Origin of the sequence: Streptomyces sp. NBC_00078 (assembly GCF_026343335.1) — a bacterium.
Classification (GTDB): domain Bacteria; phylum Actinomycetota; class Actinomycetes; order Streptomycetales; family Streptomycetaceae; genus Streptomyces.
In genome coordinates, this window is the sequence record NZ_JAPELX010000001.1 from 4,963,640 (window position 1) to 5,078,982 (window position 115,343).

Here is a 115,343-nt window from a genome sequence, read left to right on the forward strand (position 1 = left end):
GTCTCCTTGTCCTTCACCAACTCCAGCGCCCAGAACATGCCGACACCGCGCACCTCGCCGACGCTCGGGTGCCGCTCGGCCAGCCCGCGCAGGGCCGGCCCGACGACCGTGGCGCCGAGCTGCCCGGCGTTGTCGACGACGCCCTCCTGAGCCATGACGTTGATCGTCGCGACGGCGGCTGCACAGGCCAGTGGGTGCCCGGAGTACGTGAGACCACCGGGGTAGGGCCTCCTGGCGAAGGTCTCGGCGATCGCACCCGAGATCGCGACACCGCCCAGCGGCACATAACCGCTGTTCACGCCCTTGGCGAAGGTCATCAGGTCGGGCGTCACGCCGAACAGGTCGGCCGCGAACCACTCACCGGTCCGCCCGAACCCGGCCATCACCTCGTCGAGGACGAAGACGATTCCGTACTTGTCGCATATCTCACGTACGCCGGCGAGGTATCCGGGCGGCGGCACCATGATCCCGGCGGTCCCCGGGATGGTCTCCAGGATGATCGCGGCGACGGTGGCCGGCCCCTCGAAGGCGATCGTCGTCTCCAGGTGCTCCAGCGCCCGCGCGCACTCCTGCTCCTCGGTCTCGGCGTAGAAGCGGGAGCGGTAGAGGTACGGCGCCCAGAAGTGCACGACACCGGCCGCGGCGCCGTCGGAGGCCCAGCGGCGCGGGTCGCCGGTGAGGTTGATCGCCTGCTGGGTGCCGCCGTGGTACGAGCGGTACGCCGACAGCACCTTCGGGCGCCCGGTGTGCAGCCGCGCCATCCGCACGGCGTGCTCCACGGCGTCGGCCCCGCCGTTGGTGAAGAAGATCTTGTCCAGGTCGCCGGGAGTCCGCTCGGCGATCAGCCGGGCCGCCTCGGAGCGGGCCTCGATCGCGAAGGCGGGCGCGAACGTCGTCAGGTGTGCGGCCTGCTCCTGTATCGCGGCGACGACCTTCGGGTGCTGGTAGCCGATGTTGGTGTAGACGAGCCCGCTGGTGAAGTCCAGATACCGCTTGCCGTCGTAGTCCCAGAAGTACGACCCCTCCGCACCGGCGACGGCGAGCGGGTCGATGAGCTCCTGCGCGGACCAGGAGTGGAACACATGGGCACGGTCCATGGCCTTCACGGCGGCGCCGGCCTCGGGGTTTGGCTGAGGGGTCATGGCGCGAGCGTAGATGTCCGAGGTGCCCGCTCGGTATCGGCTTCCTGTCTGTGAAGTGGGGGTTTCCGCGACAGGTTGTCCACGGAGGGGCAGGTGGCCCGCTATTGACAGCAGGCTGTCGAATTGGCAGCCTGCTGTCATACTGCTTTTCGCCGGAGGAGGAATCATGAGCCGCAAGCCTGTGCACCTCGCCGTCTACGACACCCTCGCCGACTGGGAGACGGGGCACACGACGGCCTATCTCGCCCGCGCCGGGTACGAGATCCGCACCGTGGGGCCGACCCGGGAGCCGGTGCGCTCCATCGGAGGCCTCCGCGTCCAGCCCGACCTGGCCCTGGACGACGCACGGCCCGAGGACAGCTCCTTGCTGATCCTCCCGGGCGCCGACCTCTGGGACGCCGGCGACGAGCTCGCCCCCTTCGCCCGCAGGGCCCGCGCCTTCCTCGATGCGGGCGTCCCGGTCGCCGCCATCTGCGGAGCCACCGCCGGGCTCGCGCGAGAGGGACTGCTCGACGGCCGCGACCACACCAGCGCGATCTCCTTCTACCTCGCCGCGACCGGGTACCAGGGCGGCGAGCGGTACGTCGACGCCGACGCCGTCACCGACGGGAACCTGATCACCGCAGGGCCCACCGAGCCCGTCGCCTTCGCGCGGGAGGTCTTCCGGCTGCTCGGGGTGTACGAGGGCGAGGTGCTGGACGCCTGGTACCGGCTGTTCCACGACTCGGACGCGCAGGCCTACGCCGTCCTGGAGAAGGCCGGCCGGTGAGCCGCGAACGCCAGGACCTGCTCAGCCGCAGTGCCCTCGGGGTCTTCCGGCTCAACGGCCAGTTCCTCGCCGTCGCAGAGGAGTTGGCGAAGCCCGCCGGACTCACGGCCGCCTGGTGGCAGGTGCTCGGCGCGGTTCTGGGCGAGCCGCTGTCCGTCGCCGGGATCGCCCGCGCCATGGGCATCACGCGGCAGAGCGTCCAGCGGATCGCCGACCTGCTCGTGCAGCGCGACCTCGCCGAGTACCGGCCCAACCCCGCCCACCGCCGCGCCAAGCTCCTCGCGCCGACGGCCCAGGGGCGCGCGGCGATCGCGTGTATCGGCCCGGGTCACGCGGCCTTCGCCGACCGGCTCGCGCAGGAGTTCGGGGAGGCCGAACTCGCCGAGGCCGTCCGCGTACTGGAACGGCTGTCCAAGGTGCTGGACCGGCTGGGGCCGCCCGTTACGGAACCGTAGACACCGCTCCGTCCATCTCCCCGTACGCCCGCACTATCGTTGGGATGTTGCACAGGGCGTATCGGGGGATTTCGGGGGACCTGCGATGGAGAAGCTCGGGGCTGGGGATCCGCAGCGTATCGGGGCGTACCGGCTGCTCGCGCGGCTCGGGGCCGGCGGGATGGGGCATGTGTATCTCGCCCGGTCGGACCGGGGTCGTACCGTCGCCGTGAAGCTGGTGCGGGAGGAGCTGGCCGCGCAGGAGGAGTTCCGGGCGCGGTTCAGGCAGGAGGTGCAGGCCGCGCGGCAGGTCGGCGGGCACTGGACGGCACCCGTCCTGGACGCCGACACCGAGGCCGCCGTGCCCTGGGTCGCCACCGGGTACGTCGCCGGGCCGAGCCTGCAGCAGGTCGTCGGGCGCGACCACGGGGCGCTGCCCGAGCGTTCGGTGCGCATCCTCGCGGCCGGGCTCGCGCACGCACTGCAGGACATCCACGCTGCCGGGATCATCCACCGCGACCTCAAGCCGTCCAACGTGCTGGTGACGATCGACGGTCCGCGGGTCATCGACTTCGGGATCGCGCGGGCGCTGGAGACCGTGACGGACGGCGGGCTGACCCGGACCGGCGCGCTCGTCGGGTCGCCCGGGTTCATGGCGCCCGAGCAGGTGCGCGGCGACCGGATCACGCCCGCCTGCGACGTCTTCTGCCTGGGCTCGGTGCTGGCGTACGCCGCCACCGGCCACCTTCCCTTCGGCGGCGCCAACAGCGGTGTGCACGCCCTGATGTTCCGTATCGCCCAGGAGGAGCCCGACCTGGAGGGGATGCCCGAGGGCATCGCCGACCTCGTACGGGACTGTCTGAAGAAGGATCCCGGCGCCCGGCCGGCGCTGGACGACGTGCTGGAGCGGACCGGGGCCGAGGACACCGTGCTCGGCGGGCGCTCGCGGGACCCGTGGCTGCCGAGCGCCCTGGTCGCCCAACTCGGGCGGCACGCCGTGCAGTTGCTGGACTCCGAGGACCCGGAGGAGGCGACCGGGCCCGGGGGTTCGCAGGGCGCCGCGGGGCCCTCGCTGAAGAAGGCGGCACCCGAGGCCTCGCCCGAGCACGCCCCCGCCGCCGACTCCGCACCGGAGCCGGGCGCCGCCGCGGTGCCGCCCCCGCCCGGACAGCCGGGCACCGGGGCGCCGCTGAACCACCTCCCGACGATGGTCGGGGGACAGGGCACCCAGACACCCCCGCCCGGCCATCCGGCCTACGGCTATCCGCAGCAGCATCCCCAGCAGCAGCCCGGCTACGGCTACCCGCAGCAGCCGCCGCCCGGTGCCTACGGCTACCCCCAGCAGCCCGGCGCCTACGGAGGCCTGGGCTCCACTCCTCCCTACGGCCCGCCCTACGCCGGCCCGGTCCCGCCCGCCCCGCAGGAACCGCCCAGGAGGAGCGGCCGCTCCACCGCGGCGCTGATCGCCGTCGCCCTGGTCGTCGCCCTGGGCGCCGGCGGCTCGGTGTACGCCCTCATGAGCGGCGGCGACAAGTCCGACGACAAGTCCGGCCCGGCCCCGACCACCGGCGCACCCCGCACGTCCGGCCCGACGACGTCCCGGCCGGACCCGACGAGCCCGCACCCCACCACCCCCGCGCCGTCCGACGGTGCGATCCCGGCCGGCTACCTGGGCACCTGGACGACGACCATCACCAACGCCGACGGTGAGAACACCCGTGAACTCACCATCCAGCAGGGCGAGGTGGGCGACACGGTGCTCTCCCTCGTCGCCGACGGACCCACGAGCAACGGCACCTACCACTGCGTCTTCCAGGCCGACCTGACCTCGGCGCCTGGCAGCGGCGGCATGATCCAGATCGGCCCGTCCACCGTGACGTCCGGCGACTCGGGCTACTGCAAGCCGGGCGACGCCACCGTGATCAGTCTGCTGCCTGACGGCAGTCTGAGCCGTGAGAACAGCAGCAACGGCGAGAAGCTGACGTACACCAAGGAGTAACCTCAAGTCCCCTTCTCCGCAAGGCCGTTGAGACCAGGGCCGGGAGTCGCTGTCGCCGCGGCAGCCGCGCTCACCTCGGCTCGGGTGGCCGCTGACGTGGCATGTTGGGCCGTGCGCCCGTGCCCGGCGGCAGCGGGAAACGGCCCTGCGCGCTGCCGATCTCCTGGCGCCCGGCGCCGGTCCCGGCGGACTGGATACTCATCGGCGCGGTCCCCGTGCGGAACTCCACCATCCAGTCGGCCGTCTCCGTGCGCACCAGCTCGGTCACGTCGTCCGAGAACCGCCGCAGCACCCCGAGGCACCGCTCCGCGGCCTCGCTCGCCGTCCCCTCCGCGGGCCCCAGCACCTCCCGCACACTCTCCGAGGCCCAGTCGAACTGCAGCACCTGCAGCCGCCGTTGCACGGCCTGCGCGGTCGCCACGTCCCTTATCCAGCCCGACGTCACGCCGAAGAACCGGTCCACGGCCACGCACGCCACCGCGAGCAGCAGCGCCAGGTACCCCCACGCGGCCAGCCCCGCGGCCAGCCCGGTCAGATCCAGCAGCGGCAGCGCGGCCCCGGTGACGGCCCCCGCCGCGGCCCCCGTGCGCAGCGCCCGCGCGCCCCGCCGCTTCCACGCCCGGTCCGCGAGATACCAGGCCGCCGTCTCAAGCGCCCCCTGCTCGACCCACCGGTACAGCTCGTGCAGGCGCTCGGCCGGCTCGCCCCAGTCCCCCAGGGGCAACGCGCGCCCGGTCAGATCGCCCGGCCGCAGTCCGGCCGCACCCTCTCCCCGCCCGTCCTGGGGCGGACCCTCGGGCTGCATCTCCGGCTGACCCACCGGCACTCCCTACTGATCACGAGACTGATCACGAACGCACACGTTGCGTGACACCCGACGCTGACGTGCCGGACCCTTCCTACCGCCCAATGGGTGGCGAAGCCCCGGGATCCGCCTCTTTTCCATCCGGAAGTGCGCCTTGATCAGGTATAGGACTCGGCAAAGGCTCACTCGAAAGAGTGCTGGGGCGATGGCTGCCGGGACCACGTAGGCTCGTGCCAGGCGGGAAAAACTCGCCCAGACAGCCGTACGAAACCAGGAGCTGATCGTGATTCCCGGTGGTGGCCAGCCCAACATGCAGCAGCTGCTCCAGCAGGCCCAGAAAATGCAGGAGGACCTGCAGCGTGCGCAGGAGGAACTGGCGCAGACCGAGGTCGAAGGGCAGGCGGGCGGCGGCCTGGTGAAGGCCACCGTCACCGGCTCCGGCGAGCTGCGCGCGCTGAAGATCGACCCGAAGGCGGTGGACCCCGAGGCCGGATCCATCGAAGAGACGGTCGAGACCCTCGCGGACCTCGTCGTCGCGGCGGTCCAGGCGGCCAACGAGAACGCCCAGACTCTCCAGCAGCAGAAGCTCGGCCCGCTCGCGCAGGGCCTGGGCGGCGGCAGCGGTATTCCCGGCCTGCCTTTCTAAGACGGGTGTCCGCCAACTACCGTACGCACTGAAGGAACCCCAGGAAGGGCGGCAGTCCGTTGTACGAAGGCGTGGTGCAGGACCTGATCGACGAACTGGGGCGGCTGCCCGGCGTCGGTCCCAAGAGCGCCCAGCGGATCGCCTTCCACATCCTGCAGGCCGAACCGACGGACGTACGGCGCCTCGCGCAGGCCCTCATGGAGGTCAAGGCGAAGGTCCGCTTCTGTGCGACCTGCGGCAACATCGCGCAGGAAGAGCTGTGCAACATCTGCCGCGACACCCGCCGCGACGTCTCCGTCATCTGTGTGGTGGAGGAGCCCAAGGACGTGGTCGCCATCGAGCGCACACGTGAGTTCCGTGGCCGCTACCACGTCCTGGGCGGAGCGATCAGCCCCATCGAGGGTGTGGGACCCGACGACCTGCGTATACGAGAACTTCTCGCACGGTTGGCCGACGGGACGGTCACGGAACTGATCCTGGCCACGGACCCGAACCTGGAGGGCGAGGCCACAGCCACCTACCTCGCCCGCATGATCAAGCCCATGGGCCTCAAGGTCACCCGCCTGGCCAGCGGCCTCCCGGTGGGTGGCGACCTGGAATACGCGGACGAGGTGACCCTCGGCCGCGCCTTCGAGGGGAGACGACTCCTAGATGTCTGACGCGACGCTGCATGCCACGACGCACGACCCGGACGACTTCGCGGTCCAGATCGCGGACCAGGTGGAGAGCTTCCTGGTGGCCGTCACCGAGGTGGCCAAGGGCGACGAGCCGGACTCGGCGGTCCCCTTCCTCCTCCTGGAGGTCTCCCAGCTGATGCTGGCCGGCGGTCGCCTCGGCGCGCACGAGGACATCGTCCCCGACGAGCGCTACGAACCCGACACGGGCCCGGACGCCGACGTGGACGACCTCCGCGAGAACCTGGCCCGGCTGCTGGAGCCGATCGACGTCTACTCCGAGGTCTTCGACCCGTACGAGCCCCGTACCGCCCCGGTCCCGGCCCGTATCTCCGACGACCTGACCGACGTCATCACCGACCTCCGCCACGGCATGGCCCACTACCGCGCGGGCCGCACCTCGGAGGCCCTGTGGTGGTGGCAGTTCTCCTACTTCTCCAACTGGGGCTCCACGGCGTCGGCCGCGCTGCGCGCGCTCCAGTCGATCGTCGCCCACGTGCGCCTGAACCAGCCCCTGGAGGAGCTGGACGGCCTGGACACCGACCAGGCCTCCATGGGCGACGAGACCCTGGAGTTCGAGGCCGGCAAGGTGATGCAGGAGGAGATCGGGGGGCCGCTGGGGGTGCGGCCGGTCACGTAGCCGTCCTGGGGAAGCGGCCGACCTGTCCGAGCAGGGCGAACAGCTCCGTCGGCGACCGCGTGACGCCGGTGCCCCCGCCTCGGCCACCCCGTCCCGGCGGGCTGCCGCACCGGCTTCATGGTGTGGCCCACTGCACCTTCGGTCGGGTAGGGCGCACCCTCGTTGCCGTTGTGGGGATGGGCGTCGTATCGGCCGGAGCGGGCGTCGGTCCTCTGCGTGGCCGAACGTGACCGGGCCGTCACTCCACGCGAGTTGGGTGTGTCCTGGAGCTGCGCTGTACGACACCTGCACAGGCCCTAACCAGTGAGAAGCGAGTCTGGAGTCACTTCCCCAGCAGGAACCGCGGACACCGCGGAGAACGCGAAGGGAGTCACCGCCCAGACCCGTACCGCACTGGAGACAGCGATGACCCGTCGTTCCATAAGCAAGCGCGCAGCCGTCGTCACCGCCACCGCCCTCGTGACCCTCGGCACCGTGGGCACCATCGCCGCCACCGCCGGGCCCGAGCACGCCGCCAAGCCCACCAAGACGCAGATCGCCGGCCTGTTCGACACCTGGAACAAGGCGCTCCAGACCGGCGACTCGGACAAGGTGGCGGACCTGTACGCGAGGGACGCGACCCTGCTGCCCACCGTCTCCAACGAGGTCCGGACCGACCGCGCCGGGATCGTCGACTACTTCGACCACTTCCTTGCCAACAAGCCGGTCGGCACGAAGATCGAGACGATCGTCAACGTGCTCGACAGCAACTCCGCGATCGACACCGGCGTCTACGAGTTCACGCTCACCGACCACGACACCGGCAGGAAGCGCGTCGTCGAGGCCCGCTACACGTACACGTACGAGAAGATCGACGGGAAGTGGAAGATCGTCAACCACCACTCCTCGGTGATGCCCGAGAAGAAGTGACCGTCAGCCGCCGGTCCGCTGTGCGGCCGCCCGCAGGCGGATCTCCACGCACAGCCCGCCCCCGGGAGCGTCCCGCAGAGCCACGGTTCCGCCGTCGTCCGTCACCAGCTGTTTGACGACGGCGAGGCCGAGGCCCGAACCGGAGCGCCCGGTCAGGCCCTGACCGCGCCAGAAGCGGTCGAAGGCGCGGGACTTCTCCGCGTGCGACATGCCGGGGCCCTCGTCCAGCACGGAGAGGACCACCTCGTCGCCCGCGGTCTCGCCCCGGACGGTGATCGTGCCTCCGTCCGGCGAGACCTCCAGCGCATTCGAGAGCACGTTGTCCAGCACCTGGTCCAGATGACCAGGGGTGGCCAGCACAGACGGCCGGCCGTCGGCACTCCCCCCGAGCGTGATGGTGACTCCGCGCTCGTCGGCGGCCGGTCTCCACACCGACATCCGCTCCCGCACGATGTCCCGCAGGGCGAGCGGCTCCGCGGCCGCGACCTTCGCCTCCGCGCGCGCCAGTACCAGCAGACCGTTCACGAGGCGGCTCATCCGGACGACCTCCGCGGTCGCCTGCTCCACGTCCTCCCGTACGAACTCGTCGTCCACCCCGTCCGCGATGTTGTCCAGCGACAGGCGCAACGCCGTGAGGGGGGTGCGGAGTTGATGGGAGGCGTCGGCGACGAAGATGCGCTGCGAGGCGATCAGGGTGTCCAGGCGTTCCGCGCCCTGGTTCAGGGTGCGGGCGAGGGTCTGGGTCTCCGGTGGGCCGGTCACCGGAGAGCGGGCGGTCAGGTCGCCGTCGCTGAACTTGCTCGCCATGGAGTTGAGTTCGCGCAGCGGCGCGGTGATCCGGCGGGCGGCGAACGCGCCGATCGCGGCGGCCGCGGCCAGCACGAACACGGCCAGGCCGGCCCGGAAGCCCCAGATCTGCCACAGCCTGTCGGTCATGCCGGAGGTCGAGTACACGATCCGTACGGCCGCCTGCCCCTGGGCGGGAACGGTGATCTCCAGGTGCTTGCCCCAGATGACGTCGGAGCCCCAGTCGGTCGTCGGGTCGTTCTTCTCCACCGCCCGGGACAGCGCCGCGTTCCCGGCGGGCTCCGGCAGGTCCGGGGCGCAGCTCGCGGTCGGGGTCACCTCGACGTCGCCGGGGGTCTGGACGCCGTAGGCCTTGGCCACCTTCTCCAGGGCGTCGCAGGAGATCCTGTCACCGTTGCCCAGCAGCAGCGCCATGGTCCTGGCCTCGCGCAGGACGGACAGTTCGGTGTCGTCCCGCAGCTGTTTGGTGAGCGTGAAGGCCACCGGCACGGTGAACAGGAGGATGGCCACGGCGACGAGCAGGATGTAACTGCGGATGAGCTGCCGGTTCATGAGGCCCCGACGTCTTCGGCGATCTCCAGCCGGAAGCCGACGCCCCTGACGGCCTCGATGGTGATCGCCCCGGCGAGCTTGCGCCGCAGCGCCGCCACATGCACGTCCAGCGTCTTCGTGGGCCCGAACCAGTTCGCGTCCCAGACCGCCTCCATGATCTGCTCGCGCGACATCAGCGCACCGGGCTCCTCGGTGAGGAAGGACAGCAGGTCGTACTCCTTGGGGGCGAGCGCCACCTCCTCGCCGTCCAGCCGGACGCGCGCGGCCTTGCGGTCGATGGTGAGGCGGGAGCCGTACCGGTCGGGGCCGCTCTCCCCGAGAGCAGCGGAAGAAGGGGTACGGGGCTGCGCGCGCCGCATCACCGCTCGTATCCGCGCGATGACCTCGCGCACCCCGAACGGCTTGGACACGTAGTCGTCCGCGCCGAGTTCCAGGCCCACCACCCGGTCCGTCTCGTCGCTGCGCGCGCTGATCACGATGATCGGTACGTCGCCGCGCTCGCGCAGTGTCCTGCAGACGTCGAGGCCGTCGGTGTCCGGCAGGCCGAGATCGAGGAGTACGACGTCGTACGGGCCCTCGTGGCTCAGTGCCGCCCCGCCCGTGGTGACCCACTCCACCTCGAAGCCGTAGCGGCTCAGGCCACGGCGAAGGGACTCGGCGACCGGCTCATCGTCTTCCACCAGTAGTACGCGCACGGGGCGAACCCTAATGCGTGAACTTCACAGGTGAACGAAGGCGATCCGAACACAGCCGGCCGCCGGGCTTTCAGGCTCCTGGCGCGGTCACCGCATCACCGTCACCACATCTCCGTCACCACATCACCGGCAACCTCTCCGGGATCCGCTTCATGAACCCCGTCCGCCACACCAGTTGCTCGATCGGCACGGCCGGCCGGAGCCGTGGCATCCGCTCCAGCAGCGTCCCCAGGGCGATCTCGGCGTGCTTGCGGCCGAGAGCGGTGGCGGGGCAGTAGTGGCGGCCGCCGCCGAAGGAGAGGTGGGCCGTGCCGTTGGCGCGGGCGAGGTCGACCGTGTGCGGATCGGGGAACGCGGACGGGTCGAAGTTGGCGCCCTCGACGAGGACGAGGACGAGCTGTCCCTTACGGACGTCCACCTCGCCGAGGCGTACGTCCTCGGTCGCGAGGCGCGGCAGCCCGTCGCCGATGGAGAGGTTGATGCGCAGCAGCTCGTCGACGGCCGCGGGGATCTTCCCGGGGTCCGCGACCAGCTCCTCCTGCAGCTGGGGATGCTGGATCAGCGACACCAGCGCCATGGTCAGGAAGCCGGACGTCGAGATGACGCCCGCGCCGAACATCGTCACCCCGACCGTCGCGAGCATCTCGTCGGTGAGGTGGGCGTAGTCGGGGTCCGTGCGCAGGGCGGCGAGTTCGGCCATCAGGCCTGTGGTCGCCGGGTCGTCGAGCCGCTCGGTCATGTAAGCGAGGTCGCGGTCCCAGTTGAGCCGCGCCCCCGTGACCGGACAGGCCGAGTTCATGAAGGCGATGTCCAGGCTGCGCATCAGCCGGGGTGCGTCCGCGCGCGGGATGCCGAGGATGCGGCAGTGCATGCCCGCCGAGTACGGGTCGGCGAAACCGCCCCGCAGATCCACCGGCGCACCCTCCCGGACCAGGCCGTCGACCAGCTCCCCGGCGTAGGAGCGAAGCCACTCTGCCAGCCCGGGACTCTTCGGACTGAGCGCCTTGAGGACGGCCTTGCGCAGTCCGGCGCCGGTGATGTTCCCCATGTTGTTGACGACCTCGGGCGGGATCGTCAGCGCGTACTGGCGGGGGACACCGGGAGCGGAGGTGTCCTTCAGGCTGAAGCGAGGATCCTCCAGGACCTGCTTGCACAGCTCGTACGACGACACCAGCCAGGCCTCGTCACCCGCGATGGTGCGCACCCGGCGTACCGGGGTCCTCTCGCGCAACTCCTCGACCTCTGCCGGGAGTTGGTCGCCGCGCCAGGAGAAGGGGAAGTCGATGGGTTCCCCGGTGGGCATGAGTTCCTCAGCGGGCATCGGTGGCTCCCTGGGCCGGCGTGACGATGGCGTGGCCCTGGTTGCGGGAGGCGCGCAGGCCCGCGCCGGGCGCGTAGAGCAGCTCGGCCATCGGCAGGAGCTGGTGGTAGCAGTTGAGGGAGGAGGGGACGCCCAGGATGGCGGGGGTGTCGAGGAAGAGGGGCGCCTCCGCGGTGACGTACTCCAGGCAGACCTCGCGCTGCCGGGCGGTCACCTGCCGGTCCTCGGCGGCCTTCGTGGACAGGAACGCGTCGACGAGCTGTTCGCAGGTCGAGCGGAACTCGTCGTCGGAGGCCAGTCGGGTGCGCAGGTCCTCGTGGATCTCGCGGTACGCCGTGTTGGCGCGGAACTCCGACATGGCGTGGGCCCTGAGGCGGGTGCCCCCGGGGTCGACGGCGCCCACGGCGCCGAGGACCTTCGCGCGCACGCCGCGCAGGTTCTTCACCGCCTTGCGGCGTGCCTCGTCGGCCGGATAGCCGGACGCCTCGTACATCTCGGCCACGTGCAGGTCGGTGTACACGAAGTCCACGCGCTCGAAGACGGCGAGGCCCCAGCGGGCCAGGTCGTGGACACGGTGTGCGGAGAAGTAGCTGTTGCCGGGGGAGACGCCGATGACGGCATGGTCGGCGGCGGTGAGGATGACCTCGCAATGGGGTGTGAAGGGCCGTACCTCGAAGAGGTCGGCCGGTATGACGTGCTGGATCACGGTCGCAGTCGTCAAGGAAGGAGAATCCCTCGCGCGTCGCTAGTCCCGATGGAGCCGTGTGCTCCTGGTGTGGCGACGACGACGCGAAGTTAGCGCCCGGCTACTGAGAGCGTCAACGGGTGACCTGGCCCACTTTGCGGAGTGTTCACGTGCCAGGCGGGCAGGGACCGTGCTGGAGCGCCGGATCTCACCATGTGGTTTCAGGAAGGTCGATTTCGGGCGCTCGATAGACTGAGCCGACCGCAGTGCATGTGTATCTGCGGTAAGAGACGGACGAGCGAGGAGCGCACGTGGGCCTTGTCGTGCAGAAGTACGGAGGCTCCTCCGTAGCCGATGCCGAGGGCATCAAGCGCGTCGCCAAGCGAATCGTGGAAGCGAAGAAGAACGGCCACCAGGTGGTCGTCGTCGTTTCCGCGATGGGCGACACGACGGACGAGCTGATCGATCTCGCCGAGCAGGTATCCCCGATGCCGGCCGGGCGTGAGTTCGACATGCTGCTGACCGCCGGAGAGCGTATCTCCATGGCACTGCTGGCCATGGCGATCAAAAACCTGGGCCACGAGGCCCAGAGCTTCACCGGCAGCCAGGCAGGCGTCATCACCGACTCGGTCCACAACAAAGCACGGATCATCGACGTCACGCCCGGCCGGATCCGTGACTCGGTGGACGAGGGCAACATCGCCATCGTCGCCGGCTTCCAGGGCGTCAGCCAGGACAAGAAGGACATCACGACCCTCGGTCGCGGTGGTTCCGACACGACCGCCGTCGCGCTGGCCGCCGCCCTCGACGCCGAGGTGTGCGAGATCTACACCGACGTCGACGGCGTGTTCACCGCCGACCCGCGCGTGGTGAAGAAGGCGCAGAAGATCGACTGGATCGCCTTCGAGGACATGCTGGAGCTCGCCGCGTCGGGCTCCAAGGTGCTGCTCCACCGCTGTGTGGAGTACGCCCGCCGCTACAACATCCCGATCCACGTCCGCTCGTCCTTCAGCGGACTGCAGGGCACGTGGGTCAGCAGTGAGCCGATCGAGCAAGGGGACAAGAAGGTGGAGCAGGCCATCATCTCGGGTGTCGCGCACGACACCTCCGAGGCCAAGGTCACGGTCGTCGGGGTCCCGGACAAGCCGGGCGAGGCGGCGTCGATCTTCCGCGCCATCGCCGACGCCGAGATCAACATCGACATGGTCGTACAGAACGTGTCCGCCGCCTCCACGGGGCTGACGGACATCTCCTTCACCCTCCCCAAGACCGAGGGCCGCAAGGCCATCGACGCGCTGGAGCGGGCGAAGACGGCCATCGGCTTCGACTCGCTGCGCTACGACGACCAGATCGGCAAGATCTCGCTCGTCGGCGCAGGCATGAAGACCAACCCGGGTGTCACGGCCTCCTTCTTCGAGGCGCTCAGCGACGCAGGGGTCAACATCGAGCTGATCTCGACCTCCGAGATCCGTATCTCGGTCGTCACCCGCGCCGACGACGTGCCGGAGGCTGTGCGCGCCGTCCACTCCGCCTTCGGCCTCGACTCCGACACCGCCGAAGCGGTCGTCTACGGGGGCACAGGCCGCTGATGGCCGGGACAGGGTCCGTCCGGCCGACGCTCGCGGTCGTGGGTGCGACCGGAGCCGTCGGCACGGTCATGCTCCAGATCCTGTCCCAGCACGCGGACATCTGGGGCGAGATCCGGCTGATCGCCTCGCCGCGCTCGGCCGGCCGCAAGCTGACCGTGCGCGGCGAACAGGTCGAGGTGGTGGCCCTGGCGGAGGAAGCGTTCGACGGGGTCGACGTCGCCATGTTCGACGTACCCGACGAGGTGTCCGAGCACTGGGCGCCGATCGCCGCGGCCAAGGGCGCGGTCGTGGTGGACAACTCGGGCGCCTTCCGGATGGATCCCGAGGTGCCACTCGTGGTGCCCGAGGTCAACCCGCACAAGACGCGCCTGCGGCCCCGCGGGATCATCGCCAACCCCAACTGCACGACGCTGTCCATGATCGTCGCGTTGGGCGCGCTGCACGCCGAGTTCGGGCTGCGCGAGCTGGTCGTCTCCTCGTACCAGGCCGTCAGCGGGGCGGGACGCGCCGGTGTCGACACGCTGCGTCAGCAACTGGCGCTCGTCGCCGGTACGGAACTGGGGACCAGCCCCGGCGATGTGCGGCGGGCCGTGGGCGACAACACCGGCCCGTTCCCGGAGCCGGTCGCGCTGAATGTCGTGCCGTGGGCCGGTTCGCTGCGCGAGGACGGCTGGTCCTCCGAGGAGATGAAGGTGCGGGACGAGACCCGCAAGATCCTCGGTCTGTCCACCCTGCCCGTGGCCGTGACCTGTGTACGGGTGCCGGTGGTCACCACGCACTCCCTCACCGTCCACGCCCGCTTCCAGGGCGAGGTCACCGTCGACGGGGCCCGCGAGATCCTCGCCACCGCCCCCGGTGTCGTCCTCTTCGACGACCCGGGCGCCGGAGAGTTCCCCACACCCGCCGACGTCGTGGGCACCGACCCGACCTGGGTGGGCCGGGTGCGGCGGGCGCTGGACGACCCGACGGCCCTCGAACTCTTTGTCTGCGGCGACAACCTGCGCAAGGGCGCGGCCCTGAACACCGCACAGATCGCGGAGCTGGTGGCGGCGGAATTCCGGTAGGCCGTGTGACGGAGTGTGACCATGGTTGCGCTCCCATGACATGCCGTGTTGTGCGCAACACATCCGCAAGCAAGGGGTTACCGCCGGAAAAGCCCTGGCTGCGGCCGGTTTGATTTGTAGGATCTGTGGGCTGGGTGTGGTTCGGGTATTGGTCCGTACCACTTGCCCCGGACCCCCTCGGCATCCGAAGATTTCCTCCCCGCCCTCCGCAACCGCGCGGAGGGCGGGGAGCGTCTTTGTGAACGCCCTCCGGGGCGTGGGGATGCGCTGCGAGGCGTGGGGACGCCTCGGACATTCAGGACACAGGGGAAGAGCGGGTACGCATGAGGGCGTTCGACGCACGGTCGGTTGTGCTGCCTGACATCAGACAGCCGACTGCGGCACATGACGCAAAAGTGACGCTCGGCACGTACAACCCTGACGGGGGTAAGCGTGTCCAACTGGCGTGGCAGAGGTTCTCGACTTCAGTGCGGCGACCCGCGGTACGGCCCTACGGCCGCCCCGGGCGTCCCTCCGACCCCGCACGTCCGGCTCGCCCGGCGGCGGCATGCCGGTGATCGCGCCCATGCCTGCAGCGCGGCCCGCCCGCATCCCGAATCAGCGCGACGGCGCCGAGTGCGCCGATGACTCCGCGGCGGCCGGCACCACTGTCGACCACCTCACCGAGACCTATCGGGCGCACTACCGCTCCCTGCTGGGACTCGCGGCCCTCCTGCTCGACGACACCGCCTCCTGCGAGGACGTCGTCCAGGAGGCCTTCATCCGCGTGCACTCGGCACGCAAGCGCGTCCGCGACCCGGAGAAGACGCTCGCGTACCTGCGTCAGACGGTCGTCAATCTTTCCCGCTCCGCCCTGCGCCGCCGCATCCTGGGCCTCAAGCTCCTGTCCAAGCCGATGCCCGACATGGCGAGCGCCGAGGAGGGCGCGTACGACCTGCTGGAGCGCGACTCCCTGATCAACGCGATGAAGGGCCTGCAGCGCCGCCAGCGTGAGGTCCTGGTCCTGCGGTACTTCGCGGACATGACCGAGGCGCAGGTCGCCGAGACGCTCGCGATATCGCTGGGCTCGGTGAAGGCGTACGGCTCCCGCGGCATCGCGGCCCTCCGTCTCGCGATGGAGGCATCGGCATGAACAAGGACGGCGCGGGACGTGACTCCCATGAGCGTCACGAGCCCTTCGCGTGGCATGAGCCGACGCGAGGGCACGAGCAAGACCACAGGACAACGCACGCTGGGAACGGAACTGTGAACCACGGCCCCGACGGCCAGAGCCCCGACGACGGGTTCGACTCGGACGAGCTGGCTCTGCGCAGGATGCTGCACCAGGCGGTGCAGGCGGTCGAGCCGCGCGACGGCACACTCGACCACCTGCGGCAGGCCGTACCCGCACGGCGCGCCCGCAAGCGGCAGGCCGTCGTCGGCATGGCGGCCGCCGCCCTGTTCATCGGCACCGCCGTCCCGGCCCTGCTGCACGTCTCGAACGCCATCGGCTCCGACGTCAACCCGTCCGTCGCCGGCCAGGCCTCACAGGCCCAGGGCGGCGCAGGGCAGGGAAAAGGCGCGGACGGCGATGAGAGCACCGCCGGGGGCAACCCCGGCAAGGCCGAGGACCCCGGCAAGGGCAGCCCGAAGGGCGACGGCAAGGGCAAGGGCACCGGTACCGGCCCGGGCAGCGGCGCGGGCACCGGCCCCGCTGCCACCAGCGCGGCGGGTGTCCCCGTGTGCACGGCCGAACAGCTCGGCTCGCCCACCCAGTCCGTGGGCGCCCCCGATTCCGCGAACACGGTGTACGGCACCTTCCGCGTCGTCAACGTCTCCACCACCGTGTGCGCCGTGGGCGGTCCCGGGTCGGTGAGCACGCTGGCGCAGGGCGCCGCGGACGCCACCAAGATCGTCAGGCAGCGTCATGTGTCCGGAGACGCCGCGGCAGGTCTGCCCGACCCCTCCACCGAGGTCACGGGACTGCAGCTGCAGCCGGGCGCGGCGTACGAGGTGAAGTTCGCCTGGGTGCCGTCGGCGACCTGCCCCACCACGGGCAGCAGTGACGGCGGCGGCGACGGGGGGCCCACTCCGAGCCCGACCCCGTCCGAGGAGACCGGCACCACGTCCGGCACCACCGGCACCGACAGCGGTGTGACCACCCAGATGCTGACGGCGGACGGCACGGCGGACGGCAGCGTGACCGTGTCCCACACGAGCGAGGCGGGGTCGCCCACGGTGTCGGCGACGGTGCTCAACGCGTGCGCGGGGACGGTGTACTACACCGGGGTACTGGCCGGGGCGTGACCTTGCCTGGCGTGGCCTTCCACCGGAGGGGCACTCCGGAGGCCCGGGGATGCGGAGCGGGGTCAGAGGTGCCCCGTGCTGATGCCGGCCGGCCTCAGACGGTGACCCGTTCCTCCTCCGTCACCAGCCCCATTTCCGCGTCCCGTGCGAACTCGGCCTCGCGGCGCAGCAACCGGAACCACATGAACACCACGAACCCGGCGAAGACGAACCACTCGCCGGTGTAGCCGAGGTTCTGGAAGGCCTTCAGGTCGAGGCCGGAGTCCGCGGGTGCCGTGGCCGGCACGGCCGTCATCCCGGCGTCCGCCTTGTCCAGCGTGATCCACGCGTCGTACACGTCGTACGGCACGAGGTTCACCAGGGACGCCGAGCTGATCGCCGCGGTCTGACCGGCCGGCAGCCCACCCTGGGCACTCACCCCGTTGTCCCCCGGCGTCTCGGACGCCTGCAGCGCACCGGTGACGGTGACCTCACCGGTGGGTGGGGCGGGCGCCTTGGCGGTGTCGGCGGAACCCGGCAGCCAGCCCCGCACCACGGGCAGCGCCCTGCCGCCGTCGGTGCGCAGCAGCGTCAGGACGAAGTAGCCGCGCCTGTCGTCGAGTTCACGGCCCGGGACGAGCAGCTGCTTGCCGTACCGTCCGGTCGCGGTGGCCTGCCTGCCGGACGTGGCCTTGTCCACGGGCAGCAGCTCCCCGAGCGGACGGGCCGTCTCGTGCCGGTCGGTGGTGACCTGCTCGGTCGCGTCACGGTGGTCCTGCACCCGGTCCTCGAACCGGCTCAGCTGCCACGACCCCATGAAGATGCAGAAGGGGATGGCGAGCAGCACGAAGACGTTGATCCCCCACCAGCGGCGCGTCAGCAGAAACCGGTACACGCCATCCAAGGTACGGGGCAGCCGCGCGGGGCCGGGCCGCGGGGTCAGAACCGCTCGGTGAGGTGGTCCCGGCCCTCCGGGGGCTCATAGGGCTCGGGCCAGAAGTCGGTGATGGACGTGATCCGCCCGTCCCCGGAGAAGAACGAGATCCCGAACAACTCCTCCAGTCCGACCGTGAAGTGGACCCGGGTGACCACCTGTCCGGGCTCGGCGACGATGCGCTCCACCCGCAGATGCCAGTCGCCCGGGTACTCCCGGTTGAACTGCACGTACCTCTGTCTGCCGGTGATCTTCTCGCGGGTCTGCGGCAGGGTGTAGACGACGTCCTCGGCCAGGGTGTCGGCGAACGCGGTCCAGTCCCGGGACTCGGCGGCCGCCCAGAACCTCTCGACTGTCTTGCGCAGATCGGTCATGCCGGGAAGTCTGCACGCCGCCACTGACAACCGGCCCCGGACCGGGACGGTAAGGGACCGGTAGAAGTTGTCCACAGGCTGAGGATCCCGTCGGCGCATTGTCACCGCGAGCAGGCACTATGGGGCCATGACTGAGAGCAACGGGTCCGCTGCGCCGGAGCTGAACGAGCAGATGCCGGACTGGGAGAAGCGCTTCCGGGCGCCACGGGTGTCGCTGCCTGACTGGGCGGAGGACGCGCCCCAGCGCTCCCTGTTCGTGTCGAACGCGACGGGGACGTACGAGCTGTACGCCTGGGACCGGGCGACGGGCGGCCAGCGCCAGGTGACGGACCGGCCCAACGGCACGACGGACGGCGTGCTCACCCCGGACGGCGCATGGATCTGGTGGTTCGACGACAAGGACGGCGACGAGTTCGGCGTCTGGCGCAGACAACCCTTCGACGGCGGCCCGGACGAGCCGGCGGTGGCCGGTCTGGAGGCCTCGTACCCGGCGGGCCTGGCTCTCGGCAGGGACGGCCGCACGGCGATCGTCGGCCGCTCCACGGACGAGGAGGGCACGACGATCCACCTCGCCCGCGCGGGCGAGGACCCGGTGGAGATCTACCGCCACCGCGAGTCGGCAGGCGTCGGCGACCTCTCGCACGACGGTTCGCTGATCGCGATCGAGCACACGGAGCACGGCGACGCGATGCACTCCGCCCTGCGCGTCCTGCGGGCCGACGGCACGGCGGTCGCCGAGCTGGACGACACCGAGGGAGGCAAGGAGGAACTGGGCCTGGAGGTCCTGGGCTTCGCCCCCGTCGACGGCGACACCCGCCTGCTCATCGGCCACCAGCGTCGCGGCCGCTGGGAGCCCCTGGTGTGGGACGTGGTCACGGGCGAGGAGACCGACCTGGCCCTCGACCTGCCCGGCGACGTGAGCGCCGAGTGGTACCCGGACGGCACGGGCCTGCTCATCGCGCACGGCTTCGAGGCCCGCAGCGAGTTGTTCCGGTACGACCTGGCGAGCCGCACCCTGGACAAGATCCCCACCCCGCCCGGCTCGGTCTCCGGCGCCACGCCCCGCCCCGACGGCAGCGTGGAGTACCTCTGGTCCTCGGCCGCCGAGCCGTCGGCGGTCCGCTCGACGACGGGCGAGGTCGTCCTCGACCCGCCCGGCTTGAAGTCCCCGGGTTCGGTGCCGGTGGAGGACGTGTGGGTGGACGGCCCCGGCGGCCGCATCCACGCCCTGGTCCACAAGCCCGCCGACGCGACGGGCCCGTTGCCGACGGTCTTCGACATCCACGGCGGCCCCACCTGGCACGACAGCGACGCGTTCGCGGCGGGCCCGGCGGCCTGGGTCGACCACGGGTACGCGGTGGTCCGCGTCAACTACCGCGGCTCCACGGGCTACGGCCGCGCCTGGACCGACGCCCTGAAGCACCGGGTGGGCCTGATCGAGCTGGAGGACATCGCGGCGGTCCGTGAATGGGCGGTGAGTTCCGGCCTGGCGGATCCCGACCGGCTCGTCCTGACCGGCGGTTCCTGGGGCGGCTACCTCACGCTCCTCGGCCTCGGCGTCCAGCCGGACGCGTGGACCCTGGGCATCGCGGCGGTCCCGGTCGCCGACTACGTCACGGCGTACCACGACGAGATGGAAGCCCTGAAGGCCATGGACCGCACGCTGCTCGGCGGCACCCCTGAGGAGGTCCCGGAGCGCTTCGAGGCCTCGTCCCCCCTCACCTACGTCGACCAGGTCAAGGTGCCGGTCTACATCTCGGCCGGAGTCAACGACCCCCGCTGCCCCATCCGCCAGATCGAGAACTACGTCGAACGCCTTCAGGCGCGCGACGCGGTCCACGAGGTGTACCGGTACGACGCGGGGCACGGTTCGCTGGTGGTGGACGAGCGGATCAAGCAGGTGCGGCTGGAACTGGACTTCGCGGAGCGGTACTTGGGAGGCGGAGGCGGAGGGGTAGCGGGATAGGGGGCGCAAGCGAGACAGGCGACGGAAGCAGGACTGGCGGTGGAAGGAGGACCGGGGGTGGTGCTGCGGTGCTTCTCGGCGCCGTGCGGGGTTCTCAACCTGTCCGGCGATTGCGGACAAGGCGGTTCGGACCGAAGCGCCCGGCCCGGAGGACCGAAGCGCCCGGCCCGGAGAAGGCAGCAACGCCCGCTCCGGCTCTGGGCAGCGCTCACCGGTTACGCCCCGGCACGCTCCGGCACCGGGCACGCCCCGGCATCGGGCACGCTTCGGGACTGGGCACCGCTTCGGCTCTGGGCAGCGCTCTGGGCAGCGCTCACCGGTTACGCCCCGGCACGCTCCGGCACCGGGCACGCCCCGGCATCGGGCACGCTTCGGCACCGGGCAGCGCCCCGGCACCGGGCACCGCTCACGCCCCGGTCCGCTCCCGGGGGCGTCTGCCCAGCAACTCGGCCAGCCCCCGCCGGGTAGCCGCCAGCACCACCCGGTCCGAGCTCCGCAGGACATACGAGTCGGGCAGGTCCCACACCAACCCGGACCCATGTGCCGGCCGCACATCCTCGTACGCCTCCTCGGCCGCCGGTTCCTCCCGGCGGCCGCCGGAGGCCCCCGTGTCGAGGGCGAGCACCCGCCACGCCCCCGCCCGAAACGCCTCCGCGACCGTCTTGCCCTCCAGCGGCGGATGCCCACCCACGTCCACGGCGGCGAACAGCAGCACCCGCCGCTCCACCGGAATCGCCCCCAGGATCTGCCGCCCCATCATCGCCCCGGCGAAGGCGGGTGCCGCCAGGTGGGACACGCTGCGGCTCCGGGTGGACGCCCGTGGATGGGCGGCCCGCAGCGTCCGGTAGACGGCGGTCGCGAAGTCGTCGTCGTACAGCCGCAGCACGACCCGTAGATCCGGCCGCACGGACCGCGCGTACAGAGCGGCCTCCAGGTTGGTGGTGTCCGCGCTGGTCACCGCGAGCAGCGCGTGTGCGCGGTGGATCTTGGCGGCCTCCAGGACGCCCTCCTGAGTGACGTCCCCGAGCACCACGGGCACCCGCAGCCGCCGCGCCGTGGCCAGTCCGCGCGCGTCGGGGTCGGACTCGACGCACACCACGGGGATGTTCAGTTCCCGCAGCCGGGTCAGCACCCGCGTACCGATCTTGCCGAGCCCGAGGAGGACCACATGACCGCCCAGCCCTCGCGGCGGCTTCCGCAGCGCGGACGCGGTCCGGAAGGTGCCGAGCGCCTCCAGCACCGCGGCGAGCAGCACCGGCAGCAGCAGCAGTCCGGTGAGTCCCGAGAGGAGCTGAAGGATCTGCCGCCCTACGGACGCCCCGATGGCGGGATCGTCGATGGCGAAGAGATCGAGCAGGGTCAGATAGAAGGCGCTCAGCGGATGTATCCCCGTCACCAGCCACAGCGCCACCGCGAGCGCGAGCACACACGCGATCATGCCGGCCAGCGACCAGCGCAGCCGGCGCGAGAACAGCGAGGCGAAGGCCACACCCCCGCGCGCGGACGGCAGTTCGGGCCCGGTGTACGACACCTGTTCCAGTACGACGGTCCCGCGGCCGGTCGCGGACCGGACCGCCGCCGCGTCGGGCAGCAGCTCCGGTCCCTGCTCCTCGCCGCTCTCGGCGCCTTCCGCGGACAGCAGCGCCAGCGTGGCCAGGCCCGGTTCGGCGACCTGCCCGGCCCGCGGCGTCCGTTCCACCGCCCGCAGCAGCAGCCCGTCGGTCTGGACGACCTTGCTGGTGCCGGCTACAGCGGTGGCGGCCAGCGCGGGCGCGGCCGTGTCGGCGTCGGACAGTACGGTGGTGGAGGCGTCGCCGCCGGCGGACTCGCCGTCTCCGGTCGCCAACGCGGCCGCCTGGTCGAGGAGTTCCTCGATGTGCTGGCCGAGCCGCCGGTTGTACAGCCGCAGGACCAGCCGCAGCCGGGGGTTGAGGCGGCGGGCGGTGAGGGCGGCGCGGATGTTGGTCTCGTCGTCGTCGTAGACGAGCGCCAGTGCGGTGGCCCGCTCCACCCCGGCCGCGCCGAGAGCCTCCTCGGTAGCCTCGGCGGCCTCCACGACCTGGGTGTTTCCCACGGGTTCGGAGGCGGCGCCGTTCGCCCGGTTGACGGTCGCGTTCACCACCCGGTCGAGCAGTGCCGCCGTCGTCGCCCGCGCGCGTCCGACCACCGGCGGCCTGACACCGCGGTCGGCGGGCGGTACGACGAGCGTGACCTGTTCGCCGTAAACACCCCGGAGTTCGGCGGCCAGCCGATGCGCCAGTCCGTCGTCGCCACACACCACCATGTGCGCGGACCTGTCACTGCCCGGCTGACTCTGATTCGGAACGCTCGCCACGAGGGAGAAGACTGCCTCACCGGGAGGAGAGGTTCCACAAACAACCGAAGGCAGTCACTGAACGACCGCCCCTTCTCCACCGTATTGAGGCGGAGGGAGTCAGCGCTCCGCCGCACCACCGGAGGTACCTCGCCCGTGGCCATCACCAAAGCAGCCCCTACGGGGGCGGACAGCCATGAGCCGTTGGGCCACGGACCAGAGCCCGGAAAGCCGAACACGGCGGATAGGCCCGGGCAGCCGAACACGGCGGGGAACACGGGGCAGCCGAACATAGCGGAAACGCCCGAGAAGGCGGGGAAGCCCGAGAAGTTTCAGAGGGCGGGGAAGCCGGGGAAGGCGGGGGAGCCCGGGGAGCAGGCGGCCGACGGGGGGCGCGAATCGAAGTCGCCGCTCGTCCTGACCATGGTGCTGCTCCTGCTGGTGCTGCTGCAGGGCCCGATCCGCGGCGCGCTGTCCGCACCCGTCATGCAGAGCTGGATGACGGTGTTCGTGGCCGTGCTCGTGCAGGCGCTGCCCTTCCTCGTCCTCGGGGTGCTGCTCTCGGCGGCGATCGCCGTGTTCGTCCCGGCGTCGTTCTTCGCTCGCGCCCTGCCGAAGCGGCCCGCGTTGGCGGTTCCGGTCGCCGGGCTGGCGGGTGCGGTGCTGCCGGGCTGCGAGTGCGCGTCGGTGCCGGTGGCCGGCGCGCTGGTGCGCCGGGGCGTCACCCCGGCCGCCGCGCTCGCCTTCCTCCTCTCCGCCCCGGCGATCAACCCGATCGTGCTGACGGCGACCGCGGTCGCCTTCCCGCGCAACCCGGAGATGGTCCTCGCCCGTTTCGTCGGCAGCCTGCTGGTGGCCTGTGTGATGGGCTGGCTGTGGCAACGCCTCGGGCGCTCCGACTGGCTGCGCCCGCCGGAGCGCCCGCACTACGAGGGCCGGAGCAAGGGCGCCGCCTTCTGGGGCTCGGTCCGGCACGACGTGATGCACGCGGGCGGCTTCCTGGTCATCGGCGCGATGGCCGCCGCGACGCTCAAGGCCGTCGCCCCGGCGAGCTGGCTGCGCACGGCGGCGGACAACCCGCTGGTGGCGATCCTGGCGCTGGCCGTCCTCGCCGTACTCCTGTCCATCTGTTCGGAGGCGGACGCGTTCGTGGCGGCGTCACTCACCCAGTTCTCGCTCACGGCCAAGCTGGCGTTCCTGGTCGTCGGCCCGATGATCGACCTGAAGCTGTTCGCGATGCAGGCGGGCACGTTCGGCCGCGGCTTCGCCCTGCGCTTCGCCCCCGCCACCTTCGCCCTCGCGATCGCGGGCGCCGTCCTGACCGGGGCGGTGCTCCTGTGAACCGCCAGGCACAGGCCGCGGTCCTGTTCCTCATCGGTGCGGCCCTGCTGCACGCGGGCTTCACCAACCTGTACCTGCGCTACGTCAAGGCGGGCCTGCAGCCGCTGTTGCTGCTGTCGGGCGGGGTGCTGATCGCGGCGGCGCTGGCGACGGCCTGGTACGAGTGGCGGGAGCGGAAGGGGACGGGAGGCGTCGATGCGGAGAACGGGCGTCCCCACGAAGCCCACGCCGACGGACACGCCCACAGTGAAGACGCCCACAGTGAAGACGCCCATGGGGAAGACGCTCGCGGCGAAGGTGCTCGCGGCGAAGGTGCTTACGCCGACGACGGGCGCGGGGACGACGGGCGCGCCGAGGACGGGCACGGTCACGTCCACCGTGAACCCCGCGTCTCCTGGCTCCTCGTCCTCCCCCTTCTCGCCCTCATCCTGGTCGCCCCGCCGGCCCTCGGCTCGTACAGCGCGATGCGCACCGGTACGGCGCTGCAGCAGCCGTACGGCTACAACCACCTGCCCGCCACCGGCCCGCTCCGCCTCAACGTGGTCGACTACGCGACCCGCGCGGTCTACGACCACGGCCGCTTCATCGACGGCCGTCAGATCAAGGTCACCGGCTTCGTCGCCCTGGACCACGCCGGCCACCCCTACCTGGTCCGCATGGCCCTCAACTGCTGTGCGGCGGACGCCCAGCCGGTGAAGATCGCCCTGACCGGCAAGATCCCCCCGGTGCTGCAACCGGACAAGTGGCTGGAGGTGACCGGGACGTACACCCCCAGGCGGACCAAGGACCCCGTCAACAACGGCCCGATCCCGTATCTCCAGGTCACGGCGGCGACACCGGTGGCGACGCCGAAGGATCCGTACGACGAGTCGTGGAACAACTGACGACCGGCCACCCGGCCTCGCGCGCCGCAGCGACAGCCAGCTCCTCGGCGTCGTCTGCGGCGGAGTTCAGGGACGGGTCCCTGCCCGGCGCCGATCCGCCGGCCGCCACCGCGGCGGCCTGAGAGGCGGTGAGCGCGGCTCGCAACGCCCGAAGCGCGGCCTCGCTGCCGTCGACCGAGTGAGCCACCTGTGCGGCAAGTGCGGCCGCGGCGGCGGCGTTACGCGCGCAGCGGGCGTCGGCCGCGGGGTCGGGTGCGGCGTCGGGTGCGCTCGCGGAGAGCGCGTCGAGGGAACGGGCGGACAGACGCAGGGCGCCCGCCGCCCGCCCGGTGGGAGTCTTCGGCACGAGTTCGGCGGCGGCCCGGTCCACTCCGGCGTATCCGCACGCGGCCACGGCTCGGTCGTACGCACTCCGCGCGCGAGCAGCATGGCTCATCTCCGGCTCCTTGCATGCAGGCAACCCTGGATATCTGACTGACCGTCAGTTATCGTCCCTCTGCCGCGCAGCTTCCGGAAGGGTCATGAAGGGGTGAACACAGTGGAGACGACGACACGTCCCCGAAGTCCGCAGCCGACCGGGACGCCACGCTGGGTCGCGCAGTTCTACCAGCCCTCCTCGACGTCCTGGCAGGTGTGCGCCGAGTCGCCCCACCGCGCCCCCGTGCAGTACGCGCTCGGCGAGATGGCCCAGACCGTGCGGGCGCGCGGCGGCGATCTCACGGTCAGCCTGTGGGGCCCGAAGGACGGTGCGTGGCAGCGCCACGAGGTGCCGGCGGCCACGGCCGCGACGGACACTGCGACGGATACGGCCGCGACGGATACGGCCGCGACGGATACGGCTGTGCCGGATACGGCTGTGCCGGGCACGGCCGCGACGGATGCGGCTGTGACGGGCGCCGCACCGCATGCGCCGTTCGTCGCTTCCGAGGGCCCGACGCCGAGCCCGCTCGCGGAACGCCTGCACAGTCGTCGGCAGCAGGTGCTCATGGCCGGCTTGAGCAAGGCCGGTCTCCACGACCTCACGCCGGACGACCATGCGGCCGTACAGACCCTCGCCGAGCAACTCGACGAGACCACCGTGCGCAGGATCGCCCAGTGGCTGGGTCGGTCCGCAGGTCAGCCGGCGGGTCAGGCCGCAGGTCAGTCCGCAGGCAACGCCCCGGTCAGTCCGTGACCGGATGACGCGGGTGGCGCCACTGGAGGTCCGCCAACGTCCTGGCTCTCGCTTCCACCACAGCCATCCGCGCATCCCGCTCGGCCGAGTCGGCATGCGCCGCCTGACCCGTCATCTGCCCGTCCCACTTCCGGTAGAACAGGCCCACCTCCTGCGAGAACCAGCCCCGGACGACGGCGTTCAGTGCGAGCAGCAGGCCGGTGTCCTCGGACGCCGGCAACGCCATCCACCCGCCGAGAGCCAGCAGCAGATCCCGCCGGACGAACAGCGTCGCCGGGTGGACCTGGGCGCGGAAGTCGTTCGCCTTCCAGTAGTCGAGTACGGTCCCGCGCTCGATCGGCCCGTCGGCGGGCTCGCCCTCAAAGCCGACCGTGGAGCCGTCCGGCATCAGGTCCAGCACCCGCGATGTCGCCCATCCGATCCCGAAGTCGCCTTCGAGCGCCGCCAGATCGCGGGCCAGTGCGCCCGGCGCGAGCTGGTCGTCGGCGTCCAGGATCTTCACGTACTCACCCTCGACGTGGGCGAGTGCGATCGTACGGGCGACGCCGGGGCCGCCCGGCCGGCCCTGCCGGAAGGTCACGCGCCCGTCGTCGGGGACGTAGGGACGGACGCCGTCGGTCGTGCCGTCCTCCTGGATCACCCAGTGCCACTCCCACCCCCGAGGAAGCTCCTGCTCGCAGAGGGACTTGTACGCCTCCGGCAGGAACCCGGCCGACGGGGCGTGCACAGCGGTGACGATGACGATGCGCCGGCTCACAGCGACGGTCAACACCTTTCCGGGTGAAGGGTGAAGGGTGAAGGGTGAAGGGTGAGAGGGGAGGCGTGAGGGGCGAGGTGCGGGCATGCGAAGGCCCGACCGCTGGCGACGGGGGATGCACCAGCGATCGGGCTGTGGCCCAGCCTAACAAGGCCGAAGCCGCCGTGGGAGCCGAGGGCCCGGCTGCGGCCCGTGGTTGTGGCTGAGATCATGTGGTCCTCCTCGGTCAACTCGCAGGTGGTGCACCGCAGTTGGTGATTCAGGCCATCCTCGAACACCGTGCGTTCTACCGGCCGCACGGAGGTTTGTACGAGAGCCGCGGCAGATATTCGTGCCACTTCTCCGGTGTCAGGACGCCCCGCGTGGTCGAGCAGATGTGCCGGATGGCGTCGTCGGGGTCCAGCTTCCACAGCCGGACGGTGTCGGAGCCGCTGGAGACTCCGATCATGTGGCTCGTGGGACTGAACGACAGGAAGTTGCCGGTCTTGGCGTTGGGGCTCATCGACTGCCCGATCGGGGCGGCCTCGGAGGGGTCGGCGACGTTCCACAGGCGGACCGTGTTGTCGTTGCCGCCGCTGGCCAGGGTGTGGCCGTCCCGGCTGAAGGTGAGCGACACGACCGCTTCGGTGTGACCGGTCAGGGGCCCGCCCAGCCCCGTCGCGTCGAGGGGGTCGGCGACGTTCCACAGCCGGACCGTGTCGTCGTCGCTGCCGCTGGCCAGGGTGTGGCCGTCCCGGCTGTAGGCGAGCGAGTTGACCGGTCCGCTGTGCCCCCTGAGAGGCCGGCCGAGCGGGGTGGTGTGGCGTGGATCGGTGATGTCCCAGAGCCGGATGGTGCCGTCCGCGCTGCCGCTGGCGAGCGTGTGCCCGTCCGGGCTGAAGCCGAGGGCGTTGATGTAGCCCTTGTGGCCGGCGAGCGGCGGGCCGTACGGAACGACGTGGGACGGGTCGCTGACGTTCCACAGCTGGAGCGCGCGGTCGGTGTACGCGGTCGCGAGCGTGCGCCCGTCCCGGCTGAACGCCAGCGCGTCCGGCCCCATGAACCGGGTCCGCAGGGTGACGGGCGGGCCGTAGCGGACCGGCTCGGCCGGGTTGGTGACGTTCCACAGGTACACCCGGTGGTTCGCCATCAGCACCGCGAGGGTGTGGCCGTCGGGGGAGAAGACCAGCGCACCGTCTCCCGCGCTCCCTGGCTTGGACGGCTTGCTCAGGGCCTTGGGCCGCTCGGGATCCTGTACGTCCCACAGCCGGATCCGCCCGTCGGCCGCCGCTGTGGCGAGCACCTTCCCGTCCGGGCGGAACGCCCCGCTGCGCCCGACCATGTCGGCCGTCGGCACCGACCACAGACGGACCTTGCTGTCGCCGCTGCCGGTGGCCAGCGTGCGGCCGTCGGGGCTGAAGCCGACCGCGTACATCTCGCCGCTGCTCCCCGCGAGCGGTTCGCCGACCTGCGAGGGATAGGCCGGATCGCTGACGTTCCACAGACTCGCCGTGCTGTCCGCGCTGCCCGCCGCGAGCATGCTGCCGCCGGGACTGAAGGCCACGGACCACACGGGGCCGGTGTGGCCGGTGAGCGGCGCGCCGAGCTGCCCCGCGCGCCGCGGATCGGTGAGGTCCCAGAGCCGGATGGTGTCGTCCGCGCTGCCACTGGCGAGGGTGTGCCCGTCCGGGCTGAAGGCCACCGAGTGCACCGTGTCCGTGTGGCCCTTCAGCACGGTGCCGATCGGCTTCGTACGGTGTGGATCGGCCGTGTTCCACAGCCGGATGGTTTCGTCGTCGCTGCCGGCCGCCAGCAGGCGCCCGTCGGGGCTGAAGGCCACCGAGCGCACCGCGGCGGTGTGACCGGTCAGCGCGCCGAGCGACGCGGGCCGGCTCTTGCTCATGTCCCACAGACGTACGGTGTGGTCCTCGCCGGCGGAGGCCAGGGTCCGTCCGTCCGGGCTGAAAGCGAGCAGGTAGATCGTGCCGGTGTGGCCGGTCAGGGGCGTACCGAGTGGCTTGGGGTGACCGGGATCCCGTACGTCCCACAGCCGGATGGTGCCGTCGTCGCCGGCGCTGGCGAGGGTGTGGCCGTCCGGGCTGAAGACGGCGGTGCTCACCCAGCTCGTGTGGCCGGTGAGCGGCTTGCCCAGCGGTTTCGGGTGCGAGCGGTCGCTGACGTCCCACAGGCGGACCGTCCGGTCGTAGCTGGCGGTGGCCAGGACCTTGCCGTCGGGACTGAACGAGGTGAGGTAGACGGCGCCGGTGTGACCGAGCAGCGGTGTGGCCAGCGGAGCGTTCACGATCGAGATCAGCCGGTTGTTGGTGGCCGCGTCACCCGGCCGCAGGTCATGGGCCACCAGGTCGAGTTGGGCGGAGAGCGAGGGGTCGGTGTACTGGACGCGGTCGGCCTCGGCGACCACCTGCTCGAACACCGCGTCGTTGCGCTGCTGCCACGCGAGCACCGCCGCGCCGACGGCCAGCATCGACAGCACCACCAGCGCGGACACCGCCCCGCGCCGCATCACGAGCGTCCGCCTCCGCAGCCGTACCGCAGCGGCCAGGAACTCCACCGCGCTGCGGGTCAGGAAGGTGTCGCCGGCGGACTTCGCCCAGCTGCGGGCCTGCGCCAGACGGGAACCCCGGTACAGCATCGACGAGTCACGGTCCGAGCCCTCCCAGGCCCGGCCGTCCTCCTCCAGCTGCTGGCGCAGCAGATGGTCGTTGCGGTCCTCGTCGATCCAGTCGCGCAGGCGCGGCCAGGCGTGCAGCAGCGCCTCGTGGGTGATCTCCACGGTCTCCGCGTCGAGCGTCACCAGCCGGGCGCGGACCAGCGCCTCCAGCGACTCCTCCGTCTTGCCGGGATCCGTCGACTCCTCCGACAGCTGACGCCGTGTGCCTCGCCGACGGGTCGCCGGAGTGTCCTCGCCCAGCCGGACCAGCCGCAGCAGCAGCAGCCTGGCGGCCGTGCGCGCGGGCTGGTCGAGACTCGACCAGGCCCGCTCGGCGGTCGCGGCCACCGCGCCCTGGATCCCGCCCGCGGCCCGGTAGCCGGCCAGCGTCAGCCGTCCCGCCTTCCGCCGCTGCCAGGTGGCCAGGAGCGCGTGGGAGAGCAACGGCAGCACACCGGCGTCGTGCTCCCCCACAGCACGAAAGGCGTGGGAGGTACCCCCACCGCGGGGCCCGTCGGTGCTGACCTCCCGGACGATCAGTTCCGCGAGGCCCGGTTCGAGCTCCAGCCCCACGGCCTTGGCCGGCCCGGTCACCGCATCGCGCAGCTCCGCCGTGCTCAACGGCCCGAGCACCATGTGCCGGTGCTGCAGCGCGTCGGCCAGCTCGGGGTACCTCAGGCACTGCTCGTAGAAGTCGGCGCGGATGCCGAGGACCACGAGCACGGGCGCCGGCTCGTCCGGTCCCGCGGGCGAGCACGCGGCATGCAGGATCTGCACGAACGTACGCCGGCTCGCCTCATCGGGACAGAGAGTGAAGGCCTCCTCGAACTGGTCCACGATGACGACGGGCCTCTCGGCGGAGGGCGTCTCGCGCCGGGCCCACGTGGCTACGGCACTCCGGACGGCACGCGCGAACCGCGGAGTCCCAGGCTCTGCCTCCCTCGCGGACTTTGCTCCCGCGTACTTCGCTCCCGAGCCCTCCACCGCCGTGTCCCCGGCCGCGGAGACGGCGGGTGCGGCGGGCATGACGGGTACGAGGGGTACGAGTTCGGGGATCCGCCGGGTCAGCTCCCCGACGGGATCGGCCCCGGGCACGAGCTGCACCACGCCCCGCGGCCGGCTGTCGTCGTCGCTGAGCGCGCCGTTGTGCAGGGCGGTCACCAGACCCGCGTTGAGCAGGGAGGACTTCCCCGCCCCCGAGGCGCCGACGAGCATGACCAGCCCGCCCGTCTTCTCCGCCACCCGGAGCTGGTCGACGAGGGCGTTGGTGCTCCGTTCCCGGCCGAAGAACCAGCGGGCGTCCTCCTGCCGGTAGGAGGCGAGCCCCCGGTACGGGCACACACCGGCGACAGCCGGCGCCTCGTCCGAGGATCGTTCCTCCACGTCCGCGGCCGCCGCCGGACGGTCACCTGCGGGGTCGGCCACGGCGCGCTCCCACAGGCGCTGCCACTGGCCCATGTCGTACAGGCCGGCGGACACCGGCGTCGGCCGCGAACGCCGGGCCTGGGGTATCAGCACGTGCAGCACCGCGGTGAGGGCGGCGAACTGGGCGGGCACGTTCTTGGCCCGCCGCCAGTCGCTGATCCGCTGGGCGGACACCCGTACGGGCCGCCCCCGCTCGTCCACCCGCTGAAGCTGTACGACCGCCTCGGCCACGCGCGCGAGGGGAGGGTTTCCCGCCTCCTTGTACAGCAGCGCGAGCCGCTCCGCGAAGGCAGTACGTGCCCCTGAGTCGGAACTCAAGGCCTCCACCCCTTACTTCCCCCGCGCTTGGACCTCCGGATGGACATCCGGACCGGAAAACTCACTTTATATGGCTGACCTGGGAGTTAAGCGTCCGGACCGGACCCGGAATCTCCTCATGCGGAGCCACGGCTGGCAGGATCACGACGCAGGGCGAACCGCCGCGCACCGACGGCGCGGGCCGTCAGCGCGGGACGTCAGCTCAGCGCACGTGGAAACAGCCCAGGACGCCGAACGTTCTCGGTCAGCTTCCGCAGGATCCACGAGACGGCTGCGCCGGTCTCACCGCCTGAGCCCGACAGTCCGCCCGCAGCGTTCGGCACCGGTCCCCACGAGGGGAGGGACCGGAGCCGAACCACGCGGGGCGGGGGCGAAAAGCGCGCGGCGGGAGCACGGGGCAGGAGGACGGCCCAGGACCTTGGGCGCCGGTGCCGCCCGTGAGCCGGTCGCCTTCGGGGACCTTCTCGTCCGGCTCGTCGCCTTCAGGGAAACCGTTTCGTGCGGCCCGGCGCACCTGCCCGGTGCCGGCGTGATCTTCACAGCACTTCCCTATACGAGTTCGGGGTCCGGGCGTGGCTGCCCGCCGGAGCCGCCCACGACGAGCGTCCTCCCGCCGGGCGTGCCCGGGTCGTTCGTGCCCGCCGTGCCTGCCCGGCGGTCGCGGTTTCGCCGGAGGTCGCCCAGCTCCGCTTGTTCGGCTGCGTTTGCCATTCGAAACGGTCTGTCCGAGACGCCGCGCACAACTCACTCCGCAGAGATGACAGGACACGGCCCGCATCTGTGACACGCGGTGCACGCCGGCAACGCAACCGGGGCGCCCCTACCTTCTTCCCCCTTCACCGTCGACTGATCGATGCGGCCGAACCGGCTGGGAAGGGAACGGCGTCAGGGGCATGGGGCATTGGGCATGGAGCGAGGGGCATGGGGCCGCGGTCCGCGTTCCTGGCGACCCTCGCCGACAGCAAGTAGGACGCTCGTGCCCGTAGCGGCGCCCGCGTGCCAGGCCGCACCCCGCACGAGCCGGGCGGCCACCCGGAGGATAGATTCCCCCATCCAGCCTCGGTCAGGCTTCCGGGCTCGTCGTGGTGCGTGCGCGAGGACGGCCCGGTGGCCGCCCACCCTCCCGTGTCCCCGTCACGGGAAGAAGCGCCGGCCGCACCCTGGCCGGCGCTTTCCGCCGCCCCGAACCGCAGACGTGTTCACAGATGAGGAAGCCGTGCAACTACCCACCCTTGGTAACACGTTCGGTCTCTGTGCCGCGATAACGGCCTCCACGCTCGTCCTCACGACGGCATCCCCCGCCTCCGCGTACACCCCGCGTTCCCACGCCGCTACCCGTACGGTGCCGACCGTGCCCAACACCGTCAGCGCCACCCCCGCACCCACCACGAGCGCGCACGAGGCGGGCCCTGGAGAAGCATGGACGAGTGCGGCGGCTGAGAATTTCTGGACCCCCCAGCGGATGGCGCAGGCCACCCCGGACAGCCCTCGTGGCGAGGCCCCGGCCGGCTGGAAACCCGAATCCACCGTGCACGGGGCGGCTGCGGCGAAGAACGGCAGCTACTTCGCAGGCGTCCCCACGATAGGAACGTTCTTCCACTACGTGACAGACCCGGCCACCGACAGGCTCACGGGACGTTTCTGCTCCGCGAGCGTCGTTGACAGCCCTCAGGGCAACGTCATCCTGACCGCCGCGCACTGCTCCGGCGGCTCCAGGGGCATGTTCGTGCCCCGCTACGACGGCGCCGCGAAGAACCCCACCCCCTATGGCCGGTTCGCGGTGCAGCGGTGGATCCGTGACGCACGCTGGTACCAGGCCGACGGCCACCCCACCCGCGATGCCTACTCCGACTTCGACTACGCCTTCGCCCGGGTCGCCGACAACAAGCGACGGCAGAGTGTGCAGAAGGCCGTCGGTGCAGCGCTCAAACTCGGCAGGGTGAACGGCCGGTACAAGCAGAACGTCACCGTCGTCGGCTACCCCGGCAGCCACAACCCGAAGAACAGGCCCTTCGTCTGCGCCGGTGTCGACACCCGCCAGTTGCCCGGCTACCACCAGATGCGTATGGACTGCGGCGGCTTCTACGGGGGCACCTCCGGAAGCCCCTGGATCACCGGCCTGAACGAGAGGACCGGCAGCGGAACCGTCATCGGCGATCTCGGCGGCTACTACGGCGGCGGCCTGGAGAACAACAGCGACCGCATCTCGTTCGCCGCCACGTACGACCAGCGGGCCGTCGAGATCTACGATGCCGCGAAGACGAACACCACCCCCCGCCAGTACCCGCGCGGCTACAGCATGTACCCCACCGGCGGAGGCCTGTGGCAGCACGCCATGAAGACCGCCTCCGGGGACTACACCGGCGACGGCAAGACCGACATGATCGCCATCTGGTCGGACGGCGAAGTCACCCTCTACACGGGAAATGGCCGCGGCGGCTTCTCCGGCGAACGCCGGATGGCGAAGTCCTCGACCTGGACCCACGCCAGGACCATCGCCGGCGGAGACTTCAACGGCAGCAACGCCTCCGACCTCATGGTGGTCTGGTCGGACGGCGAGGTCACCCTCTACACCGGAAACGGCAACGGCGGCTTCTCCGGGGAAACCCAGATGGCCAAGCCCGGAAGCACCTGGAAGGACGCCGTTCAGATCACCGCCGGCCGCTACAGCGCCGACCAGCGGACCGACGACCTCATGGTCCGCAGGGCCGACGGCGAAACCATCCTCTACACCGACGTCGACGGCCGCGGATTCCTCCACGAGAACAAGCTGAAGTCCCCTGACGACACCTGGCGCCACGCCACCGTCCTCGCCGCTGGGAACTTCACCGGAGGCGCCAACTGGGACGTCGTCGTTCGCTGGTCCGACGGCGAACTGACCCTCTACCGCGACTCCTCCGCCTCCGGCGTGGGAACGGAGGTCAAGCTGAAGTCCTCCAACAAGCTGTGGACCCACGCCACCGTCATGACCGCCGGCGCCTACACACCCGGGGACCCCAACGACCTGCTCGTGCGCTGGTCCGACGGCGAGACCACCCTCTACACCGACACCACGACCACCCTCGGCCGCGAACACATGCTCGTCCCGCCGAAGGCCCGCTGATCATCGTCCAGGAAGGCGAGGCAGCACCGATGTACCTGCGCGCAGCCGGCATCGTCCTCACCGCAACCGCCCTCGGTCTGGCAACCGCCCCCGGAGCCCACGCAGCCGACGACCCGGGCCTCGCCGTCGGCATCGCCCCCACGGACAGCGGCAGCACCCCCGACGGGCGCCTCCAGTCGGGCGCGCCCGTCGAGGTCACCTCAGGAGTTGACCTGACGTCTCTGGCCGTCGGCGACAACGGCAGCTTCACCGTGACCTCTGCGGCGTTCACGCACCCGGTCAAGGTGACCATGCAGAAGAACAGCTTCGGCCAGGGCGAAGGCGCGATCCGTTGCGGCATCAAGCCCGGCAGCTATCCCGTCGACATCGCCGGACACCACGAAGGATCCGGGCTCACCGCGAAGCAGACGCATACGACGGTCACCATCGCCGGGGGTGGCTCGTACTGCGATCAGGCGTCCGGATCGTCAGCGAACAGCGCCACCAATCTCGCGGCCGTCGTCGGCGGCGTCGCCGTCCTGGCCGTCGGAGGATTCACCGTCGCCCGGCGCCGGCGCGGCAGGAAGCAGCCCTGAACCCCTTCGTCGAAAGACGCGTCGCAACCTCCGGTTCGGCACACCCGGTGCGGAGGTCCGTTCATCCGGGGTAGCGCTCGGGGACCTTCTTCCGTATCAGCTTCTCGACAGGCGAAAGCGGAGGGCGGCTCACACTTTTGGCGCTGCCCGCCCCGTGAGAGCGCGAGGCTAGCTGCTCTTGGCTTTCGGGGACTCCGGAGATCTCCGAACGGGGCGCTGCCGGCGACGGGAGGTCCTCTGGCGCGGTGGCCGGGTCAGCGTGATCTGACGGACCAGTTGCTGGAAGCAGGCCAGGGAAGCGACGGCCGGCAAGGCGGCTGCGGCGACACTCGTGAAGGTCCGCTCGGCCTCGGCCATGCAGAGGATCATCGCGAGGGAAGAAAACAACAGAACGACGAACCAGGAGTGCACGGCACGTCGTTGGTGCAGGGCGGTCCGCAGGATGGACAGTGAGGCCACCATCCAGGGGCCGTAGATCAGAAGAGGCCAGGCGTAAGTCGTGGCGCCCCGCGCACCCGGCGCGACGTGCTGCAGAGGTGAGTAGGCCACCATCCCGCCGAAGACGCTCACCATCGACACGATGGCGGCCGCCAACGCGGCGATCACGAAGCTGAGAGTCTGCAGCCACGTGAAGCGCAGCTTGCGAGAACGTACCTTCCGATGCCCGGCAGAGAAGCGCCGGATGGGTGGCAACTCAGCAGTGAGCTGTACCAGGTTGTCCATCGCATCGTCGGCGTCGGCGCCAGAGGGCGGCGTGCTACGAGGAGGCCGGGCGGCAGCCCCCTGCTCTGCCGTCGCGACATCCTGCAAAAGGTGGGTGAGCTCCTCGACCGGGTCCCAGTTCTCTTGCGGGGATGCCATCGCACGCAGCGTATCGGCAGAACCCCTGTGCCAATCAGTCGGCTGTCCGTCGGCGTAGGTACCGGGATACCGACTTTGCGGGGCGAACCAGTGATCCGGATAATCGTGATTCACGAAATACACCCCCCGTCAGGTGCGGGATGCGTGGCAACCGGAACGCCCCTGACTGTTCCATCGCAGGCTGAGTTCCTCCTGGGCCGTATCCAGCAGGGTCAGGAGGTCGCTGAGCAGCGGCTCGGTGACCCGCAACTCGACCTTCGCGCCGTCTACGTGCAGGGTGCCCCTGGCATCGGGCGATGAGTACGCCGCGGCGGGCGTGAAGATGTATCGCCCTACCACCACAGCACGGGTCGCGGGGAGATTCTCTGCCGCCGCTCCGGAGTGGGGCGAGGGAAAGAGCCTTGCTTTCGTCATAGTCCGCTAACGCATTCCGCGCTTCTCCAGATGCGCGGCAAACGAGTGAGGCAATTTGGTGAAAATTTTAGAGAGGGTATTCGTCATTAGAGCCAACCGGGCTGCGTTCAATCAGTAAAACGCCGAGAGGTTTGTCCTTTGAGCTTTCTTCGGAAAGAAGGAACGGCAACCACCGCCGGCGGACGGTGTCCGGCGGCATCGTCACAGGACACAGGACACAGGACACAGGACACAGGACACAGGACACAGGACACAGGACACAGGACACGGGACACGGGACACAGGACACAGGACACAGGACACAGGACACAGGACACAGGACACAGGACACAGGACACAGGACACAGGACACAGGACACAGGACACAGGACACAGGACACAGGACACAGGACACAGGACACAGGACACAGGACACAGGACACAGGACACAGGACACAGGACACAGGACACAGGACACAGGACACAGGACACAGGACACAGGACACAGGACACGGGACACGGGACACGGGGCTTCGGGCGTTCTGCCGTCGTACGCCTCGCCGAGGAACGTCGGCGACGCCACCACTTCGGCCTCCCCGCGCGCCGCGAGGTCAAGCCAGGCGATCATCTTGCGATCACCGCGCACGGCCAGGGAGAGCGCCTCACAGTCCTGGACGGAAACGCCGATCACAGATCGTCGGTGTCGTCCGCCGCATCGAGGCTGATCCCCGGATCACCGGCAGTCGATTCATCGTCCAGGATCGCCTTTCCCATGGCTTCCGAGATGCCGCGGAGCAGCGCAGCCCTCCGAGCGGAGAAGAATCCGTCGAAGTCGTCGGTGACCATGAGTTCCGGGTGGGCCAGGTGGGAGCGAATGCGCTCGGCGACGCCTTCGTGAGGGGTCTCCGCGGCCTTGGCCAGCCGGCTGAGATAGTCGGAGGGAGCCGCACCTCCGATGATTCGGTTGGTGCGGGCGGTCAGAGGGGTCTTGTTGATGATCGAGTTGTAGACCGAGGGTTCGTACCCCGCCTTGTCGCACCAGGACTTGGGGAAGATGTGGTGGATGTCGACGGACTCGTCGAAGTACCTGGTGACTTCGACCTTTTCCCCGGTGCGCCAGTCCACGGCTCCTGCCTTGAGCAGCAGCGCGTAAATCCCCTTGTACGCGGCACTGTTGCGGGTGCGCAGGGTCAGCAGGCGTCCGGGAGCGAACTGCGCGGCGATGACGGTCCGCGGCTCGGACGCGTCCCGGCGGATCCAGTCGACCACGTCCGGCAGGTCCTGACTGAAGCGGGTCTCGGTCGAACCGCCGTAGAGTTCCCCGAACACGCCGCACCAGTACCAGCGGGCGAGCTTGTCCTGGGCCCCCGCGCTCTGCGCCGCGTCCCCGGCCAGGGCCAGGATCGCGGCGAGCGGTATCAGTTGGGTTCCGTAGGGCAGGAACTTCGTGTCAAAGAGGAACTGCTGGTGCAGGAACTTCGCCGCCGCCTTGAATCCAGCGATGACAGACGGCGCGAAGCGAACGTAGTCCTCCAGGGAGAGCGCGAGCATGTCCTTGCGCTTGCAGCCGATGCGCGGGAGCCGTTCCTCTTCCGTTCCCCGTTCGGCCTCGTGTCTGCGGCGCTCGGCCGTGGCCAGCAGAGTGACTGCCTGCAGGAAGTCGGTGTTGGAGACCTCGCGGAGGATGCGGTACTCCGGAGCCTGCCAGGCAGCCCGGCATTCCTGCTCCCAGTGATTGCGCAGATCGAACTCGTCCGCCGCGTAGGTGGCGGTCAGCAGCTCGAAGACGGTCAGGGTGACACCGCCCGTGTTGACTTTCTCGAAGACCTGGCAGACGGCCTGGCGCGGGGTCGCCTGACCCAACTCGATGACCGGCACGTGGTATCGGTCGAAGGGGCGGACAAACGCCTCGTTGAAGTCGCGCCACAGTTTGCGCTTGTCCTTGTCGCCGTCCCAGTGGTCGGTGAACTCGTAGCCCCAGTCGCCACCGTCGAACACCGCATGGAGCGGGAAGAGGTGTGCCTCGTACTCGCGCTCGGGAGTCGAGTAGTCCTCGATGACCTGGCCCCGAAAATTGAGTACCTTGCGGGACTCGGGCAGAAAACGGATGGAGTCCTCGCGGTCGCCGTACTCGTCGAGAGCCTGGACCATGTCGACGTAGAACCAGCCCGACACTTGCTGCTTGCGCGCGTCCTGGGTGACCACCGGGCCTGTCAGTTTCAAGGACTGGAACAGTGAGGTCAGCCGCTGTTGCCCGTCGAGCACGAGCGAGTCCGGCTCGGGATCACCGGCGGGAGCGGCCCCTTCGATCGGCCGGTACTTGAACCGGACGTCGCCGCCCGCCTTCAGCAACATGATGGTGCCGACGGGATAGCTCAGCGAAATCGACGCCAGGAGGCTCGCGATGTTCGGGTAGGGCCACACCCAGCCCCTCTGGAACTCCGGCAACTGTGCCTTGCCGACCGCAACCTGCTGCAGCAGATCCCGCAGTGGTCGCTTGTCGATGCTGAACGCTTCGTCGGCCACATCGGCTCCTTGGGACGGCCCTGCCACCAGAGGTGGGCGCGTGTGATGGTTGTTCGCGTCACGCAAAAGTTACTAGGTGTCACTGCGCCTGGTCCCGAACATGCAGAACAACCCGAGCCCCCAACAGAATCCGACCGGTCGGCGCTGTCTGGAGCGCGGGCGTGCTCTGCAGTCCGGGCACTCAGCTGGGGGCACTCTCCCGTCGAGGTCCTCGACGTATACGTGGCTGCGCGTGCTCATAGTCTCGGAGACGCGTTTCACATGATCTACCGTGGTCGTCAAGTAACGCTGTGGGTACGGAAGTTCATTCCGTGGCCGATGACCGAGACGGGGGCTGTGGTGCGGACCGAGTTTGTCGACCGCGTCGAGCACATGGATGAGCTGCGCTCGCTGCTGGCGGATGTGGCCGAAGGCCGCGGCGGCCGGGCGCTTGTGATCGACGGTCCCTCGGGCATGGGGAAGTCGGCGCTGCTGCGGGCGTTCGAGGCGGCGGCCACAGCCTCTCCAGCCAGTCTTCGATCGGTGGACAGACGTCGCGTCGTGTCGGTGCGGTGCCGCCCGTCGATCGGATCGCAACTTCACTACGGCGCCGTCATCGACGTGCTCCTGCAACTGGCCGAAGACCAGGAGGTCAGGCAACCTGGCGTCTTCCGCAGATTCCTGGGCTACACCCGGCAGGGCGTCGTTCGCTCCGCACCGGAGGTGCTGTCCGCCATGGTGCCGGGACTGGGCGCCCTGTTCACCCTGGGCAAGGAGGTCGCGGAGGCTTCGCTCGCCTCAGGATCGATGCCGTTCGACAGCCTGCTGCCTTTCCAGCAGGGAGCAGCGGCGCAGATCGCGGACGCCGTGCTGGATCTCGTTCGGCAGGGGCCGCCCACGGTCGTCCTCGTCGACGACATCCAGTACGGCGATCCGAGCAGCCTGCTGATCCTCGACCGGTTGCTGCGCAAGTTGCCCGGCGAACCGCTCGGCCTGGTGCTCAGCCACACGACGGACGGGGCCTACGCCGACGGCCCGGGAGCCATGGTCGAGGAGCTGCTGCACGACTGGGCGAAGGACGGCCTGTTGCGCCGGAGGCCGCTGGGCGGCCTGCCACGGGACGCGGTCGCCGAGCTGGTGCGCTCCCGGCACCCGGAGGCTCCCTCAGCCCTGTCGGAGCAGCTGAGCCGCTTGACCGCCGGCCATGCCGTGTTCGTCACGCTCTGCCTGGAGGAGTGGCGTCCGGACAAGGGCCCCGGCGTCGATCTGCCCGACAGCCTGAAGCGGATCGTTGAGGACCGTCTGCGGCTGCTCACCGAGCAGGAACGTGAGTTGCTCATGACCGGAGCGGCCCAGGGCGAGACGTTCCTGTCCCGTACGGTCGCCGAGGTCAAGGGGGAGCCGCACGACGACGTCATGGAGCGGCTGCGGCTCATCGCCGACCGACACCGGTTGATCCTGCCTGCACAGCTTCCGGGGTGGGCCCGTGGGGAGGCATCCGACTGCTACCGGTTCCAGCACACTGCCCTGTGGCGGGTGGCGTACGACCGCCAGACCCCTCAGCAGACGCGGTCCCGGCATGCCCGTATCGCGGCGGCGCTCACGACCGGTGCACTGGACGGGATGCCGTTGGAACGCCGGCTGGAGATCGCCCGCCATCTCCGCAACGGCGGATCAGAGTGCCTCCTCTCCTCGGCGGAGGCACATTACGGGCTGGCCCGGGACGCCGCGATGGAGGGGCTGTCCTTCGCCGAAGCGGAGCGGCACTGCGAAGAAGTGATCAAAACGGTCCGCGACCTGCCGGAGCGCGAGGAGAGCCGCGACCGGTGGCTCATCCAGGCCGTGGAACTGCTGCTGTCCCTGACCGAGGTGCGCTGGCGGGGCCAGCACCAGCCGGCCGGCGGCCCGGACATCGACGCCCTGGCTGCCGAGGCCGAAGCCGCGGCCAGGCGCTGTGACGCCCCGGAACTGGCGATCCGTACGACGCTCCTGCGCGGCAAGACCCTCTTGGCGACCCAGGGCTTGGTGCCGTCCCTGGACAAGCTCCGCTCGGCGGTGGAACTGGCCGAGCGGCACGGCGATCCCGTACCCCTCTTCGTGGCCCGGGTCGAATACGGACGGCAGGTGTCCAAGCGACGGCTGGTCGACGGTCTGGCCCAGCTGCGTGAGGCCGAGCGCCTGTATGCCTCCGACCCACGCCTCGGCGGCACTGGCGACCCGGTGCTCCAGCACGCGCGCAACCTGGGCGAGATGCAGCTCGGCATCACCCTCTACGACAGCGGGCACCTCAGCGAGGCGCTGACCCGGCTGGACCGCTGCGCTCAGCGCCTGCGTGACGAACCGCTCAAGGCCGAGCTGCCGATCGCGCTCAACTACCTGGCCCAGGTGCACACGGGCCTCGGCGCCTACGAGGACGCCGAGCAGGTCCTGCGGGAGGCTCTCGACTTCGAGGCCGGCCGCGGAGGCGACAGTGGCTGGCACGCCTACAACAAGGCGCTGCTCGCCCACCTCCTCGTCCAGCGGCCGGAAGAACGGGACCAGGCCCTGGACCTGATCGCCGACGCATGGGCGGAGACAGAGCGGACTTGGCTGGCCAACCTCGTCCCCATCGTCCGTAACCTCTACGCCGAGATCCTGCTGCTCGCCGCCGGCGGACCCGGTGAACTTCTGGAGCAGGCCGACCGGCTCGCGGTCGCCACCTGCGTCGAGACCCAGCGCAGCGGCATGATCCGCAGTAAGATCGCGGCCCACTCGCTGCGTAGTCGCATCCTGCTTCGGCAAGGCAACACGGTCGCAGCCCAGGACCAGGCCCGCCAGGCTGTTCGCATCCTGGATGAGGTCGGGGACATGCCGGCGCTCCGCACGGAGGAGGTGCTGTACCACTCCGCCGTGGTGCAGGCCGCCGGGGGCGTACCGGAGGAAGCGCACGCGCTCCTGGAGCGGGCTCGGCGCGAGGTCGCCCGCAAAGCGGACCTGGTCACCGACGGTCCGTCGCGTGCCCGCTTCCTCACACGAATCCCGCTCAACAAGTCGATCCGTGAGGGCGAAGGGGTCGGCCGATGACCGGGGCTGATGGCCGGCGAGGTGCCTTGACGGCGGCTGGCAGACTGGAGCCGTCATGCTGAGGATCACCAAGGAGTTCCACTTCTCGGCCAGCCATGTGCTCGACCGGCTGCCGAGCTGGCACCCCTGCGCCCGCATGCACGGTCACAACTACGTCGTTGTGCTGGAGCTGTCCGCCCGCCGTGAGGACCTCACCGAGGCTGGATTCGTCCGTGACTACCGTGAGCTCGATACCTTCAAGAAATGGATGGATGAGACCCTCGACCATCGCCACTTGAATGAGGCGATGGGGGGGGGGTGTCTCCGCGTCAGCAGAGAATCTGGCCGCATGGATCTTCGACCTCTGGATCGAGCGATACCCCGAGTTGACCGCCGTCAAGATCTCGGAGACCCCCAAGACATGGGCTGAATACCGGCCGTCGCGGTGAAGGCGATGTCCACTCCCTGCGGAGAAGATGCCGGAGCGCAGATGTTCGCTCCTGCGTCATACGCGTCTCGGTAGTGCGGTTTCACGGATGCCGGGCCTGCCAGCCTCGCGGCGGCCGTGACGGCCCTCCTGCCGACTGCGCCCGCGGCCTCCGCCGGTGCCGGCTTGTGGCTGACGGCAGCGGTCCCAGCGACGCTGGTCGCCCTGCAGATAGACACGCACACCGAAACAGGTGAGGCGCCTACCGAAACCGGTAGGCGCCTCACCTGTTGTTTTGGCTGTCGGGGTGGCGGGATTTGAACCCACGACCTCTTCGTCCCGAATTAGGCTCGGCCAAGATCGACACCTGCCTGTTTTCTGTTTGCGCAGTTCAGAGCGTTGGTATCGATTGGCGGGGCGCGGTCTCGGAGGGGCTCTGGGTGAAGATCTTCTCCCAGATTTCTCCCAGCTGGTCGAGCGGCGGGGCTGCGACCGCTTCTGCTCGTAGCGTTGCGCACGGGATGTGCATGGGCGCGATGTCACCCTCGGCAGTCTCTCAAAAGCTCGTCATCGAGCTCGGCTACCCGCGCTCGGGTCAGCAGAGCAGGTGGGGCGATCGCAAGCGGTGGATGTTGGAGGGTGTCCTGGGCGCGGTGCTCCGGGAGATCGAGACCCGGGCTGCGGAAGATGTACAGCGGAAGGAGGCTGAGGCGCGGGCCAAGACGGACCGGGAGGCCCGCTGGCGAGCAGCCATGGAGAAGGCAACAGAGCAGGCACTTCAGGCCCAACTGGCTGACACGCTCCGCGAACAGGCCAGCAGTCGGCAGGAGGCAATTGCACTGTGTGCATCCTGCGATGCCCGGGAACACCGGATCGCGGAGGAGACCGATGTCGAGGAGCCCCAAGTCGCCTCAGCCCGACGATGGTTGGCCTGGGCGCGCCGATACACGCAGTCCGTGGACCCGTTGCACCAACTCCCCACCATGCCGGCACCGAAGGAGCCGGAACCGGAGGATCTGGAGCCGTATTTGAAGGGCTGGAGCCCGTACGGGCCCGACGAGAAGCGATATGGGTGGGGCGGCACGCGTTGAGCCGTGCACGACGAAATCTCGACTGAGGCGGTATTCGGTCAATCCTTCACCCATTCGCGCCGGTTGAGTGGATTGTCGCGTTTGCGGTCTGGTGGTTCCGGGACTTCACAGTGAGGATGCCCGCCGTACTGGCGAACGGGGGGCGGGCATGGGGTTCGGTCGGGGGTTGCGTGTACGAGAGGGGCGTGGCGTCGAGGGAATGGTCGACGGGCCCGCAGCGCCGGTTCAAGCGGGACCTGCCGCCTCTGACGGCGGCGGCTCCGGTGAGGTGGACCCGACCTCGTCGGAGGTGACCCGGCTGCTGTGCCAGGCCGTCTACACCCGTCCCGACCGGGTCAAGGCCGTCAAAGCGTGGTGGAGCAAGATCCGAGGTAAGGACCGGAAACCGAACAAGCCCCGGCGCAGCACTCGCAGACGCATCTATCTGGAAGGCAGTGACGACTGCCCGTCCCTGGGCGAACCCATGGCCCAGTGGGTGAAGACTCACGTCCTCCACGGGCCGCCCCTGCCTGTCCCGTCGTACGGATTCGACCTCGTACCCGTCATCGCGCACAGTCTGCGCGCACGGCGACGTCGATGGCTGAGGCGAGCGCTCGTCCTGCTGTTCGCCGTCGCTGTTGCGTACGAAATCCCCCGAGCCTCCCTCGTGTGGGGCGGCGCCGTCTTGCTGGCTTGCCTCATGTGGTGGGCTGGGTTGCGAGCCGCCCGCAAGGGCAAGAAGTCGAGGCTGGTGCCCTCGCCCCGTTTGGCGTATCTCGTTCTGTGTGTCCCCTGGATACTCGCGGTAGTGCCCTACGAGCCGATACGCGGTGAGGCGGTCGCCCTGCGGACGGGGTTGCTCCTGCTGCCGTTCGTCCTGCTGGCCGGAGCCGTGCTCGTCTGTGTGGGAGATCGCCTCATGGCGCGGGCCGGGTTGTCCCGGATCGTGCGGGACGGCATCGAGTCCGACCGTCTGCCGTGGGCGTCGGCGTCGGCCACGCGCCGGATGGCTCTCATCAGCCACGAACAGACGCGGTCCGAACTGCCCTACGACCACCCGGAGACTTTCGTTGGAGCAGGACGTTATGTATGGGGCGTGGCCGACATCGGTATCCCGCTCAAGGCCAAGGACCCGGAGGTGTCGGTCAAGCACTTCGGTGAGAAGGAGCTGCTGCGGAGGATGGGCGACGCACTCGGGGAACTGGGCCGTGGCGCACGGGAGATCACTGATCCGTTGCCCGGGTTTTCCGTCGCGGAGGTCCTCGGGCTGCCGTCCGAGCTGTGGCTGCGAAGGACGCGGGCCGCGAAGCTGGAGTTGCCGGACCTGCGCGGCCGGGGCCGGCGGTCACCGTCTAGCGTGCCGGACCGGCTGTACCTGCGGGCGCAGTGCGTCAGTTGGGACGGCCAGGTCGTGGTCACTCTGTTCGCGCACGCGGCGCTGGAGGCAGGCGAACTACGACTGACCCTGCGCCCCCACGTGATCACGCCGCTCTACAACGAACTGCGGGTGACGGACGCACCCGTGGCCAAGCGTGGGACGAGACTGTATGGCTGGGTGGCGGTGCAGGCCCTGCTGGACGCCGTCCACGGGCCGCTCGCACTATGGCGGCTGGTGACCCGGCTCGCGCTCGGAGTGCAGCCGGAGGATGGCCCGGCCGAGGAAAGAGATCCGGTCAGCCTCCGTGATCGGTACTCCATCGAAGAAGTCACTGACATGCACCAGGCCGACGACGCGAAGCGGCACGTCGTCCTCATGCAGACCTGCATCTTCCGCACCGTCTCCGCGTACCTCGAAGAACTGGGCGTCGACACCGCCGCGTACGAGCGCCAGGTGGCCGCGGTCATCACCAACATTCAGGTCTACGGCGACAACAACGCGCCCATCCAGAACGTCGCCGGCAGCGGCATCAGCAATGTCGGCCAGAGCAACAAGGCTCAAGGAGGAGGAAGTTGATGGCTGTGGGACGTCGTCGCCCCGAACCGGAACAGGGGCACGGCTCGGGTATCAGCATCGGCGGCAACAACGTCGCCCCGCTCCAGAACGTGGTCGGGCAGAACATCTCGAACGTCTACCAGACCGCGTCGGTCGAGGGCGTCACCGTAGACGTGGAAACCGTGCGCGATCTCCTTGCCGCGTTCCGTACCGAGGTGGATCGGAACGGAGCGGCCTTGCCGAACGCGCAGTTGCTCCGCGCCATGGCGGACTCCATCGACACCTCACTGGCAGCGCCAGACGCGCAGGCGATGGGGGCACTGCGCGGGGCTGTGCAGGCGCTGCCGGCCTTGGTCGCGGGGACCGTGGTCCAACAGGGAGGTGATGCCCTCGCTCATGCCATTGCCGGGTGGCTTAGCTGAGGTGGCGGCTGCGTCACTTTCTGGCTGGTTCGCTCGATGATCACGGTGGTCGGTCTCGGCACCGTCTCACGCAGCATCTTGCGGTCCGTGCTTCGCTCGCGTGACCTGCCGAGCCCTTCAGGGCTCGTTGCTGCTTCGGCGGCCGATAAATGGGCAGCGCTCGGTTCACCGTTATTTCGATATCCCCAGGAGCTTCGCGATCGCCCCGATAGGGGGCTGCTCAGATCGGAACGAGCATGAGGGCACTTTTACGACGGCTGAAACCATGCGGTGTCGGCCAATCTCATGCCAGGTGCCTGAAGAGATGGCTGGAGTTGCCGCTTGAAAGCTTGATCGCTGGCAGGATTCGGTGCGTCAGAGCGGCGTACACGCGTGTACGAATCAAAGCGGCAGTGGGGTGGGGCGGCATGGCCAGAGGGCCGGAGGTCAGTGAGAGCGTTCGCCGGGAGCTCTGGCGACTGGCAAACGGCATGTGCCAGATGTGTCGGCGGGAGCTGGATCCTGGGACTGCCGGACGCACCCCAACGGCTCAGACGGCGCACAATGTGGCGCTGAGCGATCATGGGCCCCGAGCAGACCCCACCCTGCCGGTCGAGGGCCGAAACGCCGTATCGAACCTCTTGTTGCTGTGCGCGACGTGCCACGACATCGTCGACAAGAACAACGGGCAGGCGCACACCGTTGAGGAACTGTCAAGATTCAAGGCAGAGCATGAGACCTGGACCGCCGCACTGAGGAAAGCCGGACAGGCGTGGAGGATGAGCTACAGCAGCATCGACTACCTCAATGTGCCGAGGGTCGCGATGCTTCCTGGTGGGGATGTCGTGCAACAGGCGGCTCAGCGTGCCCGCCTCGACCCGACGCGGCCGTTCTCTGGGCAGGGCTTCGCCCCTGGGACGTTCGTCGGGACGGTGCGTCCAGTCTTCGAGTCGTGGAGGGAGCACGCCGTTCCTCTTGACGAAGTGCGTCTCGATGCGGTCCAGCAGGGGATGTACGTGGCGTTCAACGCGCCGATGCGTAGCCGCAATGTGTCCAACCGGCCGTTTCCACGGCCGCTTACTGGAGCATGGCAAGACGACCCCTACCTGTCCTTCCGGTTGGGTGAACGTCAGATAATGATCCGGTACGACCCGCAATGGCTCACCACTAGCACCGCTGGCACGGACTTGGTCAGCGCGGCAGCGGAGCAGGTCGCCTATGCAGGGATTGGCCTTGTCGTGGGTGAATCTGCTGATGCGATTCGGATCTCCGCACTGTTCTTCGGGAAGCCGCAAACCGCAGAAGGGGCGTTCATGAAGTACGTCGTTCAGGGCGAGGGCCAGATCGCAAGGACGGTTACCGTCGATGACTTTGAGACGGGATTGTCGTCGCGCGAGTCAGGATCCCGGCTGTCAGGTGCCCCTCGTGACCCAGGCAACGACGATGTCACCGTGGCACTGCACTTCAACGAACTTGAGGTCGACCCAGGGCAGATCCAGCGAGAGACATTCCAGCAACTGATGCGCGTGGTCCCGGAGTTCCGGCGCGATCTCACGGTTGCCGTGGGCACTTTCTTCACCCACTCAGGGCTGACCGGCCTGCCGAAGCCACTTGACATCGCAGCAGCCCATTTGGCGGGTGAGCCCAAGGTGTGGTCGACGCACTCCATCGATGGTCTGGGTACGCTGCTGGCGGATGTAGAAGTGGCCTTCGCCCTCGTGCGCGGCGTGCGTAGAGGCCAACTCGATGACCTGCACCAAGCGCTCCTAGCCGAGTCGGAGAGCTATCTCGGGGCGGTCGAGGTGAACCTTCGGCGCCCGACACACCAGCGTTTCTACGAGGCGAGCCCCCGCTATCGACTCATCGAGGCGGATCTCCGGCTGCTGTACAGCGCCAGGGAGTACTACGGGGAACTCGGCGACTGGGATCACAGACCTCACGAGCTGCTTGATGAGTGGGAAGCGGAGGACATCTTCAAGAGCGTGGCTTGGGAGGAGGACAAGGAACAAAGCGCTGCTGACGAGCGGCAGGCTGAGGAAGAGATGTCTGAGTGGATGGCCATGATCGATCGGGGCCAGGCAGCGGCGGATTGATAGACCCGGACCGCGTAGGCACACAGCAACTCTCCGCCCACACCTTGCCGTAGACAGATCCGAGGGATCGTGGCCACTGGTAGCCGGTGGGCACGGTGGCCTGCCGGACGGGCACGCAGAGTAGCCCGCGGGCTATGGCTCGCAGTGTGGCGGCCGGGGTCCGGCCAGACGGAGATCCGACAGGACTTGGTGAGCCAGTTCGAAGGGCTGGTTGCGGGGGCCGTGGGGGACGGAGGTGGCGGATTCGAAGCCGCGCTGTGCGGCGAGGGCTCTGGGGCCTACCAGTCCGGTGAGCCGGTAATGCCGCCAGAGGGCAATCGGCCGGCGGGCATCGACCACGATGAGGTCGGGCCGACGCCAGACGACCAGCGCCCAGGCTCCCCCGCCGGAGTCCGAGCTCGAGTCGGCCCAGGCCCCGACGAGGGGCGCATCCTCGGCGGCGCCGACTGCTTCGAGTGCCACCAGCGCGGGGTTGCTGAAGCGGCCGGTGACATGGAGAAGGAGTCGTCCGTGGCGGTGTACGTCGCGCCCTTTCTCGGCGAGGGACCATACGGCGTCAGCGAGGGGATCGTCCTGTACGACGTCCGACGCGACATCGAGCACGGCGGCCTGGTCGACGGCTGGGCCGAAGGCTGTGTCGAGCAGCGCCGTGTATTCCGCGACGTACGCGGAGTCCACTGCGGGAAGCAGGTGACCGACTGCCTGGGAGGCTTCGTTGAAGGCGAGTGTCTCAGGGGTGATCTCGTAGCGTGGGGCGTGGCTTCGGAGCACGGCGAGGGCGACTGCTGCGAGGCTGCCGACCTGCGGCTCGATCCGCTCGGGGAGATCGTTTCGGTTCAGTGCGCGAACGGCCCGGGAGAGCAGTGGCAGCCAGTCGGTGTGTGCCGGGGGCCAGGCGCCTGCCGCGACGGTCCACAAGGTCAGCCGGACGACGAGCATGCGCTCCGGAGGGCCCAGTTGGGGAGCGAGGGCGACGAGGCGCTCCACCCAGCGCCGGTATCTACGGCGGACTTCCTGGTCGGCCTGCCGGAGGTCGGGCAGGGTGATGGCGTTCGCTTCGGCACCGGCTGCCTCAGGGTCGTGCTCTGCTGCCACGGCCTCGGCGTCGTCATCGTCGAGGGCGGCTTCGATGTCGTCGGTGAACCGCTCGTCCCAGGAGACGGGCAGCAGGTCCTGAAAGGGCGTGCTGGTGTCGGTGGGCAGTGGGAGCCCCAGCGCGAAGCGAGTGAGCGGGTGTCCGACGCGTCCGGCGCATTCGTCCAGGTAGCTCTCCCAGCCGTCCTCGTCGCCGTCCAGCGGGGCCGTAGCGACCGCACCGCCAGTGCTGCTGCTCGCGGATACACCCGCTGGGGTGGGGGTCAGTCCCGTACGGAGGGTTTCCAGGTCGCCCAGGAATCGTTCGGCGAGCCGGGGATCCGCGAACAGGTCGGGTGGCCGTGTTGTGGGGGTCTGGGACTGGGCCGGAGTCATTCGGCGCAGGGCGCGGTCAGGGTCGACGACGAACACGATGTTGCCGAAGGTTGGTACGCCGTCGCTGTCGACTACGACCAGGCGCACACGGCTGCCCGCATCAGCCGGGGCCGTCACCGTCAGCGTGGCCTGTCCGGGCGGGATGTCGGCGATGCGCTCCCATGCCTCCGGCGGTGCTGCCGCCTGAGACAACTCCAGGTGAGCGGTGTCGGAGAGAGGCCGGGCCACGCTGATCTCCAGGCCGTCCGGTACGCGTAGGGCACCGAGCAGCAGCGGCCCACTGCTGGCGATGGGGCGGGGAAGGGGCGGGGCCGTGTGCAGCCGGGCGGCGGGCTCGTCGGTGCCATTCGGAAGGAGGGTGGCGGGAATGGGGGTGATGACGCCGAGTTCGCAGTTGCCGCCCTCGCTCTGGGAAAGCAGCAGGGCCGCGGCGGAGAGGTTCGGGCTGCCGGTCAGGGCCCACCGCTGCCCCTCGGAGACCCACTCGACGAGTTTCCCGTGGCGGTACCGCTGGTCGTTGTCGCTGATGACACGTCCGTCGTACTCCTTCACCAGGGCGGCGACCGACGGACCGTCGAGATCGCTGAGCCCGGGCTGGTATGCGAGGGTGAACCGGCTCGGACGGAAGCGTTCGAGCAGCCGCCGAAGTGCCATCGAGCGCCGGTCGTAGAAGGGTGCGAACACGGCCAGTTCGTCGACGGGCCCCTGCGGCAGCTGATCGATGATCGGCGAATGCAGACTGCTGACGACGCGGACCTGTGGCGCCTTGGGTGTCCTCGCGCGGTGGAGCCGGTCCAGCAGTGCTGCGACCCGACCCAGCGCCTGTGGCACTCCGGCGGAGAACCTCACCTTTTCCGGGAGGTCGCGCAGCCATGCCGACAGCTCCGGAACCGCGGTGGGACTCTGCTCGCCGTCCACCCGCAGAACTGTCCACAGTTCGGCGTTGGCCTGCCATCCGGCCAGCGTGGTGTTGCCGGAGCCGAGGGCGATGGTGGCGTGCTCCGGTCCGGCGAGGACCATCAGCTTGGGATGGAACGCGGCACCGTGGGCGTATGCCAGACCGGCGAGGTAGCTGCGGCCGGCCCGCCGGACGGAGCGGGGATCGTTCCGGGCCATGGAGACATCTCCCGCCACGGTGACGCGTGCGCCGGTGGCCTGGGTGACGCCGAGGGCGACCTCCTCGAAGAATCCGAGATCGGCGGTGAAGCTGAGGAAGAGTGCTTCTTCCAGGTTTCGCCCGCCCGTGCGCTCCTCGTCGAGGATGAGGGTCAGCGGAGAGGCGAACGCGGTTGGTGGCTCCACCACGACCGGCGCCGGTGCGGTCTCAGTCAACGAGAGCCCTCCCGCTACTGGTCACTGACCAGTGCTGGTCTTGGTAGTGCAGTACGCCGCAGGTGGCCAGGACGGTCCCGAGCTGGTCCAGCCGTAGCCCGACGTCACCGCGCCCCTCCTGGCTTGTCCGGTACAGCAGTCCGCCCCGTTCGTGTAGCCGGGTTGGTAACCACAGCGTGCCGTCAGCACGTCGGCGGGCCTTGGCCAGCGCGATCCGCTGCGACCGTGCCACCAGGTCGTAGGTGAGTCGGCGGGCGACATCGCGCAGTTTCATGGGCCGCGCTTCGTCAAGCCGCCGCTGAACCCATTCCGGGCTGAGCTCGACTCCGCGCTGGCCGAGGAACGCGTCCCGGACCCGACCGGTGAGTTCGTCCACCCGACGGGCATTGGTGGCGAGCACCCGCAGTTCGGCGAGGGGCAAGGGATCACCCGCCCACCTCAGGTCGTGCTCGGCGGGCAACGGCGCTCCGGTCGTGTTCTGCGTCGCGGGAAGGGAGGACAGGAAGGCGTCCACCGTCATGTCGGGAAGCTCCGCGGCGAAGCGGTCGGACACTTCCTCGATCGGCACCAGCCCGTCGACCTGCTCCACGAGCCAGGACCACAGGCGGCGCCACGCTCCGACGGAGTAGTTCCGCAGCACCACTCCGCGCCAGGCACCGGCCGCGTCGATGCCGCTGGTCACGGGATCGGTGGTCAGGAAGTCGCCGAAAGCGAGCACATGGCCGATGTCGCGGGTGAAATTTCGGACGGGATGTGTGGCGACCACACGAGCCAGAAGCTGAATCGTCTGGCGGCGCGTTGCCGAGCGGGAGCCTGCTTCGGCCGGTCCACCGGGCTCGCACATGAGGTTCGCCAGCCATTCCCCATCAGGATGCTCACTGCCCGCGCATACGCACAGCCGGTCCCCGAAGGAGGCGAGATCATCCACGTTCAGCGTGTCCTCGGCGGCCAGTTCGAGCAGCGCGCCCAGTCCCGCTCGTAGTGCCGCGGTCTCCAACCGCGGTCCGGGAACCGGCATGGGGCCCGCACCGAGGATGCCGAGCGCGACCTCGGATCCGGCGTACGGTGCCCAGAACCCCCATGAGTTGCCCACGTACCCGTCCTTGCCCGGGACCTCGGCTTCGGACATGGTGACCGTCCCGGAGTGCAGCCGCCGGGCAAGGGCATCGACCCCATGAGCACGCGGCAGCCAGTCCAGAGCCTGCGGATGATGCGCGAACGACACGGCGGCCAAGGCCACTTCCGCGCGGCGCAGCAGAGTCTGGGCGGCCGGGACCGTCAGGTTTTCCCCGTCGGCTTGCGCCGCGATCAGCCCGTGTAGTGCGTAGTAACGCCCGTGCGGCGTCTGCGTGGTCACCCCGGGGACCAGGTGATCGACCATGCGCGCCACATGCCGCTCCACCGAGAGCGGATAACGGCCCGCGGCGACGTCCAGTCCGGGGCGGCTCCAGCCGGGTCCGTCCACGAGCTCCGGTGTCTGCCCCTTCTCGCCGACGGCGGCCATGCGCTCAACCATCGGACCGAGAGCGGTTGAACACCGCTGGCCGGTAGGTGCGCCGTGCAGTGAACCCTTTTCGGCAAGACGGACCGCGGCTGTGCTCGACCATTTCCCGCTGCCACCCCCCTCAGTGCTGTTCAGTCGGGAAACTGATCCGTCATTCTGGCGCATCTCTCGGGGGAGTGGCACTTCGGATGTGAATCACCCAGCTGGTCGAGACAGCTCGATGGGGCGAATCTGCATCCAGGTACTGATAACCACCATTATCAAATGAAGCTGCACTCGCGTTGCCGGGGTCGGCGTATCGTCTTGTGGCGTCGGGCGGGAATCCGCTGCAAGCGGAGCCGTGACGTGAGACGAGGCCCAGCCTGGTTGCCGAAGCGGCTGATGCGACGATAGATGAGCGGGGGAGGGATGCGCACAGTGGTCACTGGTCTGCCGGACCCAGCACTTCGCTTCCCAGGGCCGCTGCCCCTCCTGGTGTCGATGTCTGACATCGCGACGTTCGCCCGGGTGAAGCGCCCTGTCGTGTCCACCTGGCGCCGACGCCACTCGGACTTCCCCGCCGCCATGTCCGAGAACTCGGGACGGCCGTTGTTCGACGGCGTGCAGGTGACCGACTGGCTGATCGCCTCCGGCCTTGGCAACGCCGCCCCGCAGGAGCTCCGATCCGAGCTGGCCCTTTTCGGCATCATCGCGCTGCGGGACCGTTTCACGCCGTGGCAGCTGGTCGAGACGCTGGGCAGCTTGCTGTGCCTGCGCCGGCTCGACGGCCGCCCACTGGCCGACAATGCGAACGTCTCCCCAACCTCCCCGCCCGACGCCGAAGCCGACGAGGTCCTCTGGTCCGCGCTGCTGCGCCGAGCCGAACGGATCGACGCGGAGGACGATTTCGTACTCCGCGAGCTTCGCTCGATCGACGCCACGGCGGCCCCGCTCGCCCGCCTCGCCGAAGACCTGGTCGAATCCGCCTACGACGAGCGCGGCGCGTACGAGTGGCTGCTCGCAGCCCGCTCCCGGCTCGGGCTGGACTCCCTCGCCGCCGACGCTGTCACCCCGGAGCTGCGGAGCCTGCTCACCCAGCTCACCGACCTCCGCGTCCGCCTTGAGCGAGGCGAGTCCCTCACCCTCGCCGACCCGCACGCCCGCGCCGGCGACCTGCTCGCCGCGCTCCTCGACGACACGGAGGACCGCGACCGCGTCACCGTCCTCGCCGCCGACCCCGACGACCGGCTCACCCGCATCACCCGCCGCCGCTTCCTGCTGGCGGGCGTAAGCGAACTCGACCTGGACGTGCAGACCGGCTCCGACCTGGAGGAACGCTTCGCGGACCCGGACATCGTCGTCACCCAGCTCCCGTATCGCCCGGGCGAGGACCGCTCGGTACTCGCCGCCCTGACGGAGCTCGAACGCGTCGCCTACCTCCTCCGCCCCGGCTGCACAGCCCTCGTCCTCGGACCGGCCGACGCGCTCGTCGACGAACTGAAGAGCACCGAGGCCGCCCAGCTCCGCTCGGCCCTCCTGCGCGAGAACATCGTCGAGTCGGTCATCGCGCTTCCCGGCGGGGTCCTGCCCTTCCGCCCCGGCTACCGTCCCGCGCTGTGGACGCTCACACGCGGTCCCGTCCGGGAGGCGGAGGGCATGGTCTTACTGGCCGACATCAGCTCGGAACAGCTCACGCCGGCTGTGCGCATGCGACTCGCCGAGGACGTCCTCCTCTGGCGGGCAGAAGGCTTCCGAGGACTCGACGGTCACGACCCGCGCTACGGCCGTGTGGTCCCCGTCGCCGACCTGGACCGGGCCTTCGGCGGTCCCCTGACCCCACCTGCGCCGCCCGCCTCCGCGATCTGGTCCGACAAGGTCACCGAACGCCCCGCCCTGATCGCCGAGGCTGAGGCCCGTCTGGAGCGCGCGACGGCGGACACTCGCGCGTACGAGGACGAGCGAGGCCCTTACCGAGGGGCCGTAATGCGCAGGGTCGGTCGCCTGCCCAGGCGTACCACCCTCGGCAAGCTGATCAACGCACGCAGGGTGACACGCCTCCCCGGTCACCGTATCGACGAGAAGCAGCTCACCCGAGACGGCCACCACACCGTCCTGGGTCCCGAGGAGATTACCGGCGAACGACCCGTGGGTGACCGCCGCATCGACCGTCTGCTGCTGGCGACGGCGTACGAACGGGTGGCGCTCACCGAGCCCGGTGACGTCGTCTACACCCTCGCCCCCCGCCTCGGCGTGTACGTCGACCACGACGGCTTCTCGGTCGTCGCGTTCCCGGCCCGCGTCCTTCGCGTCAACGCCGACGCCACCCGCCCGCTCACCCCCCGGGTCCTCGCGGCCCTGCTCGGCGCGGCCCGTGGCACCGCCCGCAGCCCCAGCGCAGTGCGCGCCGCCCGCCGTATTGAGGAGTACCAGCTCCCTGACTTGGACCCGGACGAGGTGCTGCGCTTCGACGCCCTGTTGGCCGAGACCGAACGCCGGGAACGCCTGCTGCGCGCCCAGGCTGACGCCCTTGCCGAGGCTCGCCACCTGACGATCGCGGGCTTGGCCGATGGCACCCTCACCCTCGGCGAAACCCGAACCAGCAACCGTACGTAACCCATCCACACCCACCCACTGACGAGTCGGAAGAAGGAACGATGCCTCCCCGCAAGCGAGCCGCGGCAGCCGCCGGACAGGGCGAACTGCTCAGTGTCTCCAGCACCAAGGAGATCCAGGACATCCTGTGGAAGGCCGCGGACAAGCTCCGCGGCTCCATGGACGCCGCCCAGTACAAGGAGTTCGTGCTCGGCTTGGTCTTCCTGAAGTACGTCTCCGATGCCTTCACCGAACGCCGCGAGGAGTTGGCCGCCGATCCCGAGCTGGCCCAGATCCCCGAGCACCGCCGGGCGGCCTTCCTTGAGGAGAAGGACGAGTACACGGAGAAGAACGTCTTCTGGGTGCCCCCGACCGCCCGCTGGGACCACATCTCCGAGAACGCGGCCAGCGCGGAGGGCGGTGTCGGCGCGCTCCTGGACACGGCCATGGACGAGGTGATGAAGGCCAACAAGACCCTCACCGGTGTCCTCCCGAAGATCTTCAACCGCGACAACGTCGACCAGAAGCGCCTGAAGGAACTCGTCGACCTCATCAGCGACGCGCGCTTCACGGGGCATGGCGACCGCCCGGCACAGGATGTGCTGGGCGAGACGTACGAGTACTTCCTTGGTCGCTTCGCGAGGGCAGAGGGCAAGCTCGCCGGCGAGTTCTACACCCCGGCAAGCGTGGTCCGCCTGATCGTCGAGGTGCTGGAGCCGTACGAGGGGCGGGTGTACGACCCGGCGTGCGGCTCGGGTGGCATGTTCGTGCAGAGCGGCAAGTTCGTCGCGAAGCGGCGCGGCAAGGACCATACGCACGACATCGCGGTGTACGGCCAGGAGGCCAACGAGCGCACCTGGCGCCTGGCCAAGATGAACCTTGCCATCCACGGCATGGACCCCAAGGGCGTCGGCGACCGCTGGGCGGACACGTTCGCGGACGACAAGTTGCCTGATTTGAAGGCCGACTTCGTGATGGCCAACCCGCCGTTCAACATGTCCGACTGGGCACGGAAGACGGACGACAGGCGGTGGCGGTACGGGGTTCCGCCACAGTCGAACGCGAACTACGCCTGGCTCCAGCACATCGTCTCCAAGCTGGGGGACAGGGGCAGCGCGGGCGTGGTCCTGTCCAACGGCTCGATGTCCTCAAAGCAGTCCGGCGAGGGCGAGATCCGCGCGGCGATGGTCGAGGCGGACTTGGTCTCCTGCATGATCGCGCTGCCGGGCAACTTGTTCCGTACGACGGCGATCCCGGCCTGCCTGTGGTTCCTGACAAAGGACAAGTCGCCGCAGGGCGCGAAGGCGCTGGAGGACCGGCGGAGCCGGGTGCTGTTCATCGACGCGCGTGCGATGGGCACGATGGTCGACCGCACGGAGCGGGTCCTCACGGAGGAGGACCTGGAGAAGATCTCCGACACGTATCACGCGTGGCGGGGCACGAAGTCGGCGAGGGACAAGGGCCTTACATACGAGGACGTGCCGGGGTACTGCTACAGCGCGACGCTGGAGGAGATCGAGAAGCACGACCATGTGCTGACGCCGGGGCGGTATGTGGGGGCGACGGAGGTCGAGGAGGACCCGGACGCGGAGCCGGTGGGGGAGCGGATCGCTCGGCTGACGAAGGAACTGTTCGAACAGCTGGACGAGTCGGCTCGGCTGGATGTGGTGGTGCGGGAGCAGCTGGGGAGGTTGAGTTGAACAACTGGGATACCAAGACGATCGGACAGCTCGGACGCGTCGTCACAGGGACGACACCGCGGACAGGTGACAACAACGCATGGGGAGACCAGGTTGACTTTGTCACCCCCACGGAGATGAGCTACTCAGACCGTGAGCCTTCTGGATGCAGACGACTCTCCGAAGATGGTCTAGCTACGATGCGACGAAGGCTCGTACCCGCTGGATCTGTACTGTTCGCCTGTATCGGCTTCTCAACCGGAAAAGTTGCATGTGTCTCGCGGCCTGCTGTCACGAATCAGCAAATTAATGCACTGATCCCCGATCTGTCTGTCGTTGATCCAGGCTTCGCTTACTATATGTTGCGATATCGGGCAGTGGATATTCGGAGAATTGCCAGCGGTTCAACAACGCCGATCGTGAATAAATCCACATTCGAAGCGTTCATTGTGTCTGTCCCCGGCATGTCGGAGCAGGCAGAAATCGCTGAGGTCCTTGGAGTGCTGGACGATAAGATCGCGGTCAACAAGAAAATTGCGGCCACAGCCCTTGAGCTTGCGGACACACAATTTGCCAGTGCTGCGAGAGGGGTGGACTTCGGTCCCGACACGTTCGGTTCGATGGCGACGGTTGCCGGTGGTGGAACGCCCAGTACGACGACAGAGGAATACTGGGGCGGAGGGATCGCTTGGACCACTCCAACGGACGTAACCGCATTGTCCGCGCCATATCTGTTTGAAACTGGCAGGACCGTAACAGGTGGGGGACTAGAAAGCTGTGCATCGCAACTCTATCCGGCGCAGTCCATCTTCATGACCTCCCGTGCAACCATTGGGGCTTTTGCTCTGCCTCAGATTCCCGCTGCGGTGAACCAGGGCTTCATCGTCGTCCTGCCGCCGAACGAGGAGCTGCGATGGTGGCTGCTTCATGAAATGCGCTCTCGCGTGGAAGAAATGATCAGTCTGGCTAACGGGTCGACCTTCCTCGAGCTGAGTCGTAAAAATTTCAAGGCCATGCCGATCCGCCGGGCGAGTGACCAGAGCATTTCCGATTTTGCGCGGGCTGTTTCGCCACTGCATCGCAGGGCTGCTCAATCCTCGGCCGAATCGCGCACCCTAGCCACTCTTCGCGACGCCCTCCTCCCTCAACTGATGTCCGGCAAGCTCCGAGTCCGAGACGCCGAGAAGATCGTGGAGGACGCCGTATGACCACCGAAAGCGGCAACGAGCCCACGCACACCCCCGCCCACCTCGACGCCAAAATGACCGAGTCCACCTGGGAACACCTCGCCCTGGACGAACTCGCCCAACTCGCCTGGGAAACCAAGCCCGGCAAAGACCTCGCCCCCGGCACCGGTCACCGCCGTGACTGGAACGACCTGATCCTCCACGACGAACTCCAGGCAGCTATCGAGAAGCTGAACCCGGAGCTGACCTCCACCGCCGTCCACGACGCGACGCGCATCGCCACCGACCCCGCCTCCCGCGAGGCGTACCCGGAGAACAAACAGGCCCACGAGTTCCTGACCACCGGCATTCGCCTCACCTACACCGACGAGTTCGGCGCCGAGCAGACCCCCACCGTCCGCCTCGTCGACTTCACGGACCCCGACGCGAACAGCTACCTCGCCGTCAACCAGGTCACCGTCCGGGAAACCGACGGCAGCCACCGCCGCTTCGACATCGTCCTGTACGTCAACGGCCTGCCCCTCGCCGTCGTCGAGCTAAAGAGCGCCTCCGACGAGAACGCGACCCTCAAGTCGGCGCACGCCCAACTCCAGACGTACGTCTCGGAGTTCCCGATCGCGTTCCGCTACAACGTCCTGTGCCTGGTCTCGGACGGCATAACCGCCAAGTACGGCACAGCGTTCACGCCGTACGAGCACTTCGCGCCCTGGAACGTCGACCACGAGGGCGAACGCGTCGACACCAACGAGCCCGGCTACGACGGCCTCGACGCGCTGAACCTGGCCCTCCACGGCCTGTTCACGCAGGAGCGGTTCCTCTCCCTCACCCGCAACTTCGTCAACTTCCCCCCGCCCAAGCCGGGCGAGCCCCTCTCCGGCAAGCGCATCGCGAAGCCGCACCAGTACTTCGCGGTGAACAAGGCGGTGGACGCCGTCGTCGAGGCATCGCGGACGAACGGCCAGGCCGGCGTCGTCTGGCACACGCAGGGCGCGGGAAAGTCGGAGGAGATGGTGGAGACGGCCGCGCTCGTCCTCCGCCACCCGGCGCTCAACAACCCCACCATCGTCGTCATCACCGACCGCAACGACCTCGACGACCAGCTCTATGACACCTTCCTCGACAGCGAGTCCCTGCTGGAGGCAAAAGCTCACCAGATCGACACGCGCGAGGAGTTGCGTACCGAGCTGACACGACGCAACGTCGGCGGGATTGTCTTCACCACGCTCCAGAAGTTCGGCCTGAGCAAGGAGGAGAAGGACGGCGGCAAGTCCCACCCCCTCCTCTCCGAGCGCCGCAACATCCTGGTGATCGTCGACGAGGCGCACCGCTCGCACTACGACAGCCTCGACGGCTACGCCCGTCACCTGCGCGACGCCCTGCCGTACGCCACCCTGCTCGCCTTCACCGGTACACCGATCTCGAAGGCCGAGGCCGACACCCGTGCCGTCTTCGGCGAGTACATCGACATCTACGACCTGAAGCGCGCCGTCGACGACGGGGCGACGGTCCGCGTGTTCCACGAGCCGCGTGTCATCAAGGTCGACCTGCCCAAGGGCGTCGATCCGAACAAGCTCGACGAGCAGGCCAACACCCTCACCGAGGGCATGGACGACGCCGAGCGCCGCCGCGCCATCCAGTACGCCACGACGATGAACACCGTCTACGGTGCCCAGGACCGTATAGCGAAGCTCGCCGATGACCTGATCGCCCACTGGGAGCAGCGCCGCGAGCTGGTCAAACCCGACATCGGCGCCCCCGGCAAGGCGATGGTCGTGTGCGCGACCCGCGAGATCTGCGTACGGGTCTTCGACGCGCTGGCCGAGCGGCGGCCCGGCTGGGTCAGTGACGAGGTCGACAAGGGGGTCATGAAGATCGTCTTCCACGGCGACCGCTCCGACCCCGAGAACATGCGCAAGCACTCGCTGCGCAAGTCCCAGCAGAAGGTCGTCCAGAAGCGCGCCAAGGACCCTGACGATGAACTGGAACTGCTCATCGTCCACTCGATGCTGCTCACCGGCTATGACGCCCCGCCCATCCACACCCTGTACATGGACCGCCCGATGCAGGGCGCCAACCTGATGCAGGCGCTCGCCCGCGTCAACCGCCGTTTTCGCGGCAAGCAGGACGGTCTGCTCGTCGGCTACGCGCCCCTCACCGACAACCTCACCAAGGCCCTGCGCGAGTACTCGGACCAGGACCGCAAGGACCAGACCCTCGGCGCGGACATCGAACGGGCCGTCACCGAGGTCAAGAACGAGATCGCCACCATCAAGGGGCTTCTGGCCGGGAGCCGTTGGAAGGAGTGGCTTGCCGACACCGGCCGCCCCGACTCCCGCAAGCGCGCGCTGCGGCTGACCGCCGACTTCCTGCGCGATCCGAAGAACCCGGGCAACAAGGTCGAGCCCCCCGCCAAGCCGCTCTCCGTCCGCTTCAAGGACAGCGCCGCCCGGCTGGACCGTTTCTACCGTGTCTGCGCGATGAGCAAAGAGATCGCCGAGCGCTGCGAGGACCTGGACGACTGGCGTCGTGACATCTCCTTCTTCAGCGAGGTCCGGGCCTGGATGATCAAGCTCGACGCCGCCCAGCGCGAGGCCAGCGGGGAGCCGCTCAGCGCCGAGGTCCAGCGTTACCTGCAGGCCCTAGCGGCCTCGGTCGTAGACGCCGACGACATCACCGACCTGTACGCGGAGGCCGGGATCGGCCGGCTGGACATCACCCGTCTCAACGAGGCGCAGCTGCGCAATCTGGAGAACTCGGAGACCCCGCACCTGGTCACCGAGGCCCTGCGCCGCATGATCCAGCAGAAGATGCGCGAGGTGACCAAGCACAACGTCGTCCGCAACGAGAGCTTCACCGAGCGTCTGAACGATCTGATGAGGCGTTACATGCTCCAGCAGCTCACCAGCGCCCAGGTGATCGCCGAACTCGCGGCTCTGGCACGAGAGGTGTCGGCGGAGGCCCGCCGTGGCGAGCGGTTCGACCCGCCGTTGACCCACGCGGAGCTGGCCTTCTACGACGCCGTCGCACACCGCGACATGGCCGAGGCGGTGGAGGGCGGCGACGACACGCTCGCCAAGATCGCTCGTGCCCTCGTCAAGGACATCCAGAAGAACCTCTCCGTCGACTGGCTCTCCCGCGAACCCGTCCGGGCGAAGCTCCGTACCCGCATCCGCCGTGTGCTGGCGATGTTCGACTACCCGCCGGAGGAGGAGCGCGAGGCGGTCGACCTGGTCCTTAAGCAGATGGAGATCGTGGCCGCCCTCTGGGCGCCCGCTGCGAAGTAGCAACGCATACGGGAGGGCGCCACCAGGGGCGCCCTCCCATCATGGCCAGGTGCGTTCGGCGTGGTCGTGCCGTACGGCGTAGGCCGCCGGGCCGCCCTTCTCGACGGCCCGGTGGATCACGTCACGGTGTGCGACGAGACGCTCGACCATCTCGACACTGCGAAGCTGCTGGTTGTCCGGGTAGAACAGCACCGCCTCGTGCTCCAGGACAGCTTCTTCAGGCCATGGATTTTTTGATAACCCTGGTTATCACTGAAATCGTGAATTGATTAACTTCTCCGCCTCTAACGTCTGTTCCGTAACACCGGGCTCGCGCAAAGCGAGAGGCTCACCCCTCTCGCTCACCGCACGAGCCCGGCCCCGGAACCGACCGCGGAGGGCGGAGAGCACCATGACGGAACACCCCGAACAGAGCGAGCCGAACGCATCTGACCATCAGGTCGATCATCGCCGAGGCGCCTCCTCGACGCTCTCCCGCCTGACCGTCCGCCTCGAAAGCTCGGCGCTTGCCGAGGAACCTCGGGCACTCCTGCGAGAGGCACTGGGCGCCACCGCGACGGAGTCCTCCGCTACCCCCGTCGATCCGCACTCGGACCAGCGGGTGTTCCTCGACTCCATCAGCGTCAACGGCTTTCGCGGCATCGGCCGCAAGGCACGTCTGCCGCTGACCGCGAAGCCTGGCGTCACCCTCGTCGTGGGGCGTAACGGCTCGGGGAAGTCCAGCTTCGCCGAGGGCATTGAGACGGCGCTCACGGGCCGGACCGCCCGCCTGGACAAGCAGCGGGGCGAGGTGTGGCGCCGGCACTGGCGCAACCTGCACGACGGGGCCGACCCGAAGGTCGAGGTCCGCCTCGCCATCGCGGGCGACCCCCGGCTGTCCACTCTGACGTGCACCTGGTCCGGCGACGACGTCACCGCCCCCGAGGTCGAGTTCAGGCGGCCGGGCCACGGCCGTCGGCCCTTCGCCGACATCGGGTGGGAGCGGGCCCTGAAGGACTACAACCCCTTTCTGTCGTACGCGGATCTCGACAAGGTTCTCAATGGCAGGCCCAGCGAGCAGTACGACTCGGTCGCCGCCATCCTCGGACTCCGCGAACTGACCGACGCGGACGAGCGGCTCCAGGGCATCGAGAAGGCGCTCGACTCCGCGCTGAAGCAAGCCGAGGCGGAACGGCCCGTACTTGCCGAGGCGTTGTCCGCGCTGGACGACCCGCGGGCGGTACGCGCGCTCGCGGTCGTCGGCAAGGCGGGCGACCCCGACTTCGTCGTGCTCGACGCCCTCGTGACCTCACTGCCCGACGCGGACGAGGGCCGTCTCCGTGAACTGCGGACGACCGCCGCGCTGACCGGACCTGACCTCGGCGCGGTCGGCGCGGCCGTAGACCGGCTGCGCGAGGCCGTCGCCGTACTCGACGACGTACGTGCCTCGGGCGCTGAGGACGCCCACCAGCGTGCGGAGCTGCTGGCCAAGGCCCTGGAGCACAGCCGTCGGCACGAGGACGAGGACACCTGCCCAGTGTGCGGGTCCGACCGGGCGCTCGACGAGGCGTGGGCCGAGCGGGCCGCCGAACAGGTGGCGACCCTGCGGCAGGAGGCCGCGACCGCGCGGGAGGCCCGTACCGGGCTGCGGGACGCGGTGGACGCCCTCCGCTACCTGGTCACCCCGGTCCCCGCGTGGCTGCCCGCCCCGCTCGTGGACCCGTGGGAGGAGTGGAAGGCGTGCCGGGCGATCGACGACGCCGAGCGGCTTGCAGCCCGCGCCGAGACCGCCGCGCTCGTCCTCGCCGACGCCTGCGCCGCGCTGCGCGACGAGGCGCTGCGGGAGCTGGAAAAGCTCGACGAGGAGTGGCGCTCCTGTGTCACCCGCCTGGCGGGCTGGCTCGACCGGGCCCGGCCTGCGTACGCCGGCAGGCCCCGGCTGTGCCAGGTCAGGGCGGCCCGTAAGTGGCTCAAGGAGGCGCGTGCCGAGCTGCGCGAGCAGCGGCTGCGGCCGTTCGAGGATCACTCGCAGCGGATCTGGGAGGAACTGCGTCAGCAGAGCAACGTGGACCTGCGTTCTGTGCGCCTGACCGGTAGCGAGAAGGCCACCGTGCGCAAGCTGGTGATGGATGTGTCCGTCGACGGCACCGAGGCGGCGGCCCTTGGCGTCATGAGCCAGGGCGAACTGCACTCCCTCGCGCTCTCGCTCTTCCTGCCGCGCGCCGCCGCGCCGGACAGCCCCTTCGGTTTTGTCGTCATCGACGACCCGGTGCAGTCCATGGATCCCGCCAAGGTCCACGGCCTCGCGAAGGTGCTGCATGGCCTTGGGGCGACTCGGCAGGTCGTGGTCTTCACCCACGACACGCGGCTCCAGCGAGCCTTCACCAACCAGGAATTCCCGGTGACCGTACTGGAGGTGGAGCGGGCGGGCCGGTCCGTGGTGACCGTGAGCCGGGTGACCGATCCGGTCGGTCAGGCACTGGCCGACGCACGCGCTCTCATCCGCACGCGAAACCTCCCGCCGGTCGCGATGACCCATGTGCTGCCCAGCCTCTGCCGCGCCGTCCTGGAACGGGCCTTCTCCGAGGCCGCGTGGCTGCGGTTGCACCGGGCGGGGATGGCTGAACACGAGGCGGAGAAGACCGTCGCGGGGGCCGTCACGCTGATGGACATCGCCGCCCTGGGGCTCTTCGGAGACCCGTCGAAGAGGGCCAGTGACGTCCAGCGCGAGCTGCGCAGGCGGTGCGGCCCCGGGGCGGTGGACCTCATCCGGAAGTGCCAGGAGGGTGCCCACCCGTCGGGCACCTCGATGCCGGACCCCCAGCGGTTCGTGGACGAAATCAAGGCCGTTGCCCTGACGGTACGCAAGCCCGAGGAGGGGCCGTGAACCAGACGATTCGCCAGCTGCTCGACACCGCCGAGCTGCTCCTCACGGACACCGGCGAGCCCGCCACGCCCGCTGCCACGACCGTACCCGCTGCGTCCGCTGCCGCCGCGGCGAGCCGGTGTCGAGGTGCCGCCTTCGCCCTCCGTGTGGCGCTGGAGAGCGCGGTCGCAGACCGCCTCATCGCCCACCGGGCGCCGCGCGCGATTCGGGAGGGCACCCAGCGGGCCGCGTTCCTCTGGCTCCGCGGTTGCGCCGAAGCCGGAACGGCCCGCCAGGCGAAGGCCGTGTGGAGCCAACTCTGCCTGGGATGCCACTACCACCAGTACGAGATCGGTCCGACGGAGGACCAAGTCCGCGCGTGGCATACCGAAGTCGCGGCGATCGTCGCCCTGTTGGCCCGCTGACCCGCATCGGCGCCAGGAGAGACGCCGCCGGGAGGAGACACGCGTGAGAACCACACCACGAGGACGGTTATCGCGACCGTCCGCAAAGACCAGAATGAGGAGCGGCACCATGACGGCCCGTACGTCCAAGCGAACCCTGTACCGGCTCAGGGGCGTGCCTCCCACTGCCGACTCGATGTTCGACGCCCTGGACGCGGACCAATTGGAAAGGGTCCACGCGGATTTCGACGTCCCCGAGAACCTCGGTGTACCGGCGATCCTGGTCACCGGCAGCTTCGAGCAGCCTGTGGCGAGCTGGTGCGACGAGATCTTCCGAACGACGGGTATCGAGGTGTCACGGTCCGTCAACCGCTCGGCTGGCCTGCTGATGCTGGCCGTCGACGGTGAGGTGTACGCGATCGGGTACGACCAGGGCTTCCGCCTGGTGCCCGACCGCCTGAAGGACCACCGCTTCGGGCTGAGCTTCGCGTCCCGCCGAGTGGACCCCGCGAAGATCCGCGACCTGGCGTCGCACACTCCCGGTGGAGGGCGCACCGACATCACCCTGATCCCGAGCGGGGCCTCGGTGTGGAGCCTGGGCATCGTCGAGCACGCGCAGATCGTGCGCCGCCTCGGCGGCCACCTGGACAACATCCCGCTCACCATCTCCCGGGACAACCCGGGGAAGATCTCCAGTGCCGAGGGCGGCGCCGGCCTGCGCATGCGGCTCGGTGTGGAGGGTGCCGACCTGATCGCCGACATCCGTGCGATCGCCCGCGTGTTGCGCGAGGAGAAGCCGAGCCCGGAACTGGAGTTCGTCGAACACGTCGTGACCGTCGACGATCCCAGCCTTGTCACCCGCTTGGAGGCCATCCTCGACAACCTCCTGGGGCAGGAGCCCGACGGGAGAATCAGCGTCGCCGTCCCCGCCGACCATTGGGACGACTACATGGCCGCCCGGGCGTTCAGGGCCAGGATCAACAGCGACGCGGCCGGCCGGTCGACCGACGACTTCGACCTTGAGTACGTCCTCTGCCGCGCGCGCATCCAGCATGCGGGCAGCCGCGTGGCCGCGCTCCGGGAAGGAACCGTCACTCTCTATCGGCATGGCCGCGCCAACCGGGCCGACGAAATCTGGACGTCCAGCGCGCTCCGGTGGATCGAGGCGGAAGTGTTTCTCGACTCTCGCCGGTTCTTCCTGATGGACGAGCACTGGTACGAGATCGACCAGGAGTATCTGAAGGCGATCCGCTCGCACGCCGAACGGCTGATCACCGACACCCCGTCCGTCAACCTGCCCTCGTGGATCCTCGGGGAGAAGGAGCGCACCTACAACGCGTGCGTGCCGGACCAGCGGCCCGGGTACGTCTGCTTTGACCGCGACAACGTGCAGACCGCGCTGCACCGCGGGAACGGCGTGGAGATCTGTGATCTGCTGAGCCCGGACGATGTCCTGGTCATGGTGAAGCGTGCCAAGGGTTCCGACGCGTTGAGCCATCTCTTCAGTCAGGCGCTCGTCGCCGTACAGACGCTGCGGAACTCCCCGGAGGGGAGGGAACGGTTCGCCGAGAAGGTGGCCGCGGCCCGGCAAGGGCGCGGTCTACCGGAAGACTTCCGGCCTTCGAAGGTCGTCTTCGCAATCCTGCTGAAGGACGGCACCGACCTCACCGCCGACACCCTGTTCCCGTTCTCGCAGGTCACTTTGGTGCAGACGGCCAGGACGCTCGAATCATGGGGTGTCCAGGTCGAGGTCGTCGGCATCGCCTCCACTCCGCCGACTGCCACCTCGACCGGGACTCGGCGGTTGGCGGCGTAGCCGCCGTCCACCGTAACGACGTACGCCGACGTTGCTGGCGAGCCGTTCCGGATCTGGGGGTGGCTGTGATAGCGGACAAGGACCGCAGCGATGCCAGCTGTTACGCCAGGGACTTTCGCACCGCGTCGACCAGTGACGTCGCACGCAGGTCGTTGGGGCCCCCGATGATGTTGTTCATCGCATAGCCGAAGGCGATGCCGTGGTTCGGATCAGCGAAGCCGAGCGAGCCGCCTCTGCCTGTGTGGCCGAAGGAGTTCGGGCCGACCATGGGGTTGGTCTCGGTAGGCAGCATGTACCCGGAGCTGAACCGGCTCGGGATCAGCATCACCTGGTCCTTCCCGCTGGCCTGTTCCTTGGTCGCCGAAGCAAGGGTCTCCGAGGTCAGCAGGCGCACGCCGTCCACCTCGCCGATCAGCGCGGCGTACATGCGCGCCAGCCCGTGTGCGGTGCTGATGCCGTTGGAGGCCGGGAGTTCCGCAGCCTGTACCTCGGGCGAGTCGAAGTCGATCTCGGCGGGGTCGGTGACCGTGTACGCCCTGTTGCTGAATGACTCCGGATCCCGCCACGCTGCAACCTGCTCGCGGAGTTCCTCGGGAACCGACTCGGCGGGCACGGTGGTGAGGTCGACGGCCGGTCGCTGGTACACCATGCGGCTGACCCGGTCGCGTTCACGCGCCGGCAGTCCGATGAAGAAGTCCAGTCCGAGGGGGGCGGTGATCTCGTCGGCGAAGTAGCGGCCCGGCGGCTGGCCGGAAACCCGGCGGATCACTTCGCCGACGAGCCAGCCCCAGGTCCGGCCGTGGTACCCGTGCGCGGTGCCCGGAGTCCACAGAGGGCGCTGAGCGGCCAGCGCGGCTGCCATTGGATGCCAGTCCAACGCCTCGTTCAGCGGGACCGGTTGGTCCAGCGCGATCAAGCCGGCCTGGTGGGACAGCAGCCAGCGCACCGGGATGTCCGCCTTGCCGTTCGCGGCGAACTCCGGCCAGTACTTCGCCACCGGCGCGTCCAGGTCCAGCGCACCACGCTCGGCCAGCATGTGCGCTGCGGTCGTGGTGGCCCCCTTGGTAGCCGAGTAGACGAGCTGCAGTGTGTCCCGCGTCCACGGTCGACCGGTCTCGGGGTCGGCGATGCCTCCCCACAGGTCCACCACCGGTCGGCCGTACTGGTACACGCACACCGCTGCGCCGATGTCCCCGTGCTGGGAGAAGTTCGCTGCGAACGCCTCACGCACCGGTTCGAACCCAGCCGCGACCTCACCGTGGATCGTCGTCATGCCGTCCATCCTGGCATTCGGACTATGTGCTCCGAGGGGGTGGGTTCGGCCTCGAAGTCCGAGAAGTGACGGTCACGCCGCGACGGGCACGGCCTGAAGGCGCTCACGGAACTCACGGACAGCGGGGACGGACTTGCGCGGTTCGAGGTGTGCGGAAAACTCCTTCAAGCGGTCCAGAGCCCGTACGGAACTGACGCTGCTCTCCAGGAGTTCGGTGCCGTAGTTCGCGGCGTCGAGCGCCCCGTCCAGGTCGCCGCCGGCGAGCCGGGCCTCGGCCAGGCGGCTGGAGCGTACGGCTTTGTCCCGAGGAGCCGCGCTTTTCACGGAAGTCTCCAGGGAGTCCGTCGCGCGCTCCACCTGCCCGGACCGCAGCAGGACCTTGCCCTCGGTCGACTTCAGCTGGGCCTCACCGAACCAGTTGAGCCAATCCGGGTTTTCCTCCGTCGTGTGGCGCTCCCAGTGGGACACAGCGCGGTTGAGCGCTGTTCCGGCGTTCTGGTGGTCGCCGTCGCGGGACAGTGCCTCGGCCTTGTGCAGGTAAAGGAACGACTGGGTGTAGGGCGACAGTGTTCGTGGGGCGTTGTTGATGGCGGTGGAGATGAGGGCGACGCGCTCGGCGGTCCGCCCGGCCTCGGAGACGTGAACGCCCATCTCCGCGAGGATGAACGCGCCGAACGCGTCGTCTCCAGCGGTACGGGCGCTGCGCAGGGCCCCTACGTAATACCGCTGGCCGACGGACCGCAGCCCCGCGTCGTAAGCCATCCAGCCGGTCAGGTGCGACACCCGGGCTGCCAGGGCGTAGAGGCGGATTCGGATGCTCTCCGTGTATCTGCCGGTGCTCAGGAGGCCGGTGACGAGGGCGAGATCGCCGCGTGCCTGCTCCAGGAGCGTGGCGCCGCCGAGTTGGTCGTCGAGGGTACGGAGCGTGCTGATGCGCTGCTCGATCGTCAAGACCATCGTGTCCGTGACCTGATCCCCGCCCAGAGCCGAGGCGAAGGCGGACGGCGCGTCCACCCAGCTCGCCGCGAGGCCCGTCAGGGCGGCGCCGGTGATGGTGAGAAAGCCCCGGCGATCCATGCGGCCACTCCCCACGAGTTCGGACAACGCCTCAACGGTACCGGCCTCGGTCCACGGGGCCGTGAGTCCCGTGACCTCCCAGACCGGGAGCCACCGGGGCCAGCCTGCCTTCCGCGCCTGCTCGTACGGGACGCGCAGCAGGTCGGCGAGTACCTGCTGGGCGTCCGCGTCCGGCTCCTGACCCTGCTCCCACTTCCATACGGTGGTGCGGTTGGTCGCGAGCGGGATTCCGAGCGATCTCCCGTGCGCCTGCATGAGCCGGGCGAACTCGGCCTTCCCCCATCCGTGCGTCTGGCGGAGGAAGCTCAGCGGGTGGACCGCCAACGGCTCACCAGGCATGTCATCACTCCCGTCATCCCCTCAAGGCGTAGTGGGGAGGTTACTTCGCGTGGCCGCGTACGGGGAGGGCGTCCCCATGAGGAACCCCCTAGAAACGTTCCGCCTTGCTCGCTCGGGCCGTTGACTGAGTATCAGCCGTCCACGGAATCCGGGCAGGGCGACCGCTCCCGGAACGGTTCCTCAGATCGGCGGCTCCGCCCTTGTTTCCCCCTCGGGGACGGAGCCGCTCTCCAACCCTTCGGAGGCGTCAGCCATGCCCATGCTCGTCCATCGGTTCGTCCTCGCGGGTGAGGAAAGGGAAGTTTCCCTCGCCCGGCGCACGGTCGTCGACAAGGTGCGTACGTGGGGCGTGCCGTTGGACGACGACACGGCTGACGCCATCCGTCTTGTCGCCTCCGAGCTCATCAGCAACGCCGTGGTCCATGGGGAGGGGTCCGTCACCGTCACGCTGTACCACCGGCCCGGCCGCCTCGTGATCGACGTCCTCGATGACAATCCCGCAGCTCCACAGATGAGTTGTGCCCAGGCCGACGACGAGAGCGGGCGCGGCCTGTCAATGGTCGAGTTCCTCGCTTCGCGGTGTGCCTGGGAACCCGCCGGCCGTGGGAAGCGCGTATGGGCGGAGGTCGCGCTTCCCACGGTGGCACCCGCCATCCGAGCCGCTGTTCTGCGCAGATTATTCGCACTACGGCCGAAGCTCGGGAGCGTAGCTGAGCCTGAGTCCCTCACCCTGACGGTCGCGTGATGGGACGGCACGCACTGCGTACGACTCCGCTTCCTGACCCTGATGTCGCCTTCCGTCCCACTCGCCGTGATGTCGACCCCATCACCAGGGAGCCCACTGAGTACGCGTTGTGGGATCGCCACGAATGGCAGGCGCGCGGCGAGTGCTGGCTGTGGTGCGGACGTGCCGATGTCGAGGTGACGTGGATCGGACCCGTCCGGTCGAGCGGCATACACGCGGCCCTCTACGCCTGCCGTGCGTGTCTGTACGAGCTGGACCAGCGCGTTCTGGAGACCAACATGCGCCAGGACGTAGGCGTGCTGCCGATGAATCGCGGACCTGCCCGGTCGCTGGTGTAGGACTGCGGCTCTTCGCGACCCCCAATGACCGCCGCTCCACGGCAACCCCCTTCTCTCACTGCTGTGGGGCGGCCACCGACCTCCCGCCGGAGCCCTGGCGGGAGAACCGAAGAGGAAGGAGTACGAGGTGGCAGAGCCCACGACACCGCCTCCGGCCCGAAGCGGCCTCCTGGTGGCGGTGCAAGAGCTGACCGCCGTCCACGACCGGTACGACAGCCTCCGGTCGGACAACCAGGGAAGTTCCGGCGACGCGCCGTGGCCGGGTGGCGACGGCAACCTGCACGACAGCGAGTAGGCACCAAGCGGTGGGGGCCGGCGCGCTCGGCCGTGTCGGCCCCCACCGCGTCCGCATCACGTGGTCGACCCCATGGAGGACGTAACGATGGAACATCGGTTGATCAGCGCCATCGAGACTGCGCTCGGATGGAACGGGGCGGAGGAGCTGGGCAAGGACTTCGTACGCGGGAGCATGGACGACCCCGCACTCGTCTCCCGCATCATGACCCCGAACCGTCTGCTCGACATCGCGATGCGCAGGAGCCTGAACCGCCCCCAGTTCCGGTGCTTCCAGAAGGGCGAGGAGGTCCATCCGGCCATCTACTACACCGACAGCGTCAGCCCTCGGGGCCAGAGCATCCCCATGGCCAACATGCGCAGCCTGGGCAGCCTCCTGGGACAAGGCGCGACGGTGATCATGGACCAGGCCAACGTCTTCGATCCGACGATGGAGGTCGCCTGCCGGGCCCTGCAGTGGTGGTCCCACGAGCGAGTCCAGGTCAACGCGTACCTGACGACGAACGACGCCTCCGGCTTCCCCTTGCACTGGGACGACCACGATGTCGTCATCGTCCAACTCGCCGGCGAGAAGGAGTGGGAGGTCCGCGCGACCTCCCGCGCAGTCCCCATGTATCGGGACGCCGACCCCAACAACACCCCGAGCGACGAGATCATCTGGTCCGGCACCATGCGGACCGGTGACGTCATGCACATCCCTCGGGGTCACTGGCACCAGGCGACACGGTCCGGCAGCGGTTCTGGCAAGAGCCTGCACGTCACCTTCGGCATCACCAAGCGCACGGGAGCAAGCTGGCTCGCATGGCTGGCCGACTGGTGCCGCGAGCACGAGATCTTCCGCCACGACCTCGACCGCTGGCACGGAACCGGCGGCGAGGCCCTGAGCGCGGCTGCCGCCCAGCTCGTCGGTGAACGCTCCCCGGCCGACTTCCTCGCCGCGTACGAGCAAGAGACGACGCTGCCTCGGCACGTGCCCTTCCTCGACATATTCGGGCCGCTCGCCGCCGTGGTGTGCACCACCCACTTCCCGCCCCGTATCGAGGAATGCGGGGAGACCGTCCACGTCGTGGCCTCCGGGAAGAAGCTCACCCTCACGGCCAAGGCCCTGCCCGTACTGCGTCTGCTGCTCAGCGGCCAGCCGGTCGCGCTGGAGCGCGCCGCAGCCGTCGTCGGAGCCGAAGTGACCGAGGTCGCCGAGATCCTGGTGGAGGAGGAACTGTGCGCGGTGCTGACCCCCGAGTTGTCCTTGGGCTACACCGGTCTCGTCACGAACGCCGTCTCCTGACGGGGGCGTTGGACCTCGGTGTCACCGCACTCGACACCAGCAGCAACTACCTCGACTTCCGTTCGCATGAGGTCCTGGTGCGGACAGCCGGTGACCTGCTGCCGAAGTTCACGGTCTCCACCAAGGTCGGCTATTTCCCGGGACCGGACGGGGCGGAGCATTCCCTGGACCCCGTATGTCTGCACGCGGCCGTGGAACAGGCCGCCCAGGACCTCGGGCGGGAGCCGGACCTGGTGTTCCTGCACAACCCGGAGCATTCGCTCCGTGAAGCCGCCCCTCACAACCAGGACGCGCTGATACAGGCGTGCGCCACTCTCGACGCGGCCGTAGCGAAGGGACTCTGCGCCGCCTGGGGCGTCGCGTCCTGGGACCCGTTACCGCTGCTGAGCCTCATCGACATGACCGTACCGAAGCCGGCGGTCCTCATGGTCCGCGCCGGTTTGCTGGTCGGAGCCAGAACGCTGGATGCCGCGGATGCCATCACCAAGGCGTGGGGTCTGGAGGGCGCCAAGGTGTGGGGGATGAGCCCTTTCGGGGGCAGTACCAGCACTCCTGTGTGGGACAGGATCGATCCACGCGTCTTCCTCCGGGACGGCAGCCAACTCTCCTGCGTGCAGGCGGCGTTCAGAGTCGCCTATCACCTCCCGCGGGTCGGCACCGTCGCCGTGGGCACCGATGAGCCCGCCCATCTCGGCGAACTCGTCGGAACCCTGGCGGGCGGGGTCAACGAGCGGACCGTCCAGGAATACCGGAGTCTCCTCCGAGACCGCTCGCGCGCTCAGCCCGCTTGAAGCTGCTCGATGACCCGCTCAGCCATGCGCCGGGCGGGTTCCAGCCGAGGGTCCTCCGGGTGCGCGTACGGCCCGAGGATCTTCGAACAGGCGAACAACGTCATCAACTTGCCGTCCCGGCTCTCGAAGTCCGACCGGCGCTCGCGCCTTACGCGATCGGCCAGAGCCGGGACCGCAAGGGAACTCGCCCAAAGGGAGGACGAATCCAGCCCCAGCGGCGCGTTACCCCAGTCCTCCCAGTCGAAGAGGCTGAACGTCGGAGCCGTCATGTTCGCCCAGTTCAGGTCCGCATGGGCCGGCACCCACCGCTCCACGGTCGTATCGAAGTCACCCGAGAAGACACCGCGGATGGACTCGGTGACGAGGGCCTGGGTGATGGCGACGGTGTCCGGTGTGGCGATCCGCCCGGTGTCCTGTGCCGCCAGAGCGTCCAACGAGGCGTTCAACGCCTCCCACCAGGCGTCCGTCATCTCCGGGGCCTCACTCAAGATGGCGCTTCCGACGGGAGCCCCCGGCAGGAGTCTGGTTTCGTCGGCCCGCCACATCACCGGCTCGTCTGCGTCCCGCCAGACCACACATCCGCGCCACTCAGGCTGGGCGATGCCCTCCAGACGCGCGGCACTTTCGGTGCCGTTCCATCCCTGATCGGGGATCTTTTCGAGCGAGCGCCGCTCGATCCGCACCCAGGTGTCGCGGACCGTCCTGGCTCCCACAGATCGGCGTTTGCGCACCACCGTGTCCGGGAGTAAGCGCACCTGCAGAGACCGCGCGACACGATCAAGAACCTCGTCAACTTGCTGCACCCGTAGATCAACAACCTGACCCATGGAGACGGAGAGCGCCATGGAGGTGACCGTAGCAGTGGTGCGGCGGGAGGTGACCGTCGCCGAGGCGCGGGCGGTAGCCGTCAGCCACATCCAGATCCGACTGTATGGAGGGCGATGTGAGCCTGTGCACCGGAGCTGCCGCCTACTCCAGGCATCTCCAGCCCGGTCGCGGTCACGCTTGCTGATCGGCTCCGGTTGCCGGGCCCGCTCAAGGCATTCTGCCCCCGCGCCTGTAGCCAACCCACAACCGGCCGCCGGCTTGCCCGAGTACCTCGTCCACCACACCGATGAGGGGCTCGACCTGGCCCTCCAGCAACTCACGGACCGCCTGGTGCAGGCGCGTGCTGAGCCCTGGTGCCGTGGTATCGAGACGGCGTGCCAGCCACTTCCCGCCTCCGTTCCAGGACCCGCCGATGGCCAGTGCCAACTCGCCCGTTCTCCGCGCCAGTTCAGTGGCGATGAACAGCCGCTCGCCCTGGTCGGTGCTTCCCGAAAGATCATCGAGGAGGTCGGTGATCGCGTAGCGACGGTCGTCGATTTCCTCGGCTGACACACTGGGTGGTCCCGCGGCGGTCAGCTTCCGGGCTTCGGCGGCGACACGCGCACCGACTCCGTCGGTGTCGAAGAGCAGCAGCCCGTCGGCGCACATCCAGAGCAGCGGTGACCGGCGCTTGCGTACTTCCCGCTCGACATACGCGTGCCAGGTCGTCTCGGTGTGCACGAACAGCTCCACCGGCCAGTCGCCGTGCCGGATGCTCGCCCGGTACGGGGCGGGGGCTCCATTGAGCAGCACCACGATGTCGAGGTCGGACATCGCCGTGCGGCGGCCCGTCACGACGCTGCCTCCCAGAAACGCCGCCCGGGCGTCAGGGTGGTGTTCCTCGACAACGGCGCATGCGGAGTCAATCGCGTCCATGCCTCAACTATCGGCACCTTGTGCGCACCGCGCACGGGGTTTTGCGCCCGCGCCACCGATGGCGCCCCAGTGTTCTGCTCCTGTCGCCTGCCCTGTCGCCAGGAGGCCACCACATCGGTTCGCCGAGGGCAGACAGGAAACATCCCGCGATGACTGTCATTCCGCGCCACGGCATGTCAACGTACAACGCTCCGCTGGAAGATCTGCCCTGAGCCCATGGAGGCGCCCCTGCACCCGCACCACCCCACCGACCCTTCCCTCCCCTCCCCGACGGACCCGGTGTACTGGGTCACCCCGCGCCACCTTGCCGGTGACGACGGTGCTCTCGCCAAGTGGATCGGCGACACCCTGGCCGGCCTCGGCTGGCGCATGTGGCCTACGGCCCGCCACACCCTGCTGTACGTGAGCCCGGACGGGTTGCGTGGCGCCGAGTGGATCCTCGCGGCCTACCCGTTCGAGCTGGGCGGACTGCCCGTCGCCTGGCAACTGAGTGCCCGCCCGCATGCCACGTCCGCGATGACGGAGTGGAACGCGTACTTCACCACCGGCGTCCCCTACGAGGTGCTCGCCGACCTCCTCCTGGCGATCGATGCTCGCGAGACGCCCGACGTCGGCCTGGACGGGCCGGAGAGGGTCGTCGACGCGCTCAGCGCCCAAGGCTGGCTGCGCGACGTGGACCGGCCTCGGACCACTGCCATGGATCCCGGGTTCTCCGCCAGCGTGTCCCTGGAGATGCTGCCGCCGCTCGTCCAGGACGCCGATCCTCGCCCTGACCTGCTGGGCTGGCAGGCGTGGGCGGAACCCGTCCCTGGCGCCGCGTACCTGTGGTGCGCCAGCTTCAGCGCCAGTTTTCCTCATGATCTGGTCGCGGCGTTCGCCACATCGCTCGCCTCACCGGTTCCGGTATCCCGCCGCACGGTGCCCGAAGGCGTCGAGGGCCGGGTCACCGTCGTCCGCCGCAGCTGACGACTCCTGCTCCCGAGGAGCCGCTGTGGTGCGGCTTACCGCTGCTTCTCCCTGCGAGCGGCAGCGGTCCGCGCACTGAGGCGCGTTCCTTCCAGCAGAATTCGAACGAGTAGACGAACGAGGCGAGGGCTCGACCATGACGGCCGATCACGAGTACGACGAAGAGGGCGAGCGTGAGAGCACCGAGCCCCTGGTTGCGGACGGCACACCCTGGGCCCGACCGGGAGAACCGGTCGGGCCCGTCGTATGACGTGCGTTCGGCGACACCAGTGGCGATGGCGCCCACGGACCTTCGCCGGGATCAGCGGCGTGGTGCGCGTGATGCCGAAGGCGTGGCGAGGCGCGGTGCCATGGCTTGGCCGGCCGTGAGACGGCTGCCCTGGGTGGGTTCCGGGGCCGTCGGCGCGTAGGCGGGTAGGTCGGCCATGTGACGCAGGCGCCAGACCAGGACGTCACTGATGGAATCGGCGGTGCCCAGTTCCCTGCGGGCGGCGGCCTTGGCGAGCAGAGTCTGCGGGTTGTGGCCTGCCTGTGTGGCGTCGGTGAGGGTGGTGGCCAGGGCGTCCCAGCCGGGCTCGGCCAGGATGGTCTCGGCGAGGTCGGGCAGGGCGGCGTGCACGGTGGCGGTGTGGTGGTGGCGCAGGGACGGGGCGATACGGCGGCCACGTTCGCGCAGCACCGTGAGGGGTTCGGCGGCTGCCTGCTGGTAGGCGGCCCGCAGGTGTTCGGCGGTCCGGCGGGCGGCCTCGGCCTGCTGGGCGTGATGACGCTGGGCGTGCCAGTGGGCGGCGGCGATGGCGAGGAAGATCAGCGTGTCCAGGACCATCGCGGTGCCGGCCCCGTCCTCGCCCCGGCCGAACGCGGGCCCGCCGTAGACAAGGTCGCGGGCCGCGCGGCGCAGGTCCTGCGCGTGGCGGAACTCGGCTCGGGTGTGGGAGCGGGAGGCCCGTTCGAACTCCCAGGCTGCCTGGCGCAGTTCGTTGCGGGTGTGGAGGGCGGAGGTCTTGGCGAGGGCGTCGAGGACTTCGCCGGTGGCGGCGATCTGGGCGGCAGCCGCTCCGTCGTCGCCGCTGTGGTCGAGGACGAGCAGTGCCGCCCAGGCCGCGTGAGTGGTGGTGCGCCGTGCCGCAGCGGGTGCTGAGGGCGTGGTGGGGCGTTCCGGCCGCTTGCTGTCGGCGGTCTCCGTTGGGGCGGAGTCGGTGGTGAAGCGTTTCTGGATGCGGGGCAGGGACAGGTCGGGGGCGAGGGTGGATCCGGCGTAGTAGACCGGTTTCTTGTCCTCGTTGCGGTCGTCGGGCAGGGCGACCTTGTAGCCCTTCAGGTCACCGGAGGGCATGACCTTGACGCGGACGAGAAGCCCGGCGTCCTTGAGGCGGCCGAGGAACTCGTCCGTGGAAGCGGCGCCGGCCACCGCGCGGCGGACGGTCTCACGCAGTTCCTCGCGGGAGGCACGCTCCTTGCCCAGACGTTCGGCCTTGTGCAGTTCGGCGCTGGTGGTGCGTTTGGCTGCGGTGCCGTCGCCGGGGGTGACGCGGTGGAGGCCGTAGTCGGCTTCGATGAGGCGGGCTTCGGCCTGGGCGCGTTTGCCGGAGCGGTGGTGGTCGGGGCGGCGGCCGTCTTCGCGTACGAGGGTGGCGATGATGTGGATGTGGTCGTCGGCGTGGCGGACGGCGGCCCAGCGGCAGCCGGCGCCGTCGTCGGGGTCGATGCCGGTGGCCGCGACGATGCGGCGGGCGATGTCGGCCCACTGTTCGTCGGTCAGGATCGGGTCGTCGGGGGCGGCGCGCACCGAGCAGTGCCACACGTGCTTCTCGGGTCGCTGGTCGGCGTCGAGCAGATGGAGGGGCTGGTCGAGGAGCTGCTTGAGGTCCTCCATCGTGGCCGAGGGGTCGCGGCCGGGGTCGGGCGCCATGTGGTCGAAGGAGGCGACCAGGTGCGGGTCGAGGTGCTCTTCGTGGGTGCCCTCGCCGTAGAGGTAGCGGAGCAGGCCGAGGGTACGGCTGCCCTGCTTGTGGATGCTGGGGATCAAGCCGCCTCACCTTCTTGCTCCTGGCGGTGGGTGACCCGGTCGGCGGCGTTCTTCGCGGCGTTGGCCGCGCGGTGGATGTCGGCGAGTACCTCCTTGAGGTGGGGCACATCGCCGCCGGAGTTGAGGGCCTTGGCCACCTGGTTGAGGTTGCTGCCGGCCCAGCCGAGCTGACGGCGCATGGCGAACAGCTCGGTGAGCACATCGCGTTCGGCGGCAATGGTGGCGGCGGTGCGGGACTGGTCACGGGCGGCAGCGAGCGCGGAGTGGGCGAGGAAGCCGGCCAGACTCATGCCGACGGCATCGGCGCCGGCCTGGATGATGGCGTGCTCTTGATCGCTGAGGCGGACACTCTGGGCGGGACGCTGTTTCTTGTCGCGCGGACGCGCCTTCCCCTTGATCTTGGTCCGGCGCTTGCGGCCGGCTTTCCCTGGCTGCGATCCGCCCTCGGTCGCAGCCTTCCCGTCCGGCGCCCCCTGGCGCCGGACGGGCCCCGCCACCCCCGGGGCGGGGTCGGGTTCGGGCGCTCCCCCTGCGGGGGAGTGTCCGAACCTCCAACTTGCTGTGCGGTTGTCTGGGGCGATGGGTGTCTCCTGCCAGTTGGTGTGTTCGTGGTGTCGGTCGTGCACGTGCGGCTCTCCGGGGGTGTGGTCGGTAGGGGGATGAGGCGCCGAGCGATGGCAGATGATGCCAGCGGCCGGGGCGATTCGACGGTCGTGGGAGTTGCGGTAGCCGCAGTCAGGGCGGGGCTGTCGTTGCGAGGAGAGCAAGGGGGACCGGTCCCCAAAGCGCTGCGGTGCACGGTCCCCAGACGCTTGGGGACCGGGACACGAGGCTCATCGGGAACGGTCCCCCTGACACGCCGTCACGGGGACCGTCCCCCTTTCACCGCATGGTCCTGTCCCCAAGGGGACCGAACGGGCTGCTGTGGGGACGGTCCCCGTTGCTGTGGCCGTTCTGGGGACCGGCATGAAAGGCCCTCTGAGCTGCGGTTTCAAAGGGGACCGGTCCCCGGAAATCGTCGGCACGGTCCCCGGGACGCGGTCCCCGAAGTGCTCATCGGGACCGTTGTATGACCGGTTCGGGACCGACGGTCGTAGCCCCACGCAGCTGCCGCGAGGAGTGACGCCGAGCTGTGTCACGCAACTCGGTGTCGGTCAATCCGGGCAGCGGCGAGGTCGACGCGCGACGGGTGGGGAGTCGCACGTACGACATTGCCCCGGGCAGCTCCGTCAGGGCTCGCCCTCCGCTGACGGCACGGGGAGCCCACAGGCGCGTGGCACCAGTCGCAGCGGACACCGAGCGTATCGGGGACACCCTCGGCTACGGCTGCCTCGCGCGCGGCGCGGGTCGGGCGGTAGCGGGCCAGCTCGGTGCGTACGGCCGGCGGGATGCACGACCCGATCTCGCGCAGCCGCTCCTCGACGTCGCGAGGCTGGCCACCGCTGGTGATCTGGTGGTGTGTCGAAGGGGCGGCAATGCCGGCGGCGACCGCGTTCCGGGACCGGAGCAGCTCGGCACGCCAGGCAGCCGGATCGTCGGGGTCGGCGGCCGGGGTGGGGTCGGTGTGCCGGTCGAGGCGGTCGCGTCGGTGGGCACGCCATCTGCGGGCGACGTCCACGGGCAGGATCGGGTACGGGGAGTCGAGGATGTGGGTCCGTATCGCCTGGCGGACGTCCCAGCCGTGGTCGGTAGCGAAGGGCACGTCAGCGAGCAGTTCCTGCCACTGGGCGATCTGGTCACGGGCGTCGCCAGTGCCGGTGCGGATGGTGCGGGGGTCGAGGTGTCCGATGTAGGCGAGGACGGCGGCGACTTCGCGTCGGTCCAAAGGCGGGTTACTCCGTTCCAGTCGGCTCGTCGAGGGCGGCGAGCAGGGCGGCCATGTGCGCCTCGGATCGCGTCATGCCGGTGGTCGGGGCGGGGGTACCGCCGGGCAGGGCGTAGAGGTTCGGGCGGGCAGGGGCGGGGGTGTGTTCCCGGGCGATCCACGCGCGCCAGTCGGCGGCCCACGCGTCGGCGGTGCGGGGCGCCCACGAGCTCCGGTAGGTGCGCCACTTCTCGTCGGCGGTGTGCAGGGCGTTTTCGCCGAGTCGGTCGAGGTGGCCGTGGTGCTGCAGCCAGGAACGGGCGTTGTCGTCGATCTGCCACTCGATGGCGGAGATGAGTGGGGCAGAGCTGCTGCTCTTACCGTTCACCTTCGGTTCTCTTCTGTTCTGGGGGTCGGAATCTGCACCCCCCTCGGGTCGGAATCCGTACCCCCTGAGGGCCGGATTCCGTTCCCCGGGGCCGGAATCCGGCCCCTCTTCAAAAGGGTTAGCAGGGTCGGATTCTGGCCCCCAGGGGGTCGAAATCTGATCCCCGGGGAGGGTCGGATTCTGATCCCCCTCCCTGGCCTGTTCGGCAAGGAACAGGGCGGCGATCGGGAGGCAGTAGTAGGTCTCTCCGCGTGGTCCCTTGCGGTCGGGGAACTGCCCCAGTTCACCGTCGGCGATCAGTTTCGCCAGGGCGTCGCGCACGGCGGTGCGGGAGGCGTTGGCGCGTTTCATGAGGGTGGGCACGGACGCGTACGCGACGCAGTGCCGGTCGCGGCACCGGTCGGCGATCAGGGCGAGGACCATGCGGGCGGTGCCCTTGCTGTGGCTGCGGTCCCACACCCATTCTCGGGCGTCGTAGCTCATCGGGCGGCGGCTCCTAGGTCAGGGCGTGGAGGTGCAGTGAGCCCTTGTCGGGCGATGCACGGGGGAGGGGTGGTGGCGTCGTACAGCCAAGACAGCCACATCCATGCCGCGCAAGTCCAGCATTCCGTCAGGAAATCAGACAGCCGACGGCGAACGGATGCTGCGCGGCATCACCAAAACCATAAACCCGAATCGGCCGTTGCCGAAATAGTGCACCGTTAGATGAAGCCAGAAGCATCACGTCGAGAACCCGTTGACTCCGCTGCGGGCGCAAGCTACAACACAACACCCCACGTCAGAGCATGCCTTCGAGCTGGCGCAGACACCGCCGACCGGGCACTCGGAACCCAGCCCAGAGGTAAGCCCCAGCCGTTCGCCGGGCGCAACATAGCCGACGATCGCCGGTTAACCAAACCGGCGAATGGAAGCTACAAATGGAGCCATGACAGCACGATCCCTGGAAATCGGACCGGCCGGAATACGGACCGCCCGCACTATCGAAATCCTCCGCCCCGAACGCGGCCTCGCCCAGCGCGAGCTCGCCGCCCGCGTCAGCGCCCTCGGCCGTCCGGTGACCCAACATGATGCTGTCCCGCATCGAACGCGCCCAACGCCGCTGCGACATCGACGACCTCGTCGCCCTCGCCCGAGCCCTCCTTGTCTCGCCCCTCGTGCTGCTGCAGGAGGCCGAGCGCCCACGAGTTTCGTTCAGCGCCGCTGACCGAGTACGCCCACCACAGAGTTAGGAACCCAGCCCTCTTGCACCACACCGCAACATCCCCTGTTCTCACACGCCCGCTTCCCCGCACCGAGGGTAAAGGAGCCTTGCCCCGCCTCTACCGCCCCGAGGAGATCGCCGAGACGCTCGGCTGCTCTGCCTGGTGGGTCAAGGACCGGGCGCGCAGGCGCCTGATACCGCACACGCGGGTCGGTCGCGCATACCGCTTCACCGCCGGACACCTCGCCGAGATCATCCGTATCCACGAAGAGCCGGCCACGCGGTCCGCGCAGCGCACCCCTCCCCGGACACCTCAGCCTGCGCCGACAACTACGTCATCGCGTAGGAGGCGACTGCCCCAGCCCCCGATGCCCTCCGCGCAACGTCTCCAGGCCCGACCGCCCCGCAGGTCCCAGTACGGCACTGCGGCCTAGCACGACACAACAGACCACAGGAAGGAGGGAGCACGAGGCATGGGCTTCGCCGAGAAACGCGGCAGTTACTGGCGCGGCAGGTACAAGGTCAGCGAAGGCAAGTACGGCACCGTCGCCGACCCGACGGGTGCGGTGGTCAAGTTCGCCACGAAGCGCGAGGCGAAGCAGGCCGCAGACGAGGAAGAGGCCAGGGTCCGGCGCGGCACCTGGCGCGACCCAGCAGCCGGACAGGAGACCTTCGGCGAGTACGCCAGTCGCTGGTACGACGCCCAGGACCTGGCCGCATCCACCATGCAGAACTATCGGCGCCACATTGAGGAGCACCTGCTCCCCGAGTTCCAGGACAAGGCCCTCGCTGGCATCCTCCGTACAGACGTGGAAACCTGGGAGAAGCGGGAGAAGTCCGTCTACGCCGCATCCAGCGTCAAGACCTGGCGCTCGACGCTCCACCTCATCCTGGCCGACGCCGTGGACGAGGGCCTAATCGCCGCCAACCCGGCCACCAAACGACGCGGACGCGGTAAGCGCGCCGGCCGTTCCCGTGACCGGGGACCCGAGAAGGTGATCACCGATCCGCGCGGCCTGCTGCTTATCGCCGAACGCGCGGCCCTGCTGTCCGGGCGCGACGACGAGTTCGTCGCCGTGATCCTCAAGGGATACACGGGCATGCGGTGGGGCGAAATAGTCGGCCTGGAAACAGAGTTCGCGCGACCGGACTCCGTACGGGTGGAGCATCAGCTGTACGAACTGGACTCGGGCGAGCTGATCCGCTGCCCGCCCAAGGACGACAGCTACCGCACCATCGACGCGACGGACTGGCTGTCGGCCCTGGTCGCCGACCACATCGCCCGTACGAAGCCGACGCCGTGCGCCTGCCACGGCAAGAGGTACGTGTTCCGTGGCCAGGGCACCGCTCGCACCGGTGGGCACGCGGGCGCCAAGCTCGTGGACGTCGCTCGCCGTGCGGAGGTCTCCAGCGGCACCGTGTCCAATGTCCTCAACCACCCCGAGCGGGTACGGGAGGACACCCGCGTCCGTGTTCAACGTGCCATAGCCGAGCTGAAGTTCGTCCGAGGAGGCGTTCCGACGGAGAACGCCGCCCACTGGCGCCGCAACGGCTTCGCCACCTGGCTGTTCGCGCCGGCCACCTCCGGCTGGTACCCGAAGAAGGCACCTCAGGAGGCCCGCCCGGTCCCGCTGCTCGGCGAGCCGTGGCCCGGTGTCCCGGTCCGCGGCCGCAACGCCCAAGGCCGGGCCGACGCCTGCTGGCTGCCGGTTGCCAGAGGGCTCACTCCGCACGGCCTGCGCCACTCCCACCGCACGCACATGGAGGATCTCGGCACCGAGAAGGTGCTGATGGACGAGCGTATGGGCCACATCGACGGCTCGGTCTCGGCCCGCTACGCCCACGTGACCCCCGGCATGCGCGAGCGTCTCAAGTTCGGCCTGACTGAGCAGTGGGAGGCAGCGCTCGATGCCCGGCGGGGCCTGCATCCGGGCTCACCGGTCGCCGTACTCGATCGGCTGCTGCACGCTCGCGCCACGACGATGGCCTGATGGTCGGGAGACGGCATCCGGTTACCTCGAATGCTGCGTGGCGGTGAGCCGGTCATCGAAGGAACCCGGATTCCCGCTGCAGAGGTAGCAGCCCTGGTCAGGGACGGTGTCCCCCGGACCGGGGCAGCGGCTTCTATCCAGGGGTTAGTGCAGCGCGTCGCAGGTTATCTGCTGGTCGGGATCGTGTGTTTCAGTCACCTGGTGTAGTCGGCGAGGTGGATGAGGGCGGCGGTGGCCAAGACGCGGAGGAGCCCCAATGGTTCGACCAGGCCGCATGCCCCTCACCCACCGTCACCGCCAGCTGGAAAGGGACTTGCGGCGCGCTGTAGCGCCTGGTCCGCGCGTGGCAATGACTTCGGGACTCAGACGAGCGACTTGATGGTTTTGTCCGCGTACCGCAGCGTCTCGTCGATGGCCTTGTCCATCTCGGGCAAAGCGTCGGGCTTTGCCGTGAGGAGAGCGCTGACGTTGATGCTGCTCACGGCGAGGAGGCATCCAGCCACGGTCAGGAACTCCTTGTACCGTTCCTGCCCCTCATGCCCGAGCGATTCCCAGTCCCGGGGCTCCGGCGGCAGACTTACCCTCCATTTCTCAAGGGCGTGGGTGCCGTGGACGCTGACGTACTCCATGATGGCCGGGGCACGATCCAGTACGTCGATCATCGCGTCGAAGCCTTGCTGTGACTGATCCAGAGCCGCCTCCGCAGCCTCGACCTCAGTTCGGAGACGCTCCTCCTCCTTCTTGTTCCGGCGCTGCCTCAAGACGTAGAAGCCGGCGGCCGCCAGCGCTGCTGCCGGGGCGGCGACCATGCCTGTGAGCAGGAGAGTTCCACCAGCCATGCCCGCACCGCCTGCAGCCAGCGTGCCTCCTCCCAGGAGGGCCAGAGTCGCGTTGGTCGCGGCAACCCCGGACAGCGTCGAGATAGCTGCTCCAGTGGAGGCGGTCCCGAACAACGCGGCGGCGGTGAACGCACCGTAGGCCGCGGCGCCGCCGGCTGCTACCCCGGCCGCACCTCCAGCGGCGGCACCGCGGATCGCGTTGGCGATCCCGACGGACATGGCCTCGATACGTATCGCGGTAGGGATCTCGCCCGTGCGCTCGATCTCCTCCTCACTCGGCCTCTCTGGCTCGGGCGCCCCGCTGATGCTCTCGGCCAGCTCCACAAACCTCAGGAAAAACTCGTCACGGGCAACATCATGGACATGGTTGAAGGCTTCCCCGTGTTCTTGGGTGATCTTCGACCGCTGGGCCGCCTTCTCGTTGATCTCGGCGTGACGTCTTTTCGTCTCTGCGACTTGGTCGCGCAACTTCACCGGCCGCTGGCCCCGCTGCCGAGCGAGAGACCTGGTTCGGTCCTCCGCCTCCTGCTTGAGTTGCTCGGGTGTCAGTTGGAACGCGAGGGCGATGGCGGCCAGACGGTGCTCCCCGGGGCTTACGAGCCCACGCTCGATCCGGGAGATCGAGACCGCGCCACCCTTCCCGTAATCGGCCCGCTCAGCCAACTCTTCCTGGGTCATAGAGGTCTTCTGGGCCTGGCGGTGCTCGCGGATCACGAGACCCATCGCCTCTGCGCTGAAATCATTCATCGGTTCCGGTCCCTTTGGCCAGCGGGCTGTGGCGACGCCAGGAGGACTGAGCCTCACGTGCTAGCGCACCACCGGAGCGGAGAGCCTGGGCGCCGTCTTCCGCGAACCGCTTGGCCGCTTTGACAACGGCCGGGTCACGACGGACTTCGTCGGCGGCATGGATCCGGGCGGCAGCGAGGGCCAGGTGGTCGAGGTTGAGGCGAGACATGGCAGTGGACCTTTCGTCGCTGATGGTGCTTGCGCGTGTGCAACATAGCGTCACTTAGTGTGCGGTGTCCGCACTATGGCGACATTGACGGCAACGACGACACGCTCAGCTTCTGGGACCGCCTGAGCCGGAGGGGCTGGCGCAGCGCGTCACAGGTTCTTTGCCGGTTGCCTGTGACGGTGGGTGAGAGTCATACGGATCGGTCGAAGGCGTCGGGGCGGCGCGGGTGTTGAGTGTGGCGTTCGAGGTAGCGGGGCGTGTTCGGCGTCGGCGTCATAGCGCCACCGGTAGGCGCGGGCCGTTCGTTTGTAGCGGACGGTGTAAGCGGTGATCTGTGTTTTCGATCGTCGCGGGAGGCGAAGTCGGAGTACGGCCTGTACGTCGGCTTCGTTGCCGACATCAGCCGGGCCGACTGCCTGCCTCAATGCGTAGTACTCGTGATTGAGCGAATTCCTCCCCGTCGTGCGGCATATCCCTGCCAGGATCAGACCCGTGACATACGTAGTGACTGTGGACGCCCACATCCCGGAGGGCACTCCGGAGATGGATCCACTTCAGCGCACTGGCGCCGTGGCGCTCATCGAGGACGGATTCGACTCGGTCGGGGCTATCGAGGGACCCGACGGCATGGAAGTCGATCTCCTCGACAGCATCGTGGCCGTCTACCCGGGCGGAGCGCTTCTGAAAGTTTTCGTGGATGCTCCGGCTCTGGAGTTCGCCGAGGAGGCCGTGCGCTCGGTCGTGAGTGAACTGCTGGAACGGTCCGAGCTGTTGGCTGACTGGCAGATCGAGCGATGTGAGGTCGAACTGCACCCGGAGCTCGCCCAGGAGAGTCTCGCCGCCGCCGACGGTCCCGATGCCCCGCCCGATGATGTGGCAGACCGTAAGGCTCGGCATACCGAGCGCCCCACGGCCGAGGACGACAGCGAGGGCTACGACGCCGAGGCGAAAGCTGAGGCGGTACGCGGTCAGATGCTGGCACTGGCAGATGAACTACGTTCCTTCTCGCCCGTGATGTTCGGCGTCCTGGACGACGAAGACGACGAGGAGGAAGACGGCGACACCGAGTTCGCTGTCTCGCCGGAGGACGCCAAACTCGCTGCCGGTGCCTTGGTGTACGCGACGGACATCCTGGTGGACGAGCTGTTCCAAGACGTGCAGACTCTGACGGAGGAGGACACCACCGCTGCGGAGTGCGACGGTCCCCTGTGGCACTTCGAGGATCTTCCCGAGCGGTACGCCCTCCAGTACGACGCCCGTTTCGCCCGCCGCTTCCTTGTGACGGTGATCGCCATGACCACCCGCTTCACGGATGGCAGCTTCCAGCAGCTGAGCTGCGTCGCCGAGGAGCTCGCGCTGAAGCTGTTGTTGAACGAGACGAACGTGAGCCTGGAGACTTTCGGGCTGCTCGACGACGGTGTCTCGGCCGCGCTCGACTCGTTCGCCGACAACGTCTACGAGGACATGGACCACGAGTGGCTCTATGACGACTCCATGGACGGCATCGACGAGAGCGCCGTCGGAGCGGCTCTTGGTGTCGCGCCGATGGCGTTCAAGGCGTGGTTCACTCCGTTCAACGAGGGAAGGTACGTCCACCCGTCCGCGGCTGATGAGCCAGAGGGTGCGGCGCAGTGAGTCGTCCCGCTTCCTGAGGCTCCTTACGCAGGCTGGTTCTGCCGGAGCGACGGGCCCGACAGTAGAAACGGGCTGCTGTTTCGCTCACAGGTCGAATAGTGCGTCGCCCGCGTCCGATGTCGCCTTCAGCGCCTTGGTCGTCTCTGTGGGCACGGGAAGGACGCCCGCCGTGGTCAGATCTGCCACCGTGATCAGTTGGCCCGCGCACACCTCATTGAAGAGGTCGGCCTGTGCCGGCTCCCCCTGCACGAGCAGGCCGAGGACGTTCAGCAGCTCCAGCAGTTCCGTGGTCCATGAGGGAAGCCAGCGCCGAGCGAACTCATGGTCCAGTTCGAGGCGTCGCTTGCCGGCGGGGTTCCTTCGGCGGTAGCCGAACCATTTGTCGAGAACGTTCATCCCGGACACTTCGTACTCCCGGACCGCGAGAGGCACCGGACTGATCCGTCCACTGCCGACCCACAGGTCCTGTGTCACGGGGTCGTACGCCAACTTCTCCGGCATGGCTTCCGTATCGTCCGGAATCTCCGCGACGCATCGGGGGCGGTCGCGTGGCAGCGATACCCTGCCGTACGGCCTCCCGGCTGTCTCGTCGGCATACCGCTCGCCGTAGGTGTGCAGCCACAGGACCCGCTGGCCGATGGCAACCGCCTGCTCCCACAGACAGAGGTCAGCGGTGAGGGGTATGCGCGGGCCAGGAACTTCGAGGTCTTCCTGGAATCGGGCCGTGTACTCCGGATGGGACGCGAGTGCGGCAATGTAGGCCAGGAGGTCTTCAGCGACGACCGGTACTCCGAACCGCCTGGCGAGCAGGGGGAGTAGACCGGGCGTGACGTTGGGCAGCGTGCCGGCGGCGTTGCGGTAGAGAGGACGGGCGCAACCGCTGCGGTTGTTGAAATAGTCCATGTCGGGAATGAGGGCGCTGAAGACTAGCGCTGGCCCGTTGACCACCGGGTGGGCGTTCTGCTCGATGGTGTAGATCTGGCGGTCGCTGCGGACTCGCCAAAGGTCCGCCCTGCCTCGCTCCATCAATCGGCTGTCCGGCAGTACATATTGCCGGTCGAATGATCGGAATCCGATGCGTACCGTTTGAGGGCTTGTCCTGTGTTCGGCCGCGAGTGGTATCCGTTCGTGAGATGCGACCCCTGGCAAGGGCGGAACATTGTCCGCAGGCGTTCGCTCACCAGAGTGTCCGAGCATCTCGGCGCGTCGCTCGGTATCCGCAGCGAGCAAGCGCTGCCATCGCCTCTGAAGCGTCTCCTCATCCGGTGCATAGACCCACATCCGCCCAGGCGTGACGCCACGTGACGACCACGGCATCAGATCTCTCAGCTGCGGGCACGACTCCCACAGGTCGCTGCCGGGCGGCAGGAAAGGATCCGTCTTGCCTGTGGCGCACCCGCGCCATTCGGAGTCGTCGAGCCTGAGGGCCGCCAGACGTTCGATCTTCTCGTCGCGGCGCCCGGCGACCTTGAGGTGCCTTACCTTTGCGGTCTGCTGCTCTGTCCGTGGCCTGGGGCTGTTCCGCCATCGTACGAAGATCGCGATGCACAGCTCCTGCGCGACCTCGGGGAATATGCGGGTCGCGACATCAGCTCGGTGGCCCTCCGGCGACAGGTCGATGATCCAGCCCTCGTCGGCCGTTTCACGCAGATAGCGCCGCATTCCGTCGAACGCCCGCCCTTTGAGCCATGCCTTAGGCGTGATCAGCGCGACCACGCCGAAAGGTACGTCGTCGTGTGCGTCGAAGACCTTCCAGGTGGCCCAACGCCAGAAGTAGACGTAGAGGTTGGCGATCTTCGACTCGTACCTGCCGTTACCGGGTTGCCGGAAGGCCCCCAGCGGGGCAGGGATGTCCGCCTCGGGTTCCCCTCGCTCCACCCACTTGCCCGCACCTCGTTTCACGGCGTCGTGGGGCGGGTTGCCCATGACGACCATGACACGCTCGTCTCTCTTTACCTGGTTGGCCTGGCGGCGGGATTCTGCGAGTGCTCGGTAGGTGTGGGGGATCCAGTTGAACTCAGCCGTCGGGCTGTCCAGGGCATCGGCCACCAACAGCCTGAGTCCCTGGGCGGGGGCCGCGGACCCGTACTTCTTGAGCATGGCGTGCATGCGCAGTTCTGCGACGGCGAACGGGCCGACCTGCATCTCGAAACCGACCAGTCGACGCCCCACCATCTCTCGCAGGCGGGGGCCCACCGCGCCTGGTCCCTCTTCTTCAGCGATGGTCTCGGCAGCGAGCTCCAGTGCCGACAGCAGGAAGGTGCCGGTGCCCATGGCCGGATCGACAAGGACCACATCAGGGGAGGCGAAGCCGGAAGGAATATGGAAGCCCTCCCGCCTCAGGACGTCCTCGACCAGCCGGGCCATGGCCGAGACGACGCCATGTGGTGTGTAGTACGAGCCTGTACGTATCCGCAGCTCAGGGTCGTAAATCTGAAGGAAGTGTTCGTAGAGCAGGAAGTAGGCATCGCCTGTTCCGTCGTCCAGCACGTCCCATCTGACCGCCCCGATGACACGGAGCAGTGTGTTGAGCGTGGTGGAGAGTCCCGCGACCGAGTCTCCGGCGAGGACATCCAGCGCCTGGCCCATAAGTGAGTGCTTCTTGCCCAGCTTCGCGGCGATACTGTGCATGGTCTCGCCCTCGAAGGTGATCTCCTCCACCCGAGCGAGCAGAAGCGCGAACACGACGGCTTGACCGTACTGTTCGATGAATTCGGCGTCGGTCGCCTCCGGGAACAGCAAGTGGCGCCAGTCCTTGGCCAGCTTTGTAAAGGCTGGCAGACGGCGTCGGCTCTTTTCCTGCGCGATCGCCTCACCGACCTCTTCCGACAGCAGTTGGCACAGTCCTGCGACTGCTCGGATGAGCTGGCTCGTGGTGCGGGGCGTCTGCGGCTCCCAGGTCAGGAAGTCGTACAACACCCGCGCAAGCGCCCCGTCGGCGGGAGCAAGCCGGGCGCCGGAGGTGAGGACCGAGCCGCGCAGGTAGGCCACTTCTCCAACCTGTTGGCCCTGCTGGTGGACAGAAAACTCGTTGCCGTCACAGAGCAGTACGTTGTTGAGCAGCCGTAGTTTCGCCCACTGCCCGGCGTTGCGGCCTGTGTAGACGGACGGGTCGGCCTGGGTGCCCGGCTTCTTGAGCTCGATGTAACCGACGAGAGCGCCGCCGACCTCAACCGCATAGTCAGGGCGGGCTCCCATGTCGACGAGCGGTACCTCGCCGATGAGGGTGACGTCCAGACCGAGGCCACGGCATACAGACCGGATCATGTTCTCTAGCGGTCCCCGGAGCTGGTCCTCCTGCCACCCGCTGCCTCTCAGCTTCGGCGTGACCTCCGCTCCAAACGCGGACACAGCGGCCTGGACTGCCTGTTCGAAGCTGTCATGGATCCTGCGTCGGGCACTCATACCGCCCCATCCCCCAAGGCGGGCAGATCCGGCCGACGTCAGGTCGGTGCGGCTATCTGCCGCACCTTGCTCCCGTCGGGGTCGGACTTCATTCCGGCCCTCGCTGTTCCATGACCGTAGGAGGGGAGCGCGGGGCGCAAGGAGGGTGCATGCGAGGGCGCATGGAGGCGCGTATCCGCGCAATATGCGCCGATGCCGGACTGGAACTGAGGCGTTGGATGCGCCCGGTCAAGACCGTCGCGAGGCAGCGGGCGGTTGTCCAGGGAGGTCGTCTGGTGTTCAGCCGGATTGCCGAGACGAATCAGAAGCACGACTCCCGAGCGCATGGCGCCCAGTTCACGAACGCGCACATGAGAGGGGTGTGGGGATGTGGTGGTCAGGTGGGTGCGGCTGCTGCTCGCTGGGAGACCCGGACCAAGATCTTCTCCCAGATTTCTCCCAAGCCATCTCCAGGAACCACTCAGGGACCCGACCCGCGATGCGGATCAGGCCCCTGACCTGGTGTTAAAGCTGTCGGGGTGGCGGGATTTGAACCCACGACCTCTTCGTCCCGAACGAAGCGCGCTGCCAAGCTGCGCTACACCCCGATTGTCGCTGCTGGTCCTACTCGTCGCGGCGACGTCGTTTACTTTAGCCCACCGGTGGCTGGAGACGAAATCCGGTTTTCCCGCGGTGGCGGACGGGGTTCGGGCGGGTGTGGTCGAGGGCCACCATGAGGACGGCGAGGGCGTAGAAGGCGAGGCCGAGGAGGAGGGCGTTGGCGAGGACGTTCTTGTAGCTGTGCAGGTCGACGTCCAGGAACGGGTAGAGATAGCGGCCCGGTGTTCCCGGCAGGATCAGCTCGCCTCGGGCGAAGGAGAACAGCAGGTAGGCCAGGGGGTAGAGCAGCCACGTCGCCGCCCGGCGGAGGTGCAGGCGGCGACGGGGCGTCAGGAACAGCCAGTCCAGCAGTGCCGCGATCGGGACCGCCGTGTGCAGGATCTGGTTGCTGATCCACTGCCAGCCGGCCGGGGGTGCCGCGCTGCTCGTCATGGAGAACGGGCTTGAGGCGCCTGCCAGGAGCAGGTGGTACACCAGCCCGGTGATGAAGATGTAGAGGAGCGTCGCGCCCGTCAGGGCGGAGGGGAGTGGACGGCGCGCCGACCAGGCGCGGCGGGCCGAGAGCACGAAGACCAGGGCCAGGAGGATGTTGCTCTGGATCGTGAAGTAGCTCAGCACACGGACGGGACTGCCGAGGAGCAGGTCGATCGTGACGCCCGCCGCTGCCATCAGGGCGACCAGCAGGCGGTATACGGCGGTGAGGGGGTGGCGTACGGGGGTCACCACCGCGGAGGCGGGGACGTGGGAGGGCAGCAGCGCGGGCACGCCGGGCAGGGCGGGGATGTCCGGGATGTCCCTTGGTATGGGGGCGGTCATGCCCTCAAGCTAGGCAATAGGGATATATGGGGCCATGCAGGCGGGCCGTGCGGGTTACGGCCCTCCCCTCACGCCGCAGCCGCGCACGTCACCCCGGAGTCGCACCGTCGCCCTGCCCGCGACCGCGGTCGCCCCACCCGTCCCCGCGTCACCGCCTCACCTCACCGCGCCTGCTCCCGGCTCACCAGCGTCAGCAGTGTCGCCTCCGGCGGGCAGGCGAACCGTACGGGTGTGTAGCGGTTCGTTCCGCAGCCCGCCGACACGTGGAGGTATGACGTGCGCCCCTCCGCCGTATGCCGGGACAGGCCCTTCACGCGCTGCGCGTCCAGGTCGCAGTTGGTGACCAGGGCACCGTAGAACGGGATGCAGAGCTGGCCGCCGTGTGTGTGGCCCGCGAGGACCAGGGGGTACGCGTCCGCGGTGAAGGAGTCCAGTACGCGCAGGTAGGGGGCATGGACGACGCCCATCGAGAAGTCCGCGGCGCCGGACGGGCCGCCCGCCACCTGCGTGTAGCGGTCCCGCTTGATGTGCGGATCGTCCAGGCCCGTCAGCTCCACCGAGACGCCCTCGACCTTGAGGGTGCCGCGCGTGTTCGTCAGGTCCAGCCAGCCCGCCGCGTCGAAACCGTCCCGCAGGTCCTCCCACGGGTTGTGGATCGCGCTGACCGCCGGCGGGTTGCCGTTCAGACCGTGCCGGCCCTGGGCCTTCTCCAGCAGGTAGCGGGCGGGGTTGCGGAGCTTGGGGCCGTAGTAGTCGTTGGACCCGAAGACGTATGCGCCCGGGAACTCCATCAGCGGGCCCAGCGCGTCCAGGACCTCCGGCACGCCCTCCGGGTCGGAGAGGTTGTCGCCCGTGTTGATCACGAAGTCGGGGCGCAGGCCGGCGAGCGAGCGCAGCCAGCGCTGCTTCTTGCGCTGCCCGCCGACCATGTGGATGTCGGAGACCTGAAGGATGCGCAGTGGGTGCATTCCGGTGGGCAGGACGGGGACCGTGACCCGTCGCAGGCGGAAGGAGCGGACCTCGAAACCCGCCGCGTACACCACACCGGCGGCGCCGGCCGCCGCGATCCCCAGAGGTACTCCGTATCGAGCGCGCATACGTCCATCGTGTCAGACCCGGAAGGTCTCCCGAGCCCTACCGCCCTTTAAATGAACGGGCATCGGGCGTTGAGCACCTGCGACAATCAAACCCATGACCACCACGCTCAAGTCGAAGCTGCAGCAAGACCTCAACGCCGCGATCAAGGAGCGCGACGAGCTCCGCTCCTCGACGCTCCGGCTGACGCTCGCCGCGATCACCAAGGAGGAGGTCGCGGGCAAGGAGAAGCGCGAGCTCTCCGACGACGAGGTGCAGAAGGTGATCACCAGGGAGGCGAAGAAGCGCCGGGAAGCCGCCGAGGCCTTCGCCCAGGGTGGTCGTGCCGAGTCGGCTGAGCGGGAGAAGGCGGAGGGCGAGGTGCTCGCCGGGTACCTGCCCAAGCAGCTCAGTGACGAGGAGCTGGAGCAGATCGTCACCCAGGCCGTGGGGGAGGCGAAGGCGGCCGGCGCCGAGGGTCCGCGTGCCATGGGCGCCGTCATGAAGATCGTGAACCCCAAGGTCGCGGGCCTGGCCGAGGGCGGCCGCGTCGCCGCGGTGGTGAAGAGGCTGCTGGCGGGCTGAGCGGGGCGAGTAACGAGAGCGGCCCCTGATCGTCGTACGGAAGTAGTCCGCGTACGACGATCAGGGGCCGTCGGTGTGCTCGGGCCGCGTGGGTCGTGGGCCGTGGCGTGTCAGCCGCGCCGCCCCCTGTTCCGCGCGTCAGCCGCGCCGTCCCCCGTTGCCGTTCCCGTTGCTGCCGTTCTGGCCCTGGAACAGGTTGTCCGGGATGGAGAAGGTGGGCGTCGGGAAGGCGCCGCCGTCGGTCGTGCCACCGCCGGTCGGACCGCCGTTACCGGCGCCGCCGTTGTCACCGTTGTGCCCGTCGTCGTGGCCCTTGCCCTTGCCCTTGTCGGGGTCGGGGATGTTGACGAGGTTGAAGTCCTGCACCGGCTTGCCGTCCAGGGCGCCGTCCATCATGTCCCGCCAGATCGGTCCGGGGACCTGGCCGCCGTACACCTTCTCGTTCCAGACGCCGCCGATGCTGATGTTCTTCATCTGGCGCTTGTGGGTCGGGTCGCCGACCCAGACCGCACCCGCCATGTTCGGGGTGTAGCCGACGAACCAGGCCGCGTAGCGGTTGTCCGTCGTACCCGTCTTACCGGCGCTGGGGCGGCTGTCGAGGCCCGCCTGCTGACCCGTACCGTCCTCGACCACGCCCTTGAGCAGGGTGCTCACCGTGTCGGCGGTCTTCTCCGACATCGCCCGCGAGCAGGTTGACTTGGGCACCTCGAGCGACTTCTTCTGGCTGCCTACGGTCTGGGTGATCGACTCGATGGCGACCGGCGTGCAGTACATGCCGCGGGAGGCGAAGGTCGCGTACGCGTTCGCCATCGTCAGCGGGGACATCTCCTGGGTGCCGAGCGCGATGGAGGGGGCCTGCTGGATCTTCTTGCCGTCGGCCCGCTCGACGCCCATCTTCTGCGCCATCTGCGTCACCGGGCAGATGCCGATGGCACTGATCAGCTGCACGTAGTAGGTGTTGACCGACTTGGCGGTCGCTTCCTTCATCGAGTACGGGCCGTGCTCCTCGGCGTTCTCGTTGGTGAGCTTGACGCCCTTCTCGTCCCAGGTCCTGCCGTCACAGGCCGAGACCGGCGCCGGGTAGTCCATCTCGTACGGCGACGAGTACGACTGCGTCGCCGGCGTGCCGCCCTCTATGGCGGCCGCCGCCACGATCGGCTTGAACGTCGAACCGGGCTGGTAGCCCGCGCCGCCGCCCATGCTCTGGTTCACGGACAGGTTGATCTGCGTCTCGTGCTTGCCGAAGCCGTACGGGCGGGACTGGCCCATGGCGAGGATCTTGCCGGTGCCCGGCTGGACGATGCTGGCGGCGGTGGCCACGTCGTCGGTCTTGTAGACGTGCTTCTTGACGGACGCCTGGACGGACGACTGGGACTGCGGGTCGAGCGTCGTGCGGATCGTCAGGCCGCCCTGGTTCCAGAGCTTGGCCCGGGTCTCCTTGGTCTTGCCGAACATCGGGTCGGTGAGGAACACCTCGCGCACGTAGTCGCAGAAGAAGCCCGCGCCTCGGACCGCGGTGATGCAGCCGTTCTTCGGCTTGCTGGGCTTCAGGCCGAGCGGCGTCTTCTTGGCGTTGTCGGCCTCTGCCTGCGAGATGTCACCCATGTCGGCCATGCGCTGCAGCACGACGTTGCGGCGCTTGGTGGCCTCCGCCTCGTCGTTGACCGGGTCGTAGCGGCTCGGCGACTGCACGATGCCCGCGAGGAGCGCCGACTCCTGGGCGTTCAGGTCCTTGGCGTGCTTGGAGAAGTAGCGCTGGGCGGCGGCCTCGACGCCGTAGGCCTGCTCGCCGAAGAAGGTGATGTTCAGGTAGTTCTCGAGGATCTTCTTCTTGCCGAGTTCTTCCTCGAGCTGAATCGCGTACTTCAGCTCCTTGATCTTGCGGCCGAGAGTCTGCTGCGTGGCCTGCGCGACCTTCGTCGGGTCGTCACCGGCCTCCTCGATGGCGACGTTCTTCACGAGCTGCTGCGTGAGCGTGGAGGCGCCCTGGGCGACGCCGCTGCTCTGCACGTTCTTGTTCAGCGCGCGCAGGATGCCCTTCAGGTCGACCGCGCCGTGCTGGTAGTAGCGCGAGTCCTCGATCGCGACGATCGCCTTCTGCATGTACGGCGAGATGTCCTTGAGGCCGATCACGGTGCGGTCGCGCGAGTAGACCGTGGCGATCTGGCCGCCGTCGGCGTCGAGGATCGTGGTGCGCTGGCTCAGGGGCGGCGTCTTGAGGTTGGTGGGGAGTTCGTCGAAACTCTCCACCGAACCCTTGGCCGCGAGTCCCAGCGCGCCGAAGGCGGGCAGCGCGATGCCGGCCAGCACCGCTCCCGCGAGCACACTGACACCGAGGAACTTCGCGGCCTGCTGCGTTGGCGACAGGCCACCGCCCGAGCGCTTCTTTGGCATGAGGGCAGCCTACGTTCTCATTCGCCGGACACACGTCAATGCCTTGGCCTAAGCTGCTCTCAACTGTCACAGCAGCAGTAGGGCTACGTATCAATACGTCCGGCGACCCCGAATCGTTCCGGAGGTTCCCCAACTTTTTGATGGGGACGTGTCCGAATCCGCCTCGTGTGTCACCCGGCGCCCGTTGTGACTCAATGGAACTGTCCCGGTTTGCCGGGAAAATCACGTATGTCGCCAGCTCACTCCCCCGGGTGATCTGCCGCTTACGCATAGTCCGTTCGGGCCATTCAAGATTGGGCCCGAAGGGGGTGTTGCGCTGTGCCCACCTTCCGTAACGTCCTCAACTGGCGGCGGTGAATATGCCGCTGCCGCCGTGGGGGAGCCTCGATTCGGGAGAGGACGGCGCCGGTATGGGCTGGGTAACCGACTGGAGTGCGCAGGCCGCCTGCCGCACTACCGATCCGGATGAACTGTTCGTTCAGGGAGCAGCGCAGAACAGGGCCAAGGCGGTGTGCACCGGATGCCCGGTACGCACCGAATGCCTGGCCGATGCGCTCGACAACCGCGTCGAGTTCGGCGTGTGGGGAGGCATGACGGAGCGGGAGCGCCGCGCACTGCTGCGCAGGCGACCCACCGTCACCTCCTGGCGCCGGCTGCTCGAGACGGCACGTGTGGAGTACGAGCGTGGCGTGGGCATCCTGCCGCTCGACGACGACGAGGTGTACGAGCACTACGCGGCGGTGAGCTGAGGGCACCCCTTCAGGGGCAACCCTCAGGCGCGCGTCTCGGGCAGCTCCGGCCGATTGGCCGCGAGCCGGTCCCCGATGTCCCGCAGCCCCGTGAGGTCGTGCACATCGCCGGGCAGCGCGGCCACTTCGGCCACCGCCACCTCGGGGTGGAGCGCCGTGAAACGGTCGCGCGTGCGCTGCTCGCGGGAGAGCAGCTGCATCCGCTCGGCGTGCAGCCTCAACAGGCCTGCGGTGAGCTGGTCGACGCTCTGTCCGTCGCCCTGGTCCTCCTGATCCGGACCGGGGGAGCCGGGCTCGGGCGCGGGAGACTCGACGGGCTCGGACGCGGGGGACGACTCGGGAGATTCTGAACTGCCGTACGTGTCGGGAGAGTTACGAAGTCCAGCTTTCCCGCCGTCCTGATCGACAATGCGGGGCTCCACAAGATTTTCCGCGGCGGCGAGCGCACGCTCGGCCGACAGCCGGACGGCGCCGCTGCCGTGGACCCGGTTGAGCACCAGACCCGCGAGCGGCATGTCCTCCGCGGCCAGCCGCTGAACGAAATACGCGGCCTCGCGCAGCGCGTCCCGCTCCGGCGCGGCCACCACCAGGAACGCCGTCCCGGGCGCCTGCAGCAGCTTGTACGTGGCGTCCGCGCGCGTGCGAAACCCGCCGAACGTCGTGTCCATCGCGGCCACGAAGGTCTGGACGTCCTTGAGCAGTTGACCGCCCAGCAGCTTGCCGAGCGTGCCCGTCATCATCGACATCCCGACGTTCAGGAACTTCATGCCGGCCCGTCCGCCGAGCTTGGCCGGGGCGGTGAGCAGCCGGATCAGCCGGCCGTCCAGGAACGAGCCCAGCCGCTTGGGCGCGTCCAGGAAGTCGAGCGCCGAGCGGGACGGCGGTGTGTCCACGACGATCAGGTCCCACGCGTTGCGCGCGCGCAACTGACCCAGCTTCTCCATCGCCATGTACTCCTGCGTGCCGGCGAAGCCCGCGGAGAGCGACTGGTAGAAGGGGTTGTTCAGGATCACGGCGGCCCGCTCGCGGTCTGCGTGCGCCTCGACGATCTCGTCGAAGGTGCGCTTCATGTCGAGCATCATGGCGTGCAGTTCGCCGTCGCCGTCGACGCCCTTCACCCGGCGCGGGGTGTTGTCGAGCGAGTCGATGCCCATGGACTGGGCGAGCCTGCGCGCGGGGTCGATGGTCAGCACGACCACCTTGCGCCCCCGCTCGGCGGCCCTGAGGCCCAGCGCCGCGGCGGTGGTGGTCTTGCCCACCCCGCCCGAGCCGCAACACACCACGATCCGCGTCTTCGGGTCGTCCAGGAGCGGGTCGACGTCGAGCACACGCGTGTGGGAGAGGCGGTGACGGGCGCTCTCCTGGGCGGTGGCCGGGTCCGGACTCATGACATCCCCTGCTTCCGCAGCTCGGTGGCCAGCTCGTACAGCCCTGCCAGGTCCATGCCCTCGGCGAGCAGCGGCAGTTCGTGCAGCGGCAGGCCCAGCTCGGCGAGTACGGCCCGCTGCTCGTGCTCCAGCGCATACCGCTCGGCGTACTCCTCGGCCTGCTGCAGGAGGGGGGCCACCAGCTTCTCGGCGTTCCCGCCTCGCCGCGCGCCGCCGAGCCCCGCCGCCGACAGTGCCCTTGCCACAGATGAACGCGGCACGCTCCGTACGAGTTCCAGATCCGTCCCGTCCAACACCTCCGGCCGCACCATGTTCACCATGATCCGGCCGACCGGCAGCTTGGCGGCGCGCAGTTCGGCGATCCCGTCCGCGGTCTCCTGGACGGGCATCTCCTCGAGAAGCGTGACCAGGTGCACGGCCGTCTCCTTGGATTTCAGCACCCGCATCACGGCCTGCGCCTGATTGTGTATCGGGCCGATCTTGGCGAGGCCCGCCACTTCGTCGTTCACGTTCAGGAACCGCGTGATGCGGCCGGTGGGTGGCGCGTCCATCACGACGTAGTCGTACGCGAACCGTCCGCTCTTGTCCTTCCTGCGCACCGCCTCGCAGGCCTTGCCGGTCAGGAGCACGTCCCTGAGACCGGGCGCGATGGTGGTGGCGAAGTCGATCGCACCGAGCTTCTTCAGGGCTCTGCCGGCGCCCCCCAGCTTGTAGAACATCTGGAGGTAGTCCAGAAGGGCCAGTTCGGGGTCGATGGCGAGGGCGTACACCTCCCCGCCCCCGGGAGCGACGGCGATCTTTCGCTCCTCATAAGGCAGCGCTTCCGTTTCGAAGAGCTGCGCGATGCCCTGGCGGCCCTCGACCTCGACGAGAAGCGTCCGCTTCCCCTCGGTCGCGAGGGCCAGCGCGAGGGCGGCGGCGACCGTCGTCTTTCCGGTCCCGCCCTTGCCGCTGACGACCTGGAGCCTGCTCACGTCTTCGAGCCTAACGAGTCTGCGCGGCAACCACGCGACAGCCTGTGGACAACGCGACCGCGGGAGACGGGTGGGCAAAGGCTAAAGTCGGCCGCATGACCAAGTGGGAATATGCAACAGTGCCGCTGCTCGTCCATGCCACGAAGCAGATTCTGGACACCTGGGGCGAGGACGGCTGGGAGCTCGTCCAGGTCGTGCCCGGGCCGAACAACCCCGAGCAGCTGGTCGCCTATCTGAAGCGGGAGAAGCCGTAATGGGTGCCGTCGAGGCGAAGCTGGCCGAACTCGGCCTGACCCTGCCCGAGGTCGTACCGCCGCTGGCCGCGTACCAGCCGGCGGTGCAGTCCGGCATGTACGTCTACACGGCCGGCCAGCTTCCGATGGTGGAGGGCAAGCTGCCCGTCACCGGCAAGGTCGGCGCGGAGGTCACGCCCGAGGAGGCCAAGGAGCTGGCCCGCACCTGCGCCCTGAACGCCCTGGCCGCCGTCAAGTCCGTGACCGGCGACCTGGACCGCATCGCGCGCGTGGTGAAGGTCGTCGGCTTCGTCGCATCGGCGTCGGACTTCACCGGCCAGCCCGGTGTGGTGAACGGCGCCAGCGAACTGCTCGGTGCGGTCCTCGGCGACAAGGGCGTGCACGCGCGCAGCGCGGTCGGCGTGGCGGTGCTGCCGCTGGACGCACCGGTCGAGGTCGAGGTCCAGATCGAGCTCGTACCGTAGTCACCGCTCTGACCTCGGCGCCTCTCGAACATTCGCGCACCACGGGATAGCCTCCGCCCATGGCGAATGGGCAGTGGTTTCCGCAGGACTGGCCGGAACGCATCCGCGCACTCGCGGACGGCACCCTTACCCCGGTCGTCCCCAAGCGCGCCGCGACCGTCATGCTCTTGAAGGACACCGACGTCGGCCCCGTCGTGCACATGCTGCGCAGACGCGCCTCCATGGCCTTCGCCGGAGGCGCGTACGCGTATCCGGGCGGGGGCGTGGACCCCCGTGACGACGAACACCACGTCCGCTGGGCGGGCCCCACGCGCGCGTGGTGGGCCGAGCGCCTCGGCGTCGACGAGCGGGAGGCCCAGGCGATCGTCTGCGCGGCCGTCCGTGAGACGTACGAGGAGGCGGGGGTCCTGCTGGCCGGGCCGGCCGCCGGCTCCGTGGTCGGCGACACCACCGGTGAGGACTGGGAGGCGGACCGCGCGGCCCTGGTCGCCCGCGACGTCTCCTTCGCCGAGTTCCTGGACCGCCGCGGCCTCGTCCTGCGCTCGGACCTGCTGGGCGCCTGGACGCGTTGGACCACCCCGGAGTTCGAACCCCGGCGCTACGACACCTGGTTCTTCGTGGCCGCCCTCCCGCCGGGCCAGCGCACCCGCAACGCCTCCACGGAGGCGGACCGCACGGTGTGGATCCGGCCCGCGGACGCGGCGGCCCTGTACGACAAGGGCGAGCTGACGATGATGCCGCCCACCATCGCGACCCTGCGCCAGCTCGCCCCGTGGGCCACGGCCGCAGACGCGCTCGCCGACGCGCCCGAACGCGATCTCACCCCCGTCCTCGCGCAGGCCCGGCTGCAGGACGGCGAGATCCTGCTGACCTGGCCGGGCCACGACGAGTTCACGAAGCACATCCCGACCGACCTGCCGACCGGTGGAGCCCCGGAATGACGGACGCAGCAGCCCTTCCCGGCCAGCCACGGGGCGGGGTCCCCACCGGCCCCGCCACCTCCCGCGCCGTCAACGTCCTGGCGCCCAACGCCTCGGCGATGACCCTCGACGGCACCAACACCTGGATCCTCGCCGAGCCCGGCTCCGACCTGGCCGTCGTCGTCGACCCCGGCCCGCTGGACGAAGGGCACCTGCGCAACGTCGTGGACACGGCCGGGAAGGCCGGCCGGCGCATCGCGCTCACCCTGCTGACCCACGGCCACCCGGACCACGCGGAGGGCGCCGCCCGCTTCGCCGAGCTGACCGGCACGAAGGTGCGCGCCCTGGATCCGGCGCTGCGGCTGGGCGACGAGGGGCTGGCCGCGGGGGACGTGATCGCGGTCGGCGGCCTGGAGCTGAGGGTCGTACCGACGCCCGGCCACACCTCGGACTCCCTGTGCTTCCACCTCCCGGCAGACCAGGCCGTCGTGACCGGTGACACCGTGCTGGGTCGTGGCACGACGGTCGTGGCGCATCCCGACGGCCGCCTGGGCGACTACCTCGACTCGCTACGGCGGCTGCGGTCGCTGACGGTCGACGACGGCGTCCACACGGTGCTGCCCGGCCACGGCCCGGTCCTGGAGGACGCCCAGGGAGCCGTCGAGTTCTATCTCGCCCACCGTGCCCACCGCCTCGCCCAGGTCGAGACGGCCGTCGAGGACGGCTACGCCAGCCCGTCCGAGGTCGTGGCCCGCGTGTACGCGGACGTGGACCGCTCCCTGTGGCCGGCAGCCGAACTGTCGGTACGGGCACAGCTGGACTACCTGGAGGAGCACGGGCTCATCTAGAGCGTCAGGGAGGGGGAGGGGCCGGGCTCGGCCCAGGGCCCTCCCGGAATCAGTCCGGCCTGGGGGCCTTCACGCCGTGCACGCGCGCGTACTCGGCGGCGAGCCATGGGCCCAGGTCGTCGACGTACGACCGCAGCACGGCGGGATCCCCGTTCGGCTCGCGGCCGAGGACGGCCGCCGCGCGCAGCTGCTCGGCCCGCCGCGGGTAGTAGGCGCCGAAGACCTCGGCCATCTCCACCAGGTCACTGGTCCAGCCGTTCCAGCGGGGCATGACGAGCGTGAACGCGGTGCGGACGAGATGCCGGGACATGAACCGTACGAGGGGCCGCCGTGCCTCGTCCGTGTCCTCGCCGGCCACGATCCGCTGCCGCCAGCGGGGCAGCAGCAGGGCCAGGTCCCCGTTGGTCTCGCGGGCGAGCAGGGAGTCGGGGCGATAGCGGGGCAGGTACTCGGCGAGGTCCTCACCGAGCAGCGGCGTGCACAGACAGGCGACGAACCAGCCCATGTCGTACGTCTCCGCCTCGCTCAGCAACCGCGCCCGGCCGTACAGCAGCGTGCCGACCCCGTCGATCTGCGCGAACTCCTTGTCGACGGCCTCACCGAGCGCCCGCGTGGCCTCCCGGTCCCCCTCGGACGGCTCCTCGCGCAGCGCGATCAGCAGATCCAGGTCACTGCGTCCCACGCGCGCGTGGCCCCGTGGAATCGACCCGTAGAGGTACGCGCTGTGCAGCCGCGCCCCGAACACCCCGAGCAGCCGGTCCCGGGCGGCGGCCACCACCGGGCGGAAGGCGCGCGCGACGAGACCGAGAGAGCCCTCGCGCTCGATGTAGCCCTGGGAATCAAGGCCCTTGGGGGGCGCGTTTTCCGACATGGGGTCACAACACCAGCCCGTCCGGCGGTTGAGGACGAGACCGCTCGGGCCGAACGGGGGTCCGGAGGCGAAGCCCCCGGACCACGGCTCCGGCGCGGCGTCAGCGGGACCGCTTGGCCAGCCGCTCGATGTCCAGCAGGATCACGGCCCGCGCCTCCAGGCGCAGCCATCCGCGCTGTGCGAAGTCGGCCAGCGCCTTGTTGACCGTCTCGCGCGAGGCGCCGACCAGTTGGGCCAGCTCCTCCTGCGTCAGGTCGTGGACGACGTGGATGCCCTCCTCGGACTGCACGCCGAAGCGGCGGGAGAGGTCCAGCAGGGCGCGGGCGACACGGCCGGGGACGTCCGAGAAGACCAGGTCGGACATCTGGTCGTTGGTCTTGCGCAGGCGCCGGGCGACGGCGCGCAGCAGGGCGCCTGCCACCTCGGGCCGCACGTTCAGCCAGGGCTGGAGGTCGCCGTGGCCGAGGCCGAGGAGCTTGACCTCGGTCAGCGCGGTGGCCGTGGCGGTCCGCGGGCCCGGGTCGAAGAGCGACAGCTCGCCGATCAGTTCGCTGGGGCCGACGACGGCGAGCATGTTCTCGCGGCCGTCGGGGGACGTGCGGTGGAGCTTCACCTTGCCCTCGGTGACGACGTAGAGCCGGTCACCGGGGTCGCCCTCGTGGAAGAGCGCGTCACCGCGCGCGAGGGTCACCTCGCTCATGGAGGCGCGAAGCTCCGCGGCCTGCTCGTCGTCGAGCGCCGCGAAGAGCGGGTTGCGCCGCAGAACGTCGTCCACGAGTACTCTCCTTGTCGACCTGCTCAGGGGATCTTGTTCCCCCTTGGTACCAGGGGACCGTGTTCCCCGTTTTGCCGGACGGTCCAAACAGTGTGATCTGTCACAAGGATGCCGCACACCTGTCCCGAGGTACGCGGCAGGGGTCCAATTGGGGGCCGATCTTCCGGGTCCGGGGCGGATGTCAGTGCCGGGCTTTAGGCTGGCCGGGTGTCCAAATCGCCGGTGAGAGCACAGGCCAAGGGGGCTGGGCAGGTGGCTGTACGTCGTGATTCCGCTGTGGGCGAACAGAACTCCGGTGGCGGAAAGAAACCGGCAAAAGAGACGAAAAGCGCTCCGGTGAAGAAGCCCGCGGCAAAGAAGGCCGCCGCGAAAAAGGCAGCCTCCGCCGTGAAAAAGTCCGCGGCCGTCAAAAAGGCGACAGTCGCGCCCAAGAAGGCGACCGCCGCGGTCAAGGACGTTCCTCCCGCGAAGGCCGTTGCCAAGCCGCCGAAGGGCGAGTCGCGCACCGCGCTGGTCCGTCGCGCCCGCCGCATCGACCGCGAGCTCGCGGAGGTGTATCCGTACGCCCACCCGGAGCTGGACTTCGAGAACCCCTTCCAGCTCGTGGTCGCCACGGTCCTGTCCGCCCAGACCACCGACCTCAGGGTCAACCAGACGACGCCGGGGCTCTTCGCCAAGTACCCCACCCCGGAGGACCTGGCCGCAGCCAACCCCGAGGAGGTCGAGGAGATCCTGCGCCCGACCGGCTTCTTCCGGGCCAAGACCAAGTCCGTGATGGGACTGTCCAAGGCGCTGGTGGAGCAGTTCGGCGGGGAGGTTCCCGGCCGTCTCGAGGACCTGGTGAAGCTGCCGGGCGTGGGCCGCAAGACCGCCTTCGTCGTGCTCGGCAACGCGTTCGGCCGACCCGGCATCACCGTGGACACGCACTTCCAGCGGCTGGTGCGGCGTTGGCAGTGGACCGAGGAGAGCGATCCGGACAAGATCGAGGCCGCCGTCGGTGGGCTCTTCCCCAAGAGCGACTGGACGATGCTCTCGCACCACGTGATCTTCCACGGCCGCCGCATCTGCCACGCCCGCAAGCCCGCCTGCGGCGCCTGCCCCCTCGCCCCGCTCTGCCCGGCGTACGGCGAGGGCGAGACGGATCCCGAAAAGGCGAAGAAGCTGCTCAAGTACGAGAAGGGCGGCCTTCCCGGCCAGCGCCTCAAGCCCCCGCAGTCCTACCTGGACGCGGGCGGCAGGCCGGCGCCGCCGCTGGGGGCCGGATGACGGGCGAGCCCCGCTGGGCCGCCCGGTCCACGTCGGCTCAGGAACGATCGAGGGGCTTCGGGGCGTTGGACTCGGCAGGACGGGGGTGCGATGACGCGCGCGAGTGATACGCAGGGTGGGTCGGTGACGATCAGCAAGGAGGGGCTGCCCGAGTGGCTCGCTCCGGTGGTGCGGGCCGTGGAGACCGTCCAGCCGCTGCAGCTGAGCCGCTTCCTGCCGCCGGAGGACGGGGCGGGGAGGCAGTCCGCCGTACTCATCCTCTTCGGCGAGGGTGAGCGCGGCCCCGAGCTGCTGCTCATGGAGCGGGCGAGTTCGCTCAGATCCCATGCCGGGCAGCCCTCCTTCCCGGGCGGCGCCCTCGACCCCGAGGACGGCGACCCGAAGGGCGACGGGCCACTCAGAGCCGCGCTGCGGGAGGCCGAGGAGGAGACGGGGCTCGACCCCTCGGGCGTCCAGCTCTTCGGCGTCCTGCCCAAGCTGTACATCCCGGTCAGCGGCTTCGTCGTGACCCCGGTACTGGGCTGGTGGCACGAGCCGAGCCCGGTCGGGGTCGTCGATCCGAACGAGACGGCGCGGGTCTTCACCGTCCCCGTGGTGGATCTCACGGATCCGGACAACCGGGCCACCACCGTCCACCCCAGCGGCCACCGAGGTCCGGCATTTCTGGTCGAATCCGCCCTTGTCTGGGGCTTTACGGCCGGGATCATCGACCGCCTGCTCCATTACGCGGGCTGGGAGCGGCCCTGGGACCGGGAGAAGCAGGTCCCGCTCGACTGGCGGTCATGACAGGGTGTCTGCCGTGCTGTGTCTTTTCGGGGGACGCCGTATCCGATCGCCGCTGTGCGGTGCGCCGGCCCCCGGCCGACCTGAGGTGACCGCGAAGTGATGAGGCGAGGCTCGAACCGGTGAACGTGCTGGACATCCTGTTGCTGGTCGCCGCCGTGTGGTTCGCGATCGTGGGCTACCGCCAGGGTTTCGTCGTCGGCATCCTGTCGGTGATCGGCTTTCTTGGCGGCGGTCTCGTCGCCGTCTACACCCTGCCCGTCATCTGGGACGCGCTGACCGAAAAGGCCGAGGTGAGCACGACCGCCGCGGTGGTCGCGGTCGTGGTCGTCATCGTCTGCGCCTCCGTCGGCCAGGCCCTTACCACCCACCTGGGCAACAAGCTGCGCCGCTACATCACCTGGTCCCCGGCCCGCGCCCTGGACGCGACCGGCGGCGCCCTGGTCAACGTTGTCGCGATGCTCCTGGTGGCGTGGCTGATCGGTTCCGCCCTCGCGGGCACCACGCTGCCGACCCTCGGCAAGGAGGTCCGCGGCTCCAAGGTGCTCCTCGGTGTCTCCCGGGCCCTGCCGAACCAGGCCGACACCTGGTTCGCCGACTTCTCCTCCGTCCTCGCGCAGAACGGCTTCCCGCAGGTCTTCAGCCCGTTCTCGAACGAGCCGATCACCGACGTCCGGCCCCCTGACCCGGCCCTCGCGAACAGCCCCGTCGCCACGAGCGCCAAGCGCTCCATCGTCAAGGTCATGGGCACCGCCCAGAGCTGCGGCAAGGTCCTGGAGGGCAGCGGCTTCGTCTTCGGCGACCGCCGCGTCATGACCAACGCGCATGTCGTGGGGGGCGTCGACGAGCCCACCGTGCAGATAGGCGGCGAGGGCAGGAAGTACGACGCGACGGTCGTCCTCTACGACTGGCACCGCGACATCGCCGTACTCGACGTGCCCGATCTCAAGGCGCCGTCCCTGAAGTTCACCACCACGGACGCCAGGAGCGGCGACAGCGCGATCATCGCCGGCTTCCCGGAGAACGGCTCGTACGACGTCCGAGCCGCACGCGTGCGTGGCCGTCTCCCGGCCAACGGCCCGGACATCTACCATCGCGGTACCGTCCGCCGAGACGTGTACTCGCTGTACACGACCGTCCGCCAAGGTAACTCCGGCGGCCCACTGCTCACGCCCGCAGGCCATGTGTACGGCGTGGTCTTCGCGAAGTCCCTCGACGACGCCGACACGGGGTACGCCCTCACTGCGGACGAGATCCAGGAGGACATCACCGAGGGGCGTACCGCGAACCAGCAGGTGGACAGCGACAGCTGTGCCCTCTGAGGCTTCGCGTGGAGCGTGGGTGAGGAGGGCGTCAGCCTCGAGGGTGACGCAGGCGTACCGTGACCCAGCGGGCCCGGCGGCGCAGAATGCGCGGAATGCCCACCCTTAGGTCCGTACCCGCCATTTGCGGTGCACCGCCTCGCTGGTGGGAACTCAGGCCACTGCCCGAGCGGCGAGTGCGTGCTACGTCACTGTAGTCGTGCGTCCAGCCCATACCCCGACGTGTGCCCCCGCCCCAAGGTCGATAACCGCCTCCTGGGCCCCCAATTGGCCTATGCGCCGGGCAATTGGCCGTTCGTAGGACACGTGTTCTGATCCGGATACCGGGCGCATCGGCTCGGTCACCGATCGGGCTCGGGATCTTTCAGCCAATTGACCAGTTCTGTGGAGAAAGCCACCGGATCCTCCTCGTGCGGGAAGTGCCCCAATCCGTCGAACAGCCGCCAGCGGTACGGGGCTTCGACGTACTCGCCGGATCCGGCCGCGCTCCGCGTGCGCATCACGGGGTCGAGCGAGCCGTGCAGATGGAGGGTCGGGACCCGGAGCGGTCGCTTCATACGGCGGTTGAACTGGATGCCGTCCGGGCGGGCGATGGAGCGGACCATCCAGCGGTACGGCTCGATCGAGCAGTGCGCCGTGGACGGGATGGACATCGCGCGTCGGTACGTCTCCACCGCCTCGTCATCCGGTGGGTTCGGCCCGGACCACTCCCGGATCAGCTCGGCGACGAGCGCGCCGTCGTCCGCGGTCAGCTGCCGCTCGGGGATCCAGGGGCGCTGGAATCCCCAGATGTAGGAGCCCGCGCGGGTCTGCTTGACGTCCGAGAGCATCGCCGAGCGCCAGCGCCGGGGATGCGGCATGGACTCCACCGCGAGCCGCCGCACCAGCTTGGGGCGCATCACGGCCGCCGTCCACGCCAGGTATCCGCCCAGGTCGTGGCCGACCAGCGCGGCGTCCGGCTCGCCCAGGGAGCGGATCACGCCGGTGATGTCGAGCGCGAGGCCCGCGGGGTCGTAGCCGCGCGGGGTGCGGTCGCTGCCGCCGACGCCACGCAGGTCCATGGCGACGGCCCGGAAGCCCGCCTCGGCCAGCGCGGTGAGCTGGTGCCGCCAGGTCCACCAGAACTGCGGGAAGCCGTGCAGCAGCAGCACCAGCGGCCCGTCGCCGACCTCGGCGATGTGGAAGCGCGCGCCGTTCGCGGCCACGTCACGATGCGTCAGCTTCGTCCCGTCGGGGAGGGCATCCGGTCGTACGACCGAAATGGGATGCGTGGAAGGTGATTGTCCCGAAGGGAGGGAGGAGCCCGTCATGAGGACGAGCGTGCCACAGCCTCGATGGCCTCGGGGGCCCGGTCCTCGATCGCCCTGGGCTCGGGCCGCGGGTGCGGCTTGGCCTTCTGCAGCACGCCCGCGCTCTCCTTCATCGACGCGGCCACCTTCTGCGGGCCCTGGCTCTTCTTGGCCTTCTTCGCGAAGACCACGCCGATCAGCGCCAGGACGACTGCGACCAGCACGTTCGCCGCGAACGACAGCAGGAAGCAGATCGCGAGATTCCAGTGGCTCCAGGTTCGGATGCCGTACGCCAGCGCGAAGTTCAGCATCGGCAGGGAGAACAGCAGGATGGCCGCGGCCACCGAGAACGCGCCGCCGCTCGTCGCGCCGCGCTTGACGTCCTGCTTGAGCTGCGCCTTGGCCAGCGCGATCTCGTCGTGCACGAGCGCCGACATCTCGGTTGTCGCGGAGGCGAACAACTGGCCGATGCTGCGTTCGGCGCCGACCGGGCTGCCGTCGGGTGCGCTCATCGCGGTCTCCCTCTTCTGCCTTGCGGCTTTCGGACGGTCCTTTTGTACCGTCCCGTCAGATCATGCCGGACGGCCGTTGTCCTCGCCTGCCCCGCCCGGTACTTCGGCAAGCGCGCGTCGCTCCGCGGCCTTCTCCTCGGCGATCCGGCGGTGCTCGGCGGCCTTCTTCTCGTAGATGGCCGCCATCCGCAGGTGGTACGCCGGGTCGTCCTGCTCGTAGATGTCCGGGATGCCGTCGAGGTCCTCGTCGCGCTCCTCGTCCTCGCACAGCCGGCGGTACTTGGCGTTCCGCATCTTCAGCAGCACCGTGGCCAGGGTCGCCGCGACGAGGGAGCCGATCAGTACGGCTGCCTTGGCCTCGTCCGTCAGTACGGCGTTGCCGTCGAAGGCGAGCTCGCCGATCAGCAGCGACACGGTGAAGCCGATGCCGGCCAGCGTCGCCACCGCGAACACGTCCGCCCACGCGACGTCCTCGCTCAGCGACGCCCGGGTGAAACGGGCCGTCAGCCACGTACCGCCGAAGATCCCGAGCGTCTTGCCGACGACGAGCCCGAGGACGATCCCCAGCGTCTCCGGCTTGGCGAACACGTCCCCGAGCGCACCGCCGGACACCGTCACACCGGCGCTGAACAGCGCGAAAAGCGGTACGGCGAGACCTGCCGACAGGGGCCGTACGAGATGCTCGACGTGCTCGCCGGGGGAGTGCGCCTCGCCCTCCAGGCGGTGACAGCGCAGCATCAGGCCCATGGCCACACCCGCGATGGTGGCGTGGACCCCGCTGTTGTACATCAGCGCCCAGATCACGAGCGCGAGCGGGACGTACACGTACCACCCGCGTACGCCCTTCCGCAGCAGCAGCCAGAAGACCGCCAGGCCCACGGCGGCGCCGCCCAGCGCGGCGAAGTCGATGGAACTGGTGAAGAAGACCGCGATGATCAGGATCGCGAAGAGGTCGTCGACGACGGCCAGGGTGAGGAGGAAGGCGCGCAGGGCGCTGGGCAGGGACGTACCGATGACCGCGAGGACCGCCAGGGCGAAGGCGATGTCGGTGGCCGTGGGCACCGCCCAGCCCTGGAGCGAGCCATTGCCGGTGATGTTGGTGAGGGTGTAGACGAGCGCCGGTACGGCCATGCCGCACAGGGCGGCGACCACCGGCAGTGCGGCTGCCCGGGGGTCCCGCAGGTCCCCGGCGACCAGTTCGCGCTTGAGCTCGATGCCGGCGACGAAGAAGAAGACGGCGAGCAGTCCGTCGGCGGCCCAGTGCTCGACCGACAGGTTCAGGCCGATGGCCTCGGGGCCGAGGTGGAAGTGGCTGACGCTCTCGTAGCTGTCGTGCAGCGCGGGAATGTTCGCCCAGATCAGCGCCGCGATCGCGGCGACGAGAAGCAGTACACCGCCGACGGTCTCGGTGCGCAGCGCGTCCGCGACGAAGGTCCGCTCGGGCAGGGAGAGCCGTCCGAGAACTTTGCGGGTGGTGCGGGGCGCGCTCACGGGGAGACCTCCGGTCGGTGGGCAGGGCTGTACTGCTTGCCGACCAGACTTCCCGGCACACCTTGAGGGTCACGTTGCTTTGCTTAGTTTACCTAAAAGGGGCGCCCTGCGCTCTTCGCGCCGGACGCCCCTTTCTGGACGGGGACTCCGCGGGGTCTCAGTCCTCGCTCGGCGCCGCCGGCAGCTTCGCCTGGATCAGGTCCATGACCGTCGAGTCCGTCAGCGTGGTCACGTCACCGAGCTGGCGGTTCTCGGCGACGTCCCGCAGCAGGCGACGCATGATCTTGCCGGAGCGCGTCTTGGGCAGCTCGGCGACCGGAAGGACCCGCTTCGGCTTGGCGATCGGGCCGAGGGTTGCGCCCACGTGGTTGCGCAGGTCGGCGATGAGGTTCTCGTCCTCGGCGTTCGCCGTGCCGCGCAGGATGACGAAGGCGACGATCGCCTGGCCCGTCGTCTCGTCCGCGGCGCCGACGACCGCAGCCTCGGCGACCGAGGGGTGGGACACCAGCGCCGACTCCACCTCCGTCGTCGAGATGTTGTGCCCGGACACGAGCATCACGTCGTCGACGCGCCCGAGGAGCCAGATGTCCCCGTCGTCGTCCTTCTTCGCCCCGTCACCGGCGAAGTACTTGCCCTCGAAGCGCGACCAGTACGTGTCGAGGAACCGCTGGTCGTCGCCCCAGATGGTGCGCAGCATCGACGGCCACGGCTCGGTGAGGACCAAGTAGCCACCGCCGCCGTGGGGTACCTCGTTGGCCTCGTCGTCGACGACGGTCGCGGAGATGCCGGGCAGCGGGGTCTGCGCGGAACCGGGCTTGGTCTCGGTGACGCCCGGCAGCGGCGAGATCATCATCGCGCCGGTCTCGGTCTGCCACCAGGTGTCGACGATCGGGGTCCGGTCGCCGCCGATGTGCTTGCGGTACCAGATCCAGGCCTCGGGGTTGATCGGCTCACCCACGGAACCCAGCACCCGCAGGCTGCTGAGATCGAACTTCGCGGGGAGGTCGTCGCCCCACTTCATGAACGTACGGATGGCGGTCGGCGCCGTGTACAGGATCGTCACCCCGTACTTCTGCACGATCTCCCAGAAGCGGCCCTGGTGCGGGGTGTCCGGCGTGCCCTCGTACATGACCTGGGTCGCGCCGTTGGCCAGCGGCCCGTAGACGATGTACGAGTGCCCGGTGACCCAGCCGACGTCGGCCGTGCACCAGTAGACGTCCGTCTCCGGCTTGAGGTCGAAGACGGCGTGGTGCGTGTACGCGGTCTGCGTGAGGTAGCCGCCGGAGGTGTGCAGGATGCCCTTCGGCTTACCCGTCGTACCGGACGTGTACAGGATGAACAGCGGGTGCTCGGCATCGAACGCCTCGGGCGTGTGCTCGGCCGACTGCCGCTCGACGATCTCGTGCCACCACACGTCCCGGCCCTCGGTCCAGGCGACCTCCTGACCGGTACGGCGTACGACGAGGACGTGGTTCACGTTGTCCACGCGCGCGACGGCGTCGTCGACGGCCGGCTTCAGCGCGGACGGCTTGCCGCGACGGTAGCCGCCGTCGGTGGTGATGACGACCTTGGCGTCGGCGTCCTGGATGCGGGTGGCGAGGGCGTCGGCCGAGAAGCCGCCGAAGACGACGGAGTGCGCGGCGCCGATCCGGGCGCAGGCCAGCATCGCGACCGCCGTCTCCGGGATCATCGGCATGTAGACGGCGACACGGTCGCCCGCCTGAACACCCAGCTCCAGCAGGGCGTTGGCGGCTTTCGACACCTCGTCCTTGAGCTCGGCATAGGTGATCGCCCGGCTGTCACCGGGCTCTCCCTCGAAGTGGATGGCGACCCGGTCGCCGTTGCCCGCCTCGACATGGCGGTCCACGCAGTTGTACGCGACGTTGAGCTCGCCGTCCTTGAACCACTTGGCGAACGGCGGGTTGGACCAGTCCAGCGTCTCGGTCGGCTCCTTGGCCCAGGTCAGCCGACGTGCCTGCTCGGCCCAGAAGCCGAGCCGGTCAGCCTTGGCCTGCTCGTACGCCTCCGCCGTGACGTTGGCGCCCGCGGCGAGGTCAGCCGGCGGCGCGAAGCGTCGCTCCTCCTTCAAGAGGTTGGCCAGGCTTTCGTTGCTCACGACATCTCCCTTTCTCAGGGTGTCCGTTGTGTCCCAGGCCACAGCTCATCAGACCCGGGGGGCCGGTGACAAGGGCCGACGGAAAATTGGTTTAGACCTGTCGGTGGGGGTGGTGCGGCGCCCGGCGTCATCCGTACCCACGGACGCCGACGGGGCGGAGTTCAGCACTTGTAACGCCTCTCACATCCCAGTCCACCGACGCCGCGCGGAGCCTGTCACGACTTTAGTGGCACAGGCATGCCGGGGCGGCGGCCCGTCCCCGGACGCATCCCGGGTGCGCGGCCCGTGTCGATCCGGCCGCACACCCGTGCCTGACCGGTGCCGGTCAGGCAAACAGGCCGGTGCCGGTCAGGCGGACAGGCCGGTGCCGGTCAGGCGGACAGGCCGGTGCCGGTCAGGCGGACAGGCCGGCCGCCTCCACGTGGTCGAACACCTCGTCACCATCCGTCCCCGTCAGCAGATACGCCTGTGCCTCGCCCACGTGGAAGTACATCCCGTGCAGCTCCAGCGCACCCTCCCGCAGGGCTCGGGACACCGACTCATGGGCGTGGAGGTGCTCCAACTGCTGGACCACGTTGGTCAGACAGAGCTGCTCGACCGCGTCGGCCGGCGCCCTGCCCGCGAGCCGTGCGTACGGTCGGCCGTCGTCGGTCATGCGCTCCAGGCTGGGCAGCCCGTGCCGCAGCCACCGCCTGAGCGGCGTCGGGGGGCCGTCCGGTTCGGTAGTGAGCAGCGTCTGCATGGCCCCGCACCCGGAGTGCCCGCACACGGTGATCGACCGCACCTTCAGCACATCCACGGCGTACTCGATCGCCGCCGCCACCGAGTCGTCGCCGCTCTCCTCGCCCGGCAGGGGAACGAGGTTGCCCACGTTGCGCACCACGAACAGGTCGCCGGGACCACTGGAGGTGATCATCGACGTGACGAGCCGTGAGTCGGCGCAGGTGAGGAAGAGCTGGGACGGCCGCTGCCCCTCCCTGGCCAGACGCGCCAGCTCACCCCGCACGAGCGGTGCGGTGTTGCGCTGGAACGCACTGATGCCGCGCGCGAGTTGATGCCCGCTCCGGTTGTCCCGAGCGCTCCGGCCGCTCTGTCCGCCGGGGCTGCTAGGCCCACTCGGCTCGCCCGGCGCGCCGGTGTGGTCCGCGGGCGCCGCGGATCGCGACGGTTCGCACTGGTGGTTGCGCCAGGGTGTCCAGGGACGGCAGAGGCAGCCGACGGAGGACTCGCCATGCCCTTCGGCGAGCGGCACGGGCTCGCTGCTGCGGGCACCGGGTCTGCGGCCGGTCAGCTCGACGGAGCCGCCCTGTGTCGTGTGCGTGTTCTGCCAGTCCTGCAGTGACTCGTACGCCGCGTGGTCCATGAAGGAGCCGTCCAACTCCACCACGGCGGGGGTGCCTTGGGGTACGAGATGCAGGGCCCGGCTGAGCCGCGGCACCGCGAGGAACGTCAACTGGCCGCGGACGCGTACATGATGGACTCCTTCCTTCTCTTCGTGCGTGATGCGGGTGCGGGCGAGGCGCTGCATGGCGACGGCGACGGCCACGGCGATCCCGAGGGTCACGCCCTCCAGGACGCCGAGGGCCACCACGCCGAGCGTGGTGACGGTGTACACCAGCACTTCCCGGTGGCGGGTCACCGTGCGGATGTGGTGCAGGGACACCATCTGGATGCCGACGGCCATCACCAGGGCGGCGAGCGAGGCGAGCGGGATGAACTCCAGGACCGGAACCATCAGCAGCGCAGCGACTACTACCAGAACGCCGTGCAGCATCGTGGAGTTCCGGCTCACGGCACCCGCGTTCACGTTCGCCGAACTTCTCACGGCCACTCCGGCGACCGGCAGTCCGCCGAGCGCCCCGGAGACGATGTTGGCGGCGCCCTGTCCGAGCAGTTCGCGGTCCAGGTCGGCGCGGCCCACACGGGCGGTCAGGCCTGGCCGCGCGGCGGCCAACTTGTCCACGGCGACCGCACCGAGCAGCGACTGCACGCTGCATACCAGCGTGGTGGTGAGCACGGCCGCGATCAGGCCGAGGACGGGGCCCTCGGGGAGTCCGGCCAGGGCATGGCTGCTCCACGACGGCAGGTCGACCTTGGCCAGGCTCAGCCCGGCGAGCGAGGCGGCCGCGGTGGAGCCGGCCACGGCGACCAGCGCGGCCGGGATCTTTCTCAGCATGCGCCCCGCCCGACCGGGGATCCGCGGCCAGAGCAGCAGCAGGGTCAGGGTCAGCACGCTGACGGTCACCGCGGCGGGATGCAGGTTCACCAACTGGGCGGGCAGCGCCCGGAGGTTGTCCAGGACGGAACTCTGCGGGGTGCCGCCGAGGACGATGTGCAGCTGGGCCACGGCGATGGTGACGCCGATGCCGGCGAGCATGCCGTGCACGATGGCGGGGCTGACGGCGAGCGCGGTCCGGGCCACGCGCAGGCAGCCGAGGCCCAGTTGTGCGAGGCCGGCGAGGACCGTGATGGCACAGGTCGTACGCCAGCCGTAGCGGTGGATGAGGTCGGCGGTGACGACAGTGAGGCCCGCGGCGGGCCCGCTGACCTGGAGTGGACAGCCGCCGATCCGTCCGGCGACCAGTCCGCCGACCGCGGCGGCGACCAGTCCGGCCTGGAGCGGGGCGCCGGTGGCGAGGGCGATGCCCAGGGACAGGGGGAGGGCGATCAGGAAAACCGCGATCGAGGCCGACACATCGACTCCCGCGACGCGGAAGCGGCGGTGCGGGGCCGGGGGTGGACTGTGGGGCTGGTGGACGCTCTCGGTCCGGGTCGAGTTGGTGGCGCGGGTGGGGGCACAAGCCGACATGGTTCCCGTCTCCTCCGGGGCAGCGCGGTCGCGGATCAGGTCGTCCCGTCGATGGACGGGGGCGGGTCGCGGCCGTGGGTCACGGCGTGCAGCGGCGGGATGAATCAACGCTCGGTAAACGAATCGTAATTCAGAGTAAAGGCCAGGCATAGACTTTTCTGGCAAATGAGGCAATGACTCACTCCAATGAGTGAAGCGGTCATTTCATCGGCTTGTCGTACTAATTCCTTCTCGGCCCCGTGCGACCTTGGCGGCGCTGTCGGGCCTGCCCGGCACACCACCAGAAAACGCCCTCATCGGCGTTGGCCTGAGAGAAGGAAGAAGGTGAGCGGAACATGGCCGCCACCCACAGAATCGCCGCGGGCGCAGTGATCGCCGTGGCCTGTGCCGCATCGGTCGCCGGCTGCGCGATCGGATCCAACGGTCCCAAGGCAGGTTCTCCCGGACCGCCGAAAGCCCGGCCGGTCCAGGCGCCGGGAAGTGCGGTCCGGCTGATCGGCGACGGCTCCACCTCGTACACCGGAGCGCAGCCGCACCTGCCGAGACCCGAGCGTCTGCGACCCGGCCAGAAGCCACCGCAGTTCGTCGTCTTCTCCTGGGACGGCGCGGGCGAGGACAGCCAGAAGCTGTTCTCCCACTTCCGCAAGCTCTCCAAGGCCAACCACGCGACGATGACGTACTTCCTCAGCGGCGTGTACATGCTGCCGCAGGAGAAGCGCGACCTCTACAAGCCCCCGCAGCACTCGCCGGGCCGCTCCGACATCGGCTTCAACGACGAGAAGGGCATCGCCGACACCGTCAAGCAGCTACGCCTCGCCTGGCTGGAGGGCAACGAGATCGGCACCCACTTCAACGGCCACTTCTGCGGCAAGAACGGTGGAGTCGGCGAGTGGTCGGTCGCCGAGTGGAAGAGCGAGATCAATCAGGCCAAGCAGTTCGTGAAGAGCTGGAAGACCAACGCCGACATGAAGAAGGCGGCTTCACTGCCCTTCGACTACGACAAGGAGCTCATCGGCGCGCGGACACCCTGCCTCGAAGGCCAGAAGAACTTCATGCGGGCCGCGAGCCAGATGGGCTTCCGCTACGACACCAGCGGGGTCAACGAACAGCTCTGGCCGAAGAAGAAGGAAGGCCTCTGGGACCTGTCCATGCAGCTCGTGCCCTTCCCCGGGCACTCCTACGAGCAGCTCACCATGGACTACAACTTCATGGTCAACCAGTCCGGCACCCAGACCCAGGGCGACCCCGACAAGTACGACTACTGGGGCGACCAGATGCGCGACGGCCTGCTCAAGGGCTTTCGCCGGGCCTACGAGGGCAACCGGGCGCCGCTGATCATCGGCAACCACTTCGAGTCCTGGAACGGCGGCACCTACATGCGGGCCATCGACGAGGTCGTCGAGAACGTCTGCAACAAGCCCGAGGTGCGCTGCGTGTCCTTCCACCAGCTCGCCGACTGGCTGGACGCCCAGGACCCGCAGACCCTGGCGAAGCTGCGCACCCTGAACGTCGGCGTGGCCCCGAAGCAGGGCTGGGCGTCCTTGCTGGCCGGCCGCCCCGCCCCGGCCCCGAAGGGTGCGCCCGGGGCGCCGGCGGTCAAGCAGTGACCGTCACAGGGAGGCGGTGACGCCCTCACCGAGCACGAACCCGGGGTCGACCTGCGCCGCCAGGTCGGCCCCGGTGCGCGCGTTGCCCCACGCGTCCGCGTTCTTCAGGTGGAAGTGCACCATCTGGCGCATGTAGCGCTCCCGGTCGCGCAGCTCGTACGTCGCGTCCACGGCGACCTCCAGGGTGCGCAGGGCACGGCGGTTGGTGTCCTCCAGGAGCTCGAACCGGCGCGGGCGGCCCTTCTCCATGGCGCGCACCCAGTCCGAGTGCCCGACGGTCACGAGCAGGTCGTCCCCGACCTCGGCGCGGAGGAAGTCGAGGTCGTCCCGGCCCTGCACCTTGTTCCCGACGACCTTGAGCACGACGCCGAAGTCACGGGCGTACTCCTTGTACTGGCGGTAGACGGAAACCCCCTTCCGCGTCGGCTCGGCGACGAGGAAGGTGATGTCGAAGCGGGTGAACATGCCGGAGGCGAAGGCGTCGGAGCCCGCCGTCATGTCCACCACGACGTACTCCCCGCGCCCGTCCACCAGGTGGTTCAGGCACAGCTCCACCGCTCCCGTCTTGGAGTGGTAGCAGGCGACCCCCAGGTCGGCGTCGGTGAAGGGGCCGGTGACCATCAAACGGACGGCACCGCCGTCGAGTTCCACCGGCCGGGCGCAGGCCTCGTAGACCGGGTTGTCCTCGCACACCCGCAGCAGCCGCGAGC

The 115,343-nt window shown here is 69.2% G+C and carries 92 protein-coding genes, 1 tRNA gene and 2 pseudogenes (2 of these 95 running past the window's edge); 51 read left to right on the forward strand and 44 right to left on the reverse strand.

Going from position 1 to position 115,343, the window contains the following annotated elements:
- Positions 1 to 1,142, reverse strand: the 5' portion of a protein-coding gene (locus OOK07_RS23325) for an aspartate aminotransferase family protein (protein ID WP_266682714.1). The gene continues 214 nt to the left of window position 1, outside the view; 1,142 of the gene's 1,356 nt are visible here — the first part of the coding sequence; its start codon is at positions 1,140 to 1,142; its stop codon lies beyond the left edge, outside the window.
- Positions 1,143 to 1,308: 166 nt separating this feature from the next.
- On the opposite strand from OOK07_RS23325, the gene OOK07_RS23330 reads away from it, so the two are divergent.
- The 3 genes from OOK07_RS23330 to OOK07_RS23340 all read left to right on the forward strand — a co-directional run bounded on the left by OOK07_RS23330 (position 1,309) and on the right by OOK07_RS23340 (position 4,344).
- The gene (locus tag OOK07_RS23330; protein WP_266798240.1) at positions 1,309 to 1,911 is read left to right on the forward strand and encodes a type 1 glutamine amidotransferase family protein; all 603 of its coding nucleotides are present in this window, start codon (positions 1,309 to 1,311) and stop codon (positions 1,909 to 1,911) included.
- Positions 1,908 to 2,366, forward strand: coding sequence for a MarR family winged helix-turn-helix transcriptional regulator (locus OOK07_RS23335; RefSeq protein ID WP_266682716.1), 459 nt, complete (start codon positions 1,908 to 1,910; stop codon positions 2,364 to 2,366). Before OOK07_RS23330 ends, OOK07_RS23335 begins: the two co-directional genes overlap by 4 nt.
- A gap of 85 nt (positions 2,367 to 2,451) precedes the next feature.
- Positions 2,452 to 4,344: a protein kinase domain-containing protein gene (locus OOK07_RS23340; protein WP_266798242.1), complete on the forward strand. Its 1,893-nt coding sequence runs from the start codon at positions 2,452 to 2,454 to the stop codon at positions 4,342 to 4,344.
- 70 nt (positions 4,345 to 4,414) lie between these two features.
- On the opposite strand, the gene OOK07_RS23345 is transcribed toward OOK07_RS23340, so the two are convergent.
- Complete coding sequence (locus OOK07_RS23345; RefSeq protein ID WP_266682718.1) at positions 4,415 to 5,164, reverse strand: SLATT domain-containing protein; 750 nt, start codon at positions 5,162 to 5,164, stop codon at positions 4,415 to 4,417.
- Positions 5,165 to 5,432: 268 nt separating this feature from the next.
- Between OOK07_RS23345 and OOK07_RS23350 the strand changes: the two genes are divergently transcribed.
- From OOK07_RS23350 to OOK07_RS23365, 4 genes are all read left to right on the forward strand, one after another.
- Positions 5,433 to 5,795 carry a YbaB/EbfC family nucleoid-associated protein gene (locus tag OOK07_RS23350; protein ID WP_266682719.1) on the forward strand — a complete coding sequence of 121 codons (363 nt, stop codon included), beginning with the start codon at positions 5,433 to 5,435 and terminating at the stop codon, positions 5,793 to 5,795.
- Positions 5,796 to 5,854: 59 nt separating this feature from the next.
- Entirely contained in the window at positions 5,855 to 6,454 is a 600-nt protein-coding gene (gene recR / locus OOK07_RS23355; protein ID WP_266682720.1) for a recombination mediator RecR, read from the forward strand.
- Positions 6,447 to 7,109 carry a DUF5063 domain-containing protein gene (locus OOK07_RS23360; protein WP_266682721.1) on the forward strand — a complete coding sequence of 221 codons (663 nt, stop codon included), beginning with the start codon at positions 6,447 to 6,449 and terminating at the stop codon, positions 7,107 to 7,109. Before recR ends, OOK07_RS23360 begins: the two co-directional genes overlap by 8 nt.
- Positions 7,110 to 7,514: 405 nt before the next feature.
- Positions 7,515 to 8,018, forward strand: coding sequence for an SgcJ/EcaC family oxidoreductase (locus OOK07_RS23365; RefSeq protein ID WP_266682722.1), 504 nt, complete (start codon positions 7,515 to 7,517; stop codon positions 8,016 to 8,018).
- A gap of 3 nt (positions 8,019 to 8,021) precedes the next feature.
- Here the strand turns inward: OOK07_RS23365 and OOK07_RS23370 are convergent, their stop codons facing one another.
- From OOK07_RS23370 to OOK07_RS23385, 4 genes are all read right to left on the reverse strand, one after another.
- Positions 8,022 to 9,377 (reverse strand): HAMP domain-containing sensor histidine kinase, encoded by a 1,356-nt coding sequence (locus OOK07_RS23370; protein WP_266682723.1) that lies wholly within the window; start codon positions 9,375 to 9,377, stop codon positions 8,022 to 8,024.
- Complete coding sequence (locus tag OOK07_RS23375) at positions 9,374 to 10,072, reverse strand: response regulator transcription factor (RefSeq protein WP_266682724.1); 699 nt, start codon at positions 10,070 to 10,072, stop codon at positions 9,374 to 9,376. Before OOK07_RS23375 ends, OOK07_RS23370 begins: the two co-directional genes overlap by 4 nt.
- A gap of 115 nt (positions 10,073 to 10,187) precedes the next feature.
- Positions 10,188 to 11,393: a cytochrome P450 gene (locus tag OOK07_RS23380; RefSeq protein ID WP_323178105.1), complete on the reverse strand. Its 1,206-nt coding sequence runs from the start codon at positions 11,391 to 11,393 to the stop codon at positions 10,188 to 10,190.
- Positions 11,383 to 12,114 carry a cyclodityrosine synthase gene (locus OOK07_RS23385; RefSeq protein WP_266682725.1) on the reverse strand — a complete coding sequence of 244 codons (732 nt, stop codon included), beginning with the start codon at positions 12,112 to 12,114 and terminating at the stop codon, positions 11,383 to 11,385. Before OOK07_RS23385 ends, OOK07_RS23380 begins: the two co-directional genes overlap by 11 nt.
- A 275-nt stretch (positions 12,115 to 12,389) precedes the next feature.
- On the opposite strand from OOK07_RS23385, the gene OOK07_RS23390 reads away from it, so the two are divergent.
- From OOK07_RS23390 to OOK07_RS23405, 4 genes are all read left to right on the forward strand, one after another.
- Complete coding sequence (locus OOK07_RS23390; protein ID WP_266682726.1) at positions 12,390 to 13,667, forward strand: aspartate kinase; 1,278 nt, start codon at positions 12,390 to 12,392, stop codon at positions 13,665 to 13,667.
- The gene (locus OOK07_RS23395; RefSeq protein WP_266798244.1) at positions 13,667 to 14,731 is read left to right on the forward strand and encodes an aspartate-semialdehyde dehydrogenase; all 1,065 of its coding nucleotides are present in this window, start codon (positions 13,667 to 13,669) and stop codon (positions 14,729 to 14,731) included. The genes OOK07_RS23390 and OOK07_RS23395 overlap by 1 nt, the downstream gene beginning before the upstream one ends.
- Positions 14,732 to 15,176: 445 nt before the next feature.
- The gene (locus OOK07_RS23400; protein WP_405671176.1) at positions 15,177 to 15,863 is read left to right on the forward strand and encodes a SigE family RNA polymerase sigma factor; all 687 of its coding nucleotides are present in this window, start codon (positions 15,177 to 15,179) and stop codon (positions 15,861 to 15,863) included.
- Positions 15,864 to 15,976: 113 nt separating this feature from the next.
- Positions 15,977 to 17,017, forward strand: coding sequence for a hypothetical protein (locus tag OOK07_RS23405; RefSeq protein WP_406312228.1), 1,041 nt, complete (start codon positions 15,977 to 15,979; stop codon positions 17,015 to 17,017).
- 94 nt (positions 17,018 to 17,111) lie between these two features.
- Here OOK07_RS23405 and OOK07_RS23410 read toward each other — a convergent pair whose 3' ends face one another.
- Positions 17,112 to 17,891, reverse strand: coding sequence for an SURF1 family protein (locus tag OOK07_RS23410; protein ID WP_266798248.1), 780 nt, complete (start codon positions 17,889 to 17,891; stop codon positions 17,112 to 17,114).
- A gap of 44 nt (positions 17,892 to 17,935) precedes the next feature.
- Positions 17,936 to 18,304: a nuclear transport factor 2 family protein gene (locus tag OOK07_RS23415; protein ID WP_266798249.1), complete on the reverse strand. Its 369-nt coding sequence runs from the start codon at positions 18,302 to 18,304 to the stop codon at positions 17,936 to 17,938.
- 127 nt (positions 18,305 to 18,431) lie between these two features.
- Between OOK07_RS23415 and OOK07_RS23420 the strand changes: the two genes are divergently transcribed.
- Positions 18,432 to 20,270 (forward strand): S9 family peptidase, encoded by a 1,839-nt coding sequence (locus OOK07_RS23420; RefSeq protein WP_266798251.1) that lies wholly within the window; start codon positions 18,432 to 18,434, stop codon positions 20,268 to 20,270.
- Positions 20,271 to 20,676: 406 nt separating this feature from the next.
- On the opposite strand, the gene OOK07_RS23425 is transcribed toward OOK07_RS23420, so the two are convergent.
- Positions 20,677 to 22,554: an NAD-binding protein gene (locus OOK07_RS23425; protein WP_266798253.1), complete on the reverse strand. Its 1,878-nt coding sequence runs from the start codon at positions 22,552 to 22,554 to the stop codon at positions 20,677 to 20,679.
- Between the two features lie 447 nt (positions 22,555 to 23,001).
- Here OOK07_RS23425 and OOK07_RS23430 point away from each other — a divergent pair, with 447 nt between their 5' ends.
- Positions 23,002 to 23,925: a permease gene (locus tag OOK07_RS23430; protein WP_266802010.1), complete on the forward strand. Its 924-nt coding sequence runs from the start codon at positions 23,002 to 23,004 to the stop codon at positions 23,923 to 23,925.
- Positions 23,922 to 24,809: a TIGR03943 family putative permease subunit gene (locus OOK07_RS23435; RefSeq protein WP_266798255.1), complete on the forward strand. Its 888-nt coding sequence runs from the start codon at positions 23,922 to 23,924 to the stop codon at positions 24,807 to 24,809. The genes OOK07_RS23430 and OOK07_RS23435 overlap by 4 nt, the downstream gene beginning before the upstream one ends.
- Here the strand turns inward: OOK07_RS23435 and OOK07_RS23440 are convergent.
- Positions 24,748 to 25,245 carry a hypothetical protein gene (locus OOK07_RS23440; protein ID WP_266798257.1) on the reverse strand — a complete coding sequence of 166 codons (498 nt, stop codon included), beginning with the start codon at positions 25,243 to 25,245 and terminating at the stop codon, positions 24,748 to 24,750. The two genes, OOK07_RS23435 and OOK07_RS23440, sit on opposite strands and share 62 nt — an antisense overlap.
- Positions 25,246 to 25,347: 102 nt before the next feature.
- Here OOK07_RS23440 and OOK07_RS23445 point away from each other — a divergent pair, with 102 nt between their 5' ends.
- Positions 25,348 to 25,983, forward strand: a complete 636-nt coding sequence (locus OOK07_RS23445; protein ID WP_266798259.1) for a hypothetical protein — start codon at positions 25,348 to 25,350, stop codon at positions 25,981 to 25,983.
- On the opposite strand, the gene OOK07_RS23450 is transcribed toward OOK07_RS23445, so the two are convergent.
- The 3 genes from OOK07_RS23450 to OOK07_RS23460 form a co-directional block, all read right to left on the reverse strand.
- On the reverse strand, positions 25,973 to 26,740 hold the full coding sequence (locus OOK07_RS23450) for a glycosyltransferase family 2 protein (protein WP_266798261.1): 768 nt from the start codon (positions 26,738 to 26,740) through the stop codon (positions 25,973 to 25,975). The two genes, OOK07_RS23445 and OOK07_RS23450, sit on opposite strands and share 11 nt — an antisense overlap.
- Positions 26,741 to 27,026: 286 nt before the next feature.
- Complete coding sequence (locus tag OOK07_RS23455) at positions 27,027 to 31,142, reverse strand: nSTAND1 domain-containing NTPase (protein ID WP_266798262.1); 4,116 nt, start codon at positions 31,140 to 31,142, stop codon at positions 27,027 to 27,029.
- A gap of 540 nt (positions 31,143 to 31,682) precedes the next feature.
- Positions 31,683 to 31,844 carry a hypothetical protein gene (locus tag OOK07_RS23460; RefSeq protein WP_266798264.1) on the reverse strand — a complete coding sequence of 54 codons (162 nt, stop codon included), beginning with the start codon at positions 31,842 to 31,844 and terminating at the stop codon, positions 31,683 to 31,685.
- Positions 31,845 to 32,484: 640 nt separating this feature from the next.
- Here OOK07_RS23460 and OOK07_RS23465 point away from each other — a divergent pair.
- Positions 32,485 to 34,236, forward strand: coding sequence for a sialidase family protein (locus OOK07_RS23465; RefSeq protein WP_266798266.1), 1,752 nt, complete (start codon positions 32,485 to 32,487; stop codon positions 34,234 to 34,236).
- 29 nt (positions 34,237 to 34,265) lie between these two features.
- Positions 34,266 to 34,811 carry a hypothetical protein gene (locus OOK07_RS23470; RefSeq protein ID WP_266798267.1) on the forward strand — a complete coding sequence of 182 codons (546 nt, stop codon included), beginning with the start codon at positions 34,266 to 34,268 and terminating at the stop codon, positions 34,809 to 34,811.
- A gap of 168 nt (positions 34,812 to 34,979) precedes the next feature.
- On the opposite strand, the gene OOK07_RS23475 is transcribed toward OOK07_RS23470, so the two are convergent.
- From OOK07_RS23475 to OOK07_RS23485, 3 genes are all read right to left on the reverse strand, one after another.
- Positions 34,980 to 35,672 carry a DUF2637 domain-containing protein gene (locus OOK07_RS23475; RefSeq protein ID WP_266682741.1) on the reverse strand — a complete coding sequence of 231 codons (693 nt, stop codon included), beginning with the start codon at positions 35,670 to 35,672 and terminating at the stop codon, positions 34,980 to 34,982.
- 129 nt (positions 35,673 to 35,801) lie between these two features.
- A complete protein-coding gene (locus OOK07_RS23480; protein ID WP_266798269.1) occupies positions 35,802 to 36,011 on the reverse strand; it encodes a hypothetical protein in 210 nt (69 codons plus the stop codon).
- A 741-nt stretch (positions 36,012 to 36,752) separates the two neighbouring features.
- Positions 36,753 to 38,591 carry a DUF262 domain-containing protein gene (locus OOK07_RS23485; protein ID WP_266798271.1) on the reverse strand — a complete coding sequence of 613 codons (1,839 nt, stop codon included), beginning with the start codon at positions 38,589 to 38,591 and terminating at the stop codon, positions 36,753 to 36,755.
- 318 nt (positions 38,592 to 38,909) lie between these two features.
- On the opposite strand from OOK07_RS23485, the gene OOK07_RS23490 reads away from it, so the two are divergent.
- The 6 genes and pseudogenes from OOK07_RS23490 (at position 38,910) to OOK07_RS23515 (ending at position 47,536) form a co-directional block, all read left to right on the forward strand.
- Positions 38,910 to 41,633 (forward strand): AAA family ATPase, encoded by a 2,724-nt coding sequence (locus OOK07_RS23490; RefSeq protein ID WP_266682742.1) that lies wholly within the window; start codon positions 38,910 to 38,912, stop codon positions 41,631 to 41,633.
- Positions 41,634 to 41,688: 55 nt separating this feature from the next.
- A pseudogene (locus OOK07_RS23495) lies at positions 41,689 to 42,061 on the forward strand (6-pyruvoyl trahydropterin synthase family protein).
- Between the two features lie 418 nt (positions 42,062 to 42,479).
- Positions 42,480 to 43,130, forward strand: coding sequence for a hypothetical protein (locus tag OOK07_RS23500; protein WP_266798272.1), 651 nt, complete (start codon positions 42,480 to 42,482; stop codon positions 43,128 to 43,130).
- A 268-nt stretch (positions 43,131 to 43,398) separates the two neighbouring features.
- Complete coding sequence (locus tag OOK07_RS23505; RefSeq protein WP_266798273.1) at positions 43,399 to 45,063, forward strand: AbeC-like domain-containing protein; 1,665 nt, start codon at positions 43,399 to 43,401, stop codon at positions 45,061 to 45,063.
- Positions 45,063 to 45,464 (forward strand): hypothetical protein, encoded by a 402-nt coding sequence (locus tag OOK07_RS23510; protein ID WP_266798275.1) that lies wholly within the window; start codon positions 45,063 to 45,065, stop codon positions 45,462 to 45,464. The genes OOK07_RS23505 and OOK07_RS23510 overlap by 1 nt, the downstream gene beginning before the upstream one ends.
- Positions 45,465 to 45,871: 407 nt before the next feature.
- Positions 45,872 to 47,536 (forward strand): HNH endonuclease, encoded by a 1,665-nt coding sequence (locus OOK07_RS23515; RefSeq protein WP_266798277.1) that lies wholly within the window; start codon positions 45,872 to 45,874, stop codon positions 47,534 to 47,536.
- Positions 47,537 to 47,668: 132 nt separating this feature from the next.
- Here the strand turns inward: OOK07_RS23515 and OOK07_RS23520 are convergent, their stop codons facing one another.
- Positions 47,669 to 50,338, reverse strand: a complete 2,670-nt coding sequence (locus tag OOK07_RS23520) for a hypothetical protein (protein WP_266798278.1) — start codon at positions 50,336 to 50,338, stop codon at positions 47,669 to 47,671.
- Entirely contained in the window at positions 50,331 to 51,854 is a 1,524-nt protein-coding gene (locus tag OOK07_RS23525) for a hypothetical protein (protein ID WP_266798279.1), read from the reverse strand. Before OOK07_RS23525 ends, OOK07_RS23520 begins: the two co-directional genes overlap by 8 nt.
- A gap of 468 nt (positions 51,855 to 52,322) precedes the next feature.
- On the opposite strand from OOK07_RS23525, the gene OOK07_RS23530 reads away from it, so the two are divergent.
- From OOK07_RS23530 to OOK07_RS23545, 4 genes are read left to right on the forward strand one after another with little or no spacing between them, the layout of a single operon-like run.
- A complete protein-coding gene (locus OOK07_RS23530) occupies positions 52,323 to 54,434 on the forward strand; it encodes a hypothetical protein (RefSeq protein ID WP_266798280.1) in 2,112 nt (703 codons plus the stop codon).
- A 41-nt stretch (positions 54,435 to 54,475) separates the two neighbouring features.
- On the forward strand, positions 54,476 to 56,113 hold the full coding sequence (locus OOK07_RS23535; RefSeq protein WP_266798282.1) for a class I SAM-dependent DNA methyltransferase: 1,638 nt from the start codon (positions 54,476 to 54,478) through the stop codon (positions 56,111 to 56,113).
- Complete coding sequence (locus OOK07_RS23540; RefSeq protein ID WP_266798284.1) at positions 56,110 to 57,300, forward strand: restriction endonuclease subunit S; 1,191 nt, start codon at positions 56,110 to 56,112, stop codon at positions 57,298 to 57,300. Before OOK07_RS23535 ends, OOK07_RS23540 begins: the two co-directional genes overlap by 4 nt.
- A complete protein-coding gene (locus OOK07_RS23545; protein WP_266798285.1) occupies positions 57,297 to 60,563 on the forward strand; it encodes a type I restriction endonuclease subunit R in 3,267 nt (1,088 codons plus the stop codon). Before OOK07_RS23540 ends, OOK07_RS23545 begins: the two co-directional genes overlap by 4 nt.
- A gap of 39 nt (positions 60,564 to 60,602) precedes the next feature.
- Here the strand turns inward: OOK07_RS23545 and OOK07_RS23550 are convergent, their stop codons facing one another.
- A complete protein-coding gene (locus OOK07_RS23550) occupies positions 60,603 to 60,755 on the reverse strand; it encodes a hypothetical protein (protein ID WP_266798287.1) in 153 nt (50 codons plus the stop codon).
- Between the two features lie 199 nt (positions 60,756 to 60,954).
- Between OOK07_RS23550 and OOK07_RS23555 the strand changes: the two genes are divergently transcribed.
- From OOK07_RS23555 to OOK07_RS23565, 3 genes are all read left to right on the forward strand, one after another.
- Positions 60,955 to 63,429, forward strand: a complete 2,475-nt coding sequence (locus tag OOK07_RS23555) for an AAA family ATPase (protein WP_266798289.1) — start codon at positions 60,955 to 60,957, stop codon at positions 63,427 to 63,429.
- Positions 63,426 to 63,833: a hypothetical protein gene (locus tag OOK07_RS23560; protein WP_266798291.1), complete on the forward strand. Its 408-nt coding sequence runs from the start codon at positions 63,426 to 63,428 to the stop codon at positions 63,831 to 63,833. Before OOK07_RS23555 ends, OOK07_RS23560 begins: the two co-directional genes overlap by 4 nt.
- A 109-nt stretch (positions 63,834 to 63,942) precedes the next feature.
- Positions 63,943 to 65,628: a TIGR04141 family sporadically distributed protein gene (locus OOK07_RS23565; RefSeq protein ID WP_266798293.1), complete on the forward strand. Its 1,686-nt coding sequence runs from the start codon at positions 63,943 to 63,945 to the stop codon at positions 65,626 to 65,628.
- Between the two features lie 100 nt (positions 65,629 to 65,728).
- Here the strand turns inward: OOK07_RS23565 and OOK07_RS23570 are convergent, their stop codons facing one another.
- Both OOK07_RS23570 and OOK07_RS23575 read right to left on the reverse strand, forming a co-directional pair.
- Positions 65,729 to 66,901, reverse strand: coding sequence for a serine hydrolase domain-containing protein (locus OOK07_RS23570; protein ID WP_266798295.1), 1,173 nt, complete (start codon positions 66,899 to 66,901; stop codon positions 65,729 to 65,731).
- Positions 66,902 to 66,973: 72 nt separating this feature from the next.
- Complete coding sequence (locus tag OOK07_RS23575) at positions 66,974 to 68,317, reverse strand: NsdA family TPR-like regulatory protein (RefSeq protein ID WP_266798297.1); 1,344 nt, start codon at positions 68,315 to 68,317, stop codon at positions 66,974 to 66,976.
- Between the two features lie 253 nt (positions 68,318 to 68,570).
- Here OOK07_RS23575 and OOK07_RS23580 point away from each other — a divergent pair, with 253 nt between their 5' ends.
- The 5 genes from OOK07_RS23580 (at position 68,571) to OOK07_RS23600 (ending at position 71,770) form a co-directional block, all read left to right on the forward strand.
- Positions 68,571 to 69,062: an ATP-binding protein gene (locus OOK07_RS23580; RefSeq protein ID WP_055507751.1), complete on the forward strand. Its 492-nt coding sequence runs from the start codon at positions 68,571 to 68,573 to the stop codon at positions 69,060 to 69,062.
- A complete protein-coding gene (locus tag OOK07_RS23585; protein ID WP_266798299.1) occupies positions 69,062 to 69,400 on the forward strand; it encodes a hypothetical protein in 339 nt (112 codons plus the stop codon). Before OOK07_RS23580 ends, OOK07_RS23585 begins: the two co-directional genes overlap by 1 nt.
- A gap of 127 nt (positions 69,401 to 69,527) precedes the next feature.
- Entirely contained in the window at positions 69,528 to 69,695 is a 168-nt protein-coding gene (locus tag OOK07_RS23590) for a hypothetical protein (protein ID WP_167307964.1), read from the forward strand.
- 87 nt (positions 69,696 to 69,782) lie between these two features.
- The gene (locus OOK07_RS23595) at positions 69,783 to 70,979 is read left to right on the forward strand and encodes a JmjC domain-containing protein (protein ID WP_055507755.1); all 1,197 of its coding nucleotides are present in this window, start codon (positions 69,783 to 69,785) and stop codon (positions 70,977 to 70,979) included.
- Positions 70,913 to 71,770: an aldo/keto reductase gene (locus OOK07_RS23600; RefSeq protein WP_266798302.1), complete on the forward strand. Its 858-nt coding sequence runs from the start codon at positions 70,913 to 70,915 to the stop codon at positions 71,768 to 71,770. Before OOK07_RS23595 ends, OOK07_RS23600 begins: the two co-directional genes overlap by 67 nt.
- Here the strand turns inward: OOK07_RS23600 and OOK07_RS23605 are convergent.
- Positions 71,758 to 72,615, reverse strand: a complete 858-nt coding sequence (locus OOK07_RS23605) for a hypothetical protein (RefSeq protein ID WP_266798304.1) — start codon at positions 72,613 to 72,615, stop codon at positions 71,758 to 71,760. The genes OOK07_RS23600 and OOK07_RS23605 overlap by 13 nt on opposite strands.
- 190 nt (positions 72,616 to 72,805) lie before the next feature.
- Positions 72,806 to 73,513, reverse strand: a complete 708-nt coding sequence (locus tag OOK07_RS23610; RefSeq protein ID WP_266798305.1) for a nucleotidyltransferase domain-containing protein — start codon at positions 73,511 to 73,513, stop codon at positions 72,806 to 72,808.
- A gap of 216 nt (positions 73,514 to 73,729) precedes the next feature.
- Here OOK07_RS23610 and OOK07_RS23615 point away from each other — a divergent pair, with 216 nt between their 5' ends.
- Entirely contained in the window at positions 73,730 to 74,479 is a 750-nt protein-coding gene (locus tag OOK07_RS23615) for an SPDY domain-containing protein (RefSeq protein WP_266798307.1), read from the forward strand.
- 301 nt (positions 74,480 to 74,780) lie between these two features.
- On the opposite strand, the gene OOK07_RS23620 is transcribed toward OOK07_RS23615, so the two are convergent.
- The 4 genes from OOK07_RS23620 to OOK07_RS23635 all read right to left on the reverse strand — a co-directional run bounded on the left by OOK07_RS23620 (position 74,781) and on the right by OOK07_RS23635 (position 79,183).
- Positions 74,781 to 76,508, reverse strand: coding sequence for a relaxase/mobilization nuclease domain-containing protein (locus tag OOK07_RS23620; RefSeq protein ID WP_266798309.1), 1,728 nt, complete (start codon positions 76,506 to 76,508; stop codon positions 74,781 to 74,783).
- Complete coding sequence (locus OOK07_RS23625) at positions 76,505 to 77,134, reverse strand: plasmid mobilization protein (protein ID WP_323182982.1); 630 nt, start codon at positions 77,132 to 77,134, stop codon at positions 76,505 to 76,507. The genes OOK07_RS23620 and OOK07_RS23625 overlap by 4 nt, the downstream gene beginning before the upstream one ends.
- A 509-nt stretch (positions 77,135 to 77,643) precedes the next feature.
- Positions 77,644 to 78,333 carry a zinc finger domain-containing protein gene (locus tag OOK07_RS23630; protein ID WP_266798311.1) on the reverse strand — a complete coding sequence of 230 codons (690 nt, stop codon included), beginning with the start codon at positions 78,331 to 78,333 and terminating at the stop codon, positions 77,644 to 77,646.
- Between the two features lie 7 nt (positions 78,334 to 78,340).
- Positions 78,341 to 79,183, reverse strand: a complete 843-nt coding sequence (locus OOK07_RS23635; protein ID WP_266798313.1) for a helix-turn-helix domain-containing protein — start codon at positions 79,181 to 79,183, stop codon at positions 78,341 to 78,343.
- Positions 79,184 to 79,625: 442 nt separating this feature from the next.
- Between OOK07_RS23635 and OOK07_RS23640 the strand changes: the two are divergent.
- The 4 genes and pseudogenes from OOK07_RS23640 (at position 79,626) to OOK07_RS23655 (ending at position 82,099) form a co-directional block, all read left to right on the forward strand.
- A pseudogene (locus tag OOK07_RS23640) lies at positions 79,626 to 79,929 on the forward strand (helix-turn-helix domain-containing protein).
- A 79-nt stretch (positions 79,930 to 80,008) separates the two neighbouring features.
- Complete coding sequence (locus tag OOK07_RS23645; protein ID WP_266798315.1) at positions 80,009 to 80,335, forward strand: helix-turn-helix domain-containing protein; 327 nt, start codon at positions 80,009 to 80,011, stop codon at positions 80,333 to 80,335.
- A 39-nt stretch (positions 80,336 to 80,374) separates the two neighbouring features.
- Positions 80,375 to 81,892: a LacI family DNA-binding transcriptional regulator gene (locus tag OOK07_RS23650; RefSeq protein WP_055515754.1), complete on the forward strand. Its 1,518-nt coding sequence runs from the start codon at positions 80,375 to 80,377 to the stop codon at positions 81,890 to 81,892.
- Positions 81,893 to 81,922: 30 nt separating this feature from the next.
- Positions 81,923 to 82,099, forward strand: a complete 177-nt coding sequence (locus OOK07_RS23655) for a DUF433 domain-containing protein (RefSeq protein ID WP_079103747.1) — start codon at positions 81,923 to 81,925, stop codon at positions 82,097 to 82,099.
- A gap of 155 nt (positions 82,100 to 82,254) precedes the next feature.
- On the opposite strand, the gene OOK07_RS23660 is transcribed toward OOK07_RS23655, so the two are convergent.
- Positions 82,255 to 83,478 carry a helix-turn-helix domain-containing protein gene (locus OOK07_RS23660; protein ID WP_266798318.1) on the reverse strand — a complete coding sequence of 408 codons (1,224 nt, stop codon included), beginning with the start codon at positions 83,476 to 83,478 and terminating at the stop codon, positions 82,255 to 82,257.
- A gap of 649 nt (positions 83,479 to 84,127) precedes the next feature.
- Here OOK07_RS23660 and OOK07_RS23665 point away from each other — a divergent pair.
- A complete protein-coding gene (locus tag OOK07_RS23665; protein ID WP_266798320.1) occupies positions 84,128 to 85,321 on the forward strand; it encodes a hypothetical protein in 1,194 nt (397 codons plus the stop codon).
- Between the two features lie 84 nt (positions 85,322 to 85,405).
- On the opposite strand, the gene OOK07_RS23670 is transcribed toward OOK07_RS23665, so the two are convergent.
- From OOK07_RS23670 to OOK07_RS23685, 4 genes are all read right to left on the reverse strand, one after another.
- Positions 85,406 to 88,588: a type ISP restriction/modification enzyme gene (locus OOK07_RS23670; RefSeq protein ID WP_266798322.1), complete on the reverse strand. Its 3,183-nt coding sequence runs from the start codon at positions 88,586 to 88,588 to the stop codon at positions 85,406 to 85,408.
- 651 nt (positions 88,589 to 89,239) lie between these two features.
- A tRNA-Pro gene (locus OOK07_RS23675) sits at positions 89,240 to 89,313 on the reverse strand.
- A 43-nt stretch (positions 89,314 to 89,356) separates the two neighbouring features.
- The gene (locus OOK07_RS23680) at positions 89,357 to 90,142 is read right to left on the reverse strand and encodes a Pr6Pr family membrane protein (RefSeq protein WP_266682780.1); all 786 of its coding nucleotides are present in this window, start codon (positions 90,140 to 90,142) and stop codon (positions 89,357 to 89,359) included.
- Positions 90,143 to 90,303: 161 nt separating this feature from the next.
- The gene (locus tag OOK07_RS23685) at positions 90,304 to 91,239 is read right to left on the reverse strand and encodes a metallophosphoesterase (RefSeq protein ID WP_266682781.1); all 936 of its coding nucleotides are present in this window, start codon (positions 91,237 to 91,239) and stop codon (positions 90,304 to 90,306) included.
- Positions 91,240 to 91,333: 94 nt separating this feature from the next.
- Here OOK07_RS23685 and OOK07_RS23690 point away from each other — a divergent pair, with 94 nt between their 5' ends.
- Positions 91,334 to 91,801: a GatB/YqeY domain-containing protein gene (locus tag OOK07_RS23690; RefSeq protein WP_266682782.1), complete on the forward strand. Its 468-nt coding sequence runs from the start codon at positions 91,334 to 91,336 to the stop codon at positions 91,799 to 91,801.
- Positions 91,802 to 91,939: 138 nt separating this feature from the next.
- Here the strand turns inward: OOK07_RS23690 and OOK07_RS23695 are convergent, their stop codons facing one another.
- The gene (locus OOK07_RS23695) at positions 91,940 to 94,195 is read right to left on the reverse strand and encodes a transglycosylase domain-containing protein (RefSeq protein WP_266798324.1); all 2,256 of its coding nucleotides are present in this window, start codon (positions 94,193 to 94,195) and stop codon (positions 91,940 to 91,942) included.
- Between the two features lie 410 nt (positions 94,196 to 94,605).
- On the opposite strand from OOK07_RS23695, the gene wblA reads away from it, so the two are divergent.
- Entirely contained in the window at positions 94,606 to 94,944 is a 339-nt protein-coding gene (gene wblA / locus OOK07_RS23700; RefSeq protein WP_266520506.1) for a transcriptional regulator WblA, read from the forward strand.
- Positions 94,945 to 94,967: 23 nt separating this feature from the next.
- Here wblA and bagB read toward each other — a convergent pair whose 3' ends face one another.
- Together bagB and bagA are read right to left on the reverse strand one after the other, a co-directional pair.
- Complete coding sequence (gene bagB / locus OOK07_RS23705) at positions 94,968 to 96,332, reverse strand: ATPase BagB (RefSeq protein WP_266798326.1); 1,365 nt, start codon at positions 96,330 to 96,332, stop codon at positions 94,968 to 94,970.
- Positions 96,329 to 97,306, reverse strand: coding sequence for an ATPase BagA (gene bagA, locus OOK07_RS23710; RefSeq protein ID WP_266798327.1), 978 nt, complete (start codon positions 97,304 to 97,306; stop codon positions 96,329 to 96,331). Before bagA ends, bagB begins: the two co-directional genes overlap by 4 nt.
- A gap of 95 nt (positions 97,307 to 97,401) precedes the next feature.
- Here bagA and sp36 point away from each other — a divergent pair, with 95 nt between their 5' ends.
- Genes sp36 through OOK07_RS23730 form a run of 4 tightly spaced genes read left to right on the forward strand, consistent with a single transcriptional unit; the run spans position 97,402 to position 99,792 of the window.
- A complete protein-coding gene (gene sp36 / locus OOK07_RS23715) occupies positions 97,402 to 97,560 on the forward strand; it encodes a Sp36 family protein (protein ID WP_019992579.1) in 159 nt (52 codons plus the stop codon).
- Complete coding sequence (locus tag OOK07_RS23720; RefSeq protein ID WP_266798328.1) at positions 97,560 to 98,024, forward strand: RidA family protein; 465 nt, start codon at positions 97,560 to 97,562, stop codon at positions 98,022 to 98,024. Before sp36 ends, OOK07_RS23720 begins: the two co-directional genes overlap by 1 nt.
- Positions 98,025 to 98,083: 59 nt before the next feature.
- Positions 98,084 to 98,965, forward strand: coding sequence for an NUDIX hydrolase (locus tag OOK07_RS23725; protein ID WP_266682787.1), 882 nt, complete (start codon positions 98,084 to 98,086; stop codon positions 98,963 to 98,965).
- Complete coding sequence (locus OOK07_RS23730; protein WP_266682788.1) at positions 98,962 to 99,792, forward strand: MBL fold metallo-hydrolase; 831 nt, start codon at positions 98,962 to 98,964, stop codon at positions 99,790 to 99,792. Before OOK07_RS23725 ends, OOK07_RS23730 begins: the two co-directional genes overlap by 4 nt.
- Positions 99,793 to 99,841: 49 nt before the next feature.
- Here the strand turns inward: OOK07_RS23730 and OOK07_RS23735 are convergent, their stop codons facing one another.
- Both OOK07_RS23735 and OOK07_RS23740 read right to left on the reverse strand, forming a co-directional pair.
- Positions 99,842 to 100,663 carry a nucleotidyltransferase domain-containing protein gene (locus OOK07_RS23735; protein WP_266798330.1) on the reverse strand — a complete coding sequence of 274 codons (822 nt, stop codon included), beginning with the start codon at positions 100,661 to 100,663 and terminating at the stop codon, positions 99,842 to 99,844.
- 100 nt (positions 100,664 to 100,763) lie between these two features.
- A complete protein-coding gene (locus OOK07_RS23740) occupies positions 100,764 to 101,438 on the reverse strand; it encodes a Crp/Fnr family transcriptional regulator (RefSeq protein ID WP_266518778.1) in 675 nt (224 codons plus the stop codon).
- 336 nt (positions 101,439 to 101,774) lie between these two features.
- Between OOK07_RS23740 and nth the strand changes: the two genes are divergently transcribed.
- The 3 genes from nth (at position 101,775) to OOK07_RS23755 (ending at position 104,809) form a co-directional block, all read left to right on the forward strand.
- The gene (nth, locus tag OOK07_RS23745) at positions 101,775 to 102,704 is read left to right on the forward strand and encodes an endonuclease III (RefSeq protein ID WP_266798332.1); all 930 of its coding nucleotides are present in this window, start codon (positions 101,775 to 101,777) and stop codon (positions 102,702 to 102,704) included.
- 90 nt (positions 102,705 to 102,794) lie between these two features.
- Positions 102,795 to 103,490 carry an NUDIX hydrolase gene (locus OOK07_RS23750; RefSeq protein ID WP_266682790.1) on the forward strand — a complete coding sequence of 232 codons (696 nt, stop codon included), beginning with the start codon at positions 102,795 to 102,797 and terminating at the stop codon, positions 103,488 to 103,490.
- Positions 103,491 to 103,609: 119 nt separating this feature from the next.
- Positions 103,610 to 104,809 carry a MarP family serine protease gene (locus OOK07_RS23755; protein WP_266682791.1) on the forward strand — a complete coding sequence of 400 codons (1,200 nt, stop codon included), beginning with the start codon at positions 103,610 to 103,612 and terminating at the stop codon, positions 104,807 to 104,809.
- Between the two features lie 31 nt (positions 104,810 to 104,840).
- Here OOK07_RS23755 and OOK07_RS23760 read toward each other — a convergent pair whose 3' ends face one another.
- The 6 genes from OOK07_RS23760 to OOK07_RS23785 all read right to left on the reverse strand — a co-directional run bounded on the left by OOK07_RS23760 (position 104,841) and on the right by OOK07_RS23785 (position 113,026).
- Positions 104,841 to 105,023 carry a hypothetical protein gene (locus tag OOK07_RS23760; protein WP_266682792.1) on the reverse strand — a complete coding sequence of 61 codons (183 nt, stop codon included), beginning with the start codon at positions 105,021 to 105,023 and terminating at the stop codon, positions 104,841 to 104,843.
- A 127-nt stretch (positions 105,024 to 105,150) separates the two neighbouring features.
- On the reverse strand, positions 105,151 to 106,119 hold the full coding sequence (locus OOK07_RS23765; RefSeq protein ID WP_266682793.1) for an alpha/beta fold hydrolase: 969 nt from the start codon (positions 106,117 to 106,119) through the stop codon (positions 105,151 to 105,153).
- Complete coding sequence (locus tag OOK07_RS23770) at positions 106,116 to 106,610, reverse strand: phage holin family protein (protein ID WP_266518790.1); 495 nt, start codon at positions 106,608 to 106,610, stop codon at positions 106,116 to 106,118. Before OOK07_RS23770 ends, OOK07_RS23765 begins: the two co-directional genes overlap by 4 nt.
- A 60-nt stretch (positions 106,611 to 106,670) precedes the next feature.
- A complete protein-coding gene (gene nhaA / locus OOK07_RS23775) occupies positions 106,671 to 108,101 on the reverse strand; it encodes a Na+/H+ antiporter NhaA (protein ID WP_266798335.1) in 1,431 nt (476 codons plus the stop codon).
- 157 nt (positions 108,102 to 108,258) lie between these two features.
- Positions 108,259 to 110,217, reverse strand: coding sequence for an acetate--CoA ligase (gene acs / locus OOK07_RS23780; RefSeq protein ID WP_266682795.1), 1,959 nt, complete (start codon positions 110,215 to 110,217; stop codon positions 108,259 to 108,261).
- Between the two features lie 394 nt (positions 110,218 to 110,611).
- On the reverse strand, positions 110,612 to 113,026 hold the full coding sequence (locus OOK07_RS23785; protein ID WP_266798337.1) for a SulP family inorganic anion transporter: 2,415 nt from the start codon (positions 113,024 to 113,026) through the stop codon (positions 110,612 to 110,614).
- A gap of 335 nt (positions 113,027 to 113,361) precedes the next feature.
- On the opposite strand from OOK07_RS23785, the gene OOK07_RS23790 reads away from it, so the two are divergent.
- Positions 113,362 to 114,633 carry a polysaccharide deacetylase family protein gene (locus OOK07_RS23790; protein ID WP_266798339.1) on the forward strand — a complete coding sequence of 424 codons (1,272 nt, stop codon included), beginning with the start codon at positions 113,362 to 113,364 and terminating at the stop codon, positions 114,631 to 114,633.
- Between the two features lie 3 nt (positions 114,634 to 114,636).
- Here OOK07_RS23790 and OOK07_RS23795 read toward each other — a convergent pair whose 3' ends face one another.
- Positions 114,637 to 115,343, reverse strand: the 3' portion of a protein-coding gene (locus OOK07_RS23795; protein WP_266798341.1) for an ATP-binding protein. 274 nt of this gene lie beyond the right edge of the window; only the last 707 of its 981 coding nucleotides appear in the window; its start codon lies off the right edge, out of view; its stop codon occupies positions 114,637 to 114,639.

What these genes read in the sequence shown, in the direction of transcription:
- OOK07_RS23530 (WP_266798280.1), top strand. Translation starts at nt 52,323, where the DNA reads ATGTCTGACATCGCGACGTTCGCCCGGGTGAAGCGCCCTGTCGTGTCC.
- sp36 (WP_019992579.1), top strand. Translation starts at nt 97,402, where the DNA reads ATGACCAAGTGGGAATATGCAACAGTGCCGCTGCTCGTCCATGCCACG.
- OOK07_RS23585 (WP_266798299.1), top strand. Translation starts at nt 69,062, where the DNA reads ATGGGACGGCACGCACTGCGTACGACTCCGCTTCCTGACCCTGATGTC.
- OOK07_RS23655 (WP_079103747.1), top strand. Translation starts at nt 81,923, where the DNA reads ATGCTGCGTGGCGGTGAGCCGGTCATCGAAGGAACCCGGATTCCCGCT.
- OOK07_RS23685 (WP_266682781.1), bottom strand. Translation starts at nt 91,239, where the DNA reads ATGCGCGCTCGATACGGAGTACCTCTGGGGATCGCGGCGGCCGGCGCC.
- OOK07_RS23510 (WP_266798275.1), top strand. Translation starts at nt 45,063, where the DNA reads ATGGCTGTGGGACGTCGTCGCCCCGAACCGGAACAGGGGCACGGCTCG.
- OOK07_RS23635 (WP_266798313.1), bottom strand. Translation starts at nt 79,183, where the DNA reads ATGAGCTACGACGCCCGAGAATGGGTGTGGGACCGCAGCCACAGCAAG.
- OOK07_RS23330 (WP_266798240.1), top strand. Translation starts at nt 1,309, where the DNA reads ATGAGCCGCAAGCCTGTGCACCTCGCCGTCTACGACACCCTCGCCGAC.
- OOK07_RS23735 (WP_266798330.1), bottom strand. Translation starts at nt 100,663, where the DNA reads ATGTCGGAAAACGCGCCCCCCAAGGGCCTTGATTCCCAGGGCTACATC.
- OOK07_RS23425 (WP_266798253.1), bottom strand. Translation starts at nt 22,554, where the DNA reads ATGGTGGTGTGTGGCGACGACGGACTGGCGCATCGGCTGGCCGCCGAA.
- OOK07_RS23470 (WP_266798267.1), top strand. Translation starts at nt 34,266, where the DNA reads ATGTACCTGCGCGCAGCCGGCATCGTCCTCACCGCAACCGCCCTCGGT.
- OOK07_RS23615 (WP_266798307.1), top strand. Translation starts at nt 73,730, where the DNA reads ATGGAGGCGCCCCTGCACCCGCACCACCCCACCGACCCTTCCCTCCCC.
- OOK07_RS23490 (WP_266682742.1), top strand. Translation starts at nt 38,910, where the DNA reads ATGACCGAGACGGGGGCTGTGGTGCGGACCGAGTTTGTCGACCGCGTC.
- OOK07_RS23525 (WP_266798279.1), bottom strand. Translation starts at nt 51,854, where the DNA reads ATGGTTGAGCGCATGGCCGCCGTCGGCGAGAAGGGGCAGACACCGGAG.
- OOK07_RS23360 (WP_266682721.1), top strand. Translation starts at nt 6,447, where the DNA reads ATGTCTGACGCGACGCTGCATGCCACGACGCACGACCCGGACGACTTC.
- OOK07_RS23770 (WP_266518790.1), bottom strand. Translation starts at nt 106,610, where the DNA reads ATGAGCGCACCCGACGGCAGCCCGGTCGGCGCCGAACGCAGCATCGGC.
- OOK07_RS23370 (WP_266682723.1), bottom strand. Translation starts at nt 9,377, where the DNA reads ATGAACCGGCAGCTCATCCGCAGTTACATCCTGCTCGTCGCCGTGGCC.
- OOK07_RS23580 (WP_055507751.1), top strand. Translation starts at nt 68,571, where the DNA reads ATGCCCATGCTCGTCCATCGGTTCGTCCTCGCGGGTGAGGAAAGGGAA.
- OOK07_RS23545 (WP_266798285.1), top strand. Translation starts at nt 57,297, where the DNA reads ATGACCACCGAAAGCGGCAACGAGCCCACGCACACCCCCGCCCACCTC.
- OOK07_RS23555 (WP_266798289.1), top strand. Translation starts at nt 60,955, where the DNA reads ATGACGGAACACCCCGAACAGAGCGAGCCGAACGCATCTGACCATCAG.
- OOK07_RS23785 (WP_266798337.1), bottom strand. Translation starts at nt 113,026, where the DNA reads ATGTCGGCTTGTGCCCCCACCCGCGCCACCAACTCGACCCGGACCGAG.
- OOK07_RS23650 (WP_055515754.1), top strand. Translation starts at nt 80,375, where the DNA reads ATGGGCTTCGCCGAGAAACGCGGCAGTTACTGGCGCGGCAGGTACAAG.
- OOK07_RS23565 (WP_266798293.1), top strand. Translation starts at nt 63,943, where the DNA reads ATGACGGCCCGTACGTCCAAGCGAACCCTGTACCGGCTCAGGGGCGTG.
- OOK07_RS23605 (WP_266798304.1), bottom strand. Translation starts at nt 72,615, where the DNA reads ATGGCGCTCTCCGTCTCCATGGGTCAGGTTGTTGATCTACGGGTGCAG.
- OOK07_RS23760 (WP_266682792.1), bottom strand. Translation starts at nt 105,023, where the DNA reads ATGGGCTGGACGCACGACTACAGTGACGTAGCACGCACTCGCCGCTCG.
- bagB (WP_266798326.1), bottom strand. Translation starts at nt 96,332, where the DNA reads ATGAGTCCGGACCCGGCCACCGCCCAGGAGAGCGCCCGTCACCGCCTC.
- OOK07_RS23420 (WP_266798251.1), top strand. Translation starts at nt 18,432, where the DNA reads ATGACTGAGAGCAACGGGTCCGCTGCGCCGGAGCTGAACGAGCAGATG.
- OOK07_RS23750 (WP_266682790.1), top strand. Translation starts at nt 102,795, where the DNA reads ATGACGCGCGCGAGTGATACGCAGGGTGGGTCGGTGACGATCAGCAAG.
- OOK07_RS23730 (WP_266682788.1), top strand. Translation starts at nt 98,962, where the DNA reads ATGACGGACGCAGCAGCCCTTCCCGGCCAGCCACGGGGCGGGGTCCCC.
- OOK07_RS23415 (WP_266798249.1), bottom strand. Translation starts at nt 18,304, where the DNA reads ATGACCGATCTGCGCAAGACAGTCGAGAGGTTCTGGGCGGCCGCCGAG.
- OOK07_RS23365 (WP_266682722.1), top strand. Translation starts at nt 7,515, where the DNA reads ATGACCCGTCGTTCCATAAGCAAGCGCGCAGCCGTCGTCACCGCCACC.
- OOK07_RS23725 (WP_266682787.1), top strand. Translation starts at nt 98,084, where the DNA reads ATGGCGAATGGGCAGTGGTTTCCGCAGGACTGGCCGGAACGCATCCGC.
- OOK07_RS23475 (WP_266682741.1), bottom strand. Translation starts at nt 35,672, where the DNA reads ATGGCATCCCCGCAAGAGAACTGGGACCCGGTCGAGGAGCTCACCCAC.
- OOK07_RS23610 (WP_266798305.1), bottom strand. Translation starts at nt 73,513, where the DNA reads ATGGACGCGATTGACTCCGCATGCGCCGTTGTCGAGGAACACCACCCT.
- OOK07_RS23695 (WP_266798324.1), bottom strand. Translation starts at nt 94,195, where the DNA reads ATGCCAAAGAAGCGCTCGGGCGGTGGCCTGTCGCCAACGCAGCAGGCC.
- OOK07_RS23340 (WP_266798242.1), top strand. Translation starts at nt 2,452, where the DNA reads ATGGAGAAGCTCGGGGCTGGGGATCCGCAGCGTATCGGGGCGTACCGG.
- OOK07_RS23790 (WP_266798339.1), top strand. Translation starts at nt 113,362, where the DNA reads ATGGCCGCCACCCACAGAATCGCCGCGGGCGCAGTGATCGCCGTGGCC.
- OOK07_RS23660 (WP_266798318.1), bottom strand. Translation starts at nt 83,478, where the DNA reads ATGAATGATTTCAGCGCAGAGGCGATGGGTCTCGTGATCCGCGAGCAC.
- OOK07_RS23380 (WP_323178105.1), bottom strand. Translation starts at nt 11,393, where the DNA reads ATGCCCGCTGAGGAACTCATGCCCACCGGGGAACCCATCGACTTCCCC.
- OOK07_RS23515 (WP_266798277.1), top strand. Translation starts at nt 45,872, where the DNA reads ATGGCCAGAGGGCCGGAGGTCAGTGAGAGCGTTCGCCGGGAGCTCTGG.
- OOK07_RS23395 (WP_266798244.1), top strand. Translation starts at nt 13,667, where the DNA reads ATGGCCGGGACAGGGTCCGTCCGGCCGACGCTCGCGGTCGTGGGTGCG.
- OOK07_RS23535 (WP_266798282.1), top strand. Translation starts at nt 54,476, where the DNA reads ATGCCTCCCCGCAAGCGAGCCGCGGCAGCCGCCGGACAGGGCGAACTG.
- OOK07_RS23460 (WP_266798264.1), bottom strand. Translation starts at nt 31,844, where the DNA reads ATGGCAAACGCAGCCGAACAAGCGGAGCTGGGCGACCTCCGGCGAAAC.
- OOK07_RS23595 (WP_055507755.1), top strand. Translation starts at nt 69,783, where the DNA reads ATGGAACATCGGTTGATCAGCGCCATCGAGACTGCGCTCGGATGGAAC.
- OOK07_RS23680 (WP_266682780.1), bottom strand. Translation starts at nt 90,142, where the DNA reads ATGACCGCCCCCATACCAAGGGACATCCCGGACATCCCCGCCCTGCCC.
- OOK07_RS23690 (WP_266682782.1), top strand. Translation starts at nt 91,334, where the DNA reads ATGACCACCACGCTCAAGTCGAAGCTGCAGCAAGACCTCAACGCCGCG.
- wblA (WP_266520506.1), top strand. Translation starts at nt 94,606, where the DNA reads ATGGGCTGGGTAACCGACTGGAGTGCGCAGGCCGCCTGCCGCACTACC.
- OOK07_RS23670 (WP_266798322.1), bottom strand. Translation starts at nt 88,588, where the DNA reads ATGATCCGGTCTGTATGCCGTGGCCTCGGTCTGGACGTCACCCTCATC.
- OOK07_RS23720 (WP_266798328.1), top strand. Translation starts at nt 97,560, where the DNA reads ATGGGTGCCGTCGAGGCGAAGCTGGCCGAACTCGGCCTGACCCTGCCC.
- OOK07_RS23570 (WP_266798295.1), bottom strand. Translation starts at nt 66,901, where the DNA reads ATGACGACGATCCACGGTGAGGTCGCGGCTGGGTTCGAACCGGTGCGT.
- OOK07_RS23575 (WP_266798297.1), bottom strand. Translation starts at nt 68,317, where the DNA reads ATGCCTGGTGAGCCGTTGGCGGTCCACCCGCTGAGCTTCCTCCGCCAG.
- OOK07_RS23440 (WP_266798257.1), bottom strand. Translation starts at nt 25,245, where the DNA reads ATGAGCCATGCTGCTCGCGCGCGGAGTGCGTACGACCGAGCCGTGGCC.
- OOK07_RS23765 (WP_266682793.1), bottom strand. Translation starts at nt 106,119, where the DNA reads ATGACGGGCTCCTCCCTCCCTTCGGGACAATCACCTTCCACGCATCCC.